This is a genomic window from Flavobacterium fryxellicola (assembly GCF_900143245.1).
GTDB lineage: Bacteria > Bacteroidota > Bacteroidia > Flavobacteriales > Flavobacteriaceae > Flavobacterium > Flavobacterium fryxellicola.
On the sequence record NZ_FRDK01000008.1, the window covers coordinates 1 to 115,343 of the forward strand.

95 protein-coding genes (1 of these 95 running past the window's edge) are annotated in these 115,343 nt (G+C 34.4%); 39 read left to right on the top strand and 56 right to left on the bottom strand.

Going from position 1 to position 115,343, the window contains the following annotated elements:
- Window positions 1-660 precede the first annotated feature (660 nt).
- Together BUA03_RS11760 and BUA03_RS11765 are read right to left on the bottom strand one after the other, a co-directional pair.
- Window positions 661-1,470: a lysophospholipid acyltransferase family protein gene (locus BUA03_RS11760; protein WP_066082396.1), complete on the bottom strand. Its 810-nt coding sequence runs from the start codon at window positions 1,468-1,470 to the stop codon at window positions 661-663.
- A gap of 87 nt (window positions 1,471-1,557) precedes the next feature.
- Window positions 1,558-2,202 (bottom strand): NUDIX hydrolase, encoded by a 645-nt coding sequence (locus tag BUA03_RS11765; RefSeq protein WP_066082398.1) that lies wholly within the window; start codon window positions 2,200-2,202, stop codon window positions 1,558-1,560.
- 93 nt (window positions 2,203-2,295) lie between these two features.
- Between BUA03_RS11765 and BUA03_RS11770 the strand changes: the two genes are divergently transcribed.
- Window positions 2,296-2,736: a DUF4268 domain-containing protein gene (locus BUA03_RS11770; RefSeq protein ID WP_066082400.1), complete on the top strand. Its 441-nt coding sequence runs from the start codon at window positions 2,296-2,298 to the stop codon at window positions 2,734-2,736.
- A 51-nt stretch (window positions 2,737-2,787) separates the two neighbouring features.
- Here the strand turns inward: BUA03_RS11770 and BUA03_RS11775 are convergent, their stop codons facing one another.
- The 11 genes from BUA03_RS11775 to guaA form a co-directional block, all read right to left on the bottom strand.
- Window positions 2,788-3,192 carry a hypothetical protein gene (locus tag BUA03_RS11775; protein WP_066082401.1) on the bottom strand — a complete coding sequence of 135 codons (405 nt, stop codon included), beginning with the start codon at window positions 3,190-3,192 and terminating at the stop codon, window positions 2,788-2,790.
- 3 nt (window positions 3,193-3,195) lie between these two features.
- Window positions 3,196-4,140, bottom strand: coding sequence for an NAD(P)H-dependent flavin oxidoreductase (locus BUA03_RS11780; RefSeq protein WP_066082403.1), 945 nt, complete (start codon window positions 4,138-4,140; stop codon window positions 3,196-3,198).
- A gap of 15 nt (window positions 4,141-4,155) precedes the next feature.
- Window positions 4,156-5,769, bottom strand: a complete 1,614-nt coding sequence (locus BUA03_RS11785) for a S8 family peptidase (protein ID WP_066082404.1) — start codon at window positions 5,767-5,769, stop codon at window positions 4,156-4,158.
- 129 nt (window positions 5,770-5,898) lie between these two features.
- Window positions 5,899-7,086: a tRNA 2-thiouridine(34) synthase MnmA gene (mnmA, locus tag BUA03_RS11790; RefSeq protein WP_066082407.1), complete on the bottom strand. Its 1,188-nt coding sequence runs from the start codon at window positions 7,084-7,086 to the stop codon at window positions 5,899-5,901.
- A 72-nt stretch (window positions 7,087-7,158) separates the two neighbouring features.
- The gene (locus BUA03_RS11795) at window positions 7,159-7,875 is read right to left on the bottom strand and encodes a toxin-antitoxin system YwqK family antitoxin (RefSeq protein ID WP_066082409.1); all 717 of its coding nucleotides are present in this window, start codon (window positions 7,873-7,875) and stop codon (window positions 7,159-7,161) included.
- 292 nt (window positions 7,876-8,167) lie between these two features.
- Window positions 8,168-10,072, bottom strand: coding sequence for a membrane protein insertase YidC (gene yidC / locus BUA03_RS11800; protein WP_066082411.1), 1,905 nt, complete (start codon window positions 10,070-10,072; stop codon window positions 8,168-8,170).
- A gap of 54 nt (window positions 10,073-10,126) precedes the next feature.
- Window positions 10,127-11,740: a CTP synthase gene (locus BUA03_RS11805; RefSeq protein ID WP_066082413.1), complete on the bottom strand. Its 1,614-nt coding sequence runs from the start codon at window positions 11,738-11,740 to the stop codon at window positions 10,127-10,129.
- A 73-nt stretch (window positions 11,741-11,813) separates the two neighbouring features.
- Window positions 11,814-12,047 carry a DUF3820 family protein gene (locus BUA03_RS11810; protein ID WP_066082415.1) on the bottom strand — a complete coding sequence of 78 codons (234 nt, stop codon included), beginning with the start codon at window positions 12,045-12,047 and terminating at the stop codon, window positions 11,814-11,816.
- A gap of 67 nt (window positions 12,048-12,114) precedes the next feature.
- Window positions 12,115-12,516, bottom strand: a complete 402-nt coding sequence (locus BUA03_RS11815) for an OsmC family protein (protein ID WP_066082417.1) — start codon at window positions 12,514-12,516, stop codon at window positions 12,115-12,117.
- A gap of 99 nt (window positions 12,517-12,615) precedes the next feature.
- Window positions 12,616-14,559, bottom strand: a complete 1,944-nt coding sequence (locus BUA03_RS11820; RefSeq protein WP_066082418.1) for an amino acid ABC transporter substrate-binding protein — start codon at window positions 14,557-14,559, stop codon at window positions 12,616-12,618.
- A 119-nt stretch (window positions 14,560-14,678) separates the two neighbouring features.
- Window positions 14,679-16,208, bottom strand: coding sequence for a glutamine-hydrolyzing GMP synthase (gene guaA, locus BUA03_RS11825; RefSeq protein WP_066082421.1), 1,530 nt, complete (start codon window positions 16,206-16,208; stop codon window positions 14,679-14,681).
- Window positions 16,209-16,410: 202 nt separating this feature from the next.
- Here guaA and BUA03_RS11830 point away from each other — a divergent pair, with 202 nt between their 5' ends.
- Window positions 16,411-16,938: a hypothetical protein gene (locus BUA03_RS11830; RefSeq protein WP_066082423.1), complete on the top strand. Its 528-nt coding sequence runs from the start codon at window positions 16,411-16,413 to the stop codon at window positions 16,936-16,938.
- A gap of 128 nt (window positions 16,939-17,066) precedes the next feature.
- Here BUA03_RS11830 and BUA03_RS11835 read toward each other — a convergent pair whose 3' ends face one another.
- On the bottom strand, window positions 17,067-17,735 hold the full coding sequence (locus tag BUA03_RS11835; RefSeq protein WP_066082425.1) for a hypothetical protein: 669 nt from the start codon (window positions 17,733-17,735) through the stop codon (window positions 17,067-17,069).
- 280 nt (window positions 17,736-18,015) lie between these two features.
- Here BUA03_RS11835 and BUA03_RS11840 point away from each other — a divergent pair, with 280 nt between their 5' ends.
- The 6 genes from BUA03_RS11840 to BUA03_RS11865 all read left to right on the top strand — a co-directional run bounded on the left by BUA03_RS11840 (window position 18,016) and on the right by BUA03_RS11865 (window position 23,875).
- Window positions 18,016-18,426: a RidA family protein gene (locus tag BUA03_RS11840; RefSeq protein WP_066082426.1), complete on the top strand. Its 411-nt coding sequence runs from the start codon at window positions 18,016-18,018 to the stop codon at window positions 18,424-18,426.
- Window positions 18,427-18,461: 35 nt separating this feature from the next.
- Window positions 18,462-19,718: a voltage-gated chloride channel family protein gene (locus tag BUA03_RS11845; protein WP_066082430.1), complete on the top strand. Its 1,257-nt coding sequence runs from the start codon at window positions 18,462-18,464 to the stop codon at window positions 19,716-19,718.
- 69 nt (window positions 19,719-19,787) lie between these two features.
- Entirely contained in the window at window positions 19,788-20,792 is a 1,005-nt protein-coding gene (locus BUA03_RS11850) for a DHH family phosphoesterase (protein ID WP_066082432.1), read from the top strand.
- 4 nt (window positions 20,793-20,796) lie between these two features.
- Window positions 20,797-21,459 (top strand): gliding motility-associated peptidyl-prolyl isomerase GldI, encoded by a 663-nt coding sequence (gene gldI, locus BUA03_RS11855; protein WP_066082434.1) that lies wholly within the window; start codon window positions 20,797-20,799, stop codon window positions 21,457-21,459.
- An 8-nt stretch (window positions 21,460-21,467) separates the two neighbouring features.
- Entirely contained in the window at window positions 21,468-22,592 is a 1,125-nt protein-coding gene (locus tag BUA03_RS11860) for a peptidylprolyl isomerase (RefSeq protein ID WP_066082436.1), read from the top strand.
- A gap of 32 nt (window positions 22,593-22,624) precedes the next feature.
- On the top strand, window positions 22,625-23,875 hold the full coding sequence (locus tag BUA03_RS11865) for a peptidylprolyl isomerase (RefSeq protein ID WP_066082438.1): 1,251 nt from the start codon (window positions 22,625-22,627) through the stop codon (window positions 23,873-23,875).
- 106 nt (window positions 23,876-23,981) lie between these two features.
- Here BUA03_RS11865 and BUA03_RS11870 read toward each other — a convergent pair whose 3' ends face one another.
- Window positions 23,982-24,422 carry a hypothetical protein gene (locus BUA03_RS11870; RefSeq protein ID WP_066082440.1) on the bottom strand — a complete coding sequence of 147 codons (441 nt, stop codon included), beginning with the start codon at window positions 24,420-24,422 and terminating at the stop codon, window positions 23,982-23,984.
- A gap of 617 nt (window positions 24,423-25,039) precedes the next feature.
- Between BUA03_RS11870 and BUA03_RS11875 the strand changes: the two genes are divergently transcribed.
- Entirely contained in the window at window positions 25,040-25,447 is a 408-nt protein-coding gene (locus BUA03_RS11875; protein ID WP_066082442.1) for a hypothetical protein, read from the top strand.
- A 382-nt stretch (window positions 25,448-25,829) separates the two neighbouring features.
- Complete coding sequence (locus tag BUA03_RS11880; protein WP_066082444.1) at window positions 25,830-27,983, top strand: PAS domain-containing protein; 2,154 nt, start codon at window positions 25,830-25,832, stop codon at window positions 27,981-27,983.
- A 24-nt stretch (window positions 27,984-28,007) separates the two neighbouring features.
- On the opposite strand, the gene BUA03_RS11885 is transcribed toward BUA03_RS11880, so the two are convergent.
- A complete protein-coding gene (locus BUA03_RS11885; protein WP_066082445.1) occupies window positions 28,008-28,616 on the bottom strand; it encodes a GNAT family N-acetyltransferase in 609 nt (202 codons plus the stop codon).
- Window positions 28,617-28,874: 258 nt separating this feature from the next.
- Between BUA03_RS11885 and BUA03_RS11890 the strand changes: the two genes are divergently transcribed.
- The gene (locus BUA03_RS11890; protein ID WP_066082447.1) at window positions 28,875-31,703 is read left to right on the top strand and encodes a M16 family metallopeptidase; all 2,829 of its coding nucleotides are present in this window, start codon (window positions 28,875-28,877) and stop codon (window positions 31,701-31,703) included.
- A gap of 197 nt (window positions 31,704-31,900) precedes the next feature.
- Here BUA03_RS11890 and BUA03_RS11895 read toward each other — a convergent pair whose 3' ends face one another.
- From BUA03_RS11895 to BUA03_RS11940, 10 genes are all read right to left on the bottom strand, one after another.
- On the bottom strand, window positions 31,901-32,260 hold the full coding sequence (locus BUA03_RS11895; protein ID WP_066082449.1) for a hypothetical protein: 360 nt from the start codon (window positions 32,258-32,260) through the stop codon (window positions 31,901-31,903).
- A gap of 63 nt (window positions 32,261-32,323) precedes the next feature.
- A complete protein-coding gene (locus tag BUA03_RS11900) occupies window positions 32,324-33,502 on the bottom strand; it encodes an AIR synthase related protein (protein WP_066082453.1) in 1,179 nt (392 codons plus the stop codon).
- Window positions 33,503-33,678: 176 nt separating this feature from the next.
- Window positions 33,679-35,175, bottom strand: coding sequence for a carboxypeptidase regulatory-like domain-containing protein (locus BUA03_RS11905; RefSeq protein ID WP_066082455.1), 1,497 nt, complete (start codon window positions 35,173-35,175; stop codon window positions 33,679-33,681).
- 33 nt (window positions 35,176-35,208) lie between these two features.
- Window positions 35,209-36,609, bottom strand: coding sequence for a CsgG/HfaB family protein (locus BUA03_RS11910; protein WP_066082457.1), 1,401 nt, complete (start codon window positions 36,607-36,609; stop codon window positions 35,209-35,211).
- 1 nt (window position 36,610) lies between these two features.
- Window positions 36,611-37,015, bottom strand: coding sequence for a curli assembly protein CsgF (locus BUA03_RS11915; protein WP_066082459.1), 405 nt, complete (start codon window positions 37,013-37,015; stop codon window positions 36,611-36,613).
- 16 nt (window positions 37,016-37,031) lie between these two features.
- Window positions 37,032-37,361: a CsgE family curli-type amyloid fiber assembly protein gene (locus tag BUA03_RS11920; RefSeq protein WP_317041105.1), complete on the bottom strand. Its 330-nt coding sequence runs from the start codon at window positions 37,359-37,361 to the stop codon at window positions 37,032-37,034.
- A complete protein-coding gene (gene csgH / locus BUA03_RS11925) occupies window positions 37,358-37,765 on the bottom strand; it encodes a curli-like amyloid fiber formation chaperone CsgH (protein ID WP_245792635.1) in 408 nt (135 codons plus the stop codon). Before csgH ends, BUA03_RS11920 begins: the two co-directional genes overlap by 4 nt.
- A complete protein-coding gene (locus BUA03_RS11930; RefSeq protein ID WP_066082461.1) occupies window positions 37,762-38,301 on the bottom strand; it encodes a hypothetical protein in 540 nt (179 codons plus the stop codon). The genes csgH and BUA03_RS11930 overlap by 4 nt, the downstream gene beginning before the upstream one ends.
- Before the next feature lie 68 nt (window positions 38,302-38,369).
- Window positions 38,370-39,254, bottom strand: coding sequence for a hypothetical protein (locus BUA03_RS11935; protein WP_066082463.1), 885 nt, complete (start codon window positions 39,252-39,254; stop codon window positions 38,370-38,372).
- A gap of 680 nt (window positions 39,255-39,934) precedes the next feature.
- Window positions 39,935-42,124, bottom strand: a complete 2,190-nt coding sequence (locus BUA03_RS11940) for a glutamine synthetase III family protein (RefSeq protein WP_066082467.1) — start codon at window positions 42,122-42,124, stop codon at window positions 39,935-39,937.
- 290 nt (window positions 42,125-42,414) lie between these two features.
- Here BUA03_RS11940 and BUA03_RS11945 point away from each other — a divergent pair, with 290 nt between their 5' ends.
- Entirely contained in the window at window positions 42,415-43,362 is a 948-nt protein-coding gene (locus BUA03_RS11945; protein WP_066082469.1) for a TerC family protein, read from the top strand.
- 67 nt (window positions 43,363-43,429) lie between these two features.
- On the opposite strand, the gene BUA03_RS11950 is transcribed toward BUA03_RS11945, so the two are convergent.
- Window positions 43,430-43,930: a hypothetical protein gene (locus BUA03_RS11950; RefSeq protein WP_066082471.1), complete on the bottom strand. Its 501-nt coding sequence runs from the start codon at window positions 43,928-43,930 to the stop codon at window positions 43,430-43,432.
- Between the two features lie 71 nt (window positions 43,931-44,001).
- Between BUA03_RS11950 and BUA03_RS11955 the strand changes: the two genes are divergently transcribed.
- Window positions 44,002-44,586, top strand: coding sequence for a DUF1543 domain-containing protein (locus BUA03_RS11955; RefSeq protein WP_245792637.1), 585 nt, complete (start codon window positions 44,002-44,004; stop codon window positions 44,584-44,586).
- A gap of 135 nt (window positions 44,587-44,721) precedes the next feature.
- Window positions 44,722-45,267 carry a type 1 glutamine amidotransferase domain-containing protein gene (locus BUA03_RS11960; RefSeq protein WP_066082475.1) on the top strand — a complete coding sequence of 182 codons (546 nt, stop codon included), beginning with the start codon at window positions 44,722-44,724 and terminating at the stop codon, window positions 45,265-45,267.
- Between the two features lie 130 nt (window positions 45,268-45,397).
- On the opposite strand, the gene BUA03_RS11965 is transcribed toward BUA03_RS11960, so the two are convergent.
- On the bottom strand, window positions 45,398-48,850 hold the full coding sequence (locus BUA03_RS11965) for a methylmalonyl-CoA mutase family protein (RefSeq protein ID WP_066082477.1): 3,453 nt from the start codon (window positions 48,848-48,850) through the stop codon (window positions 45,398-45,400).
- A gap of 930 nt (window positions 48,851-49,780) precedes the next feature.
- Between BUA03_RS11965 and BUA03_RS11975 the strand changes: the two genes are divergently transcribed.
- From BUA03_RS11975 to purU, 3 genes are all read left to right on the top strand, one after another.
- The gene (locus BUA03_RS11975; protein WP_245792639.1) at window positions 49,781-51,148 is read left to right on the top strand and encodes a glycoside hydrolase family 130 protein; all 1,368 of its coding nucleotides are present in this window, start codon (window positions 49,781-49,783) and stop codon (window positions 51,146-51,148) included.
- A 743-nt stretch (window positions 51,149-51,891) separates the two neighbouring features.
- The gene (locus tag BUA03_RS11985) at window positions 51,892-52,599 is read left to right on the top strand and encodes a DUF4197 domain-containing protein (protein ID WP_066082484.1); all 708 of its coding nucleotides are present in this window, start codon (window positions 51,892-51,894) and stop codon (window positions 52,597-52,599) included.
- Window positions 52,600-52,825: 226 nt separating this feature from the next.
- On the top strand, window positions 52,826-53,680 hold the full coding sequence (purU, locus tag BUA03_RS11990; protein WP_066082486.1) for a formyltetrahydrofolate deformylase: 855 nt from the start codon (window positions 52,826-52,828) through the stop codon (window positions 53,678-53,680).
- A gap of 248 nt (window positions 53,681-53,928) precedes the next feature.
- On the opposite strand, the gene BUA03_RS11995 is transcribed toward purU, so the two are convergent.
- Entirely contained in the window at window positions 53,929-54,714 is a 786-nt protein-coding gene (locus tag BUA03_RS11995) for an alpha/beta fold hydrolase (RefSeq protein WP_066082650.1), read from the bottom strand.
- Between the two features lie 106 nt (window positions 54,715-54,820).
- Here BUA03_RS11995 and BUA03_RS16705 point away from each other — a divergent pair, with 106 nt between their 5' ends.
- Window positions 54,821-54,970 (top strand): hypothetical protein, encoded by a 150-nt coding sequence (locus tag BUA03_RS16705; protein WP_169807449.1) that lies wholly within the window; start codon window positions 54,821-54,823, stop codon window positions 54,968-54,970.
- Here the strand turns inward: BUA03_RS16705 and BUA03_RS12000 are convergent.
- Window positions 54,965-55,765, bottom strand: coding sequence for an ABC transporter substrate-binding protein (locus BUA03_RS12000; protein ID WP_066082488.1), 801 nt, complete (start codon window positions 55,763-55,765; stop codon window positions 54,965-54,967). The genes BUA03_RS16705 and BUA03_RS12000 overlap by 6 nt on opposite strands.
- 287 nt (window positions 55,766-56,052) lie before the next feature.
- Entirely contained in the window at window positions 56,053-56,892 is an 840-nt protein-coding gene (gene pyrF / locus BUA03_RS12005) for an orotidine-5'-phosphate decarboxylase (RefSeq protein WP_066082651.1), read from the bottom strand.
- Window positions 56,893-57,421: 529 nt separating this feature from the next.
- On the opposite strand from pyrF, the gene BUA03_RS12010 reads away from it, so the two are divergent.
- From BUA03_RS12010 to BUA03_RS12035, 7 genes are all read left to right on the top strand, one after another.
- Window positions 57,422-57,985: a helix-turn-helix domain-containing protein gene (locus BUA03_RS12010; protein WP_066082490.1), complete on the top strand. Its 564-nt coding sequence runs from the start codon at window positions 57,422-57,424 to the stop codon at window positions 57,983-57,985.
- Window positions 57,986-57,997: 12 nt separating this feature from the next.
- A complete protein-coding gene (locus BUA03_RS12015) occupies window positions 57,998-58,444 on the top strand; it encodes a response regulator (RefSeq protein WP_066082492.1) in 447 nt (148 codons plus the stop codon).
- A 1-nt stretch (window position 58,445) separates the two neighbouring features.
- Window positions 58,446-60,230, top strand: a complete 1,785-nt coding sequence (locus BUA03_RS12020) for a CHASE3 domain-containing protein (RefSeq protein ID WP_066082494.1) — start codon at window positions 58,446-58,448, stop codon at window positions 60,228-60,230.
- A gap of 843 nt (window positions 60,231-61,073) precedes the next feature.
- A complete protein-coding gene (locus BUA03_RS16535) occupies window positions 61,074-61,196 on the top strand; it encodes a lmo0937 family membrane protein (protein ID WP_245792647.1) in 123 nt (40 codons plus the stop codon).
- Between the two features lie 28 nt (window positions 61,197-61,224).
- Complete coding sequence (locus tag BUA03_RS12025; RefSeq protein WP_066082496.1) at window positions 61,225-61,527, top strand: YtxH domain-containing protein; 303 nt, start codon at window positions 61,225-61,227, stop codon at window positions 61,525-61,527.
- A 158-nt stretch (window positions 61,528-61,685) separates the two neighbouring features.
- Window positions 61,686-61,928, top strand: a complete 243-nt coding sequence (locus tag BUA03_RS16955) for a hypothetical protein (protein ID WP_245792641.1) — start codon at window positions 61,686-61,688, stop codon at window positions 61,926-61,928.
- 222 nt (window positions 61,929-62,150) lie between these two features.
- On the top strand, window positions 62,151-62,486 hold the full coding sequence (locus BUA03_RS12035) for a hypothetical protein (protein ID WP_066082498.1): 336 nt from the start codon (window positions 62,151-62,153) through the stop codon (window positions 62,484-62,486).
- Between the two features lie 92 nt (window positions 62,487-62,578).
- Here the strand turns inward: BUA03_RS12035 and prfA are convergent, their stop codons facing one another.
- Window positions 62,579-63,655 (bottom strand): peptide chain release factor 1, encoded by a 1,077-nt coding sequence (gene prfA, locus BUA03_RS12040; RefSeq protein WP_066082500.1) that lies wholly within the window; start codon window positions 63,653-63,655, stop codon window positions 62,579-62,581.
- A gap of 412 nt (window positions 63,656-64,067) precedes the next feature.
- Between prfA and BUA03_RS12045 the strand changes: the two genes are divergently transcribed.
- The 3 genes from BUA03_RS12045 (at window position 64,068) to BUA03_RS12065 (ending at window position 68,699) form a co-directional block, all read left to right on the top strand.
- On the top strand, window positions 64,068-64,733 hold the full coding sequence (locus tag BUA03_RS12045) for a hypothetical protein (RefSeq protein WP_139255655.1): 666 nt from the start codon (window positions 64,068-64,070) through the stop codon (window positions 64,731-64,733).
- A 369-nt stretch (window positions 64,734-65,102) separates the two neighbouring features.
- Window positions 65,103-66,326: a porin family protein gene (locus BUA03_RS12050; RefSeq protein WP_066082504.1), complete on the top strand. Its 1,224-nt coding sequence runs from the start codon at window positions 65,103-65,105 to the stop codon at window positions 66,324-66,326.
- Window positions 66,327-67,613: 1,287 nt separating this feature from the next.
- The gene (locus BUA03_RS12065; RefSeq protein ID WP_066082510.1) at window positions 67,614-68,699 is read left to right on the top strand and encodes a YbjQ family protein; all 1,086 of its coding nucleotides are present in this window, start codon (window positions 67,614-67,616) and stop codon (window positions 68,697-68,699) included.
- A 717-nt stretch (window positions 68,700-69,416) separates the two neighbouring features.
- Here the strand turns inward: BUA03_RS12065 and BUA03_RS12070 are convergent.
- Both BUA03_RS12070 and BUA03_RS12075 read right to left on the bottom strand, forming a co-directional pair.
- Entirely contained in the window at window positions 69,417-69,935 is a 519-nt protein-coding gene (locus tag BUA03_RS12070) for an SRPBCC family protein (protein ID WP_066082512.1), read from the bottom strand.
- A gap of 694 nt (window positions 69,936-70,629) precedes the next feature.
- Entirely contained in the window at window positions 70,630-71,370 is a 741-nt protein-coding gene (locus BUA03_RS12075; protein WP_066082514.1) for a DUF3891 family protein, read from the bottom strand.
- 459 nt (window positions 71,371-71,829) lie between these two features.
- Here BUA03_RS12075 and BUA03_RS12080 point away from each other — a divergent pair, with 459 nt between their 5' ends.
- The 5 genes from BUA03_RS12080 (at window position 71,830) to BUA03_RS12100 (ending at window position 76,384) form a co-directional block, all read left to right on the top strand.
- Window positions 71,830-72,261 carry a hypothetical protein gene (locus BUA03_RS12080; RefSeq protein ID WP_072675742.1) on the top strand — a complete coding sequence of 144 codons (432 nt, stop codon included), beginning with the start codon at window positions 71,830-71,832 and terminating at the stop codon, window positions 72,259-72,261.
- A gap of 439 nt (window positions 72,262-72,700) precedes the next feature.
- Window positions 72,701-73,546 carry a formate/nitrite transporter family protein gene (locus BUA03_RS12085; protein WP_066082519.1) on the top strand — a complete coding sequence of 282 codons (846 nt, stop codon included), beginning with the start codon at window positions 72,701-72,703 and terminating at the stop codon, window positions 73,544-73,546.
- 738 nt (window positions 73,547-74,284) lie between these two features.
- The gene (locus BUA03_RS12090; protein ID WP_066082521.1) at window positions 74,285-74,764 is read left to right on the top strand and encodes a DUF6265 family protein; all 480 of its coding nucleotides are present in this window, start codon (window positions 74,285-74,287) and stop codon (window positions 74,762-74,764) included.
- Between the two features lie 301 nt (window positions 74,765-75,065).
- A complete protein-coding gene (locus BUA03_RS16790) occupies window positions 75,066-75,527 on the top strand; it encodes a transposase (protein ID WP_066082524.1) in 462 nt (153 codons plus the stop codon).
- On the top strand, window positions 75,515-76,384 hold the full coding sequence (locus BUA03_RS12100) for an IS3 family transposase (RefSeq protein ID WP_066082526.1): 870 nt from the start codon (window positions 75,515-75,517) through the stop codon (window positions 76,382-76,384). The genes BUA03_RS16790 and BUA03_RS12100 overlap by 13 nt, the downstream gene beginning before the upstream one ends.
- Window positions 76,385-76,416: 32 nt before the next feature.
- On the opposite strand, the gene BUA03_RS12105 is transcribed toward BUA03_RS12100, so the two are convergent.
- From BUA03_RS12105 to BUA03_RS12155, 10 genes are all read right to left on the bottom strand, one after another.
- Window positions 76,417-78,513: a TonB-dependent receptor gene (locus BUA03_RS12105; protein ID WP_066082528.1), complete on the bottom strand. Its 2,097-nt coding sequence runs from the start codon at window positions 78,511-78,513 to the stop codon at window positions 76,417-76,419.
- A 46-nt stretch (window positions 78,514-78,559) separates the two neighbouring features.
- Complete coding sequence (locus tag BUA03_RS12110; RefSeq protein WP_066082530.1) at window positions 78,560-78,940, bottom strand: hypothetical protein; 381 nt, start codon at window positions 78,938-78,940, stop codon at window positions 78,560-78,562.
- Between the two features lie 68 nt (window positions 78,941-79,008).
- On the bottom strand, window positions 79,009-80,046 hold the full coding sequence (gene cydB / locus BUA03_RS12115; RefSeq protein WP_066082532.1) for a cytochrome d ubiquinol oxidase subunit II: 1,038 nt from the start codon (window positions 80,044-80,046) through the stop codon (window positions 79,009-79,011).
- Between the two features lie 20 nt (window positions 80,047-80,066).
- Window positions 80,067-81,419: a cytochrome ubiquinol oxidase subunit I gene (locus tag BUA03_RS12120; RefSeq protein WP_066082534.1), complete on the bottom strand. Its 1,353-nt coding sequence runs from the start codon at window positions 81,417-81,419 to the stop codon at window positions 80,067-80,069.
- Window positions 81,420-81,921: 502 nt separating this feature from the next.
- Window positions 81,922-82,788 carry a helix-turn-helix domain-containing protein gene (locus tag BUA03_RS12130; RefSeq protein ID WP_066082538.1) on the bottom strand — a complete coding sequence of 289 codons (867 nt, stop codon included), beginning with the start codon at window positions 82,786-82,788 and terminating at the stop codon, window positions 81,922-81,924.
- 4 nt (window positions 82,789-82,792) lie between these two features.
- Window positions 82,793-83,191 (bottom strand): cytochrome C, encoded by a 399-nt coding sequence (locus BUA03_RS12135; RefSeq protein ID WP_066082540.1) that lies wholly within the window; start codon window positions 83,189-83,191, stop codon window positions 82,793-82,795.
- A 1-nt stretch (window position 83,192) separates the two neighbouring features.
- Complete coding sequence (locus BUA03_RS12140; RefSeq protein ID WP_066082542.1) at window positions 83,193-83,453, bottom strand: hypothetical protein; 261 nt, start codon at window positions 83,451-83,453, stop codon at window positions 83,193-83,195.
- A 5-nt stretch (window positions 83,454-83,458) separates the two neighbouring features.
- Window positions 83,459-84,472 (bottom strand): cytochrome c, encoded by a 1,014-nt coding sequence (locus tag BUA03_RS12145; protein WP_066082544.1) that lies wholly within the window; start codon window positions 84,470-84,472, stop codon window positions 83,459-83,461.
- Between the two features lie 5 nt (window positions 84,473-84,477).
- On the bottom strand, window positions 84,478-86,646 hold the full coding sequence (locus tag BUA03_RS12150; protein WP_066082546.1) for a cbb3-type cytochrome c oxidase subunit I: 2,169 nt from the start codon (window positions 86,644-86,646) through the stop codon (window positions 84,478-84,480).
- 183 nt (window positions 86,647-86,829) lie between these two features.
- The gene (locus tag BUA03_RS12155; RefSeq protein ID WP_066082548.1) at window positions 86,830-89,463 is read right to left on the bottom strand and encodes a valine--tRNA ligase; all 2,634 of its coding nucleotides are present in this window, start codon (window positions 89,461-89,463) and stop codon (window positions 86,830-86,832) included.
- A 163-nt stretch (window positions 89,464-89,626) separates the two neighbouring features.
- Here BUA03_RS12155 and BUA03_RS12160 point away from each other — a divergent pair, with 163 nt between their 5' ends.
- Window positions 89,627-90,013: a DUF1573 domain-containing protein gene (locus BUA03_RS12160; protein ID WP_066082652.1), complete on the top strand. Its 387-nt coding sequence runs from the start codon at window positions 89,627-89,629 to the stop codon at window positions 90,011-90,013.
- Window positions 90,014-90,068: 55 nt separating this feature from the next.
- Here BUA03_RS12160 and BUA03_RS12165 read toward each other — a convergent pair whose 3' ends face one another.
- Window positions 90,069-91,397, bottom strand: a complete 1,329-nt coding sequence (locus tag BUA03_RS12165; RefSeq protein ID WP_066082550.1) for a PDZ domain-containing protein — start codon at window positions 91,395-91,397, stop codon at window positions 90,069-90,071.
- Between the two features lie 126 nt (window positions 91,398-91,523).
- On the opposite strand from BUA03_RS12165, the gene BUA03_RS12170 reads away from it, so the two are divergent.
- The 5 genes from BUA03_RS12170 (at window position 91,524) to lgt (ending at window position 96,630) form a co-directional block, all read left to right on the top strand.
- Window positions 91,524-92,729 (top strand): pyridoxal phosphate-dependent aminotransferase, encoded by a 1,206-nt coding sequence (locus BUA03_RS12170; RefSeq protein WP_066082552.1) that lies wholly within the window; start codon window positions 91,524-91,526, stop codon window positions 92,727-92,729.
- A gap of 224 nt (window positions 92,730-92,953) precedes the next feature.
- On the top strand, window positions 92,954-93,625 hold the full coding sequence (gene folE, locus BUA03_RS12175; protein WP_066082554.1) for a GTP cyclohydrolase I FolE: 672 nt from the start codon (window positions 92,954-92,956) through the stop codon (window positions 93,623-93,625).
- 174 nt (window positions 93,626-93,799) lie between these two features.
- A complete protein-coding gene (gene cysS / locus BUA03_RS12180; RefSeq protein WP_066082653.1) occupies window positions 93,800-95,278 on the top strand; it encodes a cysteine--tRNA ligase in 1,479 nt (492 codons plus the stop codon).
- Between the two features lie 95 nt (window positions 95,279-95,373).
- Window positions 95,374-95,613 carry a membrane protein insertion efficiency factor YidD gene (yidD, locus tag BUA03_RS12185; protein ID WP_066082556.1) on the top strand — a complete coding sequence of 80 codons (240 nt, stop codon included), beginning with the start codon at window positions 95,374-95,376 and terminating at the stop codon, window positions 95,611-95,613.
- Window positions 95,614-95,676: 63 nt separating this feature from the next.
- On the top strand, window positions 95,677-96,630 hold the full coding sequence (gene lgt / locus BUA03_RS12190; RefSeq protein WP_066082558.1) for a prolipoprotein diacylglyceryl transferase: 954 nt from the start codon (window positions 95,677-95,679) through the stop codon (window positions 96,628-96,630).
- 59 nt (window positions 96,631-96,689) lie between these two features.
- Here lgt and BUA03_RS12195 read toward each other — a convergent pair whose 3' ends face one another.
- From BUA03_RS12195 to BUA03_RS12245, 11 genes are all read right to left on the bottom strand, one after another.
- Window positions 96,690-97,304, bottom strand: coding sequence for an acyloxyacyl hydrolase (locus tag BUA03_RS12195; protein WP_066082560.1), 615 nt, complete (start codon window positions 97,302-97,304; stop codon window positions 96,690-96,692).
- Window positions 97,305-97,439: 135 nt separating this feature from the next.
- A complete protein-coding gene (gene secDF, locus BUA03_RS12200) occupies window positions 97,440-100,412 on the bottom strand; it encodes a protein translocase subunit SecDF (protein WP_066082562.1) in 2,973 nt (990 codons plus the stop codon).
- A 225-nt stretch (window positions 100,413-100,637) separates the two neighbouring features.
- A complete protein-coding gene (gene mdh, locus BUA03_RS12205; RefSeq protein WP_066082564.1) occupies window positions 100,638-101,573 on the bottom strand; it encodes a malate dehydrogenase in 936 nt (311 codons plus the stop codon).
- 85 nt (window positions 101,574-101,658) lie between these two features.
- Window positions 101,659-103,602, bottom strand: coding sequence for a DNA topoisomerase (ATP-hydrolyzing) subunit B (gene gyrB / locus BUA03_RS12210; protein ID WP_066082566.1), 1,944 nt, complete (start codon window positions 103,600-103,602; stop codon window positions 101,659-101,661).
- A 181-nt stretch (window positions 103,603-103,783) separates the two neighbouring features.
- Window positions 103,784-105,400: an asparagine synthase B gene (gene asnB, locus BUA03_RS12215; protein ID WP_066082568.1), complete on the bottom strand. Its 1,617-nt coding sequence runs from the start codon at window positions 105,398-105,400 to the stop codon at window positions 103,784-103,786.
- A 193-nt stretch (window positions 105,401-105,593) separates the two neighbouring features.
- Window positions 105,594-107,219, bottom strand: a complete 1,626-nt coding sequence (locus tag BUA03_RS12220; RefSeq protein WP_066082570.1) for an amidohydrolase — start codon at window positions 107,217-107,219, stop codon at window positions 105,594-105,596.
- Window positions 107,220-107,517: 298 nt separating this feature from the next.
- Window positions 107,518-109,194 carry an asparagine synthase B gene (asnB, locus tag BUA03_RS12225; protein ID WP_066082572.1) on the bottom strand — a complete coding sequence of 559 codons (1,677 nt, stop codon included), beginning with the start codon at window positions 109,192-109,194 and terminating at the stop codon, window positions 107,518-107,520.
- Window positions 109,195-109,414: 220 nt separating this feature from the next.
- Window positions 109,415-109,864 (bottom strand): hypothetical protein, encoded by a 450-nt coding sequence (locus tag BUA03_RS12230; RefSeq protein WP_066082574.1) that lies wholly within the window; start codon window positions 109,862-109,864, stop codon window positions 109,415-109,417.
- Between the two features lie 142 nt (window positions 109,865-110,006).
- Complete coding sequence (locus BUA03_RS12235) at window positions 110,007-111,743, bottom strand: porin family protein (protein ID WP_066082654.1); 1,737 nt, start codon at window positions 111,741-111,743, stop codon at window positions 110,007-110,009.
- 116 nt (window positions 111,744-111,859) lie between these two features.
- Window positions 111,860-112,723, bottom strand: a complete 864-nt coding sequence (locus BUA03_RS12240) for a PhzF family phenazine biosynthesis protein (protein WP_066082576.1) — start codon at window positions 112,721-112,723, stop codon at window positions 111,860-111,862.
- Between the two features lie 80 nt (window positions 112,724-112,803).
- A protein-coding gene (locus tag BUA03_RS12245) for a tetratricopeptide repeat protein (RefSeq protein WP_066082578.1) crosses the window boundary here: on the bottom strand, window positions 112,804-115,343 show its 3' portion. 475 nt of this gene lie beyond the right edge of the window; 2,540 of the gene's 3,015 nt are visible here — the last part of the coding sequence; its start codon lies off the right edge, out of view — the gene reads right to left on this strand; it ends in the stop codon at window positions 112,804-112,806.

The window sequence follows — 115,343 nt, forward strand, 5'->3', positions numbered from 1 at the left end:
TATTTAAAGGAACGTTTGCCGTTGTTGCGGGTGCAAAACTAACACCTTTATACCGTTATTCAAGCTTTTTATTCGCTTTTTTTTATCGCTTTCTTTATACCGCCTTTAACTCGCTGAAAATACGCTTCTTGAAAAAAAAGTTTTTTCTGATCTCTCGCTTCACTTCCTAAGCAAAGCATGCGAAAATGACCAAAATCTAGTTTTTTTATCATTATATCCCTCTAGGAGCGATTGGAAATGCAATCCCTTTGAGACATTTATTGGTTCTCTAAGTCGCTTTGGTAGGATCACAGACAGGATTATCCTGAAATTAGGTCCTTTGCCTGCACTATCATCTGAGATAGGTTAAGCTTTTTATCGTCTGGGCAGTTGTTCCTTGTTTGTTTATTGCGGTACTTATTATAGGAAGACATTTTATACCTACCTATATATAAGGTACACCGAATTCTAAATCAATTATACAACTCCCCGCGTTAGGGATAGTAGCGCAAAGCCCGCAGCCAAGTGAAGTGTAACGCAACTTGACGAGGACTTGTAGCGAATAGCCCGGCCCTTTATAAAAAAGAGGCTACTACCCATTTAGATAATAGCCTCTTTTTTATAATGGGAAACGCCCAAGTTATTATTATTACTAGGTTCACGCATTTATTAAACCGCTGCTTAATATTCCCACCGGCGTGTTTTATTCAATTCTTCTTGTTCTTTGATAATTTCAGTTGGTATCACTTTGAGGAATGAACAATGTTGCTCTATAGCATATTCGATTTTTTCAACAATTTCCTCAACGGTATCCATATCGTAATCAATATCCAAAGGCTCTTTAATAATGAAGGATTGAAGTATGCCTTTCTTTTTCATACGCAATCCTTTTTTATCAAATGAACGACGGAAGCCATCGATCACAATAGGAACAACAATGGGTCTGTGCTGTTTTATAATATGAGCCGTTCCTTTACGAACTGGCTTAAACGATTTAGTTGTCCCTTGAGGAAAAGTTATAACCCAACCGTCTTTTAAAGCAATTTTAATGTTTTCAGTATCATCTGGATTAATGTCTTTTTTCTCTAAAACATCAATTCCCTTAGCTCTCCAAGTCCTTTCGACTGTAATTGCGCCTGCATAAGCCATAATTCGCGGCAACAACCCTGCCTGCATTGTTTCTTTTGCAGCTACATAATAAATGTTCATTTTTGGCTGCCAGAGATAACATACATTTTTAATAGAATCATCACGACCGCTGAGACTTGCATTAAAAACATGGAACATTGCTACAACATCAGCAAAGTACGTTTGATGATTCGAAATAAAAAGAACATTAGTATTGGGTAAATTCCTTATAATTTCTGAACCTTCAATTTGCAATTCGTTGAAACCTCTATATCGCCGATGCGTGATGGCTCCAAAAATCCTAATTAACCATTTCTTTAAAAACAGTATGTGACCAAAAGGATTTCTCTTAAATAACCCCATAAAATTATATGTTTTTTATATTAAGCAAACCTACGAAATTAATTTTTGATTGTTTTAGTATTCTAAAATCGTTGCTTACCATCCAATTCAAGAATATAGCACTTTTTTTAAAACTTCTTTCAATTCGCTAAGCATCATTGCTGTTGCTCCCCAAACGATGTGATTTTCAATTTTAAAAGCAGGAACATTACTCTCAACTGAATAGGATGTTGAAATCTTAGTCTCAACAACAATTGAATCACTTAAAAAAATAGACAGCGGCAATTCAATTATGTCCGCTACCTCTGAAGGCTGCGGTACAAATACTAGTTCGTCTTTACTAATGCCTAAAAAAGGATGCACCATAAAGTTACTGGGTGGTATATATAATTGTGTAAAAGGTTTAACTATTTGTATTTTATCTGGATGAATGCCAACCTCCTCGTGGGTTTCGCGCAACGCTGTGTAAGCAAAATTCTCATCCTCGACTTCGTATTTACCTCCTGGAAAGGCAATTTGAGCAGAATGCACCCCTTTGCATGAATTCCGAACAATCAATACCAGATGTGTAATTTCATTTTTAGGATAAAAAAGCATCATTACTGCAGCTATTCTTGCATTTTTATCGCTAAAATTAATTTGTTTTACACTTTGTAAGCGCTCCAATGGTGCCATTTTAATGTGTGCATCAAAGGCAGGGAGCTTTACATCAAGTATTTTAGGAACAATCTGTAAAAATTCTTGAAAATCCATAATCAAAGTCTATTTTTGCACATTGAAATTTAATATAAATATAGTCTAGAAAATACCGTTACACAAATTTTCTGATACCAAAAGTCATACACGATGTACAGCAAAGAAGAAACACAAAGGTTAAAACGCGAATTCTGGGTTGAATTTTCGGAAAAATTCCCTCGGAAATGGTTGTTGTACGACACTAAGATCAAAGATTTTTCTTTTAAATTTTATGTAGATAATAAAAAGGCTCAAGTTTTAATAGCTATAGAACAGCGAAGCGATGAAAAAAGAATTGCTTATTTTGAAAAACTGGAATCTTTAAAAAACATTCTGGAAGAGGAATTCATTAAAGATTTGGTTTTTGAAAGAGAGCACACATTGGAAAGTGGTAAAACGATTAGCCTTATTTGGGTTGAAAAACTAGGCGTTGGCGTTAGTAACAGAAAATACTGGCAGGAAATTTTTGAATTTTACAATGATAAAATGAATGCCTTGGAGCTATTTTATTCAGAGTATGACGGATATATTAAAGATATTGAAAAATTTTAAAAACGAGTAAGAAAACATAAATAGGAATGTATTATTCAACTTGAGATTCAATCACATATTGAATATATTATAAAGTATTATCCTATTACCATAATTAATGTACAGTTGTTTTCTATTTTCTTGCTTTTTTCTGGTAATGATCGACACTGTACAATCGACTCCCTCGTTATCTTTACATGTAAATGTATAAACGGTATCTGTTTCATTTTCCTCAATAGGTTGGTACTCTACAATCTCAAAAAGTTGGATAATTTGAGAATAAACGACAATTCTACTTTTATTGGTATCTAATGTAATTAAAATATTAACTAAATTTAAATCAGACCATTTCCCCCATTTCCCTTTTTCATTTTTCTCTAAAACACTAAAGCCTGAAGTTTTAAACTTATAGTTTTGTCCATAAGAATGTTGTACTCCTAGAATCAAAAAAAGTAGAATAATATATCTTTTTATCATGGCTTAAAATTGAAAATTGGTTGCCTCTGTTCTTGCGCATTCAAAATCGGCAATCATTTCTTGGATGATTTCAGCAGCTGGTTTTATCTCGTGAATAAGACCTGCAATTTGACCGATTTCTAACTCTCCTTCGATTAAATCGCCTTCAAACATGCCTCTTTTTGCTCTAGCTCTTCCTAATAACGTAACTATTTCATCTTTTGTTGGACAAGTTTCATATAAATCCTGTACCTCTTGATAAAACTTATTTTTAATTAACCGAACGGGAGCAAGTTCCTTCAATGTTAATTGCGTATCTCCCTCCTTAACCTTTACAATCGTTTCCTTGAAATTATCATGAGCTGACGATTCTATTGACGCAGCAAATCTACTCCCAACTTGAACTCCATCCGCACCAAGAACCATGGCTGCCAGCATGCCGCGACCGGTAGCAATACCTCCGGCAGCAATCAACGGAATTGAAATTTTTTCTTTCACCATAGGAATAAGTGTCAGTGTTGTGGTTTCCTCTCTACCGTTATGGCCTCCAGCTTCAAATCCTTCGGCAACAATTGCGTCTACACCAGCATCTTCTGCTTTCAATGCAAAAACGGAGCTACTTACGACATGCACTACCGTTACCCCATTTTGTTTCAAGAATGACGTCCATGTTTTTGGATTACCCGCTGATGTAAAAACTATTCTAACCCCTTCCTCTACGATAATTTTCATTATTTCCTCAATGTTGGGATACAACATTGGAACATTTACTCCAAATGGTTTTGAAGTAGCTTTTTTACATTTTTGAATGTGTTGTCGCAAGACTTCGGGGTACATAGAACCAGCACCAATAAGTCCTAAACCACCAGCGTTACTCACGGCACTAGCTAATTTATAACCACTATTCCAGATCATTCCGCCTTGAATGATAGGATATTTAATTTTGAAAAGTTCGGTGATTTTATTCATGTGGTATTGATGCTGTTATTTTTTTATTATTTTTCCACTTGTAGAGAAATTGTCGGATTCCAATTTATAAAGATACATTCCTTGATTCAACGCTTTTAAAGAAATTACAGCTGATTGAGGCGTTACTTTTTGTTCTAAAATTTTCTGTCCTAAAATAGTATAAATAAAAACGGTTCCACTTTCAAATTTTGTTGGCAAAGAAACGGAAATAGAATCAGTGGTTGGATTGGGATAAATTATGAAGTCATCTTTAGAAAAAGTCTCCGTAGACAATTGGTTGCGAACAATCAGTCCAAAATCAGGAATTCCATATCCATACTGATTGTTGGGAGTTAAAAATTTATCGGATGATTGAAGCACCAATTCTTTAATTTGTTGATTTGTTTTTTGTGGAAATGCTTGCCATAAACAAGCCACCATCCCAGCCATTATTGGCCCAGAAAAAGAAGTCCCATTTGCAGTTACAATATTCCCAGCTGCATCTGAAACAACTGCAGCTTGACCTTGCGCCATGATGTCGGGTTTTATTCTACCGTCAGATGAGGGCCCTACTGAACTAAAGGAGGTAACTATTTCTGCTGAGTTCACTGCCCCTACAGCAATCACGGAAACAGCATCTGCAGGTACGGCAACATGTGGATCAGATGTACCACCTGAATTACCCGCCGAAGTCACCAGAATCATTCCTCTGCTAAATGCAATTTCCGCACCTCTAGACATGAATGCTGTTGTACCATTCATTTCACTATAGGTATGGTTGTATGCTTCGTTATCAAAATCAAAATATCCTAAAGAGGTATTGATAATATCTACCCCTAAACTATCTGCTTTTTCTGCTGCTTCAACCCAAAGGGATTCTTCCACAGGATTTTCAGATGTATCATCTTCTGTTATAAATAAATAATAGGAAGCATCTGGGGCTGTTCCCACTAATGAATTTTCTTTATAACCTCCCATTGCGGAGAGTACAGAGGTTCCATGCGAGACACCAGTGTAAAAATCTGGATTTCTCAACACAAAATTATAACCACCCAAAATTTGGTCATTGGTTCTTAATTTTTGGAAAGGTTGTGTTGTATTGACACCGGGAAAGCCTGCATCCATAATAGCAATTACTTTTCCGGAGCCCGTGTAGTTTTGTTGGTGCATTACTTGCCCGTTGAGCATTTGGATCTGATTTGAAGAGCTTCCATACGCATAATCCACTTTTGTCTTCTTGGTCTTATTCCCTTGCTTTACCTTACTTGATTTCGCGATTTTACCAATTTGATTTAACGACTTATCAGCAAAATCAACTTTACTGACAAATGAAAGCAGTGCTAAGTCGTGTATTTTAGCCTGTGTTCCTCGTACATGAAGCGCATTTAGCCATTTAGATTTAGCCATTACAGTAATACCGGTGGTCGCTTTTACTTGAGTACTATAAGAAGCCTCAACTGGAACATCTTTAAAATCTAAAAGAATATTTTGACTGCTTCTTCTATCTAATGCTCTCTGAGAAAGCATTTTCAATGGTGCATCGACATAGGATTGAAAACTAGGCTTTGCATTGAAATATACCCAAGCATCCTGCTGCGAAAAACCGGCAGTTGTAGCCCATAATAAAATAAATATATAGAATTTTCTCATCGGTGTCGTCATTTGTTTGCCATCAAGATTTCAACATTAGTGCATTGAATCGTGAACAAAGCTATATTTATTTTATTCTTTCATTTCTAGGTAAACTAACTGTTAGATTTCCGTAATTTAAGACACAAACTAAGAAATTACTCCCGAACCTATTAATTCATCTCCTACGTACCAAGCTGCAAATTGTCCTTCGGTTATTGCTGATTGAGGTTCATCAAAAGCCACGAACATTCCGTTTTCAAATTGATGCAAGGTGGCGCTTTGCAAGGGCTGTCTGTATCGGATTCTAGCCATTACCTGCATAGTCTCTCCTTTGGCTAGAGCCAAATCTTTACGAATCCAATGTACTTCCTCTTTTTCAATACGTAACGCTTTCTTAAATAATCCGGGATGCTGACTTGTTAATCCGGTATAAATCGTATTGGTCTCCACATTAGTAGCTATAATAAATAATGGATCCGTTGTACCACCAACATTTAAGCCTTTTCGTTGCCCAATGGTGAAATAATGAGCTCCTTGATGCTTTCCTACTATCTTTCCCATTTCTGGGGTATAGGAAATTTTTTCAGCCTCCAATTTTACATCTTCTTCAAAACTTAGGCCTACTTTTTTCTCCAAGTTGTAAATAGGGTCATCTTTATCAATTTGGATAATAACGCCCACTTTGGGTTGTAATTTTTGTTGTAAAAAATCTGGCAACCGTACTTTTCCAATGAAACATAACCCTTGTGAATCTTTCTTTTCAGCAGTAATCAAATCCATTTGTCCAGCAATTTCTCGAACTTCTGGCTTTGTCAATTCTCCGATTGGAAACAACGATTTTGATAATTGTTCCTGTGACAATTGGCAAAGGAAATACGATTGGTCTTTGTTAGTGTCCGCACCTGCTTTTAGCTGAAATACCGTTTGACCGTTCACTTCGATTTCGCTTTTTTGACAATAATGCCCTGTAGCAACAAAATCAGCGCCAAGACTTAAGGCAATTTTCATAAAAACATCAAATTTTATTTCGCGATTACAAAGTACATCTGGGTTTGGAGTGCGCCCTTTTTCATATTCGTTGAACATATAGTCCACGATTTTCTCTTTATATTCTTCACTTAAATCGACTGTTTGAAAAGGAATCCCTAATTTTTCTGCTACTAACAACGCATCATTACTATCTTCCAGCCAAGGACACTCATTAGAAATAGTAACAGAATCGTCATGCCAATTCTTCATAAAAAGACCAATCACTTCATATCCTTGCTGTTGCAACAAATATGCAGCAACACTTGAATCTACTCCCCCTGAAAGTCCAACAACAACACGCTTCATCTTCACAAAATTATAATTTTATAAGGTTGCAAAGTTACAAAAGATTTATAACAGTATTAGTTAAGAGTTTCGTTATTTGTTTTTGCCTTTTACTGCCTTTTCTTGAAAATTCATATTGGTTTCTTTGATCAGCTTTCCCTTTTCAAAAAACTGCCAAATTCCGGATTTTTTTCCATTTAAAAATTGTCCTTTGGAAGCTAAATTACCAGTAGACTCCTTGAAAATTGCTGCACCGTGATACAAATTATTCTTGAAATTAGATTCTTCCAGCAACACTCCCTTCTCTGTGTATTTTTTATAAAAACCATTTTTCAAATTGTTTTTATAATTAATTTCTTCTGCTACTTTGCCACTAGAATAAAAAACTGTGCGAAGCCCCTCTAGTTTTCCTTTACTATAATTTTCGGTGGTCATTGTGTTTTTGGAGGCCAAGTGGTAATATTTCCACTGTCCTTCAAATAATTTATTTACCACTTTACCTTCACTAACTTTATTGTTTTTTTGATCATAAAAAATGGTGAATGCTGAATTATCTATTGGATTAAACTCTCTAGTAGCAATTACCGACTTAGCTTTGGTATCATCATAAAAATTAAAAATTCCTGTTTCTTTACCGTGATCAAAACTCCCTTCATATCTTGGTCGTTTTGATTCCTCATAAAACCCTTTCCATACTCCATGTTTTTTTCCTTTTTCGTCTACTTTGTTAAAATCAGCTTGCGACAGGCAATTTTGACAGAAAAGCACACTAATTAAAAGGGTAAAAAACTTAATTTGATATTTTTTCATCACTACTTTATATTTATACACTATTATAGAACTAAAATTGTACTCTTTTATTTTAAGCAAATTTACAAATTTACTACACTAGGAGTTTATTCAAATATGCTGAGTCATACAGCTAAATTATTGAGAACTAATAAAAGTCCAAATCAATAGCTTCACTAAATCTCATTAAATTATTGTTGCTTCCTTATCTAATCAATACGGAATCACTCGAGAGCTAAATCCTGAATCCTATTTAAGTTCAGGACAAATTGAACAAAAAAAAGCTCTCATTTCTGAGAGCTTTTTAGATAAATTATTTTTTATTTTTATCCTTTGCTTTTTGAGCTTCAGCTTGTTCCATAACTTCTTGCAATTTTTTCTGGAATTTACCTTGTTTTTTTGGCTCCTTTAATTTGTTTTCTTGAATTTGAGTATGAATCTTATCACTATCGATAAAGTATCTTTTGATTACAATCATAATTCCAATAGTAATTAGATTCGAAATAAAGTTATACAAACTCAATCCTGCACCATAACTATTGAAGAAAAACAACATCATGATTGGCGAAACATAGATCATAATTTTCATCATCTTAGCCATATCTGGCATTCCCTCTTGTTGTGGAGCAGCCATTTGCTGGTCACCAGATGTCATCTTCATGTAAAAGAAAATGGCTATCGAGGCAAGTACGGGAAACAAACTGATGTGATTTCCATAAAATGGAATATAGAAAGGCAATCTAATTACCTCATCAAAAGAAGATAAATCATCTGCCCAAAGGAAGCTTTTTTGTCTCAACTCAAAAGCCGATGGAAAAAACTGAAACGATGCATACATAAATGGAAGCTGTATCAATGCCGGAATACAACCTGCCATAGGATTTACTCCTGCTTTGTTGTACAACTTCATTGTTTCCTGTTGTTTCTTCATTGGGTCTTTTTTGAATTTTTCTCCCAATTCTGTTATTTCAGGACGCAATACTTTCATCTTAGCTTGTGATAAGAAAGACTTGAAAGTGATAGGCGACATCGCAATTTTGATGATGATAGTAAACACAATAATTGCAATTCCATAAGCAATGTAAGAACTTAGGAATCCAAATAATGGAATAAAAATAAACTTATTGATCCATCCGAAAATCCCCCAACCCAATGAGATAATTTTTTCAAGATTTTTATCATAATGCTTTAAAGTCTTGTAGTCAGTGGGACCAAAATACCAACTCATTTTATAATCTAATTCACCATTAGTAAAAGCTAACGGAATATTTGCCTTGAACTGTTTTGTAAACAATGTATCTACTTTGTCATCCTGAACTAAATTCTCTGATTTTAATTTAGCCGTTTCAAATGGAGTTTTTGTCAATAGAATTGTAGAGAAAAAATGTTGCTTGAAAGCCACGAAAGTTCCCTTTTGCACGTCTGATTCTTCTGTTTGACCTAAACCTGAATAATCAATTTTACCGTCTTCATGCTCAAAATAGATTTCAGTGTAACGATTTTCATAAGAAACACTTTTCTCATTTCTGTAGGTTTTCAAATTCCATTCTAAATCCAATGGTTTTGCCGTATTCAATACTTTATTCAATCCTTGGGAACGAATATCAAAACCAATCATATAATCGTTTGGTTTCAAAATGTATTTGTATTCTAAGAATTCGTTGGCTCCTGCTTTCAACTTCATTGATAAAACCTGATCTACTCCAACTTTCGTTAAAGTAGGTTCAAAAAACAAATCTTTAGAATTCAGAGTACGGTTATCGCTAGTCAGCAATTGTACATTTAAATTAGCATTATTGTCTTTAATTAATTGAACTAACTGCCCCGAGCCTTTCTTGAATCTCTCGAATTGTTTCAAGGTAGCTTCAACAATATAACCACCTTTATTAGCAATAGTCAACTTTACCAATTCGTTTTCGATAGTTGTAAGACCTGCTTTAGCAGAGGGAAGTGTTGCAGAATAAGCAAAATTTCCTAAGTTTTTTTGTAATTGGGCAATTTGTGTAGAATCTCCCGTTGCTACTGCAACAGTTGCTTTGGCTACCGTTTTAGCTTCTAACTCTTTTGCTTTCGCTTCTTTAATTACCAACTCTTTTTGAGTTTTTTCAGCTGCAACCACTTTCGGGTCTGGTTGATTTTGGTACATGATAAAAACCAAAATACCAAAAATTAATGCAAAACCTATAATTGAATTGAGGTCAAATTTTTTTTGTTCCATTATAATTAAAAAAAGTTTTAAGTTTAAGTTGTACTGAAACTAATGCGTTTCTAGTTATTTTTTCTTTGCCTTAACGGCTGCTGCCACAAAATTCACAAAAAGAGGATGCGGATTCGCAACCGTACTTTTGTATTCCGGATGGTATTGAACCCCGATGAAAAAAGGATGGTCTTCTATTTCTATAATTTCAACTAATCCCGTATCCGGATTAACTCCTGAGGCGATCAATCCTGCATTTTGCAATTGTGCTACGTATTTGCTATTGTACTCATAGCGATGACGATGACGTTCTGAAATCGTTTCTTTTCCGTATATTTTATACGCCAATGAATCTTTTTTGATATCGCATTTCCATGCTCCTAAACGCATAGTACCCCCTTTATCGGTAATCGTTTTTTGTTCCTCCATTAAGTTTACAACTGGATGAGCGGTATGTTCATTCATTTCTGTAGAATTAGCATCTGCATAGCCTAAAACATTTCTTGAATATTCAATTATTGCCATTTGCATACCCAAACAAATCCCAAAAAATGGCACTTTATTTTCACGAGCATACTGAACTGCAGCAATTTTCCCTTCTATTCCTCTTTCTCCAAAACCTGGTGCCACAAGTATTGCATCTAAACCAGAAAACTTATCGCTTATATTACTGGCGTCAATATGTTCTGAGTGGATAGAAATCACATTTACTTTCGTTTCATTTGCAGCTCCAGCATGAATAAAAGCCTCTAAAATAGATTTGTAGCAATCCTGCATTTCTACATATTTACCAATCAAACCAATATTAACAGTATGCTTTGGATTTTTCAATCGGCGTAAAAAAGTATTCCAGTTTTTCAAGTCCGGTGCTGCTTTTTTAGGCAAATCTAATTTTTTCAAAGCCACAACGTCAAGTCCTTCTTCCAACATTAAATTAGGCACTTCATAAATAGTAGAAGCATCTATGGATTGAATAACGGCTTCTCTTTTTACATTACAAAATAAAGCTAATTTATTTCGCAATTCTTCCGAAATTTCATGCTCTGTTCTGCACACTAAAATGTCTGCTTTTATCCCACTTTCCATCAAAGTTTTCACAGAATGCTGCGTTGGCTTTGTTTTTAACTCCCCCGCAGCAGCCAGATAAGGCACTAAAGTAAGATGAATAACAATTCCATTGTGCTCTCCTAATTCCCACACTAGTTGTCGAACGGATTCTATGTAAGGTAAAGATTCAATATCCCCAACAGTTCCTCCAATTTCAGTAATTACAATATCATAATCGCCAGAATTTCCCAGCAATTGCATTCTTTCTTTGATTTCATTGGTGATATGAGGAACAACTTGCACTGTTTTCCCTAAAAACTCGCCTCTTCGTTCCTTTTCAATAACGGAAAGATATATTCGCCCTGTAGTTACATTATTGGCTTGAGAAGTAGGAACATTAAGAAAACGTTCGTAATGTCCTAAATCTAAATCCGTTTCAGCACCATCATCAGTTACATAACATTCCCCATGTTCATAAGGATTTAATGTTCCGGGATCTACATTAATATACGGGTCAAACTTTTGGATGGTTGTACGGTATCCTCTTGCTTGTAACAATTTTGCCAACGATGCAGCAATGATTCCTTTCCCTAAAGAAGAAGTCACACCGCCAGTAACAAAAATATATTTCGTTTGATTCATTCTATTGTTGTTTGTGTTGTAGTTGTGTAAAAAAACGTGGCAAAAGTACAATTATAAATTGTCAAATTGAAAATTAAATCGGTTTTGGGTACCGTTTTTTTATATTTCGAATTAACTCTTCTAGACCATTGAGTTTTAGTTCATAAATTAATTTCAATTGTTCTCCTAATTCTCCCTTAGGAAATCCTTTATTACTGTACCAGACAATATAATATTCCGGAATATCAATAAGAAACCACCCTTCATATTTGCCAAAAGGCATTTTAGTGTGAGCGAGTTTTATAAGTTGTTTTTGGTTTTGATCCATGAAGAAAGGCTGGGGAAATTTGAAGTTAGAAAGGGGTTTAGATATTTCAAAGCTCAACCCTATTTAATTATTTCCAATTGAACGTTATTCTCTTTTCGATTTCAGGGTGTAAACTTAAGAAAACAGGACATGTCATTGCTGCTCTTTCGAACATTATTCTATTTTTTTTATCTTCAGTTCCATACATTTCAAAGATAATTTCTATTGCACCAATGCGTCTAGGTTCTGCATTCATTATTTTAATAACTTCAGCGGTAGAACCTTTCAAATCCACTGCTAAATCTCTAGCCTTTATTCCCATAATAGTCATCATACACGTTGCCAAAGCATTAGCAACTGTATCTGTTGGAGAAAAAGCCTCCCCTTTCCCATTGTTATCTACTGGTGCATCTGAAAGAATTTCGGTGCCAGATTGCAAATGAATCGAAGATGTTCTCAAATCCCCCAAATAAGTTACTATTGATGTCATGTTTGCTATTATTCATTTTTTATTCGTCCCCGCACCAATCGAGAGTGCGTTGCGTTGAAACTTTATTAGTGCTGCGTACATTTCTGGCAGGTATACTTGTTAGTTGGCTTCTTTTATGGTCAAATCTGTGTCGTAGTATAAAATATAGATTCCTTTATTGATATAACCTCCATCTCCTTTTTTATAAAATTCAAATTTATTGTCGATTTGTTGAGTTGCGGTACTATCAATTGTTTCTTGGTATTTTACATCTTGTGACATACGCAGCATGGTATCAAAGGTAACATCAAATCCTCTCGTAGCAAAGTCACTAGGGTCAATCTTGTTTTTCTTTCTAAACTCTTTTTGAAAAATCAAAGCCTCGGGAGATACGTTTTCTCGAGTAACTGAAGGATACATTAATTTCAATTTTGTCAGATTTACGTAACTAATTTCATCGGTATCTAATGTTTCATTTGGCTCCAGAATAACCAGTTGCACTTTGTACGATGACATAGCACCTAACATAGTGGCTATCGTTGCTTTTATCATTCCAGTATTTGCTGTTTCCATCACTACATAATTCATTTTATCTTTTACAAACAAGCCTTTCAGATTTTCAGGTGATACGCTACCGTTTGAGTTAAGTGCTGAAAAGCGCACGTCTTTGTGATTTTCTTTAATATACTGAATGACAGATCCTTTCTTTCTATCAACTACTGCCAGTATATTACCGCCTTTTGAACGCATGTAATCGAACATGGCATTTTTGACTGCATCTGGATCTGGGATTGATTGAAAAATATTAGCAAAGGACACACCTAAGTCTTTTGACAATGGCGATATAACGGGCACTTGATTTGGCATTAAAATTTCGGCAGTTTTTTCGACATTACTTTGATAGAAAGGACCAATAATAGCGTCTGACACTTCTAAATTATTGTTTTTTATCAGTGACGCAACTGCAGAACTGTTTTTCGTTTCCTCTGAATCCAATATGTTTATCTCAAAGTTGAGCCCTAATGTTTTGGCAGAATCAATAGCCATCAAAGCACCTGCATAAAAATCCAACGTCATATTTAGGAATTTATCTTTTTTCAAGCGCGTAACCATCGAATTAACGGTATCACCTTCAATTTTTGAAACATTAAAAGGCAAAAGAAGGGTTAATTTTTTTCTGTTAAGGTTTGCACTACCTTTTGACAGTTCCGTGTATTCTTTTTTATTTTCTGGAGTAAGCACTGTTGTTGCAGGAATTTTCAAAACCATACCTTCAATTACACCTTGTGCTAAGTCTGGATTAATTGCTATCAATTCCTCTTGAGTCACACCCGTCATTTTTGATAGGCTGTACATGGTCTCTTTCGACTTGACGACATAATTCACGTAATTGTTTGCAGGAATAGATTTTACAGAATTGATGACAACAGTCTCTTTTTTAGGTTCCGAGGCTTTAGAAATTTTATCAGTTTTAGGAACTTTCCCTTTAATTAATAATTTAAATCCTTCTGGCAAATTAGCTACCACTTCAGGATTCTTGCGCTCTAGTTCTTCAATGGTTATTGCGTATTGCCTAGCAATTGAATACTTTGTTTCTTTTGGAAGTACGTAATGATAAACTACTTTTTCTGGGATTTCAGCTGTATTTTTTTGAAATTTATTGGAAGGAATAGTAAGCGTCTGACCTATTTGAAGTCCTTCATTTTCCAGAAATGGATTGGCTTGTTTTAAGTCTTCATCAGAAACACCATATTTTTTTTCAATACCGTATAAAGTTTCTTTAGGCAGGACCTGATGCGTTACAGCCACACTACCTTTTTTACTTGGAAGGACGGCTAATTGTTTACCAGAACTTTTAGGAATTAGTAAAACACTATTTGGTTTTAATCCAGTTTGTGCATCCGGATTCAATTGATAAATATCATACGGAGTAACCTTATATTTTTGTGCAATCTGACTGATTGTTTCCCCTTTTTCGACCTTGTGTGTAGTTATTTTACTTTGTGCAAAAACAGTAAAATTAAAACACAAAGCCGTCATGCAAATCGCAAAAATATATTTCATCACTTTTATTTATAAATTATTTAATAAAGTAACGGTATCAAATTTTATTCCAAAAATCTGATACCGTTTTATAACGAACATTCGAACTAGCTGTTCTAAGGATATAAAAAACTAAATTATTATTCCCATTCAATAGTTGCCGGTGGTTTTGAACTGATATCGTAGACCACTCTATTTACTCCTCTTACTTTATTGATAATATCATTAGACACTTTCATCAAGAAATCATAAGGTAAATGTACCCAGTCAGCTGTCATGCCGTCCGTAGATTCTACAGCGCGAAGTGCCACCACTTTTTCATACGTTCGCTCATCACCCATAACTCCAACACTGTTTACGGGAAGCAAAATTGCTCCTGCTTGCCATACTTTATCGTACAAGCCCCAAGATTTTAATCCATCAATAAACACGGCATCCACATCTTGTAAAATTTGAACCTTTTCAGGTGTAATATCTCCTAAAATTCTAATGGATAATCCTGGTCCAGGAAAAGGATGTCTCCCTAATAACTCTGGATCTATTCCTAAGGAGGCTCCCACTCTACGTACTTCATCTTTAAAAAGCATGCGAAGTGGCTCCACAATTTTTAGTTTCATATAATCTGGTAATCCACCTACATTATGATGCGATTTTATAGTTGCTGATGGTCCTTTTACAGAGACCGATTCGATAACATCAGGATATATTGTTCCTTGCGCCAACCATTTAACATCTTTGATAAGATGTGACTCATCATCAAAAACTTCGATAAAGACACGACCTATTATTTTTCGTTTTGTCTCTGGATCACTCACTCCAGCTAATTCGCTTAAAAAACGATCACCAGCATCTACTCCTTTTACGTTTAAACCCATTCCTTTGTACTGATCCAATACACTTTGATATTCGTTCTTACGAAGCAAACCATTATTAACAAAAATACAATATAGATTTTTGCCAATTGCCTGATGCAATAGAACTGCCGCTACAGTGGAATCTACTCCTCCTGAAAGTCCTAGAACTACTTTATCATCTTGTAATTTCTCTTTCAATTCTGCTACCATTTCGCTAACAAAAGCTTTTGGTGTAAAATTTTGATGCACTTCTGCTATTTTAACTAAAAAGTTTTCTAACATTTTTGATCCATCCGTAGAGTGAAAAACTTCAGGATGGTATTGTATACCATAAGTTGTTTCCCCTTCTATTCGATACGCTGCAAATTCCACATCATGTGTACTTGCCAGTTTTACTCCATTTGAAGGTAGTACTTTTACACTATCGCTGTGACTCATCCAGACTTGACTATTCTCTGAAACTCCTTCAAAGAAAACTTCATCCTCTTTTATGTAAGACAAATTAGCTCTACCATATTCTCTTGTATTTGAAGCGGCTACTTCACCACCACTAAAATGAGCTAAGTATTGTGCTCCGTAGCATACGGCAAGCACTGGTAATTTACCTCTAATTTGAGATAAATCAGGATGTGGCGCATCATCTGCTCGCACAGAAAAAGGGCTACCTCCAAGAATTACTGCTTTGTAAGAAGACAAATCACTCGGAAAATGATTGTATGGGAAGATTTCGCAGAATATATTTAATTCGCGAACTCTACGCGCAATAAGTTGTGTGTATTGCGATCCGAAATCTAAAATAAGTACGTTGTGTTGCATGCGCAAAAATACTTTTTATATTTTGAATTGAAAAATTGAATTTTGAAAAATATTTATTTTATTTTGTACTGCTCTCATAATATCCTACCTCTTGTAAAAACCGAAGCGCTAGTACACTTTAAAAGTTACTTCTTTACACGGTAGGGTTTAAAGCTATAAAAAAGTACCTTTGCAACCTTTCCATCTAATAAAAATAAAAAAAATGAAACTTAAAAAATATATTGCTATCACAATTTTTGGGCTTGTAGCCCTGTCCTGTAGTGTGATTGATGATTTATTGACTTTTTCAATAGACAATCAAACTACTGTTACAATTCCAAGCGGTTTTCCTGTCAATACTGCATTTGAATTAATCACTCCTGATATTACTTCCAATTCAAGTTCCGAATTTGAGAACAATAATACAAAAGCGGAATTGGTTAAGGATGTAAAACTAAAAGAACTGAAATTGACGGTAACTAATCCTGCTAATAAATCGTTTTCATTTTTGAAATCCATACGAATGTATATTTCTACGAATGACAGTGATGAAATTGAATTGGCTTTTTTAACAGATATAAACTCCACTTCAAATACAATAGATCTAACGTGTACTCCCGAAAAATTAGACAAATACATTAAAGCGCCTAGTTTCAGATTAAAAATTAGAGCGGTCACTAAAGAAACTATTACCCAAGATATCGCTGTAAAAGCAGCTATGAAATTTCAGGTTACCGCCGATCCGTTTTAGGAGAGGAATACGCTCAGTGTATTTTATACAAATTTAATTATGCTGTGAGATAGTATAAAAAAAACAGACCCCTGAAATTATCCAGGAGTCTGTTTTTTTTATATAATCGTCGCAACTACAGGTACAAACTACTCTTTAACTAAAATAATTGTAGCCTTGAATCCCGTACCAAGATTCCATTGACTTCCAGAAATTAAAGCTCCCTTATCATCATAAACCTTAAATTCAGCAGTATTTGGACCAGAGCTACCTTGATTTAAGGCTTCAAAATCGATTTTATTGAATCCTTTTTCTAATACAATTTCAAAACCTTTAAAATCACTATCCAAGTTTACTTGATACTGTATCACTTTATCATTCAAGTACACTCTAATCTGATCTCCATCGACATAAGCCGCATCACGATACATAACCTTTGCGGTAACAGAGCCCGTTTGATAATTACCTAAATTCTGATTTTTTCGATATACAATACCTTGTGAATTATCTTCTTTTTTATTCCACTTGTCTTTATATACATCTCCCGGATTAATAAATTCATTCTTTGGAGTCATCGAAAAATTATTTGCAGGTGTAATCGTGCGCGAAGGGCTCGGGTTTGGGTTGAATATTTCCGGATTCTTAAATACGTTTGGTGTCTTAATCGGGGGAATATCTGCTTTTGGAGGAATTGTCTTTTTTATTTTTGGCGCATTAGTTTTAGGTGGAATCGCTTTAAATTTGGAACTAAATTCACTTTGAGCATAGCCACTCAAAGATATGATGATCGTAATAATTAAAAATAAAATCCTTTTCATAACTTTCTAAATTAGTTTATCAGTGCTTGTAAAATTTTAAAAATAAAAAACCAATTGTATTTATTCAAAAATTAGGCAACAATTTAACTTTCATTTATAACTCCCAAATCTGCCTTTTATTACATTTTAGAAAACAAAACAGTTAAAATTCACCACTTTAAATTCGAACTTTTTAATCCAAAATTGGTCTTTTTATGTCACTTTTTTTTCTAACTTGCAAATAGTATGCCATACCAAAAACAGCATGTCGATTTTTGTACATACTTAAAAAATAAAAAAAATGAAAAGAGAAAATATATTGACAGGTTCACCTTGGGAAGATAAAATGGGATATTGCAGAGCATTACGCATTGGAAACACTATTGAAGTTTCCGGAACCGTGGCTCTAGTAGATGGCGAAAAAGTAAAAGCTACTGATGCGTATGCACAAACAATGAACATATTGGAACGCGTAAAAGTAGTACTTGAAGACTTGAAAGTTAGCATGGAGGACGTCATAAGAACCCGCATATTCACAACAGACATTACCACATTTGAAGATGTAGCCAGAGCGCATGCTCACTTTTTTAAAGATATAAAACCCGCTACCGGTTTCTATGAAATCAGTAAACTTGTAGCTCCTGAATATTTAGTAGAAATTGAATTTACCGCAATAGCCACTGAAAAACCATTAATTCAAGAAGGATTATGATACTTTTGTCAAAACACTATGCCTCCTGATAACTAATGATTTTAGAAAATACTAAAAAAACTTCTTCGCTTCTATTTAAATGGATTTTCATCTGCATTACAGTAGGCGTTTTATCTGGATCGGCATCTGCATTTTTTCTTGTCGCTTTAGAATGGGTTACGCAAATCAGAGAAAACAACAGCTGGATTATTTGGCTTTTGCCAATAGGCGGCCTATTAATAGGATTGGGATATCATTACTGGGGAGAATCAGTCGTTAAAGGGAATAATTTGTTACTGGAAGAATACGAAAACCCTCAGCGAACTATTCCATTAAAAATGGCTCCTTTGGTCCTTATAGGCACATTACTAACGCATCTTTTTGGCGGGTCGGCGGGTCGAGAAGGAACTGCAGTACAAATGGGCGGCGCCATTGCAGATCAGTTTACAAAGCTATTTCAACTAAATTCTTCCGAAAGAAAAACAATACTTATTCTAGGAATCAGTGCGGGTTTCGCCTCCATTTTTGGGACACCTTTAGCTGGAGCACTATTCGCTTTAGAAGTTGTATATTTCAGTAAAATCAATATAAAAAGCATCCTTTTGTCTTTTCTAGTTGCTTATACAGCTTATTTTACGGTATCACTTTGGCAGGTGCAACACACCCATTATGCTATTCCTTTTGTGCCAGCAATAACCGTTATCAATTTGTTTTGGGTAGTACTTGTGAGTATTCTATTTGGCTTAGCCGCGATGCTTTTTTCCAGAAGCACACACATGTGGAGTCATTTGTTTTCAAAAACGATAGCCTTTCCTCCACTTCGTCCTTTTATAGGTGGAATTATTTTGGCTGTAGCCCTATTTTTTATTGGAACAACAAAATATGCAGGTCTTGGAATTCCAGTTATCGTTGATGCTTTTACAACAGCTAATGCTCCATCCGACTTCGTACTCAAAATATTATTTACCGGTTTTACATTAGGTGCTGGGTTTAAAGGTGGTGAAGTCACGCCATTGTTCTTTGTTGGTGCCACTTTGGGAAGTGCTTTATCACTGATTGTTCCCTTACCAATAGCACTTTTGGCAGGAATGGGATTTGTAGCTGTTTTTTCTGGAGCGACTCATACTCCTATTGCTTGTACCGTAATGGGATTGGAACTTTTTGGGATTGAAAGTGGTCTTTTCGTTGGGCTAGCCTGCGGTACTGCTTATTTTTGTTCGGGTTCCATGGGAATTTATAAAGCCCAAATAGTTAGGGGAGCAAAATACCAAGTGTACCAAAAACTGAAAAGAAAAAAAACTGACTTTTTATAACTTTCTAAAAGTTTGTTAATTGTATAAATGATTTCAACTTTACATTAAAAAAATGTAATTTCGCAGACTATGAACATACAAGACATTCAAGCGATACAGTTGTTATTAGCAACTCCAAAAAAAATTGCCATAATCCCACACCGAGGTCCTGACGGAGACGCCATGGGTTCTACTCTGGGTTTATACCATTTTTTATTAAAGAACAATCACTATCCTGTAGTGGTTTCTCCTAATGAATTTCCAGATTTTCTGGCTTGGATGCCGGGATCTGAAACCGTTAAAATATTCGAAAAAGACAAACAAAACTGCACAAAAATTCTTGAAGATGCAGAAATTATTTTCACATTAGACTTTAATGCTTTGCATCGTACCGGTGAAATGGAACACGTATTAGCCCAACTAAAAGCCCCTTTTGTGATGATAGACCATCATCAAAAGCCAGATAATTATGCGGTTGTGACCTACTCTGACACTTCGTTTGGTTCTACTTGCGAAATGTTGTATAACTTTATTTTATTTCTTGGCAAAAAAGAAGATATAGATAAAACTATTGGAACCTGTATTTACACTGGAATCCTTACTGATTCTGGTTCTTTTCGTTTCCCAAAAACAACTGGAACAACGCATAGAATTGTAGCTGAATTAATTGATTTAGGCGTCGAAAACACTGAAATTCCAAGTTTATTATTTGACAATAGTTCCTATGGTCGTTTACAAATATTAGGCCGAGCACTTCAAAACATGATTATCCTGCCGGAACATAAAACCGCCTACACCACTTTGACGCAGGAGGAATTGAATTCATTTGATTATGTAAAAGGCGATACGGAAGGAATTGTAAATTATGGATTAAGCATTAAAGGAATCCTTTTTACAGCTATATTTATAGAAAATAAAGAAGAAAAAATAATCAAAATTTCATTTCGTTCTCAAGGTGATTTTGATGTCAATCAATTTGCAAGAGATTATTTTAACGGTGGTGGACATCGCAATGCTGCGGGAGGAAAATCAGCCGATTCGATGGAAGAAACCAAAAAGAAATTTGAAGATTTGATAACAAAATTAAGCATCTAATCCTATGAAAAATAGCACACGAATAGCCGTTGTATTTTTTTTGTTTCTGCTAATTTCCAGCTGCAAACAGCGTCAGGAAGCCAGAAGACCGATCTCTCAAGCTTCTGGTAGTTTCATGAAAAAATCCATTGCCCGTAATAAAAAACTGGTTTCCACTGAGGAAAGCCAAATTCAGAATCTAATTAAAAGCAATCCTAATGTCGTGTATTTGGCCTCCAAAAAGGGATACTGGTACTCCTATGAAACACGAAACACTGGTGATACGCTAACGCCAAAAAAAGGAGATATAGCCTTCTTTGATTACGAAATCAAAGATTTAAAAGGAACCATCTTTTATTCTGAATTAGAATTAAGACCTCAAACGTACTACGTGGACAAACAAAATATCATGATGGGCTTGCGTGACGGTATTAAATTGATGCGTAAAAACGAAAAGGTAAACTTCCTTTTTCCGTCCAATATGGCGTATGGATACCATGGTGATGATAAAAAAATTGGCACCAACCAACCTATAATTTGTACCGTTACACTTCGTGATTTTAAATCAGAAGTACTGTATAAAAAAGAAAGTCAGTTAAAAGTAATAACGCCCGCAGCTGCACCGCCAATAAAGAAAGAAGCACCCGTTTTGAGTAAACCTAAAGACACTTTAACTCCACAAAATTAAATTTAGAAATGAAAAAAAAGATCCTATTCGTATTCCTAGTAATCGCCTCCTTCTATTCTTGCAAAGAAGAACACAGCGATCTACCAGATGGCTTGTATGCTAAAATTGAAACTAATAAAGGAGACATCATCGTGCAATTAGACTTTGAAAAAGCCCCAATTACGGTCGCTAATTTTGTAGCCTTAGCCCAAGGAAAAAATGAATTTGTAACCAATGAAAACCTTAAAAACAAGCCCTTTTTTGACGGTTTGAAATTCCACAGAGTGATTAAAGATTTCATGATACAAACCGGAGACCCTTTAGGAACAGGTTCTGGAGATACCGGATATAAATTTAAAGATGAATTCTCAGATTTAAAGTTTGACAACGGAGGTGTTTTGGCTATGGCCAATAACGGACCGATGACCAACAGCAGTCAATTTTTCATCACCCATCTTGCAACGCCTTGGTTGGACGGCAAACATACTATTTTTGGTCATGTAGTGGAAAAAGGAATGGACGTAGTCAACAAAGTTGAACAGAACGACTACATCAATAAAGTAACCATTATTCGAAATGGCGAAACGGCAAAGAAATTCAACGCTGCAAAAGTATTCAATGATTACTTTGCCGTTGAATCTGAAAACCAAAAGAAAAAAGCAGCTATTGATATTGAAAATAAAAAAGTGTATAACGAAAAATACAAAGTCGTTCGCGAGGAAAAAGTGGCTTATTTTACTGATTTAAAAACCAAAGCAATAAAAACACCAACAGGATTACAATACCTGATTACCCAAAAAAGTGGTGGTAAAAAACCCGCTAAAGGCAGCAATATTTACATTCACTACTCCGGATTTCTGGAAGACGGGGAATTATTTGATGCCAGCGTTGAAAATGTTGCCAAAACTTTTGGTAAATATGATGAAAACAGAGCCGCTCAAAACGGATACCAACCTATCCCTTTTCAAGCGGGCAAAAAAGATGGCATGATTCCTGGTTTTATCGAAGGATTGGAGCAATTGTCTCTTGGAGATAAAGCGGTTATCTTCATCCCATCGCGTTTAGGATATGGAGCAGCTGGAGCAGGAGGCGTAATTCCACCCAATGCCAACATCATTTTTGAAATTGAGTTATTAGAAAAAATGCCCCAATAGTTTTAAATAATAAGCCCTTAAATTAGTACAAAATGAAATTTAAAATTCTGTTTTTATTATTTCTGGGAATGGCCAATGTCCATTCTCAAACTGTCAAGAAATCTATTCCTGCAAAAAAACCAACTACCACAACCAAAGCAGTTGTCAAAGCTCCGGTTGTTGTCGAGGGAATTTTTGCCACCATTACTACGAATAAAGGAGCTATTGTCGTGGAACTAGAATACAAAAAAGCACCCGTAACCGTTGCGAATTTTATTGCTTTGGCAGAAGGTAAAAATACCTTTGTAACACCAGAAAATCTTAAAGGAAAACCATTTTTTCATGGTTTAAAGTTTCACCGTGTCATCAAAGATTTCATGATTCAAGGAGGAGATCCGTCTGGAAGTGGTTCCGGTGGTCCAGGTTATGCCTTTAAGGATGAATTCACTGATTTAAAACACAGCAAAGCCGGAATACTATCTATGGCTAATTCCGGACCAACAACGAATGGAAGCCAATTTTTTATCACGCACAAAGCAACACCTTGGCTGGATGGAAAACATACCATTTTTGGCCATGTTACCGAAGGAATGAATGTGGTTAATTCCATTGCTGCAAATGATGTTATTACCAAAATTACTATTGTTAGAAAAGGAGTTTTGGCCAAAAAATTTGATGCGCCACAAGTATTTGCAGATTATTTCAACAATAAATCAGAAGACCAAAAGAAACAGGATTTAATCAACGCTGAAAATAAAGCGAAACAAGCTGCTCTTGAAGCTGAAAACAAAGCAAAACGTGAAGCTCAAGAAGCGGAAGCCAGAGAAGTGTATATGGAAAAATATGGTCCAGTAGTCACCTCAAAAAAGGCCTATTTAGCCACTATAAAAGCGACTGCAACTGCAACTCCATCTGGATTAGCCTATAAAATTATTGAAAAAGGAACGGGCGTAAAACCCGCTAACGGAACAACATTCTATTTCAATTATGCTGGTTATTTTGAGGACGGAACCCTATTTGACAGTAGTTATGAAGACGTGAATAAAGCCTACGGGAAATTTGACGCGAATCGTGCCGCTCAAAACGGATACCAAGCCTTCCCATTTGAAGCAGGAAAAAAAGACGGTATGATTCCCGGATTTATTGAAGGATTAGACAATATGGCTTTTGGTGATAAAGCAGTCGTTTTCATCCCCTCCAATTTAGCGTATGGCGAAAGAGGCGCCGGAGGTGTTATCCCACCTAATACCATGCTCATTTTCGAATTGGAAATGCTGGGAAAACAACCCACTCCAAAACAATAGATACAACCATAAACCCTAAAAAAACCCGACAGACTTCAAAAGCTGTCGGGTTTTTTTTTAGTATCCATTCGATGGATGTGTCTTTAAAATACAGATAAAACAGACTTTATTTCTTTCCGAATTTCCAATCGAATTCGTCTTTTTGATTGATAATAGCACCTATTTCAAATTTCACAACCTCATCAAATTCGGTTTGAAAAATAATCCAGTTTTCTTCATTGAAGTAGTTCTCAAACGTGTCAAATTCTTCCTGAGTGAACTTAGTGATACCCTTAGTTGCTAAATCTTTTTTGACCTCACTAATTTTTCTGTTGATCAATTTAAATCCAAACAATTCCAGCTCTGGACTCGAGGCTACGATATACCCCAATTTAAAATCTTCCTCGATATAGAAAGTCAAACGCATTTTTAGTTTGTTGTACGCAAAAATCACATTGTCATCTTCGTCCTTGTAATTGCGATCTGGCTTGCCGTAAAGCCCCGTGACATCATTCTGTTTCATTCCGAAAATGAGCTTCTCAATTCCGTTTTTTGGGATTATTTTCATTTGTAGCTGATTATTTTTTATTGGTTATTAGTCGTAAGTACGCGCTATATTCTGCTTTCGCCAAATGTGGAATCGCACGTAATACCTATTGTTGTCTTAGCTTGCAAAGTTCGGAAAGATTTTTAAAAAGTCGACTACTTTTTGCAACTAAAAGTTAGCACAAAACTAGAAGCACTCTCGCCAAAGCAATATTATTAGGGGCATGATCTGCAAGAAAAAGTGGCATCTATAAATGAAATAGTGAGATTACTGTTCCAAAACATCAACCAACTTAAAATTTTTTTAGGTGCTTTGTAAGAAAATTTTAATATATTTGATAATAGATATAGTATTTAAAGATTTACATACGCAAACAGTAAAATTTCCTAATGAATATTGTGAATGTATAAAAAATATTGATAATGAAAGTAAATCATTTATTTGAGTTTCTTGAAGTACAGAAATATACAGATGAATTAAATCATATTGTTCGAAATCAATTAGTATAAGTCCTAATTAGAGAAACTTGTTATTAAATTCAAGAAAGTCTATTGTGTTCATTAAAAATGAGAATGACTGTTCGTTTGACAGTCCTACGAAATCCTTTATTCTTATCAATTATTTAAAAATTAACATAAATGAAAAGAATTAAATTTGATAATTTACAAACCAGCTGGTTTTTTATTTCGTTGATCGTACTGTCGTTAGTTTGTATTATTTTCGGTTTTTTCGAAATAATTCAGTTTGACAACCCAATCATAAATAAAAGAATTAGTGCTATTGGATACGCATCACAAGCCGTATTTTTCTCCAGAATGTTCTGGTACAAAAATTATCTGCAATGGAATAAAAAAGGCATGGTCATTCGAATTAATTCCTTTTTTGGAAAATCAATTTCATTTGAAACGATTGAACGTACGAAATTAGAGAACCATATTTTGACGATTTACAAAAATGATGGGAAAAGCTTTGATTTTGATCTAAGTGATATTGAAGAAAATGATTCGAAAAAACTAAATGATATAATAAATCAATATTGTTGCTAACAGGCAAGGATTGGTTGGGTTCACCCCGGCGAACGAACAATAAATTCGGACTGGAATACTCCATCCTAAGGATTGGAATCGTTTGCATGACGTCAACACTTATGAAGTTCGAGGCAAAGTATCCGAAGCCCTGATAGCCATCTGAGTCTAGCTGCAATTGTGCTTTTTAATTGCCTTTAAATTAACTCCATCGACAACCGATGCACTTCGCTAGGGCAAGTGGCAAGAAGGCAAAAAGGTAACAGTCACTACAATACGCTCTTTCGAACACAAAAATAAATGATTGAAAATTAAATTTAAATCACTAACTTTCATGTACTTATATTTATTTTAGAATAGTAAAATTTCGACTGACTTTCTTTGAATTAAATACTGTTGTACCATGAAAATTTCTTTAGAAAAAAAAATAATAATTGGTTTCATCCTTAATTTATTTGTTGTTTTTGCAATAGCCTGGGTTTTTATCTTAAGAATTGACAAAAAACGAGATCAATCTTTAGACAATTCATTGAATTGGATTGAAATTTCACTAATTATTCTTTCTATCATTTTGTTGACCATTGTCTATTTTATTATCCGAGCTCAACTTCGTGCTAAAGATATTTCCCAAAAATTACTTTCAGAAAATAAGCAATTACTGCAATCCATAATTGATAATACTTCGAGTCCTATATTTATAAAAAAAATAAATGGAGAATATTTGTTAATTAATAAAGAATTTGAATCCTTGTTTAAAATATCTAATGAAGAAATAGCAGGTAAAACGGATCAAGATTTTCTGGCACCGCTTACTGCGAACGCCTATCGAAATTCGGATTTTGAAGTAGTCAAAGCTTTGAAAGAATTAAAAACAGAAGAAACGATTCAGCAGGCAGATGGCGAGCACACCTATATCGCGGTCAAATTTCCTATTTATGATGCCACTAAAAGAATATATGCCATAGGTGGAATTTTTACCGATATCTCCGAAAGAAAAAAACTAGAAGAATCATCAAAGGCTGCGGACAAATTCTTCATGATGTCCGTAGAAATGATGATTATTTCAACGCTGCAAAAATTCATAAAAGTTAATCCGTCGGTTAGTAGAATTTTAGGATATTCAGAAGAAGAGCTTTTAAGCAAAAACTTTTTGGAATTTACCCATCCTGATGATCTTGAAATTACGCAAAAAGAAGTTGCTAAACTTAAAACAGGAGCTTCTTCTATCAAGTTTGAAAACAGATACATTTGCAAAGACGGCAGCATAAAGTGGTTGGCTTGGTCCGTTTTTCCGGATGTTAAAAACGAATTGTTATACGCTGTTGCCAGTGACATTACAAATAAAAAAGAAATTGAAAATGCGTTAAGTGTTTCTAACATGTTTTTTTACATGTCATTTGATATGTTTGTAGTAATCAAAGACCTCAAATTTATAAAAGTTAATCCAGCCTTTACAAGGATTCTTGGCTATGACCAAAATGAAATAATTAACCGTTCTATTTTAGAATTTTTACATCCTGATGATTCCAAAATGGTTACAGATGCAATTAAAAATTTACAAATTAGCGACTCTGTTATTAGTTTTAGAGTTCGGGAACGCATTAAAGATGGCACTTATAAATTACTGGATTGGACCATGACCATTGATATCCAAACAGGAGTACTGTATGCTGTTGCGAGAGATGTTACAAAATTAGTTAAAAATGAAGAATCTCTAAAAATATCGAATATGTTTTTCAATATGGCATTCGATATTCTAACGGTTGCCAAGGACGGGCATTTCATCAAAATCAATGAAGCCTTCACGAAAACCCTTGGATACAATCAAGATGAAATGGACAAAATAAAATTCATAGATTTAATTCATCCTGACGACAAACAAATGGCCACGGAAGTACTTGAAAAACATTATAAAGGGAAATCTATTGTAAATTTCAGGACGCGTTTCTTGTGCGAAGACGGTTCCTATAAATGGCTAGATTGGAACAGCAATATGGATGTTAAGAATGGGGTATTTTATTCGGTTGGACGAAACGTTACAAAACTTGTCCAATTAGAATATGAACAGCAAACCGCCATTGATGATCTCTATGAAAATGAAGAAAAACTGCGGCTAATTGTCGAAAATATTAGTGAGGGAATTATTGTGGCAAATGCAGATAAAAAAATCATCATGGCCAACCACATGGCCAATGAAATTTTTGGAATTGAAGAGGACGACAAAATATCACCTAATTTGAGTAATCACTTTGAATTGTATTTTCCAGATGAGAAAACGATTTTTCCTTCTCAAAATTTACCCATGGAACGCGCACTAAATGGAGAGGTGACGACGGATATCGAAATCATACTTTGGAACCCAGTAGCACAGGAAAAGAAACGAGTGCTGATCAGTGGTAGACCATTGGTAGATCAAAATAACACTGTAGTTGCTGCTGTTGTCACTATAAAAGACATTAGCAAATACAAACAGATGGAGCAAGAGTTAAAAGAAACAGAATCAAAATACCGACAATTAATTGGATACCGCAAAGGCGGAAGTGACACTATGATTTAAGTCTCACAATGACTCTGCCTATTACTAACTGTCGCATGACAAGGTACTTTTCAGTTTTGCTTTAACATCTAAAAACCATTCTTCTTTTAAGATACTCAAAACAATAGTGTCCCGTCGCAATTCGCTTCCTAAAGTTGGCATGTGATTTCTCAAAACACCTTCTACTCTACAACCTATGCTCTTCATGGCTGCAATACTTCGTTGATTGTTATTATCCGCACGAAACTCTACCCGTTCTACACCTAAGTTTTCAAATGCAAACTGTAACAACAAGAATTTACAATGTTTGTTCAAACCCGTTCCTCGGAATGCTTTTCCGTACCAAGTATAGCCTAACTGAAGGGTTTTGAATGACAGATCAATATCATAAAAACGAGTGCTCCCAACATACTTTCCTGATTTTTTGTCGAAAACTATAAAAGGAAGTTCTAAGCCATTTTCTCTCGCTTTTAAGGCAATTTGAATATAATTTTCCAGATTTTCTTTTTCATTAGCACGAATTAACGAATACTGCCAAGTTTCTGGCTCATTCATTGAAATTTCTAATAAATTAGCAACGTCTGATTTTTGTAATGGCCGCAACAAAACGACTTCATCTTCTAGGATTATCTCTTGTGAAAAATTGGAATTCATAAACTTTCCAATTAATCATAAAACGATTGAGTACATCAAATGTAAACCATAAACTAGGCTTTCTAAAAATTATTTTACGGTCATATTCCACTTTTTAAAATAATTTCTTTACCAAAAATCTAAAATATACTTCTAAACTTTAATTCCTAAATCAAGCGCTTCCCTTTAATGACTTTATTATTATTTTTTCTTACTTTAGTTCTTTGAAATAACAAATTCGCTTGCTGTAAAAAACAAACCTAAACCTAAATTTTAAAAATGAAATCAATCCAATCATTCCTGCTCTATTTCTTGCTTTTTAGTGCCTGTTCTTCTTACTCTCAAAACCAAAAATCGAAAGAATTCAAAGTAGAATTTGAAAAATTTACTTTAGATAATGGATTACAAGTCATCTTACACCTCGATAGATCAGATCCGGTTGTGGCTGTTGCTTTGACAAGCCACGTAGGTTCTGCTAGAGAAAAAGTTGGCCGAACCGGATTTGCTCATCTGTTTGAACACTTACTTTTCTTGGAATCAGAGAATTTGGGCAAAGGAGGTCTTGATAAAATGAGTGCGCGTATTGGTGGTGCTGGAGCAAATGGTTCAACTAGTAGAGACCGTACTAATTATTTTCAGACCGTCCCTAAAGATGCGTTAGAAAAAATGATTTGGGCCGAAGCAGATAAATTAGGCTATTTTATAAACACCGTAACAGAACCGGTTCTATCAAAAGAAAAACAGGTAGTTAAAAATGAAAAAAGACAGAGTTATGATAATAGACCTTACGGACATACCTTTTCTGTAATATCTAAAAATTTATACCCGTCAACGCATCCCTACAATTGGGATGTTATTGGTTCATTAGAAGACTTACAAAATGCTACTCTTGAAGATGTAAAAAGTTTTTACAATCGCTGGTATGTTCCTAATAATGTTACGCTGACTATTGCAGGAGATTTTGATGTTAAGCAAACTAAAGCTTGGGTTGAAAAATATTTTGGAGAAATAAAACGTGGCGAGTCAATTCCTAAAATGGAAAAACAGCCTGTAATATTGACCGAAACTAAGAAACTTTATTATGAAGATAATTTTGCAAAGGTGCCACAACTCACATTGACTTGGCCGTCGGTTTACGAATATCACCCTGATAGTTATGCCCTAGAAGTGCTAGCCAGTTATCTTTCAAAAGGTAAAAAAGCACCTTTATACAAAATCCTCGTTGAAGACAAAAAATTAACCGATGCCGCTGATGTCTTTCAATACAATTCAGAAATAGCCGGTCAATACATGTTAGGTGTAACCGCATTTGAAAAAGTAAATCTGAATGAAGTTATGGAAGGCGTTAACGAAGCTTTTAAAAACTTTGAAACGGAAGGAATTTCACAACAAGATTTAGACCGCATTAAAGCGGGACAAGAAACCGCTTTCTACACTAATTTGTCCAGCGTATTGGGAAAAGGATTTCAACTGGCACAATATGAAATTTTTGCGGGAACACCCGAGTATATTAATCAAGATGTGAAAAACATTCTGGCAGTGTCTACTGAAGATGTGATGCGGGTATATCAAAAATACATCAAAGGAAAAAAGTATGTAGCCACTAGTTTTGTTCCAAAAGGAGAATTAACTTTAATCTTAAATGGTTCCACATTAGCCGCGGTAGTAGAGGAAAAAATCGTTGAAGGCAAGGAAGATTCATTCGATGCTAGCATTGCGTCAACGTATGAAAAAACACCTTCTAAATTTGATAGAAGTATGGAACCAGCTTATGGTGATAGCCCTGATGTGAAGTTACCATCAGTTTGGAAAAGCAAGTTGTCATCTGGACTAAACGTTTTGGGGATTGAAAACCAAGAAGTGCCCTTAGTACAATTTCAGTTGCAAATAAAAGGGGGAATGCTGCTGGAAGAAAGTGATAAAATAGGAGTTTCGAATATGCTGGCTGAACTGATGACCAAAGGGACCAAAAGCAAAACGCCAGAACAATTGGAAAATGCTATCGAAAGTCTTGGAGCCACAATTAACACCTACGCAACAGACGAAGCAATTTTTATCTCGGTTACTACACTGGCAAAGAATTACAACGCTACTATGGCATTAGTTCAAGAAATAATAGTAGAACCGCGCTGGGATGCAAAAGAATTTGAATTAATCAAGCAAAGTACTTTAAGCCAGATTTTACAACAAAAAGCAGATCCTAACAGCATTGCCAGAAATGAGTTCAAAAAATTAATTTATGGAAATGAATCTATTTTAGGGTACAATCGCATTGGAACCGAAAGCACGGTTAATAAAATTACATTAGAGGACTTGAAAAATTATTACGTTAAAAACACCGCTCCTTCTGTCGCTAATTTTCAGATTGTAGGCGCTATTTCAAAAACGGATGTTCTTAATTCAGTAGCTTCTTTAAATAAGGGCTGGAAATCTAAAAATGTTGCTTTTCCAAAAATTACAATCGGGAATACAATCGCCTCCTCAAAAATTTATTTTTATGATGTTCCAGGGGCAAAACAATCTGTAATCCGAATTGGTTATCCTGCGCTTGCCGCCACTGATGCCAATTTCTATCCAGCCCAAATAATGAATTACCGCTTAGGTGGTGGTAGTTTTGCATCACAGCTTACACAGCAATTACGGGAAGGAAAAGGATATACTTATGGCATTAGCTCCTCCTTTTCTGGTTCTACTAATAAAGGTCCGTTCCTTATTTCTAGTGGTGTTAGATCAAATGTAACCTTTGAATCTGTGAATTTGATAAAGGAAATCTTGCAGCAGTACGGAAAAAATTTCAGCGAGAATGACCTTGAAGTAACCAAAGGATATTTAATAAAGAGCAATGCCAGAGCATTTGAAACGTTGTCGTCTAAACTAGAAATGCTTTATGATATTAGCAACTATAATTACGCTGATGATTATGCAAAACAACAGGAAAAAATTGTAAAAAATAGCACAATAGATGCCATAAAAAAGCTTTCAGAAAACTATTTGAATCCTGATAAAATGATCTATTTAGTAGTAGGAGATGCAGAGACACAGTTAAAAAAGTTATCTCAAATTGGTTTTGGAGAGCCCATTCTTTTGAATAAAACGGGGACAAAATAATGCTATGTATGCTGTCATTATCTCTGGTTCAAAGCACAGATCGTAATTAGCCCAGATCGAAGTGAAAAGCCCAGACTGCAAAAAAATAATTTTTCTTGTCCTGAAAGAGCGACCAACGGGAGCTCCTTTCAGGATATAGAAAATGTTTTTTTAAGGGAGGACTTGAAGCGGAGTGCTGGATTAGCTTCTAAAAAAAACTACTCGGCCATTTCATCATATCGCTGTGGGACTTGAGGATCATACAAGGCGCATTTGAATTCCTCCATTATGTTTACCAAGGCATCCATAGTCTTTCCTTCGGTACCATAACAATCAATTTTTATACTCTGCGGCGTGGTTCTAATGTGAAATGCACCTACCCCAGTGTTATTTTTCCAACTTTTATCGTCGACTTTTTCCCATTTTGAAAAAACCGATGCGATTCTATTCAAGATTACTTGAACAGGAAGTTCTTCTAAACCCTCTATTTGAGACTGTTCTTCGATAATAGCTTCATACACTTCATGATGGTTTAAATAAATTCCCTCAAGATATTTCCAAAAAAGTAATTCGTACATTTTAAAATTATTGAATATTGAATATTGAAAGATTAAAAAATCAACACTGATTCAATGGGTTAATTAATATTCGAAAGTTCCGTATTCGCTGGTAATCGTCAGTTTTTTAACGTCAGATTCCGTTACTCTACCTATAATTTGGGCATCAACATTAAATGATTTTGAAATCGCAATGATAGCATCAGCAGTCGCTTCTGGAACATAAATTTCCATTCTGTGTCCACAATTGAACACTTGGTACATTTCTTTCCAGTCCGTTTTGGATTGTTCTTGTATTAATTGAAACAATGGTGGCACTGGAAATAAATTATCTTTTATAATGTGTAAGTTTTCTATAAAGTGCAAAATTTTGGTTTGCGCTCCTCCACTACAATGCACCATTCCGTGAATTTCAGTAGAAGTATAAAGATCTAAAATTTTCTTGATAATTGGCGCATAGGTTCTAGTTGGCGAAAGCACTAATTGTCCCGCATCTATTGGTGAATTTTCAACGGCATCGGTCAATTTTACTTGCCCGGAATAGATTAATTCCTCAGGTACTGCTGGATCAAAACTTTCTGGGTATTTAGTTGCCAAATACTTCCCAAAGACATCATGACGCGCCGATGTTAAACCGTTACTTCCCATTCCGCCATTATAGCTTTTCTCATAAGTAGCTTGACCAAAAGAAGCCAATCCCACTATTACGTCTCCTGCTTTAATGTTAGCATTGTCAATTACTTTGCTTCGTTTCATACGAGCTGTAACTGTTGAATCAACAATTATAGTTCGAACAATATCACCTACATCTGCCGTTTCACCCCCTGTGGAATGTATGGTTACCCCAAAAGAGTCTAATTCTTTGATTAATTCTTCGGTTCCGTTTATAATTGCTGAAATTACTTCGGCAGTAATTAGATTTTTGTTCCGACCAATAGTGGATGAAAGCAAAATATTATCTGTAGCACCTACACATAGTAGATCATCAATATTCATGATTAAGGCATCTTGAGCAATGCCTTTCCAAACTGAAATATCACCAGTCTCTTTCCAATACAAGTATGCCAAAGAGGATTTAGTTCCCGCTCCATCTGCATGCATTATAAGACAATAATCATCATCTTGAGTTAGATAATCTGGAACGATTTTGCAAAAAGCCTGCGGAAACAACCCTTTATCAATGTTTTTTATTGCGTTGTGCACGTCCTCTTTGGATGCCGAAACACCGCGAAGAGCATATCTTTTTGAAGTATCTGAACTCATGTAGTATAGTTGTGAAGCCTGCTTTTAGGCTGCTAGTTGTGCGGCAAAGATAATTATTTTTTTTCGGTTTTGTCTATTGTCCTTGGTGAAGAGTTTAGTTCAAATTTAGCGGTAACTGTTGCATAAAAAAACACCCAATTCGCTAGAAATGGGTGTTTTTTTTTGATTCATTGCTATCATTCCCAATCTGGCATACTAGCATTGGTAAATAAAATTACTCTTGAAACTCCTGTATTATTGATAGATGGAGTATATTTCACAATGTTTTTAGCAGATATACCATCATTGGAAGTATTCGTGACAATTAACTCTGCTTCATTAGGTGAATACCTTACATCTAAATCTAACGTTCCTGCTGGTTTTTCTAAACCTGCCTCACTAATTAAATTAGTACTAAAAACATACTGAAACACTCTTGTATCTAATTGCCTGTAGTTAGCATCCTCATAACCAGAAACATCTCTTGTGAAAATTAATTTCTGACTGTTTACGGTAAAATTCAAACCTCCAATGGCACCAGAAGTTCCAGAGATAATTTGATTAGTGATGGTTCCTGCTGCATTGATCAAATATATTTCAGCATTATAACCGTTAGCATCATTTACTTTTAGTGCAATTTTTGCTCCATCATTGCTCCAATCACATTCTGATATAAATTTACCATTTGGAGTTTGATAAATTTTAGTCAAACCACTACCATCGTTATTAATTCGATATAATTTGTCAAAATAAGGATAGATAATCTGACTTCCAGAGGCATTCCAAGAAAAATTTATAAAATCTGAATTAAATCCAGAAATAGGAACTGAGTTCGTTACTTTAAAAATTCCAGAGCCATCCGGATTCATTGTGTAAATATGATTTTGTGCACCACTTGCTCTTATAAATGCAATTTTTTTAACTTGATTATTTTTTCTTGGCCGCCAACTGTTTACACTCGAACTAGTTAATTGCAATTGACCTCCCTTCTCATCTCCTGAATAAATAACATAATTATTAGTTTCATTCTTAACAAACAAAAATCTTGCGTTTGGAAAAGCAATAGTCGTAAAAGTTCGAACAGCACTTAAAACCGGCGGATTTATTCCGTCCGAAACTGAAACCTGCCAATAATACTTGGTGCTGTAAGACAACCCTTTTAATGTGTAATTGGTTTTAGAAATATCTGAATAAGTCACAATATCATTACTATTGTCCTTTCTCACAGTAATTGTATATTTTAAACTGTCTTTTTCAGTATCTGTAGCTGTCCACGTCAAATTTAATTCTAAAGCTTGATCAATAGCATTATCGGGAGGAGAAACTAAAACTGGAGTAGTTGGAGGTTTGTTATTCGTCGTTGATAATTTTAATTCAAAAACTAAATTGGTCGCTTTACCAGTATTTACAGTAGCAGCCTCAAATTTAGTAATATATCCATCTTTTTGAGCTTCAAAAGAATAATCTCCTACTTTTACATTATTTACAACAAACTTTCCCTCTTCATCTGTAAAGACTATACTTGAATTTGGGTTAGAAAAAACTTTGACATTTGCTAAAGGCTTAAAATCTATTGCACTCACGACTTTACCCTCAACTGTACCAAATTCTTCTCCAGCAAAATTTTCTTCGCTACAGGAGAAAACTGTAACTAGCAACAAGACCAAACTAATTTTAAGATAAATATTTTTCATCAGGATAGAATTAATATTATTAATGAGCTATGATTATTTCATCAGGGCATTAGTCATGCCTTTGGCATCTATGGATTTATTTTTGTTTAAAAAATAGAAGGTTAATCCTAAACCAAAACGATAATAGTAATCATCTCGCACTCCTCTTTTTATATAGTCGATATTATCGCTAAAATTGAGATTATGCTCTCCATACAATTTAATTCCTATATTATCGGAAGCCATATACTCGAGCCCAATACCATATTGCACTTTACCATGAATATTTTCAGAAATTTTACTCATTCCTAAACCAGTGCCCGCAAAAACAAAAGGAGTAAGCCGGTCTTTTGGCAATAATATATATTCACCATTCAAATCAAATGTAAGGTAACCTGCATCCAATAAATTTTTGTTTGCTAGACTAAAAATATTTGTAGAAACGCTCAGATTAAAACTTGGTGCTACAAAGTATTTTAATCCACCTCTGACCATTGGCCTTAATTCTGGGTTGCTGTAATCTCCATCCATCAGAGTCGTTCCCCCGCCAATTTCCAAAGCAAGTTTAGCCCTTCTTTCTTTTAAATTTCTTCCAAATATTGCAGTAACTTCTGCTTCTTCATTTTCCTTTGCGTAGTTTTTTAAGACGATATCTACTTCAGGCTGAGGAATAGCAGCTTCCCAAATTCTATCTTTTATTCCCTCCAAAACAAGGGTTGAAACTGCTTTTTCGATTGCTTCTGTCACCGCCATTTGAACAGGCTCATTGGTTGTGTAGCCCGTCTCTACCTCTAATAATCTTTTAAAATTCACATATTTAAAAAGACTTTGATCAATGGCTTGAGAAAGTATTGTTTTTGAGATGTAAACAGATTTTAATATTTTACCATTTGCAGTTGATATCATTCGAAGATATATAGTAACGCGGTCCTGTCTGTACTTAATAGAGCCACCCGTACCGAAGTAACGTGCGCCAAAACCACCAGTAATAATATTAGAATCGTATGAAATAATCCCTCCTTCAAGTAATATTCCGGCATAAAGCAGTGGCGTAATTTGAGGCACATTAGGATCCGCATCTTTTGAATATTCCTGTCTTGTAGAGCGAATAAGATTTCGTTCCTGTAGCAAATTTCCAATATTTTCTCGTTCAATAGGAATGAACCACTTTGAATCCTCTAAAGCCTTAATTAAAATAGAAGTGGCTCCTTGAGTTACAGCTGTACTAAAATTACTTCCGTTTTCTGAAGCTTTGTATTGACCTGTTTGATCTCTAAATTTATAGAGTCCTACTACAATTTGTTCTTTAGCCTTAGGAAGCTGTTTTAAAAGTGTAGTTGCTGGAGTACCTTCTCCAATAACAGCTTTTTCTATTCCAGTAGGCTGATTGTAATAAGCACCACAACTAGAGATTAAAAAAAAAATTAGCAAAGGTAAGTAGGTGTATAATCTCATATTATCGATTTGGAATGATTACTTGAGTTGTTTCTCCTGTTTTTGTATCTAAAATATCTACTGTTAAACCTCCCGAAGAAGGATAAACTTCAACGGATAAGCTGCCGAAAGTATAGGAGCCTATTTTAATACCATCACTACCAAATTGTTGTCTAAACAGCGAACTTGAAATTTGACTTAAAAGCAAAGAATTTAAACTCGAAGTAAAGCGCTCCAATTCCGTTTGTTCCACCTGAGAGATCGTTTTATCTGTAAATTTATTTTGTGACTCCGCAGAGCTTGCCAGCCACTGATAGTTAAAAGTATCTCCTCCAAAAGCTGGATTCTTAGGTTTGTAAATCAAGCCTTGTGCATTTGCTGATTGAACGGCAAGTAAGAAAATCGTAAAAGAAATTAAAAGCTTCATAGGTTAAATGATAAAATTAATACTGAGTAAAATATTTCGTTTGCTTTTCTAAATTCTTAAGGTGCAAATAAGTTGCATAAATAGATTGTTCAGCCATTTCATTTAGATATTCTTCATCCGGTCTAGTTAAAAACTCATATATTATTTCATTTTCAATACTTATAATTATTTTAGTATTTCTAGAGAAAGTAAATTCCTCGTTCAAATTGACAATTTTTATCGAATTGATTTTATATTCATTGTATAAATAATAAAATAAATCGTAAAAATCTTTTCCAACCCTAGTCTTTGTGTCATCTGAAATAATTCCTGTTAGTTCAAATGCATCAGAAGGAATAATTGTTATTTTATCTTTTTTTTTTCATCCCCTAGCACAACTCTATCTTTTCCTATTAATTGTTTATTTTCATTATAGAAGAGCAGTAAAACTACAACCTCATCCTCAGTTCCCAAATTGACTGTAGAAGTTGATAAATTTTTATTTTCACTTGGATTTAAAGAAAACAACCCTTCTTGAATATTATTAGAGAGGTTATTATTTGATTTATTTTTTTTAATAACTGACAATTTATATGACAAACTTTGAACTATATCTGATAAATTTTCAGCTGTACCTGTTATTTTAATATTCCGCTCACTTTGTTCAACTTCAATTTTAGCTATCACTACAGTATTAGTCGTCTGAGAATAGGACATTTCAGAAAGCAAAACTAAAATAAGAAAAGACAAAAATTTCATTGAAGTTTTCATTGCTTAGAACTGTTTATTATTATTACGGAGGCTCCAGTTCCAGATTGAATAACCTTCATATCTCTTGAAATGGAATTTGAACCAAAATTTTGAATATTTTGATTATTCCCTTTCTGAATTAATTCCATTGTTACATCGTATTTTGTATATAATGCAAAATCGTGGATTTTATTATTATTACCAAGCTGAATCACTTTTTGGTTTAGCGAATTAGCCTGTTTATCGAGTAAAACTTCATTATTATTTCCTTTTTGCACAACGGAAATATCAATGATTTTACTCTTGAGGTACGAATTAACACTATTGTAATTCCCTATTTGTTGAATTTGAACGTTATTGCCCATTAGTTGAAGATTTAAAGAGGCACGAGAGTTAACAATATGAGAATTAGAGCTAATGTATAAAGTAGCTTCTTTTTTATCCAACAATGAAATATTATTATCATCATCATATTTATAATTTACAGGTTCTCCCTGAGCTAAAACAAGCTGGAAAAAAAATAAACAAAGAATGATATTTAAAGATATAGATTTCATGATCTTATTTTTATAATAAAAAAGATGGGACAGCCGTAATGAGCTGTCCCTATCTTAAGGCTTACTTATTAGTTAGCTTGATTTACATTAGCCACATTAGAATTTCCTTGTTGTGCAGTACTATTCATGTTGCCTGAAGTGTTTCCTGTTTGCATAGTGGTCGCTCTATTATTGTTTCCTTCCTGCAAAATATTATCAAGATTTCTATACCCCATTTGAGTAGTTGAAGCATCATTATTACGTCCATATTGATAATGATTCGCTACGTTTCTATCAACTATCGTTGCTGCCTTACCAACACTATTTTGGTTAATATCGGAATCATTATTTCTACCACCTTGACTAGTGTACGCTTTATTCCAATTTCCACGTTGCGTTTGAGTAGCTTCATTATAACCATGAGGAGAGAATGGTATTGCAGAAGTTAATGGCACTCCTAAGGTAAAAGTAGCCACTGTAGGAAGCGGATTATTTCCTGAAGTTCCTTGATCTATAGTAGCTTCGTTATCATTTCCTCTTTGTGTCTGAGTAGCTTTGTCATGTCCATCTAAACTTGCAGTTGCCACTACTACCTCATCTTGCCAAATTGTAGCGTCATTTCTATCCCCTCTTTGTGATTGGGTAGCCATGTTGTTCCAATTATTTTGAGAAATATAAGCATAGTTGTCATCCCCTCTTTGGAAGATGTCAGCCATGTTTTTTGCAGATGTATTAATCGAACCTACAAGCATTTGACCCGGATTAACTCCTTGGTATACGTAAGCATCATTGTTGTTCAATTCTTGTTTAACCTTGGAATTCTGAGCGGTACCAATTTGACTAACTTGTGCAAATTGAGAAAATCCAGTTTGGCCTACTGCACTTACATTTGGTCCAGCTACTGGACCTGGTTGAGCATAAGAAATTGCCACTGTACATAGCATCGCGGAGATGCTTAAAACTACTTTTTTCATAATAAATATATTTAATTGGTTGTTAATACAAATTATCATGTAGGTTTTAAAAAAGCGATTTGGGAACCACTCTTACGGTATAATAAATAACAAGATTTTTAGTATTAATACTGAAACCTTATTTGATTATTACATACCAAAGATAGAAAACATTATTAAAAAAAAACAAGTATAAATACTTGTTTTTCATCTGAATAGGTGTTTTTTCGATGAAAAGCAACTCTGTATCGATGAACTACCTTGTATTACAGAAAAAAAAATAAGAAAAAAATTATAAATATAGATATTCAAAGAAAAAGAAAAGATCTCCAAATATTTAACGAGAACTATACTATAATAATATCAAAGTAACGCGCGTAAGAAAGGCTTAGCACAATAGTTTGGTAAAAGAGCATCCTATGCAGCCCAATGCTGAAGAAACATAAACGAAAAGATCTGGAATAAACAAATAGGACCACTCTTTTAGTTAATTCGCTAGCCTTTTCGTCATTGTTTACAAAAATAAAACCGTGCTACACTTCGATTAGTCATATTAAGTTCAGTATTAGCTCTAATTCCAATTTACTGAAGCAAAGTTTTTTTTACAACAGCATAGCAACAATTTTTATCGATTAATGGATCGCAAAAAAAATGCCTTTCCAAAATGGAAAGGCATATATCCTGTTAAAATTCTTTGCTTATTATTTAGTAAACAACAATTCTCTATATTTAGTCAACGTCCAAATTTCGTTATCAACCAACAACTCTAATTTATCACAGTGATTTCTAATGATTTCAAAATAAGGTTTTACTTTATTACAATAAGCTTCTGCCATTTCCTGCGCATCAGTCAAATTATTAGCACTCTTTCTCTCGTTAGTCATCTCTTGTACTTTAGAATTGATTCCTTCGATATGACCTGAAATTTCTTTTATCAAAACGATTTGTTCTTTGGCAATAGTTTCAAAATCTGCTCCGAAAATATCCTTCAGCCCTTTCACATTTGCAATTAGCGTATTTTGATAACGGATTGCCGTTGGTATAACGTGATTTTTTGAAATATCACCTAGAACGCGACCTTCAATTTGAATTTTCTTGGTATATTCCTCTAATTCAATTTCGTATCGAGCTTCTACTTCAATATGATTCATAATATTCAATTCAGAAAACAAGTCTAAAGATTGTTTAGAAATTCTTGCTTTTAAAGCTTCAGGAGTCGTTTTGAAGTTACTCAAACCTCTTTTTGCAGCTTCTACTTCCCATTCTTCACTATAACCGTCTCCTTCAAAAAGGATTTTTTTAGATTGTTTGATGTACTCTCTTAAAACATTGAAGATCGCATCGTCTTTCTTCATGTCTTTGGAATCAATCAAAGCATCAACTTCAACTTTAAAATCTCTAAGTTGTTTTGCAACAATAGCGTTCAAAGTGGTCATTGCATTCGAACAGTTCGCCGTAGATCCTACTGCTCTAAACTCAAATTTATTTCCTGTAAAAGCAAATGGTGAAGTTCTATTTCTATCTGTGTTGTCTAAAAGAACGTCTGGAATTTTCCCTACTACGTTTAATTTTAGATCTGTTTTTTCTTCTGGGGATAATTTACCTGTGGTTACTCCTTCTAACTCCGCTAAAACTTTAGTCAATTGTCCCCCAATAAATACGGAGATAATTGCAGGAGGTGCTTCATTAGCTCCTAATCTGTGATCATTGCTTGCGGAGGCAATCGCAGCTCTTAATAAAGACTCATTATCATTTACGGCTTTAATCGTATTGATAAAGAAAGTCAAAAACTGTAAGTTACTCATTGGTGTTTTGCTTGGACTTAACAAGTTTACTCCAGTGTCAGTTGCTAATGACCAGTTATTGTGTTTCCCTGAACCGTTTACTCCTTTAAAAGGTTTTTCATGGAACAACACTTTCAATTCATGACGTTCTGCCACTTTTTGCATTACATCCATCAATAAACAGTTATGATCAACGGCTAAGTTTGTTTCTTCAAAAATAGGTGCCAACTCAAATTGATTAGGTGCTACTTCATTATGACGCGTTTTCACTGGAATTCCTAACAACATACATTCTTGCTCCAAATCTCTCATGTACGTCAAGGCACGTGTTGGAATTGATCCAAAATAATGATCGTCTAATTGCTGTCCCTTTGCAGAGGTATGCCCTAGCAACGTTCTCCCAGTCATAATAAGGTCAGGGCGTGAATTTGCCAACGCTCTATCTACTAGGAAATATTCTTGTTCCCAACCTAAAGTGGCGGTAACTTTTTTTACATTTTTATCAAAATATTTACATACTTCAGTGGCAGCGTCGTCCATAACCATTAAAGCACGTAATAAAGGTGTTTTATAATCTAAAGCCTCTCCTGTGTACGAAATAAAAACAGTTGGAATGCATAAGGTCGTTCCAAAAATAAATGCTGGAGATGTTGGATCCCAAGCTGTATAGCCTCGCGCTTCAAATGTGTTTCTAATTCCTCCATTTGGAAAACTAGAAGCATCAGGTTCTTGTTGTACTAATTGAGCACCACCAAACTTTTCTACTGAATCGCTACCGTCATAAGAGGTTTCAAAAAAAGCATCATGTTTCTCTGCTGTAGTTCCTGTAAGAGGTTGAAACCAGTGTGTGTAATGAGTTACTCCTTTAGACAAGGCCCATTCTTTCATACCCATGGCGATATAATCTGCTAATTTTCTGTCTATTTTAGTTCCATGCTGTACTGCATCGCGCACACCTTTAAAAGCATCAGAAGTTAAAAATTGCTTCATCGCTTTGTCATTAAAGACATTGGCACCAAATATCGTTGATTTTCTATCCGATTCTTCAAATTTAACTGGCTTTCTAGTCGATGCTTCTCTCAAAGCTTGAAAACGTAATGTTGACATAAAAATTGATTTTAATTAATTAGACCCCTATTATTTTGATGCAAATATAATTTAATTATTACTTTTATAAAGTTTTACCTCTTATTTTTATGGGCCAAGGCTTTAAATTTATTAATTCAATAGAAAAACGTGCTAAAAATCACAACTTAGCAATTTAAAGGTTGTTATTTTTCTAGTAACACATTCTATAAAAATTGACACTCTTAAGAAGGCTATTAACTTTCGATAAAAATTTTGTTAAAGTTTAAAAATCAAAAGTATCTTTACACAAAATTTAAATAACTTACATTATGATTGTCTGGATTACTTTTTTAACCGCTGTTTTAATTTTTCTAGCACTTGATTTAGGAGTTTTCAATAAAACACCGCATATTATAAGTTCAAAAGAAGCTGGAAAATGGACTGGTATTTGGGTTGCATTATCATTTATGTTTTCTGGTGTGATCTACTGGCTCTATTCTACAAATTATATTGCTAATCCTGATAATCTTAAGCCCACAACAGCTGCAATAAAATTTATTACTGGATATTTGATTGAATTATCGTTAAGTATTGACAACATATTTGTCATCGCAATCATCTTTGCCGCTTTTAAAATTCCACAGAAATACCAACATCGTGTGCTATTTTGGGGAATATTAGGAGCCATCATTTTTAGAGGTTTAATGATCTTTTTTGGCGTCATGCTTATTAATAAATTCTCTTGGATGACCTATATCTTTGGTGCATTCCTGATCTATACTGCTATGAAAATGTTATTTAGTGGTAAAGATGAACAATTCCAGCCTAAAAAATCATTCGTATACAGAAGTCTAAAAAAAATAATGCCAATATCAAACCATATTGATGAGGAACATTTTTTTGTAAGAAGAAGACATATAACGGCGGCAACACCTCTTTTTGTGGCGCTAGTAGTTATTGAAGTGATGGATGTAGTTTTTGCTATTGATAGTGTACCGGCAATTTTAGCCATAACAAACGACCCCTTTTTAGTTTTTAGTTCTAATATATTTGCTATTCTGGGATTGCGTTCCATGTATTTTTTCCTTGCAAACATGTTAGCCAAATTTAGCTATTTAGAATACAGTCTGATCGCTATTTTAAGTTTCGTGGGTTTAAAAATGCTATTGCATGAATATATTAAATTACCAGAATGGGTATCACTTGCTTTTATAGCACTTTCCCTTATTATTGGAATTGTAATTTCTTTACGAAAAAGCAGCAAAGAATTCGTTTAATACCATCATCCATTAAAACACAAAAAAAGGGAAATCTCACGATTTCCCTTTTTACTTTTTATATACTTTACAAATTAATTTTCTTCACTTCACTTTTATCAACTTTCAATGCTGACATTACGGAATCAATATTGTTTTTATTAATCGTTTTAGCAAACCCATCTGGTATAATAACGATTCTAAAAGTTTGATTTTGTGTCCAACTGGACGGCAATGTATTCAGACTGAAGTTAGCCGACAAAAAGAGATTTACATTAAACCTTGAAAAATCAAAATTAAAGTCTAGCGCACCTCCATCATTAAAATAATAAGTTTGAGGCATTAATTTCCAAATATCTTGACCGTTTACCGTATCATATAAATGATATACTAAAACGGAATCCGAAGAATAAATAGGAGGATTAAATTCAACCAGGCTACTATAATTATTACTGGAATTAAATGAAGTAGTGACTTCAAACACTTCGTTTCTTGGTCCGTTATCCGTATTATCATATACTTCTGTTACTTCGCAGCTTTGTAGTACCATCATCCCGATGAAAACTAAAAATAAGGTAATTTTTTTCATTCGTTATCGTTTTATAATTAATAGTCTAAAACTCTATTCATGAATTGTGCCAAACTTTATTTTAAAAAATAATGTACTTTTGGATTATGGAAAAAGAACTCAAATTATACATGATAATGCTAGGCTGCACACCAGAAGGCAGGTTTACGGAGCAACATGATGTTTTTTTTGGAATTGGTAGTTCCTTGAAAGAATTGGTACCACACATGAAATCGTTTTGGCCTGAAGCCAAAGGAAAGATTCATATTGATGCTTGGCGAGAAGTAACGGTAGTGGATGAATTCTTGATTGAAATAATCCCAAAAAATAATGCAGCTACTGTGTCATCGGAACAATTATTTTTTATCAATTTAGGGGGTTATAAACAAAATGAATTTGAAGAATACCATTATAAAATGCTTGCCGTTGCTGATCGTTTAGCCTTGGCAACCAAAAAATCTAAAGCAACTGCTTTTTATAAGCATTATGGTTTTAAAGGAGCTGAGTCTCACGTTGACGAGAAATATGGCATTGATGTAGACGATGTTTATAAAGTAGTAGATATGTTACCAGCTCCAATCAAAGCCGCACACGCTCTAAAAATTACTAAATCCAATGCCAATATTCAGGAGGATACTTTGCATATTGGATATGTCAAATTAAATACAATAAAATAAAAAATTTGCTTGACGTATTTGCTTATTTAAAAGGACTTTAACAAACATTACATTTACTTTAAGACCTCTTTGTGAACTACAGCAGCGTGTAATTTGTAATTTTAAGATATTAACAGTACTCAAAATTAAGATATTATGGAAAAGAGAATAGCTATGTTAGCCACAAACGGATTTGAAGAAGTTGAATTAAGTTCGCCAAAAGAATATCTACAGCAGCAAGGATGGAAAGTCGAAATTGTTAGTCCAGAAAATGGAACTATAAAATCATGGGCCAAAACAGATTGGGGAAAAGACTATAAAGTCGACCAACTTTTAAGTACTGCAAAGGCTAGCGATTACGACGCACTAGTGCTACCCGGTGGTGTACTAAATCCAGATAAATTGCGAACAAACGAAGCTTCTTTGCATTTTATTAAAGACTTTTTCAAAACAGGAAAACCAGTCGCTGCTATTTGCCATGGTCCTCAAATTTTGATTAGCGCCGATCTGGTCAAAGGAAGGAAAATGACTTCTTATCCTTCTATAAAGATTGACTTAATCAACGCAGGTGCAGAATGGCACGATCAAGAAGTAATTGTAGACAGAGGCCTCATTACTAGCCGAAATCCTGATGATTTACCTGCGTTTAATAAAAAATTAGTAGAACAAATTAAAGAAGGAAAACAACAGCAAGTTGAATAATTTTTTAGCCTGTATGCAAAAAAAATGCGGAAATTATTTTCCGCATTTTTTGTAATCTTTTAACTAAGAATTCTTTTTGTTGAAAAGATCCCGATAAAAATCGGGATAAGCGATTCACGCACTTTTTTGTTTACATGTTCCTTCTATACTGTCCTCCTACTTCAAATAAAGCCGATGTGATTTGTCCTAGAGAGCAAACTTTTGTCGCTTCCATTAAATGTTCGAAAAGGTTTTCATTTTTAATAGCTGCTTCCTGAAGCGTATTTAGATGTTCACTTACTAAATCCTGATTGGACTGGTGTAATTGATTCAACATGTCTATTTGATATTGTTTTTCTTCCTCAGTAGCACGGATAACTTCTGCTGGAATAACGGTTGGCGAACCTTTAGAACTCAAGAATGTATTGACACCAATAATTGGGAATTCACCCGTATGCTTCAAGGTTTCATAATACAAGCTTTCTTCCTGAATTTTACTTCTTTGGTACATCGTTTCCATCGCACCTAGAACACCACCGCGTTCTGTAATTCTATCAAATTCTTGTAAAACCGCTGCTTCTACCAAGTCCGTTAATTCTTCGATAATAAATGCGCCTTGAATTGGATTTTCGTTTTTTGCAAGACCTAATTCTTTATTTATAATCAGCTGAATCGCCATAGCACGACGCACTGACTCCTCTGTAGGCGTAGTTATTGCTTCATCATACGCATTGGTATGCAATGAATTACAGTTATCGTAAATGGCATACAACGCTTGTAAAGTGGTGCGAATATCATTAAAATCGATTTCTTGCGCATGCAAAGAACGGCCGGAAGTTTGAATGTGGTATTTCAACATTTGAGCACGCTCATTAGCCCCGTATTTATTTTTCATGGCTTTCGCCCAAATTTTACGCGCTACACGGCCAATCACAGCATATTCTGGATCTACACCATTCGAAAAGAAGAACGATAAATTAGGTCCAAAATCATTGATGTTCATCCCACGGCTCAAATAATATTCCACATAAGTGAAACCATTAGAAAGGGTGAACGCTAATTGCGTAATTGGATTTGCTCCCGCTTCAGCAATGTGATAGCCAGAAATAGAAACCGAATAAAAGTTTCGAACATTCTTTGTAATGAAATATTCCTGCACGTCACCCATCAAGCGCAACGCAAATTCAGTAGAGAAAATACAGGTATTTTGTGCTTGATCTTCTTTTAGAATATCCGCCTGAACGGTTCCACGAACTTGTGATAAGGTTCTTGTTTTAATATCATTATAAATTTCTAAAGGTAAAACCTGATCTCCTGTAACACCTAAAAGCATTAAACCCAAACCATTATTTCCTGCGGGCAAATCTCCTTGATAATGTGGTCTTTCAACTCCTTTTTGAGTGTAAATAGCTTTGATTTTTTCAGCAACATCCGCTTGAAGATCATTTGTGGCAATGTACAACTCACATTGTTGGTCAATGGCGGCATTCATGAAAAATCCAAGCAGCATTGGCGCTGGACCGTTAATTGTCATACTTACCGATGTCATAGCATGCACCAAATCGAAACCGGAATATAATTTCTTTGCATCATCCAAACAACAAATGGAAACTCCGGCATTTCCTATTTTTCCGTAAATATCCGGACGTACATGCGGATCGTTTCCATATAAAGTAACGCTATCAAAAGCGGTTGACAATCGTTTTGCAGGTAATCCTGCACTTACGTAATGAAACCGTTTGTTCGTTCGTTCTGGTCCACCTTCACCAGCAAACATGCGTGATGGATCTTCGCCTTCTCGCTTAAATGGATATAAACCTGCAGTAAAAGGGAATTCTCCTGGAACATTTTCTTGCAAACACCAACGCAAGATATCACCCCAAGCTTTATACTTTGGCAAAGCAATTTTAGGGATTTGAGAATGCGAAAGTGACTCTGTATGTGTCGCCATTTTAATTTCTCTATCGCGAACCTTGAACGTGTAAACTGGATTCTTGTATTTATTTACTTTTTCGTCCCAAGTCAAAATGATTTCCCAATTGTAGGAATCCAAATCCATTTTTACTTTTTCAAACTGATTTAGTAGAAGGTTGAGGAAAATTTTATTTTCGGCAACTCCAACTTTCTCTAATTCTAAAGCGTTTGGTAAAACTGAATCATCATCAATCCCAGCTTTATTTAGTATCGGTGATTTTCCTGAGACACTTTCTAGCGTTTTGAAAATTCCATATAATTTCTGAGCAACTTGTTCTTGGCTTACTGCTGTAACATCGTATTTTCGGTTACTTTCAGCTATTTCTGATAAGTAACGTGTTCTATGTGGCGGAATAACAAAAATTTTCTCGCTCATTTCGCGCGTGATTTGGAACGTCGATTTCAAATCAGAATTTGTTTTCTCATGGACCTTATCCATAATTGCTTTGTAAAGCGTATTCATTCCGGGATCGTTAAACTGCGAAGCAATGGTCCCAAAAACAGGAAGGGTATCTAAATTAGCATCCCAAAGATTATGGTTGCGTTGGTATTGTTTTTTTACATCACGCAAGGCATCAAGCGAGCCGCGTTTGTCAAATTTGTTTATTGCTACCAAGTCAGCAAAATCAAGCATGTCGATTTTTTCTAATTGGGTTGCAGCACCAAATTCAGGCGTCATCACATACAAAGAAACATCAGAGTGATCCATAATTTCCGTATCGGATTGTCCAATTCCAGAAGTCTCTAATATAATAATATCATAATTTGCCGCTTTGATCACTTGAATCGCGTCGGCTACATACTTTGACAAAGCCAAATTCGATTGACGCGTGGCTAACGAACGCATGTAAACACGAGGATTATTGATGGCATTCATTCGGATTCTATCCCCTAAAAGTGCACCACCTGTTTTTCTTTTAGATGGATCTACAGATATTAATCCGATGGTTTTTTCTGGAAAGTCAATTAGAAAACGACGCACCAATTCATCAACCAAAGATGATTTTCCAGCTCCACCCGTTCCTGTAATTCCAAGAACTGGCGTTTTACAATTACTATTCTTTTTTTGAATGGCTTCCAAAGTTTTAGCGGCAACATCAGGAAAATTTTCAGCTGATGAAATAATCCGAGCAATTGCTTTTGGATTTTTTTCATCCAAATGATCCATTTCATCGGTCAATTTATTTCCAACGGGATAATCTGATTGTTGCACTAAGTCATTTATCATTCCCTGCAATCCCATGGCACGTCCATCATCAGGTGCATAAATGCGGGTAATTCCGTATGCTTGCAATTCCGCTATTTCAGAGGGCAAAATAACCCCGCCACCGCCTCCAAATATTTTAATTTGTCCCGCTCCCTTCTCTTGAAGCAAGTCGTACATATATTTAAAATATTCGTTGTGTCCACCTTGGTAAGAAGTTATTGCGATAGCATTCGCATCTTCTTGAATTGCAGTATTAACCACTTCTTCAACGCTTCGGTCGTGACCTAAATGAATTACCTCAACACCTGTAGATTGAATAATCCTACGCATAATGTTGATTGCGGCATCGTGACCGTCAAAAAGAGCAGCTGCTGTAACAATTCTTACTTTATTGTTAGGGATATACGGTTTTTGTTGTTCCATTTTTATTTAAATGTCGATTTTAGGACCGCAATTTACGAAAATAATAAAAATTTATTGTTTAAAATTTCAATTATAAGAGTGAATCTTGTGATTTTTAAAACGGGCAGCAATAATTATTTTACTATTTTTTTAGACGCGCTGCTTACTTCTGACAGTCAGGCCCTCTAAATTATACTTTTTAGATCCTATTTATCTGTATAGTAGCACAATTCCTCCTTTGCACTGAAACATAAATTAGATTTTTTCACTGCTACCCTCTTCAATTAGTTGCTAACTTTATGCATAGCGAGTAGTTGAATCGGACTCTTATTAGGAGCACTCTAATGATGTGACTTATTCTTAAAAAATTAAAAAGGAATTATTTCTCGTATTTCATTGCTACCCAATTCAATTTTGTATTCTTTTAAAAAAATATCATCAATAATGTAAAACAAAAATTTACGCTTATTTAAAATATTTTTTTGTAATTTTAAAACTGATTGTGTAAGTACAGTTAGCGTATTCAAAATTACTACCTTGAAAAGTTGTTCTTTTATAAACAAACCAATATTTGAAACCTGAATGAATCATTTCTACAAATCAATTTTTTATTTATGATTTTAATTGACTTATATTTCTCAAAGGAGCTACTTAGCTTAGGAGGCATTATCAATGGAGCTGGCTTACAGTCATTTCTAATTCAAGAAAGAAAATGCTGCGAATAAATTTCATTTAAATGGCTTTCTTTAAAATAAAACCAGTATTCTGGGCTAACTAGAGTTAAATACTTAAACGACTTTTCATTCTTAGTTAAAATACACCGTTGTACAATTTCACTTTAAAAATGAATCTATGCGAGTTCCTGTTATTCGAAAAAATATAAAATTCTTGCCTGATTGCAGTAGAGTTGTTGCCAGGTATTTTATGAATGGTGATCCTCGAACCCAAAAAATGGTAAGCCATATTATGGTTTTGAGCGAAAAACAAGTCCAAGAAACCTTAGAACATACGCTACGTGAATTTGCTAGAAGACACCGTAATATTTCACAAACATTTTTTAGGCATTGCGAAAAAATTAGAGGTTTGATAGAAGGCATGCAAATTAATTACAACCAGCTATCCGATGAGCGAAAAATGCTTATTGGTTCCTATTGTACAATGGAATATGCAATAGAATCTGCAGCCTTTTTTAATCCGTCTATGGTGGAAGATTTTGATCAATCAGATCTCCACCATGGAGAAAAACGAATTATTATATCTTTTCGTGCGACAGGAGAAGGACATATTTCATCCATTGTTTTTAGAAGAGGAATTCTAGATAAAAATAATGATCTCCAAGTGATGAAAATAGGAGACAACATTGATAAAGCAGAGATTGCCCGTAAAACCTTATACAATAAAGAGCGATTTCTCGTCAAATTGGCAGAAATGAATACATCAGATAAATGTTCTGCCCAAATCATGCGAGAGTTACCGGATCAATTCGAATATACTGCCTTAAAAAATATAATTAATAAAGCCTTAAGCGATCCAACGATTCTCCGAGAAAGAAGAACTGCGCTTGAAGAAGTACTATGGCTGGCGGATTCATTTTACGATTTACAATTCAAACACGATTCTGATATTACAGAACGTGTTATATTTCCAATATCAGATTCTGAAAGTCGCGGTATTGAAGATGCCCGTTTTGTGCGCTTCCTCGATGACGATGGATCAGATAGAATAATTGCTACGTACACCGCTTACAACGGCCATGCAATATTGCCAAAACTTATTTCTACTAAAGACTTTTACAACTTTCGCGTCGTGCCTTTGTATGGAGCCGGTGCTCAAAATAAAAATCTGGCACTGTTTCCCAGAAAAATTAAGGGAAAGTATGCTATGCTTTCCCGCATTGATGGCGTTAATAATTACATCATGTATAGTGACAGACGGACTCAATGGGACAATCCCATTATTCTTCAAGAACCTCGTTTTTCTTGGGAATATACCCAAATTGGAAATTGCGGATCACCACTTTGGACCAAAGAAGGCTGGTTGGTAATTACGCACGGCGTAGGTGCTATGAGACGGTATTGTCTGGGTGCTTCGCTGCTTGATCTTGATGATCCTTCCAAGGAAATTGGCAGATTAAAAGAGCCCTTATTGTCACCACTCGAAGTGGAACGGGAAGGATATGTACCCAATGTAGTATATTCTTGCGGTTCAATTATTCATAACAACAGTCTTATATTGCCCTATGCAGTGTCCGATTATTCATCTACTTATGGCGTTGTAGACTTAGAAGAACTTTTAGATGCGTTAAAGAAAAGCAAATAATAAAAATCCACTTTTTTGAATAGTACTCGTTTTGAAAATTTGGATACCTCCTATTTTAAATAATCTGGGCAGTTTATTTTTAAAATTTTTCAAGACCTTTATCAATTGGTTCCAATACTATAATTCAATGTCAATCAAATGGTTGCTACACACTATGGAAGGCAATGCCTTCTACAACAGCTCCACTATTTTTGCAACGATAAAAATAGTCCGCATACCACTTGTAAATATGGACAATTGACCTAGGCGGAATAAACGTGAGTTTTTAGTCTTCATTTTCTTCGAAGTAAAAACTATCATCAGTCTATAATTGAGTATGTCAAGACTACAATAGTCGAGAAATCTCCCTTTTTCAAAAGGCAGAAAGTTATTTTTGTTAAACGTGTGGTGAACCAAATTCCAAAAATACCACAAAATAATTTTCAGATCCATTGTCTTATTGTGAAAAATCAGCATTTAAGCACTTTCAGCTAAAAGTACTTGTTGCGCTACTATTTCCATTTTGTTTATCCTCAGCCCATCCCTTTCTTTTCGACAATTATTAAAAAATAGAGAGCGAAAACTGGAGTGCTTTACAACATAAAAAAGCAAGTACCAAGAAGCTCCTTTTGTACTCTAAAGGCGGGGATTTGAACTTCTTAAAGTCATACAAAAACAGCTTGTTATTCTCTTTCGGAATATTTTTATTACTAAAAGGCATAGTGTTTGCTTATCTTTGAAAAAACGAATTAAATACTAAAATTATGAAAAAAATCGTACTGCTTTTAACTGCCTTTTCCTTGTTTGGATGTGCTGAAATGCAGCAAGTTTTAAGTCAATTTCCACAGACGCCAGGAATTGGTGGTATCGATATTGCTGGCGGACTGAAAGAAGCATTGAATAATGGGCTTTCAAAACAAGTAACAAAATTGACCGCTACCGATGGTTTTTACAGAAATGAAGCCGTAAAAATTTTGTTACCGGAAGAATTGAGAAAAGTAGATGCTGGACTGCGCAGAATTGGATTGAGTTCGTTAGCTGATGAAGGATTGAAAGTCCTGAATCGTGCCGCGGAAGACGCAGTAAAAGAGGCGACACCAATATTTGTTGATGCAGTTCGAAACATGACTTTTTATGATGCCAAAACAATTTTGATGGGTAATGAAAGTTCCGCTACTTCTTATTTACAAAACAGTACTTCGACTGCTTTGTACGGAAAATTCAGTCCTGTGATTAAAAATTCATTTACAAAAGTGGGTGCCGATAAAGTTTGGACTAACATTATTACGAAATACAACAGTATTCCATTAGTGAATAAAGTGAATCCTGACTTAACTGATTACGTCACCAATCAAGCATTGAATGGTGTATTTAAAATGGTTGCCGTGGAAGAAAAAAACATCAGAACGACTTTAAGCGCGAGAACATCGATTTTATTGCAAAAAGTTTTTGCTTTGCAGGATAAAAACTAGCGAAAAAGCATTTCTATTTTTAGAACATTAAACCGCTAAATTCAATTTTTTTATAAAAAATATAAGGCTATTTTTGATAAATATTTTTGACAAACGCAAGGACCTAGCCCTGATAATAGCGATATCCTTTCCTTATCTCGTTTTTTAGAACGAGATAAGGAAAGATTTAGCGGATAGCAGGAAACAGCTTCTGAAATACATCAGGGTAAATAATAAAAATACGAACATGCAAAAAATTACAATTCTCATCCACTGTCAAGATCAAAAAGCAATTATTGCCTCTGTTACCAAGTACATTGCTTCGATTGAAGGCAATATTATTTATTTAGACCAACACGTAGATGCAGACGAGAATGTTTTTTTTATGCGTTTAGAATGTAATTTCAGTACCCAGAACTGGACTATGGATACCATAAAAAGGGACTTTCAAACTCATTTAGCTACGCCGTTTAAAATGTCTTGGGAAATTTACACGCAAGAATACAAACCTAAAATGGCTTTATTTGTATCTAAGTACGACCATTGTTTGTATGATATTTTAGGACGATATAGTGCTGGAGAATTACAGCTTGAAATCCCACTTATCATCAGTAATCACGAAGATTTAAGAGCCGTGGCAGAACGTTTTTCGATTCCGTTTTTTTATATTCCTTTTAGCAAAGAAATTAAAAAAGAAGGCGAACGGAAACAAATGGATTTACTGAAAGAATACAAGGTTGATTTTATTGTTTTGGCGCGTTACATGCAAATTATAACTCCGAGTTTAATTGCCCTTTATAAAAACAAAATTATCAACATTCATCATTCCTTCCTTCCTGCCTTTCCGGGAGCAAAACCGTATCATTCGGCTTTTAAACGCGGTGTAAAAATAATTGGCGCCACAAGTCATTACGTGACCGAGGAATTAGATGAAGGCCCAATTATCGAGCAGGATATTTCGAGAGTTTCGCACAGTCATTCCATAGAAGACTTTATTATAAAAGGGCGTGATTTAGAACGCATGGTTTTGGCTAGAGCAATAAAGCTTCATGCAGAACGAAAAACTATGGTCTATAACAACAAAACTGTCGTGTTTTCATAGTAAAAAAAGCACTTAATTTTGATTCCAGATTTTGCATAACAATTAGACTCTAAACACGTTCTTTTGTGTAAACTATCAAATTCAATATTGAATGATAAAAGTTAACTTATGTCCAACAAAGTAATAACAAAATCTTAACAGCGTGAGGTTCTCTTAAGTGTGATCTTTGCAGCGTAATAAACTGGTTATTTATTATTTTGGTTTTGGTTAGTTAAAGAATTGCCTGCATGTATAATGCGGGCTTTTTTTTATTTGGCTGTTTTTATAAAAGAGAGGACAGCATCATTGAAAGCAATAGGTTGCTCTACATTAACAACATGTCCACAATTTTCTATTACAAAGAGTTTTGACGATTTATAATGATTCTCCACTACTTTCCTAACTGACGGTAAAAACATATAATCTTCTTCACCCATCACATAAAGCGTAGGGATATTCAATTCAACTTGTCGGAACCATTTCAGGATGGGATTTATTTCAGCGGTTAATTTGAACCATTTAATAAATTCTTTTTGGTATAATTTCTTAGCCTCATTGATAAAAAGTACGCGAGATTGCTTGTGACTTTTTTTGGGCATAATTACAAAAGCAAAAAACTTATATAAAACCAGATAAGGCAAAACATATTTAAACATATTCCCCAACCGCATTAATACTTGAGAGCGGAAATTCATTTTTAAAATTGCTCCACCTAGAATCATACTTTGAACCCGTTCTGGATACATTTCAGCCAGCTGTCGGATCAGAATTGTTCCTAATGAAATACCTACAAAATGCGATTTTTTAATTTTTAGAAAGTCCAAGACTTCCAGAATATCATTGGCCAAAGCTGAAAAAGTATATTTCTGTTTGAATGCTGCTTTTAAAGTAGGTTTTGATTCCCCGTGACCTCGCAAATCCAATAACAATACGTTATAATGTTTTTTAAAATCACGTATTTGTTTAAACCAAATAGAAGAACTTCCACCGGCACCATGAACAAAAGTTACCCATTGATCGCTGTTTTTATTTTCGTAAATGGTATAATTGATCACTTGTTTTTTTTGTAAAAATAGGACTTTAATTTTAAATCCCAATCTTAACAAAAAATAATGCTCGATTTATAATTGTATGCCTTAAATTTGCAAAAAATTTGCACCCATGAAAGGAATATTGAAAGAGAAAAGTGAAATAGAAAAGCTTATAAAAGAATACAAAATGTTCTCCGAGTTGAATTTCAACTTCGAAAAAGACACTAACAAGTCAAGCATGATGAAAGAAGAATTGGTTTTAGAAGAATGCGAATTATAATTTTTCATGCATTTTTTTAAAATAATCAAACGCTTTTAGCAGCCTGCTTCCATACCATGAAAACATCTCGCCATCAACAAACACTGTTTTAGCGTGATGCGTGTGTCTTCCTATCTCAAATGCGTCTTCCTCTGCAAAAGGATAGGGCTCCGAGGAAAGGAAAACCAAATCTGGATCACCATCTAAACGCATTTTTTTGAGTTCGATTTCAGGATAGCGCCCTTTGTTTTGGTATATATTTTCAAAATGATTTAATTTCAATAACTCATTTATAAAATTATCCGAACCAGCTACCATAAAAGGTTTTTTCCAAATAAAATAGGCTACTTTTTTAACTTCTTTGTCTTTGATGTAATTTTTAAAATCGCTCAAGGCAAAAGCCAATTTGTCATTCCATTTTTGCCCTTCAGTTCTACAATTGAATAGCTGACCAAAATCGGTTATCATCTGAAAATTATCTTCAATAGTTGCGATATTAGTCACCCAAACTGGACAAATTTTTCGCAACTCCTCCACTATTTCCAATGTATTTTCCTCTTTATTACAAATGATAATGTCCGGCTGTAGCAATCTGATTTTCTCGAAATGTACTTTTTTGGTTCCGCCAACGCTTTTCTTGGTTGATTTAAAATGGTACGGATGCACACAGAATTTAGTTATTCCAATGATTTTATCTTCAAGACCTAAATCATATAATAATTCCGTTTGTGAAGGAACGAGTGAAATGATTCGCTTGGGCGAAGTTTCAAAAAAATGTGCTGTCCCTATTTGATCGACTAGTGTTTTTTGTTTCAAGTTTAAAGTATAAAGTATAAAGTTGATAATCGTGATGCGTAAGTGGAAAGCTTTTTCACCAGTAAGGAATTAAGATAAGTTACGTTTTATGTAGATTATTCGCTACCCACTCCATTTTTTATTTTCTCTTCCAGCAAGCTCAGGTTAAAATTGCTGAGAAATTAAAGCTGTAAAATATTTCATACTGAAACTAATGACGATAATGGTTTTAAAAATATCGAATAACAGTCACCTTTCGTAGAGCAAAATTTTAAAATTTACTATTTAAGGTGGCGCAACCTGAAACTTTAAACATTAAACCTCAAATTCATAATCTCTTCCATTTCCTGTTGCATTTTTAATGCTTCTATTCTCGCTTTTTGAGCAAAATCAGTTCCATTTGAAGCATAAATAATTGCTCTGGAGGAATTTATAAGCAAGCCTACATTTGCATTCATACCCTGTTTACAAACTTCTGACAAGCTTCCGCCTTGAGTGCCCACTCCAGGAACCAGCAAGAAACTATCTGGAATAATTTTGCGAATTTCAGCGAAATATTCGGCTTTAGTAGCGCCCACAACGTACATCAGGTTTTCGCTATTTTCCCAAGTTTGTGACGTTTCCACAACTTGTTTATATAATTCCTTACTTCCCGAAGCGCTGGAAACATTCAACGTTTGAAAATCGAATGCACCCTCATTTGACGTCAAAGCCAGCATAATCGTATGTTTGTTATTAAACCTTAAAAAGGGCTCAACTGAATCTTTACCCATGTAAGGCGCTACCGTAAGGCTATCAAAGTTTAAATCTTCAAAAAAAGCTTTGGCATACATCGAAGAAGTATTTCCTATGTCCCCTCTTTTTGCATCAGCAATCGTGAAGATTTCAGGATAATTTAGGTTAATGTATTGAATGGTTTTTTGCAAGGACATCCAGCCTTTTATACCATAAGCCTCATAAAAAGCAGTATTGGGTTTATAAGAAACCGCCAGATCATGAGTGGCATCTATTATGGCTTTATTGAATTCAAAAATAGGATCTTCAAGTGTTAATAAATGGTGTGGGATTTTTTCTAAATCAACATCCAATCCTATAGTAAGAAATGATTTCTTGATTTTGATTTGGTCAATTAATTGTTGTGTTGTCATTTTTATGTAGTTGTGCGGCAAAATTACAAACATACAATTGATAACAGTTATGATATTGCAATAAAATTTGAATATTTATAGCATGAAATCGAACTGTAAATATCCAGTATTATATTTCTGTAAAGAAACAGCAGTATTCTTCCGGCTACTAATATACCCCGCCAAGAAAAAGCTAAACTGAAAAATTAAAATTTGGTTCTATCTCAAATGAACAGCGCCTTCGAAATTCTCGCATCCTATTCGGCTCCAAAGAAGAAGTTAAAAGCCGCTGTGGTGTTAAAATAAATATAAAATTAACGATTGTAGAACGTGTAAAACAGGTGCTAATCCACTAAATTTTAAAAATATGGATGTTAAAAAAAACTCTTATAAACTTAAAAATCAGAAGATATCATGCTGGAACGACTTGAAAACAAAATAAAAGTTCTTAGCTTTACTTCGTAAATCAATAAAAATATTTTTTCGTAAAACTAATTGCAGTGCATTTAAAAGTTACATTTTTATATCTTTACTATTAAACAAAAGGCTTATGAAGGTGTATTTAAAGTTTGATTATACTCAACTGACAAAAAAAATTGTCGAGGAAAAGCTATCCGAATTAGGATATAAATATAGTAGTATCGGGTTTGGTGAATTCAATTTTTTAGAAAAAGTACCTTCTGGAAAAATAAATGAACTAACTGGTGTTTTTAGAGAATACGGCATTGAAATAGTTGAAAATCAGAAAAGTGTTTTAGTTCAGAAAATAAAAGATGCTATTGTTGAAATGGTCAATAACGATGCTCCTTTAAACATAAAAAGTTCTGTTTTTATTGCCGAAAAATTGAACTTGAGTTATGCGTATTTGTCTAATGTTTTCTCAGAAGTGACTTACACGTCAATAGAAAATTTCATTATTATTCAAAAAATTGAATTAGCCAAACAATTGATGATCAACACGCCTCTCAATTTAACCGAAATTTCTATTCAATTGAATTATTCGAGCGTCGCACATTTAAGCACACAATTCAAACATACAACAGGAATGACACCTTCCTCATTCCAAAAAATAATACAAAAGAGAAGAGCGTTATCTAATAAAAACAAACCTTAAAACCATACTAATATGACTGCTGATTATATAAACATTTGCCTTGCAGACGATGACGAAGACGACAGGTTGTTTTTTACAGATGCCTTTGATGAATTAAAAATAAACACGAGAGTGAGTACTTTTAACGATGGCGTTGAACTAATGGATTATTTAAATCATTCGGATTCCGTTTTGCCTAACGTTTTATTTCTAGATTTAAATATGCCAAAAAAGAATGGCGTTGAATGTTTATTAGAAATAAAAAAAAATGAAAGACTCAACGATATAGCAATTGCCATCTACTCAACCTCATCGTCCGAGGAACATATTGAAGAGACCTTCATAAACGGCGCCAATATCTATATTAAAAAACCTAGCGATTTTGAGAATTTAAAAAAAATACTTTCGGAAGTAGTAACCATAAATTGGCAATACCACACTTCCGGTTTAAACAAAGATAATTTTTTAATGAGATTGTAAAATGAAATACATTCCACTTCATAAATCGCCGTTATTTTTAAAAATAATTTTTATAGTTTCAGTAGCAATTATATTTTTTATTGGCGGTATTACTTTCAAGCACATTACGGTTTTAAAAAAATCGTCAGCTTGGGTAAGTAACAGTTATGAGGTAAATATTGAACTTGAATGCCTGATTTCATATATAAAAGATGCCGAAACCGGACAAAGAGGTTATTTACTAAGTAAAGATGAAAGTTTTCTTACGCCATACAATAATTCAAAGAAGTTGGTAAAACAATCCTTTAAAAGAGTTTCTATACTAACGGCAAATAGCAGAACACAACAAAGCAATTTAAAAAAGCTGCTGTATTTTATCAATAAAAAACAAAACTATCTTTCTAAAACACTGTATCTTCATGAACTGGGGATGTATGACGAAAAAACATTTAAAAATAATTTAATTATTGAAAAAAAAACAATGGACTCTATTCGACTTAAAATAGAAGACATGATTAGTACGCAGAAAACGTTATTACAAAACAGACAACAGGATTATGAAGCAACGATGAATTATACGCCTTTGCTCATCTACTTAACACTTATAGTTACCTTAATTTTAATTACGATTGCTTTTATTAAAATGAATCGGGATTTAGTACTCCTAAGAAAAACAATCAATACGCTCTCTGTCGCAAATGAAGCCAATAATCTTGCTGAAATAGTTGGTGGTTTTGGAAGTTGGCACTTAAATTTAGAAACAAACCAATATACATTCTCTGATAACGAATACCGATTAATAGGTTGTGATCCTCAATCTTTTGAGGCTACTAGAGCGACCTTTTTGAAATTTGTACATCCTGATGATTTAGAATTTGTAAAACAAAACACCAGTAACATACTAAATGACAATGACCTTCCTCCTTTTACGTATCGAATTATCAGAAAAGACAATGAGATTCGCTATTTTAGAAGTTTAGGACGCATTGTTAATATTGCTTCCGGAAACAAGACCTTTATAGGGACTACAAGTGATGTAACCGAAGAAGTTTATGCTAAAAACCTTGTCGAAGAGCGGAACAGAGAATTAGAAAGCAGCAATAAAGAACTAACGGCTTTCAATTACATTGCGAGTCATGACTTACAAGAACCTTTGCGTAAAATTGAAATTTTTATGTCAAGATTAGTGAGTAAAGATTATGCCAATTTATCCCCAGCGGGGCAACAATACGTTGCGAGTATTCAATCCTCTGCAAACCGAATGCGGGTTCTTATTAAAGATTTACTGCATTTTTCAAGAATAAATAAAGCAGAAAAGATTTTTGAAGAAGCCGATTTAAATTATCTGCTTGAAACTGCAAAACACGAACTAGCGCCTACCATTGAAGAAAAGAAAGCACTTATTGAAAGCAATGAATTACCAACTTTAAACGTAATTCCATTCCAAATTCAGCAATTGTTCATCAATTTAATTAGTAACTCATTAAAATATAGTAAAGAAAATAGCAGTCCAACTATTAAAATTAACTGCGAAATGATTGATGCTCATGAAGCAGAAATACTGCCTGACAACAATATCAAATACTACAAGATTACGTTTAAAGACAATGGAATTGGTTTTGAGCAAGAGTATGCCACCAAGATTTTCATACTCTTTAATAGACTCCACAACAAAAATGAGTATCAAGGAACTGGAATTGGCTTGGCTATTTGCCAAAAAATCGTAGAAAATCACAAGGGATTCATCGTCGCAAAAGGAGAGCTTAATGTAGGTTCAACATTTACCGTTTACCTCCCGGCTGAATAAAAAGCACCCACAATTGAAGATTAAATTTCTGATCCGTTACTTCGCTCTTTTTTAAGCAGCGAATCTTAACATACGGTTCTATGCTAGGAAGAGAACAACAATGAAAGGATTTCCTATTGTTTCCACTCTCACGGTAAATGTAAATTACCATTGACACTCCGAAAAAAAGATACTATTAAAATCAGTTATTTTGTACTCTTTCAAAATAGAGAAGTAATGCATAGCAAGAGTCTTAGATTCCTTTCTACCACTGGAAAACATCTAAAAAAGCCATTACAAAATGGTATCATTGTAAACAAAAAACAACTTTTTTAGATTGATTTGATGCAATAATAAGATTTTGTACCAATCGAACACCCCAATTTAAATTATCCCCCATCTTTAAATTCTGTAATATAATTCGAAATTGCTGTAACAGAAAACTGCCACTAGCATTGCACCTTTGTAAAATAAGAAAAAAAAGTAAATCGTTTTAAAAATGAAATGCAAAAGACGAAGTAGTAACATTCAGTTTTAAAGTTCAACACCAAAAATTTAGAGTACAAAAATATTTTTTGCAATTCTACTCCTGTTTGTTTTCAGAATTACAAGTATGTAAAAGTCCAGCAAACAGTAGGGACACTAATTTCATATAAAATAATTCAGAACACAGCTAAAAGAGAAAAAGACCAATTTCTATATAGTTTGATTCTATTGCTAGCCAAACTGAAACGACAATTTTATTCATCATTTTTTGATGGGGTAAGTTTCACTTACGAACTAAAAAATTACATATAAAACTCAAATTGATTTTTTCAAATTTAAAGAAAACACAAATAGATCATGCATAATTTACTGTACATAATGGCTGCGGTCTTAGTACTACTCTGGGCGATAGGCTATTTTTATTACAACGCGGGCAGCAGCATTCATTTTTTATTGGTGCTAGCCGTACTGGTCATTTTAGTGTCAGTAATAAAAGAATAAAACAGTAAATAAACTAAAAAAAACAACAATGAAAGAGAGCAATTTGGCAATAACAATACTTGGCAGCATAGCAGTAGGAGCAGTTTTAGGAGTACTTTTCGCGCCAGCAAAAGGTTGTGAAACGAGAGGAGTAATCGGTGATAAAAGCACTACTGTTAAAAATACTCTTCTGAATTCATCCAAAAAAATAGCGAATGTCATTTCTCCAATTATAAGCGACCTCAAAAATGAATCCCGAAAAATTATTGGAAATAGTAAAGGGATCAACAAGGATGCGAAAACAAATTTAAATAATTTAAGAGACATTAATAAAGCTACGATTTTTGAATAAAACCGCTTTAAAAATTTCGCTTTTAATACGATACAATACCTCAATTTATTCTAAGCATCAATCCAACCAAAAATGATATAAAAAACACTTTCAACATCAAAGGAATACGTACAATAGCAGCCGTAGCGTTAGGTATTACAACGATCGGCGCACAAGAAGTGAAAAATTATGATCAAGGATTTCGTCTTGAATTTGGTATAAACGGAGGACTTCCGTTTGACAATCCTTACGACTACAATTTAGATGCTGATGCCAGAATCCAATATGATTTATCCAAAAAATATTCCGTAACACGTACCAGAGTATTCAGTACTATGTTTGTGTCTGGTAAAGACAATAATCTCGGTTACATCCCTGTAAAAGTTGGTTTTAAAGCGTTTGTGCTAAAAGACTACTTGTAATAATTGGGAGAAGCTGGCGCGGCTTTTGCTATGACAAACGGATAGAACAAAACCTCCTTATTATTGAGTCCGCCATTGGGTATGCCGCTAATGAAATTGACATTAGCTTAAAATGCGAACATTTCAATGACTTTTCAGTACTAAAAAAAGAAGTAATATAAGACGGGGTAGGCCAAATAGCCTTGAGACTGGCGTACAGGTCAAAATTATAATGCAACCAATATGAAAAACTTCATACACTTAGTAGGAATTCTTATTATCGCCAATGCGCTTCACTCTTGTGAAAGCAATGAAGAAAAAAAAGCCGAAGTAGTAACAAATAACTACATTCGTTTTATTGATTCCGTAACAACCAGCGGCACAAATGATGCGCTGACTAATTGGAATACCATTCAGAAATGTTATGAGAAAAAATCAAATGACCTCAATCTCCAAATTGATTTGCTAGAAGACAATACAATCTTTGATGCAAAAATTAATGCTGCCACATCAAAATATGAAACTTTCAGAAATCTGATTATGGAAAAAAAATTAAAACAAGAGGCAGGAAGTTTTTAATCAGAAAAGAGATTGCTGCTTAGAATTATAAAAAAACCAGCGGAAAATTATTTTCGCTGGTTTTTTATATTTATTAAATTCTAAATTACTTTTTAGAATACTTCACTTGCTTCTTTCAATTTCTCCATATTGTTTACTAACGCAAGTTCATCAACAATTTTCTGAATGTCACCATTCATAATATTTCCTAGATCATACAATGTCAATCCCACACGGTGATCCGTAACACGACCTTGTGCATAATTGTAGGTCCGAATTTTAGCGGAACGGTCACCAGAACTCACTTGAGACGTACGCTTGGTAGCATCTTCAGCTTGTTTTTTAGCTAATTCCTGCTCGTATAAACGGGAGCGCAACACACCAAAAGCCTTATCTTTATTCTTGTGCTGTGATTTCTGATCCTGACATTGAGCCACTAATCCTGTAGGAATGTGCGTCAAACGAACCGCAGATTTAGTCGTATTTACGGATTGTCCTCCAGGTCCTGACGAACAAAAGAAATCCACACGCACATCATTCATATCAATCTGCACATCGAATTCCTCTGCTTCTGGAAGCACCATTACTGTTGCTGCTGATGTATGGACACGGCCTTGTGTTTCTGTTTGAGGTACCCGTTGTACCCGGTGTACACCTGCTTCAAACTTCAAGGTTCCGTAAACATCCTCACCCGTAACTTCAAAAATCACCTCTTTGAAACCGCCAGAAGTTCCTTCATTCATATCCACCACAGATGTTCTCCAACCTCTGTTTTCACAATATTTTGTGTACATACGGAACAAATCCCCTGCAAAAATACTCGCTTCATCCCCACCCGTTCCGGCACGAATCTCCACCATAACATTCTTAGCATCTTCGGGATCTTTAGGAATCAACATAAATTTGATTTCGTCCTCTAATTCTGGCAATCTTTCCTTGGCTTCATCCAGTTGCATCTTGGCCATTTCGGTCATATCAGCATCACTGTTATCGGATATAATTTCGTTTGCTTCTTCGATATTCGCCATCAAAATTACGTATTCATCGCGTTTTTCAGCCAACGCTTTTAAACTTTTGTACTCTTGATTCAATTGCACATAACGCTTTTGATCCGAGATTACATCGGGCTGAATGATCAAATCCGAAATCTCATCAAAACGCTGTTTTACTATTTGCAGTCTATCTAACATATTCTAATCCTTTATTTGGAGTGCAAAATTACGAAATTTTTGTTTACCGTAGTATGTTTCAAGTTGAGATTGTAGTTGTGAGTTTTTAGGAGCTGTTTCCTGCTATGCGTTGCAATCTTTTTAATAATTTAGGCTGGAAGCCTTTGAAAGGCTTCTAGCCTAAATTATTAAAAAGGATTTTCACTGCTATCAGGGCTAGGAAATTTGCACTAAAAAAAGAACATATACGGTTTACCGTAAGTTTGTTACAATAAAAGGAATTAGTTTTGTTTGATGATTTTTTATCAGTATTTTCGGAATTAAATTATATATTTGTGAAGCACTGCTAACCTTTATATTTCTTAAACTAAAGGTGATACTTTAAATGGTCTGATAAAAACTATAAGACTTTTACTAAAATACAGACTAATTTATGAAACTATTGACTTATCTATTTTGTCTTTTCGCATTCCATACCATGTATTCCCAACACGTGTATCAATTTGATTGTGAAGTTCGATACCAATTTCAATCTAAATTGAAAAACGTAAGTGATACAAGAAGTTATCTAATCAATTCTAAAGACAATAGCTATTATGCTTTAAAAATCCCAATACGCAAAAATAAATATAAACTGATACTTATGGATTATGACGGTTTAATAGCACGACAAATTTTCAAAATAGAAGAATTGGAAAAATCAGGTGTAACCATAGCACTTTTTAATGCAAACTCTTACAGTAATCCCTATAAATACCAGATCAATACCTATGATTTTGAAAAACATAATGATTCTTTAATTGATGGGAAACGGTTAAACACTATCTACTTAGTGAGTACAAATGACCAATTAAAGAGAAATAAAAACACAGGTCATTATAAGTATTTAGTTGATCCAAGTTTTGAATTTTTACCTATGCTAGAGTTTTCAACTGCATATGAAATTTGGAAAGCGCGCAAAAATTATCCAAATGGACTGCTTACACAATTTTACATGTATAATGCAAAAAATGAGATTGTAAATTCATTATTATTTAAAGAAATAATATATCGGGACTTCAAAATTTCTTATTACAATTATGTACCTCAAAACCTATAAAAAACCAGCTTAGAACTTCGGATAATTAAACTGATTCGTTTGTCCAACAATTGAAAAAGACCAACGATAAAAAAATACTAAAAATAATTATAAGCGTATCAAGTACATTATTTTCTGTTTTATTAAGTTTTTTATAATTTATTTAATACCATCTAAATGATTCTCTTCAATGAAATAATCAGACACATTGTTTATCTATTTTTCTAAAATAACGACACCCCGATCGCTCAGATATACACAAATGCGTTTTTTAAAAAAATTCTAGTTCTAGCTTAAATTGTATATATTTACGCAGCACGTTACACACTCATATAAGTAGCTCAAATAACATTATGAGGCATTTTATCCTAAAAAAAATTAGAATTAACCATGAAAAAAAAATTACTATTACTTTTAATTATAATCTTAAGTTTTGATGCGTCGGCACAAATTTCCTTTGAAAAAGGATACTTTATTACAAATGCTGGAGAAAAAATTGATTGTCTCATCAAAAATATCGATTGGAGAAACAACCCCATGGATTTTGAATATCAGCTTGTACAAAACGGTACTTTGATGAATGAAAATATCAAATCCGTAAAAGAATTTGGAATTTACAATAACTCAAAATACATTAGAAGTACCGTTAGAATAGATAAATCTGGAAATAATATTAACAATTTTAGTGATGAAAAAAATCCAATATTTGTTGAAGAACAACTTTTTTTAAAAGTATTAATTGAAGGTAAATCTAATTTATACCAATATGAAAAAGGAAACTTACAACGATTCTTCTACAATAAAGATAATGGGAATATTGAACAGCTAGTTTTTAAAAATTTTAAAAATTATGAAAACAAAACAGGGGAGAACAATCAATTTAGACAGCAATTATGGAATGATTTAAAATGTCCTAGCTTTACACTTAATAAAATGACAAATTTAAAGTACCAAAAAAATAGTCTCATCGCTTATTTTATGGAGTACAATAAATGCAACAATTCAGAATTCATAAACTATGAAAACAAAGTTAAAAAAGATTTATTTAATTTATCCATTAGACCGCGTTTGAATAACTCCTCTTTCTTTGTAGAGGATCTTGTTTCTAACTCTCCTGATATAGATTTTGGAAATAAATTAGGATTTAGCTTTGGTGTTGAAGCGGAATTTATATTACCCTTCAATAGGAATAAATGGGCTTTAACCATTGAACCAATTTATCAGAATTTCAAATCCGAAAAAGCAGTTAATGGAAGCTTCTTTTCTGGTCGAGAACAAATTGCAACTGCTAATTACAATTACATTGAGATTCCAATAAGTGTACGACATTACTTTTTTCTCAATAACAATGGTAAAGTTTTTATCAATGCTTCATACATAATCGCTATCAGTTCAAATTCATCACTTGAATTTACAAGTCCTCCCAATATCTTTTCCAAATCTGTAGAACTTGTAACTCGACGCAATTTTGGTTTCGGTGTAGGATATAAATTTAAGAACAAATACAGCTTGGAGATGCGTTTACAAACTAGCACAAACATTGTGGCAGATTATGGTTATTGGGATTCAAATTATAAAACATCATCGTTAATATTTGGATATACGCTATTTTAAAAATTACCAGATCGCTCACATAGACATAATAGTGAGGCAGTTTTGCAAACGGTGCCTAGAACAATGAGCAAATAAACAACAGCTTCTCCAGCTAGCGTGAGTATAGCAAAACACGAACGCTAGTGCGAGAGTCCCGGTCGTACAAACAAATAAAAGCAAGAAAATACAAAAAAAAGATTACACTTTTGCCAATAGTTCCAAAATAGAATAAAAGATGAAAGGAAGATACGCGCACGAATAGGTTGGCATTCATTGAAAAAACATACTTAAATATGTATAAATTTATGACTAGTAGAAATTTGATAATTATAAATTTTGTAATTGTATCCTTCTTTATTTTAATATACTTACTTAATTATTTTAAAATAGATTTTGTTTTAATTGGAGTTTTTAAAGAATTACTGACAATACCCTTTGTGATTGCACAAGTAGTTTTTTTAGCTATCGGACTGAGATATTTAATAAAAAATCAAAGGAGTTTCTTATTGATGTTTAGTTTTTTATTATTAGCTATCTGTACCTTTATCACAATTAGAAGTTTTTTTTAAGACACAAAAAAACAAAACTATTTGCTAGTTTAAGAAATACCAAACTATTTGCGAAACTTTTCGTTCAATATGGATAGTAAATTTTGAGAAATAAAAACAGTTCTTTATTCAATCCTAATGCGAGCGTCCCGCTCGTCCCACAAACAAAAACAATAACCTTTTTCTATATTTAAGTTAAATTAAAAGAGTAAAAATTATCGTAATAATGACCAAACATTTTATTGAATAAAATAGAAGTACAAGCTGAACAATCCCACCAAATGCCATTAAGTTAAGGATTTTATTTCTCGGGCTGAATGATCAAATCCGAAATCTCATCATAACGCTGTTTTACTATTTGCAGTCCATCTAAAATATTCTAATCCTTTATTTGGAGTGCAAAATGACGAAATTTTTGTTTACCGTAGTATGTTTCAAGTTGAGATTGTAGTTGTGAGTTTTTAGGAGCTGTTTCCTGCTATGCGTTGCAATCTTTTTAATAGTTTAGGCTGGAAGCCTTCGAAAGGCTTCCAGCCTAAACTATTAAAAAGGATTTTCACTGCTATCAGGGCTAGGAAATTTGTACTAAAAAAAGAACATTTACGGTTTACAGTAAAGTTATTAAAATTAAAGGAATTACTTTTAGCTAATCAATTTTTATCAGTCTTTTCGGAAATAATTTATATATTTGAGAATGAATAAGTAATGTCGTTGTGCGTCCTTATGGTACTTCAAATAGAAAATCAAAAAAATTTTAATCATGACAAATCCTAAAGATATTTTAGTAATAACAACTTCATCTGTGGAAAGCATAAAAATTAAAAAATATTTAAAACCTGTCTCAGCTCATATTGTTGCAGGGACAAATTTATTTAGTGACTTTTTTGGAGGATTAACAGACGTATTTGGTGGTCGTTCAAGTACATATCAAAACCAACTTTCCTCACTTTATAATGAAGCAATTGAGCGAATTAAACACAATGCACACGAAATCGGAGGAAATTGTGTTATTGGTTTAAGTATCGATATGGACGAGATTTCTGGAAAGGGAAAGTCTATGTTTATGTTAACGGCAGTTGGAACTGCAGTTGTAATTGAAAAAGAAGAAAAACCAAATTCAATCACGACTACAAAACTTGAAAACGTTGGTTTTGAAAAAATAAATAGTTTAAGAAAACGAAAAAACATAATCTTTAATGCAACCAACAACACTTTAGATTATGATGAAGAAACTTGGAGTTTTATTAATTCAAATCAAGTTACTGAAATCTTTCCTTTAGTATTAAAATGGTATAATAATACTATTATAAACTTTCAATCAACTGAAGAATTATATAAAAAATTTCATAATAATTTCGTTTCATACGTTGACAATTTTGATGATGAAACCAAAATTAAAATTTTATATGATACGATTGAGAATGAAAAGAATGAACAAATATCACTTTATTTATCAAAAGTAATAAAGGAGCTCCATCTCTATGATTATAACTTTTGTATCCATCTGCTAAAACATACTGACTTTGTGAAGCAGAAAGTTGGATTAAGAATAGTGAGTTGTGATAAATCTTATTATGATAAAACAGATATTTTAGAGTTCGAAAAATTGAAATCAATTATAAGTATTACCTTCAAAGAAAGAGGAGAAAGAATAATGAAAAAACAACTTCTTTCTTCAAAAGAAAAAGAAGCGTGGATTTGTGAATGTAGCAAAACTAATGAAATAGAATATTGTGGTGGATGTCATAAAGATATATATGGATTTACACAGAATGAGCTTAATCCGGAAAAAATTGTTCCATACATTGACGAGAAAATAGAATTGATAAAAGAATACGTAAAATAGAGACGCATAAGAGTTGAGGCCTCGTTGGGCATGCAAAACCCGTAGCTGGCGCGAGCTTTACCCGCTCTGCGAAGTATAAATAAGTCGTAACAGTTAGATTTAATCGTGATTGCTCTGCGAAGTCTCCTGACTTCGTAGCCATTCCAGCGATCAAGAAGCACCAGATCTACGGAGGTTTCCCAGGCTAGCGCGAGCTTTACAAATAAAGCAGAACAATAGTACGAACTCAATGTATTTTAGTTACCGAAATAGTTGGGAATTTTCGAGTTTATTTTATAGATCCGACAAATCAGGAATGGTTAAAAGTGAGCAACTAACCAAGATTCCTCCTTTGTCGGAATGACAATGTTGGAGAAATAAAATTTTTACCTTAATGACATTGCGCGCGAGCTGGGATTTTATTTGAAATCAATCAAGTAAAAGTAATTTGATGTTTATGTTTATTAAATGTTCATATTTGAAAGATACGTTTTCATACTTTTTTAACCTAAGTCAAAGTTATGAGCACAGATGGTTCCGTCCCTTGGCTTCGGGATCGGGAGGCATCCGAAAATACCATAAAAGAAATGTGATAATTTGTAAAGAACATTAGTCAAAAGCACTTACTGCTAAGTTATTGAAGGTTAACCAGCAAGTTGGCTCTGACAGTTTTAGTTTTTGATAAAAATAAAAAAAATAAAATTATTCCGATTAGCTCAAGTACTTCTTGTAAAAAAATTATCGTTCCAGATTCTCTTTCAACGTTACTAAACTAGTAGCAATGTCGGTACCTATTAATTTTTCGAGATTTAAAAAATAAATGATAACATTCAGTGGGAAATTATAATGACTACTAAAAGTCCAAGTAACTTTTGTCTCCTTTTCATTAATTTCTGTTAGTGCGATCGAAGCAAAGGACTTTAGAGGTACAGGTTTTGTAAATTGGATATTACAGCAAATTTCATCGCCTTCTATTATTTTTGAAATGGTTTGCGTTCCCGTACCAATACTATTTATTTTGCTACTCCATGAATAGGTAAAACCAACTTCGCCATCAGTTCCAGAATAAGACTTTACAGTATTTGGGTCTTTTCTATTGTAATAACTATACTCGTTTTGATTTCTAAGTAATTTGATATAACTAAAAATTTGTTGTTTTGGTCTTTCAACATTTATTTCTCTAACAATTAAATAATCATTCTTTAAATAAGATCCTAAAACAATTATTGCTACGGCTATTAATACTATTACAATCATACTTTTTTTATAAATTTAATCAATTGATTTTAATTTTGAATCAATATCTTGAATATAAAACTTACGCAATAATTCACTTAGGCTTAAAATAATTATAAAAGCGTACCCTAAAATATACTAAAATTAGTTTTTACACTACCCACTGTTGCGGATTTGCAATCCGTGCCCACACCAATGAGCAAATAACTAAACTTCACCGTTGTCATTAAACCCAGCGAGGAAATTTCGCTACTTGCTCACTTGCTGAGATTCCTCGTTGGTCGGAATGACAAAATAAACTCGACAATTCTTAACTATTACGTTGCCTTCATGACATTGCGCGCGAGGTGGGGATTTAATCAACATCAGTTAAGTAAAGGCAATTTGAGGTTTTTGTTATTTCAGTAGTATAGTGCCAATATACACTTATTTCAATTGTACTAGATTATTCTGCAAAAGTTCTTATAAAAACCATACGAAGTGTGTAGCCCTGATGGTAGCGGCATCCTCGCAGCGCAGCGGAGAGATACAGCGCACAGCAGGAGTATTCGTTCTTTAAAAAAATCACATTGACTGCTCCTAAAAAACAGTAAACACATGCCGTTCGTAAGTCGCTCTCCGAAGTGTTTCTTGCGTAAAGTTGCAATTGCTCTGTAGTTTATCAAGACCCTTTTTTGCTTTCGAGCAGACCTAGTCGAACGCTGGAACCTTTAAATCATTTTGAAAACAGAAATTCTTCTCTCTGTACGGGAGTCCTTTCACAGATTTCATTAAAATCTTGGATGGAATTAAAGTGTAATTGCTCGATTATTTTATATTCATAGAACACCTTAAAGGAATCCTTCTTAAACACCCATGGTGTTACCGTAATTTCATTTTTGGCTTTATAAAAAGTTTGGCTCATAACACCATCGGGGCTTTTAGCTATTTCCATCTTTCTGCCTTCGAGTTGTATTTTATCCATGCATATCAGAAGCGAAAAAGCATCGCACCACTGCACAAAGCGATACAAACGCTCTGCATACTTTTTATTGATGTCTAAATGTTTTAGAATATCTTTACGGTTTTTTTCTTGCTCTTTTAAAAAGGTGTCTAATTTTTTATCCTCACTATCGCTTGTATCACCAAAAATAAAATTGATATGCAAAGAAGTGAGCAAGGCATTCAACTGACACTTTGAAGTGGCCATTTCCATCACATTTAGGTATTGCTTTAAATCTGTTTTTTTAGAATCATCATGTACCCTAAAATGTCGAGGTGCACCTGCTTCCGTAAGATTTTTAATTGCTAATGTTTCGGCAACACCATCATCATGCTCGGCAATGGTAATGAGGGTAGGTACCATTATCTCATTCGGCAAATCAATATCATATTGGTAAGCCAACATAGCAGCTAGCAGGCCGTGGGATCGCTGGTTGATAATTTTCCAACCTTTTTGATGGGATTCAACAATCATAATTTAAAATGTGTTGGTCATAATTATTTTCATAAACTAGACTGGATTCCAATCTATAAATCAGGGTCCAAATCAAATATAGTGAAAATTCTTTAAAATCCTTGGTAGTGGTGCGTTCTTTAAATCGTAAATTTAAGCTGGATCTGATGTTGGTTGGAAATATAAAATAATTGATTTCTAATTGATTGCAGTAGGCTTAACTACTGAAAATATTTTTGAGGATCCTGAAAATACTTTTATTAAATGGTTATCTTTCCATCAAATTTATGATTCATAGTGCAACTGCTACAAGTTTGAGGATTTACTAGCATTAGTTCTCTGAACTATTCCATCTTTTAAAGGAGCGGTGGCTTTAAAAAGTCTCCCGACTCAGTCTATGAAAGTTCTTTCCACTTAAAATTCGCGCTTGTTGTATGACTTAATCCAACTTTTAAAAAACATTACGCTAAAAATAATTTTATGAAGTCAATCTACACCATTCTAATTTTAATGTTCACTTTAACAGCATCTTCTCAATCGAATAGTGTCTTTGGTGCTTATGCGCTTACACTTGCGACTAAGGAAAATGATGTATTTGAATATAAATTGACTTTATCTCAAGATGGCACCTTTTACTTTCACTATTATTCCAATATTAAAAGAGGCATTCCACCGGAAAAACACACATACGGAAAAGGGACTTGGAGCGAGCAAAAGAATGTGATTTCATTTCTTGCCGATAAGAAATCTGATTTTGATGCGAAACACACGTTGGACTTTACAAACTCTAAGGCTAGATTTATAATTAAATCTCCAAGAAACAAAACGGATAGCGTAATTAAAACAAGACTTACATTCGTAGCATCTGATATTTTTTGGTTGAAAAATATTGCTATGATTAAACTAGATTAAAACGTTTTATAGATCAACCAATCTAATTATCAGGCACTACTTTTTAAAAGGTACTATCGCTGCATGAGCCGTCCCACTTTTATGTTCTCTCATAAAAACTACGAGTACTATGAACAATTGATTGCTTTGGTTCCCAATCCAAAATGAAACAACAAAAGGAACTTTTAACTTTTGATAAAAAATACTATCTTTATTCTACTAAAGTGTCTCACATAGATTTAAATAAGACAAAAGAGATCTAAAAATTAAAGCCTATTTTATATTTTTCAAGTGACTAAATAGCAAATAAAAAAGGGAAGAAAAGATATAGAATTAGGCAAAAAGGGACCATACAGCAGCACTAATTTCGACCCTGTTGTCTGTACAAAATCTTGGCTTATTTTATTTATTCGCGACTTTCTTTACACATCGAATCGTGAAGTAGCTAAACAAAAAAAAGATGAAAACTGAAACTAAAAAGCAAGAAAAATTCCAAAAGGATTTAGAAAAAAAATCAAAGGAAATTGACGGTGTCAGTGAGTATCGTGATATTTTAAGTCGAGTAATTCATGAGGGTGAAGAGATCTTCAAGATCAATAGTAAAGCATTGACGCTAAGTGCTGTTATTGCAGGACTTGAAATAGGATTTAGCTATTTCCTCCTTTGTACTCTTTACTATTTGTTATCAGGAAAAGTAGAAGAGACAACTATTTTTAAATTACTTAGTGTGGTCTATCCAGTAGGATTTATAATGGTTATTCTCGGAAAGTCGGCTCTTTTTACGGAACAAACTTCCGTTTTGACCTTACCGGTATTAAATGGTCAAAGAACGATCTGGGAATTACTTCGGATTTGGGGATTCGTTGTTTTGGGGAACGTCGTTGGAGGAATTTTATTCACATTGTTTATTGGCTTTCTTGCCCCACATTTAAGTTTATTTACGCATGAAACCATGGTAAGCATAGGAAGTCACGTAATTCACTATGATGCCTGGGTCCTCTTTTTAAGTGCCATTGTTGCTGGCTGGTTAATGGGTTTATTGAACTGGTTATTGAACAGTACCTTAAATTCACTCACACGCATTTTCCTTATTTTTATGATCACTGGTGTCATCGGTTTTGGAGGCTTTCACCATAGTATTGTAGGTAACATTGAAGTGTTTGGAGCCTTTTTACATTCAGAAACGATTACGTTTTTAGACTACTTATGGTTTTTAGTTCTCGCTTTATTAGGCAATGCGATTGGCGGTGCTATTGTAGTGGGACTTTTCAAATACAGAATTTTCGAATCAAACTATGCCAATTGAAAGTACAGCAAAACGCGCTGAAGTAGGTCTCTTTGTAGCTTGTGATTATTTTACGTTCTATTATTGCGTTTTTGAATTTCGGTTATCTGGTACTGTACTGCGTATCTCTGGCGTGGGCTACCTTTCGCTATAAAACAAATTGCAGCATTTGCAAGGCGGATAATTAAGACGAAACAACGTATGAGGACTTGCTTTTTAGGACAAGTACTTGCACAAGAATAGTAGTCACAACCATCCAGAAGTACACCTTCTTAAAAATATCAACTGCTGTGCAAATTCCTAATTATAGAAAGTATTTTATCTTAAAATCTATGCTTGAAGAGCGTATTCTCCACAAAGTATTTAACAAGTAGTAAATCAAAGTAAATAATACTGAAAAAACATCCTTTTAGCAAACAGCAAAAGAACACAAAGCAACTGTGAAATTAGGATGAAAATTTAATTTAACGAAACTACAAAAGCAAATAGTGCTAGTTACAGCGGTAAAAGATATCACTACACTTCTTGTATATACTATTTATTCTATCAAAGAGAGACAATAAAAAAAGGAGGCATCATGGTTTTTGACACCTCCCTACTAGCCATCGAGAGCTATTGCTTATTCTATTTTTATAGTTGAATTTAGTTCACTATCCCATACTAAATTCTTCATAAATTGATGCTGCTAATATGTGCGCTACTTTCAATCTTTTTTATAAATTTGTACTGCTGTCACTACGGACTTTAAAAGAAACTATTATGAAAAATATATTGAGCTTAAGCTGTTTAATTTTGGTACTAGCTTCCTGCAAAGAAGATAAATCACGAACATACAAAAAGCTCAATACCGCAAATTGGCTCTTGGGCAACTGGCAAAGCAAGTCGGTTGAAGGAAATTTAACCGAATCTTGGAAAAAAGCAAACGACAGCACTTTTCAAGCAACTTCCTACTTCATAAAAGAATTAGACACGTTACATTTTGAAACTATTATTTTGGAACAAAAAGGCGAAAATGCAACATATTATGCTGCTGTGCAGGGACAAAATGAGGGCAAACCGGTTGCCTTTAAATTAAAGACTGAATCCGAGAAAGAATTAATATTCGAAAACCTAAAACACGATTACCCTCAAAAAATCAATTACGCTCAAATTACTTCAGACAGCTTAGTGGTGAAAATCTCCGGCATGCAACAGGGAAAACCGAGCTCAGAGCAGTTTTCAATGAAAAGAATCAAGTAAAATACTAATTTTTCGACTTCGTATACAACCTTACTCCAGAAAAATAAGGTTTTTTTATGCTCTTAAAATCCTGTTTTTCAAAATGCTAAATAAAAACTTAAATGCACTATTCATATTTAATCTAAATAATTTTTGGTAAATCGAAATCAGGTTCTATATATGCGCCGTTATTTTTATTCAATCCAAATAAATAAAATGAAATACAGTGTAGCACTCCCATTCGCATTATTAATTTGTCTCTCTGGACAAGCACAAGAAATTTGTCCTGTCCTGAAATAGCGATACACAAAAAAGTATCCTTATGGAAAACCAAGAAGAAACGGGTTATGTGAAGCGTACCCAGAAAGACTACACCATGTCTTTTAAATTACAAATTGTTCAAGAAATTGAGCGAGGCTCTATCTCAATTTCTCAAGTTAAAAAAGATTATTGTATTCAATCTCGTTCTACAATTGTACAATGGCTGAGAAAATTTGGTAAATTTGATTGGGAAAACCAAACACCTTCAAATATGTCTAAATCACCCGAACAACGAATCATGGAGTTTGAATCAAAAGTCAAATTGTTAGAAAAGCAGAAAGCTTTTGTAGAACAACGGGCCTTTGTAGCGGATAAGAAAACAATTATTTTCGATATGATGATTGACATTGCAGAGAAAGAATATCAAATTGAAATACGAAAAAACTCATCTCCCGAACAATCGACCATTCTAAAGAAAAAGATCAACAAACAGTACTATTTGCCTGTAATTTGTTCGGGATAGATAGACAGGTTTATTATCGAAAAATAAAGCGAAGAAAAGACAAGCAATCCAATGCTTTTAAGGTAGTGGCTATGGTTAAAGAAATAAGACAATCGATGCCCCGAATTGGGTCAAAAAAACTGTATAACATTTTAAATAATGAATTGAAAGAGTTAAAAATAGGTAGAGATAAATTTATCGATATCCTTCGTGCAAATCATCACCTAATAGTTCCTAAGCGCTCGTATCATGTAACAACTAATTCACAACATCGATTTAGAAAACATCAGAATCCAATACTCGAGTTGCAAATACAAAGACCAGAACAAGTTTGGGTATCTGATATAACTTATATTGGGAAAAGAGAAAATCCATACTATTTAAGTCTGGTTACAGATGCGTATTCCAAAAAAATAATGGGTTTTAATGTGGCAGATAACATGAACACAGAAAGCAGTTTAGTAGCTTTACGAAATGCAGTAAAACAAAGAAAAGACAAAGGTTTATCCTTAATACATCATTCCGATAGAGGATTACAATATTGTTCAAACGAGTATCAAAAGCTTGTAAACAAAAGTGACATCAATTGCAGTATGACACAAAACTCAGATCCTTATGAAAATGCTGTAGCGGAAAGGATAAACGGCATTTTAAAACAAGAGTTCAACATTGATAAATTCAATGAAAAACTACCTTTTATAAAGTTATTGGTAAAGAATGCAATCGAGATTTATAATCAAAAGAGACCGCACTATTCTAACTATTTGCTGACTCATGATCAAATGCACGATCAAAGTAAAATTGTAATGAGAACCTATAAAAGAAAAAACAGTTGCAAGAACCATCTTGCAACTGCTTCATTAATTATTTTTGTCTAATAATCTGTATCGATTATTTAGGACATGACAATTTAAAATTTGTAATTTATAAATAGTGTAACGTTTCTACCAGGTTCCGTTATGGGAACTCTACCGTAGCCGGCTACATTGTTGAAAGCAAACGTTAAATGGTTGTTGTAATATTGATCAAATACATTTAAAAGTCCCATTCCAATAGACACTGATTTTATAGGTTTGTAACCAATGTTTAAATCCATCACTTCATAACCAGCTGTAGTAATTTCGTCATAACTCGTAGATATTTTGTTTTGTTTAGCTGTTAAAGTATACAAAGCTTTTGCCCAAAATTTCTTGTATTCGTAACTTAATTTTAGTCGTGTTACTAATGGTGGAGTTAGTGGTAAGCTTTCATTGAAATCTTTATTTTCTGTATAGGTATAAGAAACCTCTGTTCCAAAATTGAATTTATCATAGAAATTAATGTTTCCGTACGCTTCAAAACCTGTTTTTAGCGCCTTGTCAATATTTCTAAAAACTTTTGGGTGAACTGGCAGTGAGGTTGAGTTGTATTTTCGAGTTAAAGAGGCATCTACAACACCTAAAATGTAGTTTTCATAAATAGAATAAAAGATTGAGGTACCATATTGAACCGAATTGAAAAATCCTTTTAAACTCTTTTTTCCATCAAAACTCAATTCAAATTGATTGTTCACTTCCGGTTTTAAATTTGGATTTCCAACATATTCGTAAGGATCTCTTCCAATGTTGAAAAAGGCAATATATCGTTCCTCAATATTGGCAGCTCTAGTTCCTCGACCAAAAGAAGCTTCCATTTTGTAATTGGGATTAAAAAGGTATTGATATGAAGCCGTTCCACTGTAAAGGGTTTCATTTCTCTTTTCTAAATCTGGATATAAAGCAGCGTAGGTTGGATCTAAATCATTTGCGTCAGAAGTAATAAAATCCAAACGAGAACCAATAGTTACCCACGATTTATCAGAAGCTTTAATTTTAGTTTCAGCAAAATAACCAAAGTCATTGGAGTAACTATCTTGCCAAACCTTATCAAAGAAGGCTGCAGGAGCTGGCAGTGGATTTCCCATCATATTAACTTTTACTAATCGATCTCTTCCACCTTCTCTGGATAAATTTACTATGTCAAATCCTGTAAATAGATTCACTTTAGAGCCCAAACTCCATTCAGTTTCAATTTTCCCACCATAAGTTAAAGCATTTACTTTTGAAACTGCTTCCGAGTTTGCAAAAGAAGCTCTTCGTGAATTGCTCATAATGTGATCCACATAGGAGTAGTAAACCTTAGAAGTTAATCCTTTAAAATAATTTCCGTTTTTCTCTAACTTATAATCTAAATTAGCCAGAGTACTATTGTCTTCGTCAGTATCCATCGGTAAACCTGCATGAAGCACATCTCTGCCAAAATTTTGACGAAAAGTGGCTTGTACACGTTGGTTGTCTGAAATTTGATATCCTGTTTTTAAGCCGTAACTAATACTTCTAAAAGAAGAAGGAATTTCGTTTTGGTTTCCGTCTTTATAATTTCCATAATCACGATAACTGAAGTTTCCAGAAAAGTCAAACTTTTTTATTTTACTGTCTAAAGTAAACATATTGACCACTGAATTTCCGTTGCTTTCATAACCAGAGGAGAAGCTTCCGCCAATAAGTTTGGTGTTGTTAGCCGGAGATTTCGAAACTAAATTAATAAGTCCAGCAAAAGTGTTTCCATATCGAACCGAAAAAGGGCCTTTTATGATTTCAATTTTGGTTATTTCTTCAGGATTTATTAATGTCGTAACAGGATCCATTCTGTTTGGACAAGCATGAAACGCTTTGGTTCCTCCATCTATTTGAACATTTAACTGTTCGTATTGAGAAGCTCTAAAAGCAGGATCAACGGCATAATTCCCTCTTTTTATGAGATGAAAACCATTGATATCTTCAAATAATTCACCAGAGTTTTTTGGTTGCACTACTTTTTCGGTAAAATCTTGTTTAACGATAACTTGAGCGGGATTTTTTATTACTGATCCTGTGACGATTACTTCATTTAAAAGGGTCACTTTGGTTGTGTCTATTTTTTTAGTTGATTCTTGAGCATAACCCCCTAAAGCGCCTAATATTGTTAAGGCACAAATAATTTTTTTCATTCTGATAATTTTGATTAAACATTATAGCTAATAAGCTGTGGCGATGTTAAACAAAACTTTGCGGAGGATGCTCTAATGGATAAATAATTTTAGACTGAAATAAATCTTGTTTAGAATAAATCTTTTTTTTCTTTGAAGGAGTTGAATAAGAAAAGCTGTAATTAAAAGATGAAATAAAAAATAAAATTTCATTACCAGCTACTATTTTTTTTGAAGAATCTTGATTATTTTGTTCCTTATTTATCTTTTTCAAATGACATTTACCATTGCATTTAAGTTCTGGTTTTGCTTTATTCTGGCAAAATTGTTCTGTGAAACTTTCATTAAAAAAAGAATATTCAAATTGCAAAATAGTTGTTTTCAAATTAAAACATAGAATGCTAATTAGGATTAAAAAGATAAAACTATTTTGAATTGATTTGTGCATTTCTATGGTATTTTATACGAGTTTCAGACCCGTTGCAGTTCAATTTTTAGGTAGGTTAAAACGGATATTTAATAACTCGTATCGTCTAATTTTACTTTTCCATTGAAGGTTTTGTACAAAAAGAAGAAGTATCCGGCAAGTAAAGGAGTTCCAATTAAAACGATGGTAAGCATAATTCCCAATGATTTCTGTGAAGAAGCCGCGTTGTAAATCGTAACACTAAATTTAGGATCTATAGTAGAAATTAATAAAGTAGGATACAGCTGTAAGGCTACCAATCCCAACAATAACGCCATGGTTAGCGATGAAAAAACCAAGGCTAACATGTATTTTTTTTTAGAAGCCAACCGAGGGACATTGGCTACAGCCAAAAAGGACAAAATTGGAGCGCCAAAATAAATCGGATTATTTCTAAAAGTTTCGGTTACTTCCGGAATAAAAATCAGCGTGTAAAGCGTGGTAATTCCAAATGTGATAATGAAAAATAGCATTCCTTTTTTTAGTAGAAGAGTCAATCGAGCATGCAATCGTCCTTCGGTTTTTAGCAAAAGAAAAATTGCTCCTTGCGTCATAAAAAGTGATAATGTAGTAAAACCAACTAATATAGCATACGGATTTAGGAACGAAAAGAAAACGCCACCTTGGTACGTGTGGTTTTCGCCTAAAGGAAATCCTTGTAAAATATTGCCCAGAACAACGCCTAACAAAAATGCAATCATGATGCTGGAAACACTATAAATAATGTCCCAAGTTTTGCGCCACCACAACATCTCTTCGTCGCTTCTGAATTTTATTGCCGCAGCACGAAGCACATTGAACATCAAAAATAGCATAAACGGAACGTACATTGCAGACAACATGGTGGCGTACATAACGGGAAATCCCGCGAATAAAGCACCACCGCCAATGACAAGCCACACTTGATTGGCATCCCAAACGGGAGCAATTGCATTAATTGCCACCCGACGACTTAAATCCTTTTTGAGAAATAAATGCCAAGCTCCCGCACCAAAGTCGAATCCTTCCAAAATGGCATAGCCGGAAAATAAAAGTCCGATGACCAAATACCATAAAGTAGGATAGTCAATTCCTAGAAAATATTCCATGAGTATTGATTTTTGAGTTTTTAAAACGACTGAAAGTTTACGGGTTCATTGAGTTCATTATACGGACCGTGTTTGATTTTTTTATTGACCATGTAAATAAATAGTGCAAATAAAATAGCGTAAATAACGGTAAACATGATTAGGGAGAACATAATTTGATTGGCTGATACTTCTTGTGAGAAAGCGTCGCCCGTTCTTAAATGTCCATAAACCACCCACGGTTGTCGACCCATTTCTGCAGCAAACCAACCCACTTGATTGGCAATTTGCGGTAGAATAACTGCATAAGAAAATATCCACAGCAACCATTTGGTTTCAAATAATTTTTTACGCCACCACATATAACTTGCAAATAAAGTCAGTCCAATTAAAGTCATTCCAATGGCAATCATAATGTGGTAAAATTGAAAAACTGCATTTATTTGACTTGGTCGATCTTCTTCGGGAAAGTTGTTCAATCCAACTATTGGTGCATCAAAATCTTGATGAACTAGAAAGGACAAACCTCCTGGAATTCCAAGTCCCGTTACTTCTTGTTTTTCTTTATCGACCCAACCAAAAAGATATAAATCTGCGGGAGCATTTTTCTCAAAATGACCTTCCAATGCGGCCAATTTTGCTGGCTGATTGACTGCCACGCCATCTGCAGAACTGTGTCCCGAAACCAATTGTCCGAGTGAAAAAACGGTAGCTACGACCAAGGCAATTTTAAAAGCTTTTTTTGAAATTTCCACATACCGTCCTTTTCGCAAATAATAGGCATGAACGCTCAACACTAAAAAGGCTCCCGCCAATAAAGCGCCTTGCCAAGTATGTACCAATCGATCCATGCTTGACGGATTGAAAACCATTTCCCAAAAGTCAGTCACTTCGGCACGAGCAGCTAAGCCTTCGCCTACAATGTGATAACCGGCTGGCGTTTGTTGCCAAGAATTAGCTACCACAATCCAAACGGCTGAAAACATAGAACCCAAGAATACACCAATTGTCGAAACCAAATGCACCCACGGCTTTACGCGGTGCCATCCAAAAAGGAGTACACCTAAAAAAGCACTTTCTAAACCAAAAGCGAATAATCCTTCGGCAGCCAAAGCACTTCCGAAAATATCGCCGACATATCTAGAATAAACGGCCCAGTTGGTACCGAATTCAAATTCCATAATGATCCCTGTTGCAACGCCAATTCCAAAAGTCAGGGCAAATATTTTTATCCAGAAACGAGTTAAAATTTCATATTCTTTTTTACCTGTTTTTATGTAAAGGCTTTCCATAATTACCATAATCAGTCCGATACCAATACTCAAAGGGGGATAAATATAATGGAAAGCAATAGTGAAGGCAAATTGGATTCGAGCAAGAATTTCTACATCCATTGTGTTGTAATTTTAAAATTAATTGTGTTGAAGTTTGTCGTTTCCACGAAAGAAAAGTGTTAACCAAATCACACGCGACAATCGCATGAACCACGGTTGCAAGAGAATTAGAGCAGTAACATTTAGGGAAACCACCACAAGATTTCTATGTTTTTAAAACTGTATACAGTGGATAATTTCCAAATAATAAATGTGATGATAGAAAAAGCAATAGTAAGTCCATAACTCACATAACCAGTTCGTTGGTAAAAACCAAGTTCGATTTCCGTTCGCTGTTTGCAAACGTAAAATTTGTCAACTATCTTTGTGTTTTTGCTTAAATTATACCATTTGTATTTGAAAAGTTCGCCTTTGTGGCATCGGGGAGATCTAAAAGAAACTAGGTTTTTAAGAAAGAAAAACATTGACTATATTTTTATCAAAGGTATTTCTTCAGAAGGAAATTTTATGTGATAAAAGTTACTTAACAGGCCTAAAAACAGCTTTCTTAAACAATTTCCGATTAATTTTTAAGAAACATTTTCTTAAATCCATCAGGAGTATTATTTTCATATTTCTTAAAGAACCGTCCAAAATAGGAATTATCAGTGAATCCTAATTCATAAGCGATCTCCGATGCTGTTTTTTTCTCATGGATTAATAATCGTTTTGCTTCTAGAATGATTCTATTCCGAATTAAATCCCCTGCTGAACTCTTCGTTACTTCATTGCAAACGGCATTAAGATAGTTAGGACGTACATGCAATACTGAAGCATAATCTTTTACAAAATGTTTCTCTCTAAAATACTTATCAATAAGTTCTTCAAAATGATAAATGAGCTGAAGTGATTGACTAAACTCAGTGTTTTTGTTGTTTGGCTCGAATAAGCGGTCCAATTCTAGCAACATTAAATTAAGTAGTGAATATAAATGTTTATCAAAATTATTTCCCTTTCCACTAAACTCCTTTAACATCCATAACGCAATCGATTTTACATTTTCAAATTGTTCCTTTGAAACTTTAGCATAAGGTATTTTGTGCCTATACGTTAAAAATGAAAACTCACTAAGTTCATAATTTTGATGGCGTAGTGCAAAGAAATCATTTTCAAATACAATTATATATCCTTCAATTTTATCGTAATCAAGCCATTGATGAATTTGCCCATAATGCAAACATGTAATAGAAAAAGGTTCTATAATACATTCTTCAAAATCAACTAGTTGCTTACCTGAATTGCGTTCGTTTAACAAAATCATATTATAATTATGACGGTGCGGAACATCTAATTCTTTCATGTAAGGGAGAAAATCAATCGTTTTATAAATAGAAAATTTCAACTTATTTTGGGTAATAGCGGTAGAGTTGATATTTTTTATTTCACACATAATTTTATCCTAAAGAAGTAATTGTATAGTAAATAGCCCAAGCAACAAAAGCGATAATTCCAGCAATAACCCAGGAGGGAACACTTTTTGGCGTTTCAGAACCGTCGATTAAAAACTGTTTTTGATTTCCTTTGCCATAAGCATTAATCATTAAAGGCAAAATGCCGTCAACTTCATCATTAGGATCTAAACCATCAATGGTAATTGAAGGCCCGTTTCTGACCATGAATGGAATAATTTTAATCCCTTCTTTGCCAATTGGGTCTTTACTTACTATTTTTAAATGGTGTAATCCATCAATTAGTTTTCTGGTATCCAAATCGAAATTTACAGGCGTTATGAATTCGCCGATTGGCAAAACCTCCTCATCAACAAATATAATCACTTTTGTTTTACTGTCCATATTAGTCAAATTTTAAGATGGTTCGTTTAATGTGATTGCTGTTCGTTTCTTTGGGTTGAACAATGTATTTCACTGAATAAAAAAGTGTTATCAAAACTATGATACTCATTCCAATCACGATTGCATAATCCACGTTACCGTCTGGGCCTGCCCCATGAGCGATACCTTGTAAAATTTTAGGTTGCTGTTTGTCACATACAGGACAAGCAAATAGTCCTATTGAAAAAAGGCTAAAAAGCGTTATAAAGATTGATTTTTTCATACTATTTATTGTACTGGTGCAGTTGCTTTTGCAAGCTCCATTAATTTTTTTACTTGTTCTACTGTCACTTTCTTGGCATTATTGCCCCAACTCGTTTTCTCGTGATTCATAATGGCGGCTACTTCTTCAGCAGATAGACCGGCATTTGTCCCAACAGCAGGCATAACGCCGTATTGTTCTTGAGCGTTGTAGCCATTCATGATAATGGCAACCATAATTTCAGAGTCATCATTAAGCACAACCTTACTTCCTTTTAAAGGTGGAAATGCGCCCGCAAGTCCTTCCCCATTTTGCTGGTGACACGCCATACAATTTGCTGCGTATAAATCACTTCCGTTCAATTCTGGCTCAACGCCAGCTGCTGAAGCCATTGCTTCTTTTTTCTCCTTTTTATATAGAAATTTTGGATCAGGCGTACCGTCTGGTAATTTGACTTGTTTCAAACTTTGCAAATAGGCAACTAAATTTAACCCATCTTGTGTAGCCACTACAATTCCTTTTTGGCCTTTCATAAAAGCTTCAGGAACTGCAACTTTGATATCGCCTTTTGCTGCTTTGTCTTTGACTTCAAATAGCCACGGATAAGGCGCCATAATGGATTGCGGCGTAACAATTCTTGGATTGTATAGGTGAACCAAATGCCAATCTTGACTTGGCTGGCGTTCGCCAATATTCGTCAAATCGGGACCTGTTCGCTCGGTACCCATTAAAGTTCCGGCGTTTTGCCAAATACTTTTCCGAGTGCTTAATGCATAATCGGCAGCAATTCCGGGACGTTTTCCCCATGTTTTATCCATATCCACATTTCGGACTTGCTGAGTATGACAGCCTACACATCCATTACTGATATAAATTTGTCTTCCCGCTTCTTGAGCTTCCGTTAGCGGAATAGCACCATACAATGGAACGCTGTTTTTTTGATTGTACAAACTTGGAATTACAGCAACGAAAAGCGTGAGTGTGCCAAATAAAAGTGAGGCCGCCGTAAATAGTTTTTTATGATCGTGAAATATACTCATCTTAATTAAATTTTAGGTTCAGCCAAATTTGTTTCCAAATTTTGATTGATAATTTCAAATGCTTTTTGCTTAACATCAACATCCACGGTGGGTTGCATCATTTTATACATATTATAAACCAATACAATATGCGAAAGCCACATTAAAGTTCCTCCGATAGCCCTCCACAACCAATACGGACCCATCATAACCACACTATCAATAAATGGAGCGCCTTCAGCCCACATTAATCCTTTTAAAGTTCCACCAATCATCAATGGGATTGTGTAAAATTGCAATCCAATCAATGCCAACCAGAAATGCGCTCCAACACCCAGTTGAGGCGGTTCTTTTCCTGTAAGTCGAGGGACAATGGCGTAAATTCCTCCAAAAAGTAAGAACGTTATAATTCCGTACATCGTAATGTGCGAGTGTGCAATGGTAAAATCAGTAAAATGCCAAATTAAATTAGTAGAACGAAAGGCTTCGGCCGTTCCTTGAAAAGATCCCGTAAAATAATAAATAATCCCCACAAAAAAGAAAGGTAATGAATAACTGTTACTCACTTTGCTCCAAGAACCTCTCAACGTCATTAGATAATTGGTTGTTCCTGCGACAACCGGAATTAACATTCCCACACTTCCTACAATCGCAACCGTTTGCAACCACCAAGGCAAAGCACTAAAGACGAAATGGTGTGTACCAATAACCGTATAAAACAAAATTTGAGACCAAAAAGCTAAAACTCCTAAACTGTAGGAATAAATGGGTTTGTTCAATTGTTGCGGCAATAAATAATACAGTACACCCAACATAGAAAACATAAACCACATTCCTACTGCTTGATGCATATAATAACCTTGCACAATAGTTTCACCAATTCCATCTTGTCCCATTGGGATATAAGCAATAAAGGCAACTATTAAAATAAATATATACGAAGCAACGATGAACCAATTGGAAATATAAATTTCGGTCGTAGTTCGTTTGGCAATCGTTTTTATAAAATTAATCACAGTAAGAAGTAATCCAACAGCCCAGATTGCCATAATAGGCCAGATGATTTCGCGGTATTCGCCACCGCCGTTATTGATTCCTGCCATAATGGTAATAGCTCCTACAAACATCGCAAAATTTACACAAATAAGTGCTGTCCAACCATTTTTAATACTATTCAAAGGGGCGTTACTGACCATAGGAACTATATAATAACCCAATCCCATAATTCCTATAGTTGCCCAAGCCCAAAAAACTAAATTAGTATGAACGGCTCGAAGTCGTCCAATACTTAACCAACTATAGGTATCAGCATCGGGGACTATAAATTTAATTCCCACGTATTCTCCAACAGAACTACCTACAAAAAGCCAGAAAACAGCCGTTCCTAAAAACCATAAAACCAGCTTTGTCAATGCAGGGTCAATTTTCGGCCTTTTTATAGGAGGTCTTTTTGTAGCAAAAAATCGGTAATTAGTTTCAGAAGTAATATTTTTCAGTAAACCTTTAGAATCATGAGATGCTTTTCCAGCAGAAATTTCGTTTGGAACTACTTCATAAGCTGATTTTTGTTTGATTTCTTCTAATTCTGAATCACTAGGCATATTTTCATCATCAGAAATAAATGCAGCAAATGCTTCTGCTTCTTTCAGTTTTTGAAAATTGTTGTAGTTTCTAAAGCTAGTAGTCACTTTTGAAACTAAATAAATCAAAGCAAAAAATAGCGGAATAAAAATCAATACCAAAGTAATTACAATTCCGGGTTCAGAGAAGATATCTTCTCTTTTTGCAGGCCCAGTTTGAGCAAAAATAATTTGTGGTACTAAATAAAGTAATCCTAAAATAGCAAGAGAAAGCCCATTGTTACTTTTGATTCTTTTTCTTTTTATCACCTCAATTTCGCTAGCATTAAGATTACTAATATATTCTTTGAACTTGCTTTTTTTATGTTCAGTTTGGTCGTTTGCGGTCTTATTAGTGTTGGAAATAAGCTTTAACAACAAAACAACAATAGAAGCAACAGTGATTAAAACGACTGTGACAAGCAAGTCTATGAATTCTATGGATTTGTTAGGAAAAAAACTAATATCGGTGTCGTTTTGAGCGACAGCGGAAAAAGGCTGTAAAAATAGAAGAAGAGTTAAAATAAGAAGCTTCAGCTTAGATTTGGATAAACGGTTTATCATTTGGAATATCATATTATACTGTTTTAAAACATGAGGTAAAAATAAAAATAGAAGCTCATCGATCTATGGTAATAAAAGCTGTATTGATGGTACTATTTACTGTAAGTGATATTTAACTCTTGTTCAAGACAAAAAAAAACCCAGCCCTGAAAATTTTCAGAACTGGGATTTCCTATTTTTAAAAAAATCTAAAATCTACCTCAATCCAGCTAAACTTTGCTCGATTGTTGCAATTTTTGATAACGAATCAGCTTCTTTTTGTCTTTCATTTGCCAAAACTTTCTCTGGAGCACCAGCCACAAATTTCTCATTTGCCAGTTTATTTTGAACAGACTTTAAGAAACCTTGTGTGTAAATAAGCTCCGCAGTCAATTTAGCAACCTCTGCTTCCACGTCAATATTTCCTGTAATTGGAATAAAATATTCATTCGATCTTACCCTGAAAGACAAGGCACCATCTACTTTATCCGAAACATAATCTAAGGAAGTGATATTCCCTAATTTGGTCACAACAGAATCAAAATAAGTAGAAGCGGCATCGTTATTAATCGCTTTCAATTCAATCGCATCTTTAAAAGGAATGTTCTTGTCTTTACGAATGGTTCTGATTCCAGAAATCACTTCAATTGTATTTTCAAAATCTGTAATTAATCCCGCATTATAAGGTTTTATTTCTGGCCAAGTCGAAACAATTAAGGCTTCCTCTGTTGTTCTTTCTGCCAAAATCTGCCAAATTTCCTCTGTTAAAAAAGGCATAAATGGATGCAATAATTTCATATTATTTTCGAGCATTTCTATAGCTTTCGCCAAAGTAACGCTGTCGATTGGTTGCTGATAAGCTGGTTTTATCATTTCAAGGAACCAAGAACAGAAATCATCCCAAACCAATTTGTAAATTGCCATCAACGCATCGGAAATTCTATATTTTTCGAAATTGTCTTCAATTTCTAGAAGTGTTTGTTGCAACTTGGCTTCGTACCATTCAATCGCCACTTTGGAAGATTCCGGTTGCGGTATGGCATCTGAAACTTCCCAACCTTTTATCAGTTTGAAAGCATTCCAAATTTTATTGGTAAACGCTTTTCCTTGGTTGCACAACTCTTCATCAAACATAATATCGTTCCCTGCAGAAGCGCTCAAAAGCAATCCTACACGAACTCCATCGGCACCAAATTTTTCAATCAAATCCAACGGATCAGGAGAATTTCCTAGTGATTTAGACATTTTACGTCGCTGTTTGTCACGAACCAAACCAGTCAAATATACATTTGTAAATGGTTTTTTACCCGTGTACTCATAACCCGCAATTATCATTCTAGCTACCCAAAAAAACAAAATATCCGGACCTGTAACCAAATCATTCGTAGGATAATAATATTTAAAATCCTCACTTTCTGGATCCATAATTCCACCAAAAACAGACATCGGCCACAGCCAAGAAGAAAACCAAGTGTCAAGAGCATCCACATCTTGCTTAAGATCAGAAATTTGAAGTCCGAGGTTAGAAGTCTTTTCTTTGGCTAAAGCTAACGCCTCATTTATGTTTTCGGCAACTACAAAATCTTCTTTTCCATCACCATAGAAATAAGCTGGAATTTGTTGTCCCCACCACAATTGACGCGAAATATTCCAGTCGCGAATATTGTTTAACCAGTGTGCGTATGTATTATTGAATCGTGCTGGATGCAATTTAATGTCGCCATCAACTAAAACAGATTGAATGGCCGGCTTTACCAAATCTTCCATTTTCAAAAACCATTGATCTGATAATCGTGGTTCGATTACGGCTTTTGTTCTTTCTGAAGTTCCTACTTTATTCAGGTGAATTTCTGTTTTTGCCAAAGCACCAATAGTTTCTAATTCTTTGGCAATCGCCTCCCGTACTACAAAACGATCTTTTCCTTGGTAGTGCAATCCGAAGCTATTTAAAGTGGCATCTTCATTGAAAATATCAATAATTTCTAAATTATGTTTTTCACCTAAAGCCTTATCATTTATATCATGAGCGGGAGTCACTTTTAAACAGCCTGTTCCAAATTCTACGTCGACATAGTCATCTGCAATAATAGGAATCACACGACCGCAAATAGGAACAATGGCGCTCTTTCCTTTCAAGTGATCAAAACGTGCATCATTTGGATTGATACAAATCGCACTATCTCCAAAAATTGTTTCCGGACGCGTTGTAGCGATTGTTAAAAAGTCTTCACTTCCTTCCAATTTATATTTGATGAAATACAATTTCCCTTGTTGTTCTTCATAAATAACTTCTTCGTCTGACAAAGTTGTTTTCGCTTCAGGATCCCAATTTACCATTCGGTATCCGCGATAAATCAACCCTTTATTGTATAAATCCACAAAAGATTTAATTACAGATGCCGACATATCTGGATCCATTGTAAATTTGGTTCTTTCCCAATCGCAGGAAGCGCCTAGTTTTTTTAATTGGTCCAGAATTACACCACCATATTTATCCGTCCACTCCCAAGCATGAGCTAAGAACTCTTCGCGGGTCAAATCATTTTTATTAATTCCTTCGGCTTTTAGTTTGGCTACCACTTTAGCTTCAGTCGCAATCGAAGCATGATCGGTTCCTGGAACCCAACAAGCGTTAAATCCTTTCAATCGCGCTCTTCTTATTAAGACATCCTGAATGGTGTTATTTAACATGTGCCCCATGTGCAAAACTCCTGTCACGTTAGGTGGCGGAATTACAATGGTATAGGGTATTCTGTGGTCTGGTTCTGAATGAAAATAATTATTCTTCATCCAGTAGTCATACCACTTATTTTCAATAGTTTTAGCGTCAAACTGTGCAGGAATTGTCATAAAAAGCAACTGTTAAAACCAAAATTAATCTTTGGTCTGATATTTGTAATTGATATTGAGAACAAAAGTAAATAATTAAGTACACTATAAAAAGAGAAATAAATATTTGTGCGTTAATTAAAACGAAGTATATTTACTTTAATGATTAAAAATAAAAATGAAAATGAAAAAAACTATAATTCTATTCGCATTCGCATTGATCAGTAGTGTCGGTTTTGCTCAAAACGGACCTAAAATCGTATTTTCTGCTAAGGACAATACCATCGATTATGGACGGGTTACGAAGAATGAAGATGGCAGTCGCGATTTCACCTTTACCAATACAGGTAATGCGCCACTAATTATCACTAATGTACTATCAACTTGTGGATGTACTGTTCCTACAAAACCAAATGAACCAATCATGCCTGGAAAAACAGGAAAAATTACAGTGAAATACAACATGGCTCCAGGACCTATCCGAAAAACAATAACTGTGGAATCGAATGCTGTAAATTATGAAGGCGGAAGAGTCGCTCTGAAAATTAAAGGAGAAGTAATTTCCAATTAATACATTATTTATCAAACTAAAATGCTTCTGAAATAGTTTCCAGAAGCATTTTTTTTTACAAAATATCATCAAGTTGAAAACTGAATTTCAAAATTTGTTTTTGCCGTTCTACTACTAAAGTAATCCACTTCTGGTCTATCGATTTAAAAAGGGAATTAATGTCTTGCAACGAATACTTGTAAGGAACAATATTATTAATCATAATAATAATATCCCCTTTTTGTAATCCTACTTTAGCGGCTGGGGAGTTCTTCCTAACATTAGCAATTTCCAAAATAGGTTTTAATTTAAATTTATATTTAAAATCCGTCTTTGGACCTATTCCTCCAGTCTCACTATATTTACTGGTTATTGGAACCGTTTCCATGCGGACTGTTTCTTGAATCCATTGCAATCCATTATGTTGAATTTCCACACCACTTTTATTATAACTAAAAGGAGTTGAAAATTCACTATTTTTCTTCAAATGCAATCGGTGGTTTTGATAATCAAAAACCACATCAAATCTTTTCATGATTTCACCACCTACAGATCCCATTCGGTCGGGCACCATCGTAACATTTCTAATCGAAACAGAGTCTGGAAAGGCTGCCACAGGATTACTAAATTCAAAATCAGCCAACTTAAATTTTTGAAGTCGGCCTCTTTTACCCTCAATATCACCACTAAATCCCCTTCCTAAAAAATCATCAAAATTTTTCACGGGAACTTTTATAAAAGCGGAACGATCTTGAAACAACCAAACAGCATCACTGTTACCAATGTCGATCAACAACTTTACCGCAGCTTCATGATTATCTATGGTGACGGTGCTATTTACGTACGGCTTGAATTTTTCGATAGTGATGGGAATCGTGATGAATTTCTTTTCAAATTTAGTGCGGTTTCTTTCATTGTCCTTGAAAACAACAATCCTTTTTTTGCGGTAATTCACTTCGACTAAATTATTTCGGAAAAATTGATAACCAATAATCCCGTTTACAGGAATCCCAATATGAGAAGATAAATTGAACTCAGGATCCAAAACAATATAAAGCATGTGATTCCTAATCATTAGATTACTAAATTCTAACGTATTATTAGTAGATTTTAGTCCTTCAACAGCCGCTTGATTTCCTAGTCCTTTAAGTAATACTTTTTCAGCATTAAAAAAACGAACGTCTTTTTTTTCCTCTAAACTAAACAATATAGTCTCAGCAACTCCTGTATCTAACAAAAAATTTAGTTCTATCCCATTGACCTTGATGGGTACAAAAACCAAATTATTAATCAATTTAAAAGGTACGCTGGTTTTATTTACATCTATTTCGAACTGAAATCCTTCTTGTGCAAAAACAGACACAACATACAGATAGGTCCATAGTAAAAACAGTACTTTTTTCATTTCAATAATTTACATAAAAATACTAAATTAATTCGTTCAAAAATGCAGATTTAACACTATATACGTCTAATGATTGTAATAAATTCGGAAAAAAAATCGCAAATTTGCAATTCAATAATTAAGACTATGCCAAAAATATCAAACAAAGGCAAACAAATGCCTGAATCACCAATACGAAAATTGGTTCCCTACTCTGAAATAGCTAAGAAAAAAGGACATAAAGTATATCATTTGAACATTGGTCAACCCGATATAAAAACACCTGAAGTTGCTATGAACGCGGTTAAAAATATTGATTTAACTATTCTAGAATACAGCCATTCTGCAGGAAACGAAAGCTATAGAAAAAAACTCGCGAACTACTATACAAATCAAGGGATTTCCGTAAATACTGAAGACATCATTATTACAACAGGAGGATCTGAAGCATTAATGTTTGCCATGGGAAGCACGATGGATCAAGGTGATGAAATTATTATCCCAGAACCATTTTATGCGAATTATAACGGATTTTCAACGGCATCTGGCGTGAACGTCATTCCTGTTATCTCAACGATCGAAACTGGTTTTGCACTTCCAGCTGTTGCCGATTTTGAAAAACTGATTACGCCAAAAACAAAAGCCATTCTTATTTGTAATCCAGGAAATCCAACTGGATATTTATATTCCAAAGAAGAAATCATGCAACTGGCAGCCCTAGTTAAAAAACATGATTTATTCTTGATATCTGATGAAGTGTATCGCGAATTCACTTATGATGGTGACATACACTATTCCGTGATGAGTGTTCCTGGACTTGAAGAACACGCCATTATGATTGATTCGGTTTCAAAAAGATACAGCATGTGTGGTGCGAGAATAGGGTGTATTGTTTCTAAAAATAAGGAAGTAATGACGACAGCGATGAAATTTGCGCAAGCAAGACTGAGTCCTCCTACTATTGAACAAATTGCAAGTGAAGCAGCACTGGACACTCCTCAAAGTTATTTTGACGAAGTAATTTCAGAATATAGAGAACGCAGAGATACTTTAATTGAAGAATTAAACAAAATAGACGGCGTAATTGTGAGCAAACCTAAAGGTGCTTTTTATTGCATTGCGCAACTGCCAGTGAACAACGCCGACGCTTTTGCTCAATGGCTTTTAGAAAGTTATGACTTAGATGGCGAAACCGTAATGGTTGCACCTGCAGCAGGGTTTTACTCTACCTCAGGAATGGGATTGAATCAGGTTCGAATTGCTTACGTATTAAAGAAAGATGACTTGATCAGTGCAGTACGCATTTTAAAAGCAGCAATTCCAGTTTACAATGCAACACAAACTCAAGCATAAGTAACTAATTACTTTAGATATAAAACTGGACTCAACTGGATTTACTATAAAAAAGGCAATAGCGAACTCGTTATTGCCTTTCTTTTTAGGTCTAAAAAAGAAACAAGAACACTCCGAAGAAGCGATAAAGTACGTTTAAATAGTAGGAACGATAGAAATTTTTTAATTTTTATTATTTATCTTTACCCCTTAAATAATTACACCCACAATAATAGTTGCTTTTAATGATAAATAAAGAAGAATTTCAAGACGAAATAGGAGACAATCATATTAGTTTATCCGCAAAGAATCCAATAAGAGATGATGCTTTCTCCATTTCTGATGATGATAAAATCGAAAAAATAAAAAAAGACGTTGAGAACATCCTACTTACACTTGGAATGGACTTGACCGATGATAGTTTAAAGGGCACACCCAATCGTGTGGCTAAAATGTTTGTAAAAGAAATTTTTGGAGGTTTAAATCCTGCAAAAAAACCAAAAGCATCCACTTTTGACAACAATTACAAATATGGTGAAATGTTAGTCGAGAAAAACATCATCGTCTATTCTACTTGTGAACACCATTTATTACCCATTATCGGACGAGCTCACGTAGGTTATATTTCTAATGGAAGAGTTATTGGTTTATCCAAAATGAACCGCATCGTAGCATATTATGCCAAAAGACCTCAAGTACAAGAACGATTGACAATGCAAATTGTACAAGAATTACAAATTGCTTTAGGTACAGAAGACGTTGCTTGCGTGATAGATGCTAAGCACCTTTGTGTCAATTCCAGAGGAATCAGTGATATTGAAAGCAGCACTGTAACATCTGAATTTGGCGGTAAATTTAAAGATAGCGTTACTCGTAGAGAATTCTTAGATTATATCAAATTAGAAACAAAGTTCTAAATCCTATTAATCCTCCGTGTGGCAGGGAATAAGATGGATATTGAACAATAAGATTAAATTATTTTAATACAGAAATGCCCTAGCCCTGATTGAAGTAAAAATCCTTTTTATTCGCCCTTGCGAATAAAAAGATTGAAACGGAAAGCAGGAAGCAGCTTCAAAAAAAAAATTGAAATGCCTTTATATAAGAGTCAGACTTTAAAAATATACAATTCACTTTCGGGAGAAAAAGAAACATTTGCACCTATTCACGAAGGAAATGTGGGAATGTATGTTTGCGGACCAACTGTTTACAGTAATGTACATCTTGGAAATGTGCGAACATTCATGTCTTTTGATGTGATTTTTAGGTATTTTTTGCATTTGGATTACAAGGTTCGCTACGTTCGTAATATTACTGACGTAGGCCATATTGTGGATGATGTAGATGAAGGGGAGGATAAAATTGCAAAAAAAGCACGTTTGGAACAACTAGAACCGATGGAAGTGGTGCAACGATATACCGTAGATTTCCACGATATTTTGAATGCTTTCAACTTTTTACCGCCAAGTATTGAACCAACGGCAACGGGTCATATTATTGAACAGATTGAAATTATCAAGACCATTATTGATAACGGAATAGGTTACGAAGCCAATGGATCAGTTTATTTTGATGTTGTCAAATTCAATAAAACCAATCATTATGGGCGATTAAGTGGTCGAAATATCGAGGATATGCTTACCAATACTCGAGATTTAGACGGTCAAACTGACAAGAGAAATCCACAAGATTTTGCGCTTTGGAAAAAAGCAGAAACACAGCACATAATGCGCTGGCCTTCGCCATGGAGTGATGGATTTCCGGGTTGGCACTTAGAATGTACCGCTATGAGTACGAAATACCTAGGCAATCATTTTGATATTCACGGTGGTGGAATGGACTTAAAATTCCCGCATCATGAATGTGAAATTGCGCAAAATGAGGCTTGCACCGGTCAAACTCCGGTGAATTATTGGTTACACGCCAATATGTTGACTTTGAACGGCAAAAAAATGGCTAAATCTACCGGAAATAATATTCTACCAAGAGAAATATTAACAGGAGACAATACGATTTTAAGTAAAGCTTTCTCGGCATCAGTAGCCCGGTTTTTTATGTTACAAGCGCATTACCGCAGCATTCTTGACTTTTCCGATGACGCAATTGTAGCAGCTGAAAAAGGATACAAGCGATTGATGGAAGCAATGAATTCATTAAAAGAAATCAATGTAGGCTCAAAAAGCACTATTAATATTCCAGCATGGAAGCAATTGTGTTATGATGCGATGAATGATGACTTTAATACACCTATCCTAATAGCACAGTTGTTTGAAGGCGTTCGTTTTGTCAATTTGCTAAAAGAGGAAAAAGAGAGTTTGAATGCAGATGACTTGCACTGTTTTGCAAAAACGATGAATGCTTTTGTTTTTGATGTTTTAGGACTAGAAGACGAAAAAATTTCAGACAGCACTAACGATAAATTACAAGGAACAGTTAACATGCTAATCGAAATGAGAAAACAGGCTAGAGAAAACAAGAATTTTGCTTTATCTGATCAAATTAGAGATCAATTGATTACACTAGGAATCCAACTTAAAGATGGCAAAGAAGGCACTACTTTCTCGATTTAATGTCACTTCCGTTCCGATGTTTTGTAACTCTATCGAGAAAAGAGCTTAAAAAAGGACAAACGATATGATACCCTTGATAATTCCCTAGTGAAACTATGAAAATAACTGCACCATTTATCATTTTAGTTCGGTTTTATCAAGTAGCAATTTCACCGTTCACACCTTCGGCTTGTCGATTTGAGCCCACGTGCTCCTCCTACATGATTGAAGCGCTGCAAACGCATGGGTTATTTTATGGAGGATATCTGGGAACAAAGCGAATTTTGAGTTGTCACCCTTGGGGGAAAACAGGATATGATCCCGTGCCTAAAAAAACTTGCCGTCATAAACATTAGTTTTTATAGTACAAATTTTACTTTTAATCTTTATTTTTACATAAAATAACAAAATTACAATACATGACACATGCTTTAAACATTGTTTGGAACCCATCAGAAGGAATCGATTTAGGCTTTTTTATAATTCGGTATTACAGTTTAATGTTTGTCATTGCTTTTGGGTTAGGGTGGTATATCATGAAAAATATTTTCGATCGCGAAGGGGAATCGATAGAGAAATTAGATTCTTTATTTATCTGGACTGTATTAGCGACTTTGATTGGCGCTCGTTTAGGACATGTTTTCTTTTACGATTGGGAGTATTACCGCAATCACCGATTGGAGATATTCTTACCCATTAGAGAAAATCCAAATGAAGCTCTATTTAGCATTATTAAAGGATGGGAATTTACAGGTTTTCAAGGATTAGCTAGTCACGGAGCTGCAATTTCTATCATTATTGCTATGTACTTCTACAGTAAAAATATATTGAAAAAACCGCAGTTATGGATTTTGGATCGCGTGGTTATTCCTGTTGCCAGTGGTGCTATTTTCGTCAGATTGGGCAACTTTTTTAATTCGGAAATCATAGGTCATGAAACAACTTCACCCTTTGGAATAAAATTCATAAAAGACCACTTTAGCCCGATGGACGCTGTCAATGCAACTCAGATACCTAATCCTAAAGAAGCTTACACCGCCATTGCAACAAACCCAAAATTCGCTGCTTTATTAGAGCAAGTGCCGCTAAGACATCCTACGCAATTGTACGAAGCATTTTGTTATATTTTTGTATTTGCGGTCTTATTTTACTTGTATTGGAAAACTGAAAAAAGAAAATATACAGGCTTTATTTTCGGAATGTTTCTAGTGCTGTTGTTTACTGTGCGTTTTATCGTCGAATCCGTTAAAGAAAGCCAAGGCGGTTTTGAAAGTGCTCTCGGTTTGTTTTCAACTGGACAATGGCTTAGTATTCCTTTTGTACTTATAGGATTGTATTTTATATTTACTGCTGAAAGAGAAATTACGAATTAGAAAAAATAATATAAAACCAAAGAAAAGCGTTATCTGTATCAAAGCAGATGACGCTTTTTTTATAGTACCAACAAAAATCCAAGGTCGATATTTTTAGTAGTATAACCCGAATTCTTTTTTTGTAGGCCGGCGTTAGATACGTGACGGATACTTGGCCTTAAATCAACGGTTATTCTATTAATTTTAAAAGTAACTCCCAAAGCAATAACGTCAGCAAAGGCAAAACCTTTAGATAATCGCTCCGTTTCTGTATCGGTAATCATTGGTCCCACACTACCCAAAGCATAGAGACTGGCTTGATTAGAAAGTGGTTTCCTGACTAGAAATCCTAAATTCAAGACGTACTCTTTTATATCCTTTAACTTTGTGTATCGTTCTCGTTTTTTTATGTAATCCGGTTCGTCCGGTTCAATAAAATACAAATTTAAGAGTTGGTGCGTTGCAAAATTAAGTTCTGGCTGGATAAGTATTTGATAGCTGACTTTTTTTGTTTCTTTTACTTCAAAATAAAATTGCAACTTATAATAGTGATTTGTATAAGAGTAATTTTTATTTTCAAATTCAGTACCTAATCCATAAGCAAAACCCACTTGGACGTCCCTATTTTTGACTTGAGCAAAAGACAGCATCGAAAGACAACAAATAAACAAAATAAAAAAAACACTTCTAAACATAACTATTAATTTAAAAACAGACTATTACTTTTAAAACTCTGTGTTAAATTACTAAAAAAAAGTGTTGGAATTCAGGTAAAAAAAAGAGATTCAACTTTCGCTGAATCTCTTTTTGTAAAATTATATAAAAGCATTTTAGCTTTCTTGATGCGCTTTTTCTACTTTTCTTTTATCTTCTTTTGAAATTGTATCAACCAATACTGGCGTAGCAATAAACAATGAAGAATAGGTTCCTACTATAATACCAACCAACATTGCAAAGATAAATCCTCTAATAGATTCTCCACCAAAAACGAACATGATTAGCAAAACGACAATCATCGTTAATGACGTATTGATTGTTCTAGACATCGTTGTATTAATAGATTGATTTACAATTTCAGCAAAAGTACCTTTAGTTTTTCCAGCTAAATATTCACGAACCCTATCAAATACAATAACTGTATCATTCATAGAATATCCAATAACCGTTAAGATTGCAGCGATAAAATGCTGATCGATCTCCATACCAAAAGGCATGAATTTATAACACAAAGAGTAGATTCCTAATACAAAAATAACATCGTGTGCAACTGCAGCAATCGCACCTAAACTATATTGCCATTTTCTGTAACTGATCATCAAGTATAAGAAAACAATTGCCATTGCTCCAAGTACTGCCCAGTAAGCGTTAGTTTTAATATCTTCCGCTACTGTTGGCCCCACTTTAGAAGCTTGTAGAATCCCCACTTTTTTTCCTTCATACGCATTTACAAATTTATCATATGTAATGTCTGCTGAATAATGCTTTTTCAAGGTGCTAAACAACAATTTATTCACCTCTTCATCAGCTTTAATTCCTGGCTCTTGCACTTTATATTTCGTTGTAATTTTCAATTGGTTAGTATTACCAAATACTTTTACTTCGGCACTACCTTCAAAAACTTGCGCTAATTCTGCTTTAACAGTTTCTGTCTCTATTGGTTTTTCGAAACGCACTTGGAATGTTCTTCCTCCTACAAAATCAACTCCTTGATCTAGACCATTTGTTGCTAAAGAAACAACGCTAATGATAACCACTATACTAGAGAACAAATACGTCCATTTTTTCATCCCTAAGAAATCAAAATGAAAGTTGTTAAACATATTCTTAGAGAAGTTAGTAACAAACGTCAAATTATTCTTTTTGCTAATGTTCCAATCAATAAAGATTCGCGCAATAAAAATAGAAGTAAATAATGAAGTTATAATACCAATCAATAATGTTGTAGCAAAACCTTTAATTGGTCCTGAACCAAAAATGAATAATACAGCACCTGTTAATATGTGAGTAACATTCGCATCAGTAATAGAAGACATTGCACCTCTCCAGCTATACGAAGTTTTAACAGCTTCTTCTAGCGTTTTACCGGCTCTCAATTCTTCTTTTGCTCTTTCATAGATAATGATATTTGCATCCACTGCAGTACCCATTGTAAGAACAATACCCGCAATACCAGGCAATGTAAGAACTGCTCCAAGACTTGCTAAAATTCCAAATAAGAATAGTAAATTTATGGCTAGTGCAATATTAGCGTACCAACCCGCTTTACCATAATAAATCATCATCCAAAGGGATACAATTAGTAATCCAATAATTGCTGAATTAGTACCATTATCAATTGCTTCTTGACCTAAGGATGGCCCTACAACTTCTGATTGAACAATATCGGCAGTAGCTGGCAATTTACCTGCTCTTAAAACATTAGCTAAATCTTTAGTCTGTGTGACATCAAAAGCTCCTGAAATTTCAGATCTACCACCTGAAATTGGACCGCTTGAAACTCCTGGTGCAGAATAAACTACATCATCAAGAACAATAGCGATATTACTTTTTTGAGTGTAGGCTCTACCTGTTAATTCTTCCCAAGATTTTGCACCTTGACCGTTCATTTGCATGGAAACTGCAGGTTTACCTGATTGATCAAAAGTATCTTTTGCATCAGTAATAACACCACCAGCCATCGCAGGCACATTGTCTCTATTTCCTTTTAAAGCATATAGTTCTAATACTTCAACATCTTTAGCTTTAGCATCTTTAATAGTAGTTGGTATACCCCAAACAAATTTAGCATAACGTTGCTCAGCTGGTAAAAGAATTCGGATATCAGCTCTTTTCAAGTAACCATTAATAGTTGCCGTATCTTTTGGAGAGAAAAGCCCTAAAACTGGACCTCCACCTTGTCCAACAATTTTATCAAATAAAGGATTTCCCCCTTTTTTTGCAGCTGTAGAATCTTTCGAATCTGTAAGCAAAGCACTTAAGGAATCCTTTACCACTGGTTTAACCTCAGTAATGTTTATTTCTGTTTTCTTCAACGACTCATTAGCCGCCATTAAGAAATTACCAATTTCTTCAATTTTGTAAGTTTCCCAAAACTGCAATTGAGCAGTGCTTGATAACAATTTCTTAGCACGATCTACGTCTTTTGCACCCGGAAGTTCAACAAGAATTTGGCCTGAATTTCCTAATTTTTGAATATTTGGCTGTGTTACACCAAATTGATCGATACGTTTTCTTAAAACGCCAAAAGCACTTTCTACCGATTCGTCCACTTTTCTTTTGATCACTTTTTGAACCTCTGAGTCGGTCATTTGAAAATCAACACCACCTTCACCTTGCAAACTTCTGTTTGCAAAAATATCCGGAGATGCTAATTTCACAGTTCCTTTTGAATTAGCTTCAAAAGCATCAAAAAACTTGTCTAAATACGATTTGTTCCCTTGTAAATCTGCAGTTGCATCAGCCAAAGACTTATTAAAAACTGGATTTTTAGAATTATTCGATAATCCTTTTAGAATGTCTTTTACAGAAATTTGAAGGATAACATTAATCCCTCCTTCTAAGTCTAGCCCTTTATTGATTTGTTTATCACTTACTTCATTGAAAGTAAAATTGGTAAACCCAAGGTTAAATACTTTTTCTTTACCGATAGAATCTAAATATTTTACTTCTTTGTCAGCATTCCCATTAGCAAAAGATTTTGCATCGTTTTTTACTTTGCTTGCAACAAATGTGAAAGAAAGTTGGTAAATACTTACCAATGCAAATAGAATTGCGAAAAATTTAATAAGTCCTTTATTCTGCATTATTACTAAAAATTAATTATTTTTTATTTATTTATTTTTGATTTAAACCCTGTATAATAACACTTTACATTCATTTTTACTATTAAAAAAGAACCTGCCGCACTACCTCATTTTTTTTAAACCGAGCAAATATATAATTAACGTTAAGATTAACCAATTTATTTGTAGATTAATCTCAAGAAAAAGACTGCAAAGATGCAGTCTTCCCTTTTTTATTTGTAAATTTTATATCAAAATCGATTTTAAAGCCTCATTCATTTGTCTGACAGCATCCGCACTTTTAGCAAATAAAGCTTTTTCAGCATCATTAAGTTTGATGTCCAAGATTTCTTCTACTCCATTTTTGCCAATAATGCACGGAACCCCAATACAGATATCCTGCTGACCATATTCTCCTTCTACAAAAACAGAACAAGCAATCATTTTCTTTTGGTCGTTCAAAATGCTATCTACTAAGAAAGCAACTGATGCTCCAGGAGCGTACCAAGCTGACGTGCCTAAAAGTCCTGTAAGCGTTGCACCACCCACCATGGTATCAGCAGCCACTTTTTGCAATTGCTCTTCAGAAAGAAATTGAGATACCGGAATTCCATTATAAGAAGCCAATCTTGTTAAAGGAATCATAGTGGTATCACCATGCCCACCAATCACCATTGCTGAAATATCATTAGCTGGTTTGTCTAAAGCCAAAGACAAATAGGTTCTAAAACGAGAACTGTCAAGGGCTCCACCCATCCCAATAATTCTATTTTTTGGCAATCCAGTGGATTTTAAAGCTAAATAAGTCATGGTATCCATAGGATTAGAAACCACAACAATAATAGTATCTGGTGAATGTTTTAGTACATTTTCAGCTACCGTCTTTACAATTCCTGCATTAATCCCTATTAATTCTTCCCTTGTCATTCCTGGTTTTCTTGGAATTCCAGATGTAATAACTACTACATCACTTCCTGCTGTTTTCGAATAATCATTGGTAACGCCAGATACTTTAGTATTAAAACCAGTATTGGTAGCACATTGCATGATATCCAAAGCTTTACCTTCAGCAAAACCTTCTTTAATATCCAATAATACTACTTCGCTGGCAATTCCTCTATAAGAAATCACATCCGCACATGTCGCACCTACATTCCCTGCTCCTACAATGGTAACTTTCATATTTTAAAGTTTAGTCGGTTATTTTTATTTTTTGGTTAATTATTTAGCACTACATCGTTTGGCCAAGAGCCAACAGTTAGCGGTCTTATGCGTCAATATTAGCATACACTGCATTTTTCTCGATAAATTCTCTTCTTGGTGGCACCTCATCACCCATTAACATAGAGAAAACTCTGTCGGCTTCCGCCAAACTGTCAATAGTCACCCGACGCAAGGTTCTAAAACTAGGATCCATTGTTGTTTCCCATAATTGCTCCGCATTCATTTCCCCAAGACCTTTATATCGTTGAATTCCTGCGCTACCGCCCATTCTTTCATTCGCTTGATCGCGTTGTAAATCATTCCACGCGTATTCTTTTTTGTTTCCTTTTTTAACTAAATACAAAGGTGGTGCGGCGATATAAACGTGGCCTTCTTCTATTAATTCTTTCATAAAACGGAAGAAGAATGTCAAAATTAAAGTAGAAATATGACTACCATCGACATCGGCATCACACATAATTATTACTTTATGGTACCGTAATTTTGAAATATTTAATGCCTTACTATCCTCTTCTGTACCAATGGTTACACCAAGAGCCGTAAAAATATTCCGAATTTCTTCGTTTTCAAAAACCTTATGATGCATTGCTTTTTCTACATTCAAAATCTTACCACGTAGAGGTAAAATAGCTTGAAAATTACGATCGCGGCCTTGTTTTGCCGTTCCACCAGCCGAATCTCCCTCGACAAGATACACTTCACATTTTGCAGGATCTTGTTCTGAACAATCTGACAATTTCCCAGGCAATCCACCGCCACCCATTACGGTTTTGCGTTGCACCATCTCACGTGCTTTTTTAGCAGCATGACGCGCTTGTGCTGCAAGAATCACTTTTTGAACAATGATTCGTGCATCATTTGGATTTTCTTCCAAATAATTTTCTATCATTTCACTCACCGCTTGACTTACTGGCGAAACTACTTCTCTGTTTCCAAGTTTTGTTTTGGTTTGACCTTCAAATTGTGGTTCAGCAACTTTAACTGAAATAATTGCTGTAAGTCCTTCACGAAAGTCATCTCCTGAAATATCAAATTTCAGTTTATCTAACATTCCCGAAGCATCTGCATATTTCTTTAAAGATCTCGTAAGACCAGTTCTAAAACCTTGCAAGTGTGTTCCTCCTTCGTGCGTGTTAATATTGTTCACGTAAGAAAAAATATTTTCGGTATAACTTGTATTATAGATTAAGGCAACTTCAACAGGAATCTCTCCTTTTTCATGATCCATCGAAATAACGTGTGCAATAATGGGCTCCCGGTTTCCATCTAAATAACGGATGTACTCTTTTAATCCTTCATCAGAATGGAATATTTCCGAAACAAAATTCCCATCTTTATCTAATTCTCTTTTATCTGTAAAAGTAATTGTAATTCCTTTATTCAAATATGACAATTCACGCATACGAGCAGATAAAGTGTCATAAGAAAACTCCGTAGTCTGTTGAAAAATAGTGTCATCAGGATAAAAAGTTACAATAGTTCCTCTTTTAGTGGTTTCTCCTATTTGCTTTACTGGGTATAATGCTTTTCCTTTTTCATATTCCTGCTCATACACTTTTCCATCGCTACTGTGAACAGTAGCACGCAAATGGTTTGACAAAGCATTAACTACAGAAACCCCAACACCGTGAAGTCCTCCAGAAACCTTATACGAATCTTTATCAAATTTTCCCCCAGCACCAATTTTGGTCATTACCACTTCCAATGCCGAAACACCTTCTTTTTTATGAATACCAACTGGAATACCACGGCCGTTATCCTCAACAGAAACAGATCCGTCCTCATTAATATCTACAATTATCGTATCACAATGACCTCCCATTGCTTCATCGATAGAGTTATCTACGACTTCATAAACTAAATGATGCAGACCTCGAACACCTACATCTCCAATGTACATCGATGGACGCATTCTTACATGCTCCATTCCTTCTAATGCCTGAATACTATCTGCTGAATAACTGTCCTTCTTGATTTCTTCGCTCATATATTTTATTCTAAAAAAATGTAATTTTTGTCTAACACGCAAATATATAAAAACGCAAATTATATAACCGTTAAATTCCCTATTTTGGCCGTTAAGTTATTAACATTTGTTGATATAACTACAAAAAAAACGCGCTCCAATTGGAGCGCGTTCTACATTTATAATAATTCAAATTATTGTTTTAAATCACCGCAGTTGTTTTAGCAATTTCAATATCCGCCTGAATGTGTGCGGCGTTTGCTCTTCCACTAGGATCTTGATTTTCTTGCCATTTGGGAATCCATTTCCTAACCGTTTGTGCAGCGCTTACTTGAGGGTAATATTTATTAAATATCGATCTGTAAAAATAAGCTTCTTTAGTCGCAGGAGAGTTGTATGGGAATTCTGTTGCAGCTCCTGCTAATTGCTCATCCGTAACTTGCGTGGCGCAGTATTCAATCAATTGATCAATCCAATGGTACCCCACTCCATCTGAAAATTGTTCTTTTTGTCTCCATAAAACTTCTGCAGGCAGATAAGGTCTGTCTGGCGTATCAAATGCTTTTCTTAATATGTATTTTTCTTTGCCATCATACGTTTTAGGCATTTTTTCTTCAGCTTTAATGCGAACTGACAAATCTAAGAATGCTTTGTCTAAAAACGGAACTCTTGTCTCTAAGCCATGTGCCATAGTCGACTTATCTGCTCTCAATAAATCGGCAGTAAATAATTTCTGAACTCTTTCGATAGTTTCTTTTTGAAAATCTTCGGCTGAGGGTGCGTTTGCAAAATACAAATATCCTCCAAAAATTTCATCCGCTCCTTCTCCGGAAAGCACTACTTTTACACCCAAATCGGTAATTGCTTTCGACAAAAAATACATTGGCGTACTCGCTCTTATGGAAGTCACATCATACGTTTCTAAATGCCAAATCAATTTATCTAATATTAGGATGCCTTCTTCGACAGTGAAGTGAACTTCATGATGTTCTGTCCCTAAATAGGCAGCTACCTTTCTGGCAGCTGCAGCATCAGGCGCGTCTGCATCCAAGCCGATTGAGAAGGAATGTAATTTTTTGCCACTCTCTGCCAACAATCGAGACGCAATTGCTGAGGTTAACGAAGAATCCAATCCTCCCGAAAGCAATACTCCAATAGGCACATCGCTCATTAATCGTTTCCGAGTAGCCTCTGTTAGGGTCTCTCTAATTAATTTAAAATCTAATTCTTGGTCTGCTTTTAAATAGTCTTCGTATTCCGGTTTGTAATATTTTACAAAACCAGTTTTTTGAGTGTAGTAATGACCTGGAGGAAAAGTAGAAAAGGTTTTGCATTGATCTGAAATAGACTTCATCTCTGAAGAGAAATAGATTCTTCCTCTTTCATCCAGTCCATAATACAGCGGCTTTACTCCCATTGGGTCTCTACCCGCTATAAAATCATCTCCATCAACTACAACAAAAGCCCAATCTCCATCTAGCCTGTTGCAAAAATCATAGCCAAACTCCTCATATAGATGCACAATAACTTCTGAATCTGACTTAGTTCTAAAAGTATGTGCTTTCAAAACACCATCTCTCAATTCTTGGTGATTGTAAATTTCGCCATTATGAACCATGTAGGCCGTTTTAGTACCTTGTATGGGTTGTTTCCCAGAATGTAAATCAATTATTGATAACCGTTCATGACTTAAAATATGACCTTTGTCCGTAATATGAAAATCACTTTCATCCGGTCCACGATGCGTCATTCTTTTTGACAGCTGTCTAAATAATTGCTCTTCTTTTCCTCTTCCAATAATGGCTAATATTCCGCACATAAAATACTTTTTTTATTTTCACCAACTCCAACCTAACAAATATGCAATAGCAGTTACAAATACAAAACACAAGCAGGGTATTTAATTACTATTTGAAACAAAAAAGTTAATTTTACATTAAAAACATAATCAAAACACCTCTAAATAGGAAATTCGAGTTACAATTACAAACTGTCACCAATATTCTAATCCTTTATTTGACTTTCTGACCTTTCAAATAAGTATTCGAGGGTTTCATTTTTACGATTTTATCCGCTGCCACTTTCATTAAATCCTGATCGTACAGCACAAAATCAGCCCATTTGCCTACTTCCAAACTTCCTTTTTCTTTTTCTTCAAAATTAGAGTAAGCGGCCCAAAGCGTCATTCCTCTCAACGTTTCGGCTCTTGTTAAAGCGTTTTCCATTTGGAAACCACCTTTTGGATATTCCTTACTGTCTTTTCGGGCAACAGCGGCATGAAAAGTAAGCATCGGATTCACTTCTTCCACAGGAAAATCAGTTCCTAGGGCTATCATTCCTGCTTTTTGAAGTAATTTTTTATACGCATACGCATTTTTAAGACGTTCTTTTCCCAATCGATCTTCCGCCCAATACATATCGGAGGTCGCATGTGTGGGTTGTACCGAAGGAATAATTCCAGATCTGAAATAGTCAAAATCGGCTTCACGTAAAACTTGAGCGTGCTCAATTTTCCATCTTCGATCCTTTGTATCGGCTAAAACTTCTTTGTATATTTTTAAAATTACCGTATTGGCTGAATCGCCAATCGCATGTGTATTGAGTTGAAAATCTGAAGCTGCAATTTGTTTCGCAACGGTTCTCAATCCCGCTACTGGCGCTAACAAAGCACCATATTGGCCTGGTTTATCTGAATACGGCTTGTGCATACAAGCACCACGAGAACCCAGAGCACCATCGCCATACATTTTAAAGGAACGTACATTGAGATGATCCGTTTTATAAATTCCTTTTTTTAAATACAAATCAATGTTTTTTTGATTTGCTGTGACCATAGCATAGACATTTAGTCGCATGACTTTTGCTTTTTGTAAACTGTCCATCAAATGAATAATATCTGGATCTAATCCTGCGTCATTTACTGTTGTCAAACCATAATCAAACATCACTTTTTCAGCATCCAACAAAGCCGCAATTTGTATTTTACGTGTTGGTTTTGGAATAATTTTAAAGACTAATTCCATCGGATTATCAACCAGAATTCCTGATGGCTCTCCATTTGCAATTTCAATTTGACCACCATCAGCTTTTGTATCTTTTGTAATTCCGGCTAATTTCAACGCTTTACTGTTTACAATTATAGCATGCCCATCAACTCTATTCAAGACGACAGGAATATCCGGAAATGCAGCATCTAAATCAGCTTTGGTAGGATACTTTTTCACTTCCCAATCGTTTTGATCCCAACCATTTCCCACAATAAACGTTGGGTTTTTATCTTTTTGAAAAGCCTTTAAACGAGTAATTATTTCAGCCATGCTTTTAGTCCCCCGCAAATCAGCTTCCTGCAAACTTAATCCATAGCCGTAGAAATGGCAATGTGCATCAATTAAGCCAGGGTAAATGAATTTTCCATCAGCATCAACCGTATTCTTTGATTCATATTGTTTCGAAATTTCACTATTGGTCCCAATAGCTACTATTTTTCCCTTTTCGATTGCCATAGCCGAAGCTATTCCAAAAGCGTTATCTACGGAATAAATTGTTGCATCTGTAATAATCGTATCAACGGAAATTTTAGTTTTTTGACTACAGGAAATCAATAACAATAAAGCAAGAAAAAGCGAAATGAATCTCATAATTAACAATTTAGTTGTGCTAATATAAAAAAACTGCATTTAATATTGATTATTACCAGAGAAATAAACAGCATTTTAAAATAAAAAATAAGTCATATATCGTGGCAACATAAAAAAACGCTCCCGAATGGAGAGCGTTTCTACTGAACTTAAAATGTAAAACTAATAAATACTATAAAATACTTTTTTTTAACCATTAAGAATTTTAAGTCACATTAACCCTTAATATTCTTAATGGCTTTGCAGAAATAAAACTTGGTTTTTAGCTAAATAAATAAGTTGTGATTTTTATTTCAGATTAACTTTTAACATACGCATCATCATGCACACTTGCAACTGCTCTACCCGATGGATCATTCATGTTTTTGAAAGCTTCATCCCATTCCAAAGCAATTTTTGTACTACACGCCACACTTGCTTCTTGTGGTACACATAAAGCGGCAGCATCACTTGGAAAATGCTCATGAAAAATAGAACGGTAATAATATTCCTCTTTGGATGTTGGCGTTTGCAAAGGGAACTTGTATTTCGCATTTGCTAATTGTTCATCTGAAATTTCAACAGCAACTGTTGCTTTTAAGGTATCAATCCATCCGTAACCGACACCATCACTAAATTGTTCTTTTTGTCTCCAAGCTACACTTGGCGGTAAAATATCTTCAAAAGCTTTACGAAGCACCCATTTTTCCATTGGATGTTCCTTGTTGATCATTTTATCTTGTGGATTGATTCGCATCGCTACATCCATGAATTCTTTATCTAAAAACGGCACACGTCCTTCAATTCCCCAAGCCGCTAAACTTTTATTGGCACGCAAACAATCATACATGTGTAATTTCCCTAATTTACGAACGTTTTCTTCATGAAACTCTCTTGCGTTTGGCGCTTTGTGAAAATACAAATATCCTCCAAAAAGTTCATCGGCGCCTTCGCCTGACAATACCATTTTGATACCCATCGATTTAATAACTCTTGCCATCAACCACATTGGCGTTGAGGCTCTAATAGTCGTCACATCATAAGTTTCTAAATTGTAAATTACATCCCGAATAGCATCCAAACCTTCTTGTATTGTGAATTTAATTTCGTGGTGAATGGTTCCAATGTGATCCGCAACAATTTGCGCTGCTGCTAAATCCGGAGAACCTTCTAATCCGACGGAGAAAGAATGCAACTGCGGATACCAAGCATCAGCAACATCTCCAGATTCAATTCGTTTTTGCGCATACTTTTTGGCGACAGCCGAAGTAATAGAAGAATCTAGTCCTCCAGAAAGCAATACACCGTAAGGCACATCGCTCATTAATTGTCTGTGAACTGCGGCTTCTAGTGCAACTTTAATATCTTGAATGTTTGTTTCGTTATCTTTCACGGCATCATAATCGGTCCACTCCCTTTTATACCATTGTACAAATTCGCCGTCTTTGCTTGTCATGTAATGTCCTGGAGGAAACAATTGAATTTTTGTACAATATCCTTCAAGTGCTTTCAACTCTGACGCTACATAAAAAGTTCCGTGTTCATCCCAACCGATGTAAAGTGGAATAATTCCCATGTGGTCACGAGCTACAAAATATTCGTCTTTTTCTACATCATAGATAGCAAATCCAAAAATTCCATTCATTTCATCTATAAAATGAGGTCCTTTCTCTTTATAAAGTGCTAAAATTACTTCGCAGTCGCTTTCCGTTTGAAAGTGGTACTTCCCTTCAAATTGTTTACGCAATGCTCTGTGGTTGTAAATTTCACCATTTGCAGCTAAAACCAATTGTTTATCTTCACTGAACAACGGTTGTTTACCAGAAGCTGGATCCACAATTGCCAAACGCTCGTGAGACAAAATAGCTTTTTCATTACTAAAAATTCCACTCCAGTCCGGTCCACGATGACGAATAATTTTAGACATTTCTAATACTTGTGGTCTTAAAACTTCCGCTTTTTGTTTTAAATCAAAGGCACATACGATTCCACACATAACTATATATTTTAATGTTTTTGTTTATTTTGATAGGGCAAAGATGGCCTTATGGTTCCAATTGAAAAACATAAAGGCCATTTTTAGTTTCTATTGACAACTAAAAAGTGGAATTTGTATTTAAAATGTAATCAAAAAAGAACAAAAAGAGAAATGAAGTTGAAGATTGTAAAAATGGGGTCTACAGAAAACAATGCCAAAATAAAACGATACTTTATTTTTATTTTATTTCCTCTACCAAATACTTTGTTCCATTAATCTCAAAGGTAAAACCTTCTTGGTTTCCCATCAATTTATTTCCCAATGGAGATTGTGGCGATAAGGCGATAACATTAATTCCTTCGACATTGATTTTAGGGAGTGCAACACTGAGATATAGATAGATTCCGTTTGCTTTGACCAAGCTTCCTACAATAATAGTATTAGCGATTGTAGTCGAATCAATTTTATCCAAAACTGCTTTTTGTTCCAATACTTCTCTCAATTTCCGATTGAGTTTTTCCTGCTCAATGTGCATCATTGATAAAGCCGTTTCATGTTTGTCTCCAGCAGAACCTTTGGCATCATTCTTAGAATCTTCGGTAAGCGCTACAATCATGTCTTTGAAAGCATCAATTCTATCTTGAACTAACTGTAAGTAATAACGGTGTATTTTTTGTTTAAAAGTCATTTAGTAAAGATTAACCACAAAGGTCAGCAAGAAAGCACGATGTTCACGAAGTTTTTTTTAATACTATTTCAATATAAAAAAATTAAATTTTCTTTTGTGGCCTTTGCGCTTTCTTTGTGCGCTTTTGTGTTTACGTAAAAAATTAAAAATCAAATTTATAATTTACTCCTAAAATCACCTGAAATCCTTGAACTGGATAATTCAACCATTTTTGGTAGGCATTATTGGTGATATTATTCGCTCTTGCAAAAGCAGTCAACCGGTCGCTGTATTTGAATCCAACATTGGCATTGACATCAAAATACGATTTTAAAGTTACAGGAGTAGCATTAGTAACAATAGCAGTATTCATTTGAAAATCTTTTCGCTCGCCTACGTAAAACACATTGGCACCAGCAAACCATTTTTCTGTGATATTAAAATCCAAACTGGAATTTATTTTTATTGCTGGCAAATTCCACGCTTCTTGCTGAAAATTATTTGTAAAACTGCTAAAACTTCCATTAATTCCGAAAGTGAAATCATCAGAGAAATCTGCTTTTAATTCTCCATAAAAGCTTAAGGTTCTCATATCATCGTAAACGACTTGAAAGGAATTTCCAAAGGCGTAATCGGCATTCCCAGCATTTTCATTATAACTATTGCTTTTAAACAATGCTTTATTTCGCTCATTTAAGTAAGAACCTCTAAGATTGTAACTTATTGAATTAGTCAATTTACCTTTCAGTCCAGCAAAAACATCATACTGTTGATCCGTAGGTGCAATAGCTAATGTTGGGGATAAAAATGGATTGGCATCTACAAAATCCTGATATGAATTCTGCTGCAGATCCCCTTCGGCACCCGCATAGAAAATCATCAAATCACCAACCACCTTATAAGAGGCATTGAATTTTGGATAGACATAAAAGGTGTTGCTGCTATTTATATTGTTCCTACTATAAAAAACAGCAGCGCCAATATTCAGCGTCCAGTCCTCTTTTTGCATTACAAAACTAGGTGAAATTCCAAAATTTGTAAAACTATATTTTAAAGGTTCAGTATTGGTATTGGTATAATTATTTTTGAAATTTCCAGCGACATAATCAACAATTAAATCTGTTTTCACGGCACTTTCACTTACATCAAAGGCTACGGTTGGTTTAGCGTAAAACCTATTTTCAGAAGAATCAAAACCATCTGAAAAATGGTTGAATTTCAAACTTGTTTTATTCAATATACTTTCGTTAAAAGCCACATTCCCCCCCAGAGAAATAGTATTGTAGTACTGTTTTGGATTTATGCTATTAATCAAAATAGATTGATCCTGAGACGATAAAGTGTTACCAAAACTGTCTGGTAATCCATACCAATTATAAATTTGGTTTTGATATCCTAAATCCAGATTCCAAGATACGTTCTTTTGATTCGAACCATACATTAAATCAAGCGAAGTGTCAAAAAAACGGTCGTCAAGTTTCACGCTTTCTATACCGCCTTGAGAAGAATGATGCCGGAACATGCCGCCAACATAGTCCGTCGCATTTAGATCTTGGTTTACGAATAATTCCCCTAAAAAAGTTCCGTAATTACCAACACCAAAAGTCGCGTAATTTTTAAATAAAGGAGCTTGCGTTTCTTTTTCAACCCCTTCGGCTTTTCCTTTTGAAGGCGTAAAAGTAGAAGCTACAGGGAATGAAAAAATAGAATATTTTATACTTTCTTTTTTAGCATTTCCCTCCTCATCCAGTTCCGGGATTTCTTTTACTTTGAACGCATCTGAAATTTTTGGGGTATACGGTTTTACAACATTTACCGTTTCATTTCCTATTTGTTCTTTCTTTTGAGCAAATGAAAATTGGAAGACGAAGATGAACAAAATCCCCACGCCAAACCTCATGTAAGTGAAGGGCGCCGAAAAAGTTGCTACCTTATTTATTCTTATTTTTATTTCTAAATCTTTAAATGTCATGTCTGATTTTTTTATTTTGTACCTATTTATTCTTTTGATGTAATCTAAACTTCCCACTCGCCTTTTGCAATAAATTGCGTTTTTCCACCGATTTTAATATCAAAATGGTCCTTTTCTAATTTACCATCAAAATAAATCTGAGAGGGTCTATTGATAAAATCTCCTTGATAATTGATAGTTTGGATTTCAGGAGAATAATATTTTAAAAGAAAGGCCTGCAAACAAGAGCTCGCGCTTCCAGTAGCAGCGTCCTCTACAAGTTGGTTATTCTCTACACAAAACATCCTACTCGTAAGCTTTGTTCCTTCTAAACAATAAAAATAAAAGGCTCTATGGTTTGTTTTACAATGAGCGCGCAACCACCCATCCATTTTAACCTGATTCAGCATTAAATTTTGCAATACTGTTGCATTTTTAACAGGCACAATTACAAAAGCGCTTCCCGTGGTAACTTCCTGAATGGGAAATTTTACATCAAAATCATCAGGACTTAAATTGCTAAAGGATGAAAAATCCTCTGCCAAAAAAACGTCTAAAAATTCTGGTTGAGCAGCTTGTAGCCAAACCAAATCGTCTGATTGATAAACTACAATATCACCTATTGGAACTGACAAATTGATCCTTTCAGTGCGCTTCTCAAAAATTTTGTGCATCAAGACCCACGAAGTTCCTAAGATAGGATGCCCCGCGAACTGCATTTCGTGCTCTGGGGTAAAAATCCTGATTGTTGCTGCATTATTTTCCTGATCGAGCTTCGTGATAAAAGTGCTTTCTGCAAAGTTGGTTTCTCGAGCAATGGTCTGCATCTCCTCAGAGCTTAACTTTTGTGCATCTAAAAAAACAGCCAATTGATTGCCTGCATATTTATGTTCTGCAAAAACATCTACTATATAAAAAGGGATTGTCATTCTTTAATTTTTTGGCTTTCGACTATTCTGAAAATTTCATACTTACTTTGGTTATTTTCTAACTTTCTTGTCGCGTTTTTTTATTTTGTAATTGATGAATTTGTTTTAGACTCTTCCGCCTTAATAGTATTCAATTCTCTTTGTGCGGCTGACACTACATCTGGAAAATCAGTAAAATTTTGAATTACATTTTCTAAAATATAGGTCGCCTGATAGCTGTCTTTCAATCCGTAAAAGTTTTTTGCCATTACAACTAATCCTTTGGATCCAAAATATTTATAACTAGAATAATTTTTCGCTAATTTTTGAACAGCAACATTTGACTGTTCAAAATTTCCGTCTTTATTTTTAAAATAAGCATCATAATATAGCGCTTCAGCTGCTAGTTCTCCTTTTGCAATCGCCCTTAATTTGGTGTAGGCAACTCTTGCTTTTGCTTCATCTCCCGTTTCAATAGCTGCACGCGCTATAATAATTTGAGCATCACTTTTGACGTTATCATCGGCTTTTGGACTCATCAAAACCTTCTCAGCATACGAGTTTGAACTACTATAATCTTTTTTATCATAATACAATTTCATCAAATTCGATTGTGCAAAAGTCGTGTTTTGAGAAATATCAGATTCGTTTTCTAAACGGGATAAAACTACAATTGCCTTGTCGTGCTGTTTATTTTTAAGAAAAATTTGAGCCAGTCGAGACAAAGACTGCTCTGTAAATTCACTTCTAGATTGGGCAATTACAAATTCAAAATTAGGAATTGATTTGGTTTCAGACCCTTCTGAATAATACGATTGACCAAGGTAGTAATTGGCTTTTAAGGCATGGATGCCTCGAGGAAATTGACTTACATACCCACTGAATCCTTGGATGGCTTGCTTAGAGTTGTTTTGTTGAAATTGTTTTTCAGCAGCTTCGTAGGTGTCATTATCCAATTCTGCATCCGTTACAGCAACAAAATCCAGCGTACGAACCCAACTAGCATATTCATCCACTCTACCACCATCAACATAAATTAATCGGGCTGTTGCAACGGCTTCTAAAGCTTCCGGAGTTCTAGGAAAATCAGCAGCCACTTTTTTAAATTTTAATAAAGCCTGATCGTTTTTATCGGTGTTGTAATATACTAAACCCTGACGCAAAATAGATTTAGAAGTAAAAGAGCCTTTTTTAAATTCAGTATTTAAACGCTCGTATGTTTTTATAGCAAGGTCATTTTTGTTTCCGGCAACATAAGTATTAGCCAATTCGAAAAGTGCATCGTCTTTGTATTCAGACTTTGGATACAATTGGACAAAAGAGTTTAATTCGGCAATTTTAGTGTCATTTTTAGCCATAAATCCGTAAGAAATTGCTTTTTGAAAATAGGCATAATCTGCATCTATACTTTTAGATTCAATCACTTTATTATACGCATCCATTGCTGGGCCGTATTTTGAAGTTACAAAACGACAATCTGCTAAACGCAAATACGAATCATTCAAACGCACTTTATCAGCTGGTGCTTTCTCTATTTGGTTTTGAAAATAATTTCCTGCCTGATCGTATTCTTTTAATTTAAAATAAGCATAGGCAATATTATAATTATGATTTTTATATTCCGGGGTTTTTGAAGCTTGGTTTGAACCGGCAAATTGTTTAAAACTTAACAATGCCTCCTTGAAATCATTTGTAACATATTCTGCTTCCCCTTTCCAAAAAAGGGCTCTACTCGTAAAAACCGGATCTTTTTGTTCGGTTGTAGCTTTCGTAAATATTTTTAACGCATCTTCATACTTTCCATCCGTATACAGTTCCAGTCCTCTATAAAACAGTACTTTTTGATAGGCCAATTTATTTTCTGGCGATTTATTTTTTTCCAATAAAACCAGCGCTTCCTTGTAGTTTTTAGACGAAATATACGAATCTATCAGCAATTTCTCTACCTCAGAACGGTTGGCATTATTTGGATATTTATTTAAAAAAGATTGAAGAACTGCTGGTACACTTTGATACGAATTTCCTAATTCGTAACTCAATTTAGCATAATTCAAACTGGCATCTTCTTGTATCGCCAAGTCAAAATCCATTTCCGAAGCATTTTTAAAAGCATTTAAAGCCTGCTGTTTTTTATCGGTATTGAGGTAACTTTCTCCTAAATGGTAGTAGGCATTTTGAGCTACAAAATCCTTTCCACCAATGATTTTATTGAATTGGGAAATGGCATTTTCATAGTCTTTTTGTTTGTAGTACGCATATCCCAATTGGTAAAAATCGGTATTGTTCCACTTTCCTTTTTTCCCTTTGTAGGCGACTAAAAATGGAATGGCAGTATCGTATTTTTTTAAATTAAAATAGCTTTCGCCAATAATCTTATTTAATTCTGATTTTTCCAAAGGATTTGATTTAGCCATTGCTTTCTGACCCAAATCAATTGCTTTTTGGAAATTTCCCAACTTAAAATTCATATCCGCTTGATAATATGAAAGCTTTTCTTTGTATTTCTCTTCACCTGAAACCTCGTCAAAATACTTTGTCGCTTGCTTATAGTCATCTCCTTCATACGCCATAAAACCAAGGTAATATTTGGCTTGCGATCCGTATTCAGCAGAATTTACTACTTTATTCAAGTAGGAAGTAG

What these genes read in the sequence shown, in the direction of transcription:
- BUA03_RS11760 (WP_066082396.1), bottom strand. Translation starts at nt 1,470, where the DNA reads ATGGGGTTATTTAAGAGAAATCCTTTTGGTCACATACTGTTTTTAAAG.
- BUA03_RS11765 (WP_066082398.1), bottom strand. Translation starts at nt 2,202, where the DNA reads ATGGATTTTCAAGAATTTTTACAGATTGTTCCTAAAATACTTGATGTA.
- BUA03_RS11770 (WP_066082400.1), top strand. Translation starts at nt 2,296, where the DNA reads ATGTACAGCAAAGAAGAAACACAAAGGTTAAAACGCGAATTCTGGGTT.
- BUA03_RS11775 (WP_066082401.1), bottom strand. Translation starts at nt 3,192, where the DNA reads ATGATAAAAAGATATATTATTCTACTTTTTTTGATTCTAGGAGTACAA.
- BUA03_RS11780 (WP_066082403.1), bottom strand. Translation starts at nt 4,140, where the DNA reads ATGAATAAAATCACCGAACTTTTCAAAATTAAATATCCTATCATTCAA.
- BUA03_RS11785 (WP_066082404.1), bottom strand. Translation starts at nt 5,769, where the DNA reads ATGAGAAAATTCTATATATTTATTTTATTATGGGCTACAACTGCCGGT.
- mnmA (WP_066082407.1), bottom strand. Translation starts at nt 7,086, where the DNA reads ATGAAGCGTGTTGTTGTTGGACTTTCAGGGGGAGTAGATTCAAGTGTT.
- BUA03_RS11795 (WP_066082409.1), bottom strand. Translation starts at nt 7,875, where the DNA reads ATGAAAAAATATCAAATTAAGTTTTTTACCCTTTTAATTAGTGTGCTT.
- yidC (WP_066082411.1), bottom strand. Translation starts at nt 10,072, where the DNA reads ATGGAACAAAAAAAATTTGACCTCAATTCAATTATAGGTTTTGCATTA.
- BUA03_RS11805 (WP_066082413.1), bottom strand. Translation starts at nt 11,740, where the DNA reads ATGAATCAAACGAAATATATTTTTGTTACTGGCGGTGTGACTTCTTCT.
- BUA03_RS11810 (WP_066082415.1), bottom strand. Translation starts at nt 12,047, where the DNA reads ATGGATCAAAACCAAAAACAACTTATAAAACTCGCTCACACTAAAATG.
- BUA03_RS11815 (WP_066082417.1), bottom strand. Translation starts at nt 12,516, where the DNA reads ATGACATCAATAGTAACTTATTTGGGGGATTTGAGAACATCTTCGATT.
- BUA03_RS11820 (WP_066082418.1), bottom strand. Translation starts at nt 14,559, where the DNA reads ATGAAATATATTTTTGCGATTTGCATGACGGCTTTGTGTTTTAATTTT.
- guaA (WP_066082421.1), bottom strand. Translation starts at nt 16,208, where the DNA reads ATGCAACACAACGTACTTATTTTAGATTTCGGATCGCAATACACACAA.
- BUA03_RS11830 (WP_066082423.1), top strand. Translation starts at nt 16,411, where the DNA reads ATGAAACTTAAAAAATATATTGCTATCACAATTTTTGGGCTTGTAGCC.
- BUA03_RS11835 (WP_066082425.1), bottom strand. Translation starts at nt 17,735, where the DNA reads ATGAAAAGGATTTTATTTTTAATTATTACGATCATCATATCTTTGAGT.
- BUA03_RS11840 (WP_066082426.1), top strand. Translation starts at nt 18,016, where the DNA reads ATGAAAAGAGAAAATATATTGACAGGTTCACCTTGGGAAGATAAAATG.
- BUA03_RS11845 (WP_066082430.1), top strand. Translation starts at nt 18,462, where the DNA reads ATGATTTTAGAAAATACTAAAAAAACTTCTTCGCTTCTATTTAAATGG.
- BUA03_RS11850 (WP_066082432.1), top strand. Translation starts at nt 19,788, where the DNA reads ATGAACATACAAGACATTCAAGCGATACAGTTGTTATTAGCAACTCCA.
- gldI (WP_066082434.1), top strand. Translation starts at nt 20,797, where the DNA reads ATGAAAAATAGCACACGAATAGCCGTTGTATTTTTTTTGTTTCTGCTA.
- BUA03_RS11860 (WP_066082436.1), top strand. Translation starts at nt 21,468, where the DNA reads ATGAAAAAAAAGATCCTATTCGTATTCCTAGTAATCGCCTCCTTCTAT.
- BUA03_RS11865 (WP_066082438.1), top strand. Translation starts at nt 22,625, where the DNA reads ATGAAATTTAAAATTCTGTTTTTATTATTTCTGGGAATGGCCAATGTC.
- BUA03_RS11870 (WP_066082440.1), bottom strand. Translation starts at nt 24,422, where the DNA reads ATGAAAATAATCCCAAAAAACGGAATTGAGAAGCTCATTTTCGGAATG.
- BUA03_RS11875 (WP_066082442.1), top strand. Translation starts at nt 25,040, where the DNA reads ATGAAAAGAATTAAATTTGATAATTTACAAACCAGCTGGTTTTTTATT.
- BUA03_RS11880 (WP_066082444.1), top strand. Translation starts at nt 25,830, where the DNA reads ATGAAAATTTCTTTAGAAAAAAAAATAATAATTGGTTTCATCCTTAAT.
- BUA03_RS11885 (WP_066082445.1), bottom strand. Translation starts at nt 28,616, where the DNA reads ATGAATTCCAATTTTTCACAAGAGATAATCCTAGAAGATGAAGTCGTT.
- BUA03_RS11890 (WP_066082447.1), top strand. Translation starts at nt 28,875, where the DNA reads ATGAAATCAATCCAATCATTCCTGCTCTATTTCTTGCTTTTTAGTGCC.
- BUA03_RS11895 (WP_066082449.1), bottom strand. Translation starts at nt 32,260, where the DNA reads ATGTACGAATTACTTTTTTGGAAATATCTTGAGGGAATTTATTTAAAC.
- BUA03_RS11900 (WP_066082453.1), bottom strand. Translation starts at nt 33,502, where the DNA reads ATGAGTTCAGATACTTCAAAAAGATATGCTCTTCGCGGTGTTTCGGCA.
- BUA03_RS11905 (WP_066082455.1), bottom strand. Translation starts at nt 35,175, where the DNA reads ATGAAAAATATTTATCTTAAAATTAGTTTGGTCTTGTTGCTAGTTACA.
- BUA03_RS11910 (WP_066082457.1), bottom strand. Translation starts at nt 36,609, where the DNA reads ATGAGATTATACACCTACTTACCTTTGCTAATTTTTTTTTTAATCTCT.
- BUA03_RS11915 (WP_066082459.1), bottom strand. Translation starts at nt 37,015, where the DNA reads ATGAAGCTTTTAATTTCTTTTACGATTTTCTTACTTGCCGTTCAATCA.
- csgH (WP_245792635.1), bottom strand. Translation starts at nt 37,765, where the DNA reads ATGAAAACTTCAATGAAATTTTTGTCTTTTCTTATTTTAGTTTTGCTT.
- BUA03_RS11930 (WP_066082461.1), bottom strand. Translation starts at nt 38,301, where the DNA reads ATGAAATCTATATCTTTAAATATCATTCTTTGTTTATTTTTTTTCCAG.
- BUA03_RS11935 (WP_066082463.1), bottom strand. Translation starts at nt 39,254, where the DNA reads ATGAAAAAAGTAGTTTTAAGCATCTCCGCGATGCTATGTACAGTGGCA.
- BUA03_RS11940 (WP_066082467.1), bottom strand. Translation starts at nt 42,124, where the DNA reads ATGTCAACATTACGTTTTCAAGCTTTGAGAGAAGCATCGACTAGAAAG.
- BUA03_RS11945 (WP_066082469.1), top strand. Translation starts at nt 42,415, where the DNA reads ATGATTGTCTGGATTACTTTTTTAACCGCTGTTTTAATTTTTCTAGCA.
- BUA03_RS11950 (WP_066082471.1), bottom strand. Translation starts at nt 43,930, where the DNA reads ATGAAAAAAATTACCTTATTTTTAGTTTTCATCGGGATGATGGTACTA.
- BUA03_RS11955 (WP_245792637.1), top strand. Translation starts at nt 44,002, where the DNA reads ATGTACTTTTGGATTATGGAAAAAGAACTCAAATTATACATGATAATG.
- BUA03_RS11960 (WP_066082475.1), top strand. Translation starts at nt 44,722, where the DNA reads ATGGAAAAGAGAATAGCTATGTTAGCCACAAACGGATTTGAAGAAGTT.
- BUA03_RS11965 (WP_066082477.1), bottom strand. Translation starts at nt 48,850, where the DNA reads ATGGAACAACAAAAACCGTATATCCCTAACAATAAAGTAAGAATTGTT.
- BUA03_RS11975 (WP_245792639.1), top strand. Translation starts at nt 49,781, where the DNA reads ATGGTAAGCCATATTATGGTTTTGAGCGAAAAACAAGTCCAAGAAACC.
- BUA03_RS11985 (WP_066082484.1), top strand. Translation starts at nt 51,892, where the DNA reads ATGAAAAAAATCGTACTGCTTTTAACTGCCTTTTCCTTGTTTGGATGT.
- purU (WP_066082486.1), top strand. Translation starts at nt 52,826, where the DNA reads ATGCAAAAAATTACAATTCTCATCCACTGTCAAGATCAAAAAGCAATT.
- BUA03_RS16705 (WP_169807449.1), top strand. Translation starts at nt 54,821, where the DNA reads ATGAAAGGAATATTGAAAGAGAAAAGTGAAATAGAAAAGCTTATAAAA.
- pyrF (WP_066082651.1), bottom strand. Translation starts at nt 56,892, where the DNA reads ATGACAACACAACAATTAATTGACCAAATCAAAATCAAGAAATCATTT.
- BUA03_RS12010 (WP_066082490.1), top strand. Translation starts at nt 57,422, where the DNA reads ATGAAGGTGTATTTAAAGTTTGATTATACTCAACTGACAAAAAAAATT.
- BUA03_RS12015 (WP_066082492.1), top strand. Translation starts at nt 57,998, where the DNA reads ATGACTGCTGATTATATAAACATTTGCCTTGCAGACGATGACGAAGAC.
- BUA03_RS12020 (WP_066082494.1), top strand. Translation starts at nt 58,446, where the DNA reads ATGAAATACATTCCACTTCATAAATCGCCGTTATTTTTAAAAATAATT.
- BUA03_RS16535 (WP_245792647.1), top strand. Translation starts at nt 61,074, where the DNA reads ATGGCTGCGGTCTTAGTACTACTCTGGGCGATAGGCTATTTTTATTAC.
- BUA03_RS12025 (WP_066082496.1), top strand. Translation starts at nt 61,225, where the DNA reads ATGAAAGAGAGCAATTTGGCAATAACAATACTTGGCAGCATAGCAGTA.
- BUA03_RS12035 (WP_066082498.1), top strand. Translation starts at nt 62,151, where the DNA reads ATGAAAAACTTCATACACTTAGTAGGAATTCTTATTATCGCCAATGCG.
- prfA (WP_066082500.1), bottom strand. Translation starts at nt 63,655, where the DNA reads ATGTTAGATAGACTGCAAATAGTAAAACAGCGTTTTGATGAGATTTCG.
- BUA03_RS12045 (WP_139255655.1), top strand. Translation starts at nt 64,068, where the DNA reads ATGAAACTATTGACTTATCTATTTTGTCTTTTCGCATTCCATACCATG.
- BUA03_RS12050 (WP_066082504.1), top strand. Translation starts at nt 65,103, where the DNA reads ATGAAAAAAAAATTACTATTACTTTTAATTATAATCTTAAGTTTTGAT.
- BUA03_RS12065 (WP_066082510.1), top strand. Translation starts at nt 67,614, where the DNA reads ATGACAAATCCTAAAGATATTTTAGTAATAACAACTTCATCTGTGGAA.
- BUA03_RS12070 (WP_066082512.1), bottom strand. Translation starts at nt 69,935, where the DNA reads ATGATTGTAATAGTATTAATAGCCGTAGCAATAATTGTTTTAGGATCT.
- BUA03_RS12075 (WP_066082514.1), bottom strand. Translation starts at nt 71,370, where the DNA reads ATGATTGTTGAATCCCATCAAAAAGGTTGGAAAATTATCAACCAGCGA.
- BUA03_RS12080 (WP_072675742.1), top strand. Translation starts at nt 71,830, where the DNA reads ATGAAGTCAATCTACACCATTCTAATTTTAATGTTCACTTTAACAGCA.
- BUA03_RS12085 (WP_066082519.1), top strand. Translation starts at nt 72,701, where the DNA reads ATGAAAACTGAAACTAAAAAGCAAGAAAAATTCCAAAAGGATTTAGAA.
- BUA03_RS12090 (WP_066082521.1), top strand. Translation starts at nt 74,285, where the DNA reads ATGAAAAATATATTGAGCTTAAGCTGTTTAATTTTGGTACTAGCTTCC.
- BUA03_RS16790 (WP_066082524.1), top strand. Translation starts at nt 75,066, where the DNA reads ATGGAAAACCAAGAAGAAACGGGTTATGTGAAGCGTACCCAGAAAGAC.
- BUA03_RS12105 (WP_066082528.1), bottom strand. Translation starts at nt 78,513, where the DNA reads ATGAAAAAAATTATTTGTGCCTTAACAATATTAGGCGCTTTAGGGGGT.
- BUA03_RS12110 (WP_066082530.1), bottom strand. Translation starts at nt 78,940, where the DNA reads ATGCACAAATCAATTCAAAATAGTTTTATCTTTTTAATCCTAATTAGC.
- cydB (WP_066082532.1), bottom strand. Translation starts at nt 80,046, where the DNA reads ATGGAATATTTTCTAGGAATTGACTATCCTACTTTATGGTATTTGGTC.
- BUA03_RS12120 (WP_066082534.1), bottom strand. Translation starts at nt 81,419, where the DNA reads ATGGATGTAGAAATTCTTGCTCGAATCCAATTTGCCTTCACTATTGCT.
- BUA03_RS12130 (WP_066082538.1), bottom strand. Translation starts at nt 82,788, where the DNA reads ATGTGTGAAATAAAAAATATCAACTCTACCGCTATTACCCAAAATAAG.
- BUA03_RS12135 (WP_066082540.1), bottom strand. Translation starts at nt 83,191, where the DNA reads ATGGACAGTAAAACAAAAGTGATTATATTTGTTGATGAGGAGGTTTTG.
- BUA03_RS12140 (WP_066082542.1), bottom strand. Translation starts at nt 83,453, where the DNA reads ATGAAAAAATCAATCTTTATAACGCTTTTTAGCCTTTTTTCAATAGGA.
- BUA03_RS12145 (WP_066082544.1), bottom strand. Translation starts at nt 84,472, where the DNA reads ATGAGTATATTTCACGATCATAAAAAACTATTTACGGCGGCCTCACTT.
- BUA03_RS12150 (WP_066082546.1), bottom strand. Translation starts at nt 86,646, where the DNA reads ATGATATTCCAAATGATAAACCGTTTATCCAAATCTAAGCTGAAGCTT.
- BUA03_RS12155 (WP_066082548.1), bottom strand. Translation starts at nt 89,463, where the DNA reads ATGACAATTCCTGCACAGTTTGACGCTAAAACTATTGAAAATAAGTGG.
- BUA03_RS12160 (WP_066082652.1), top strand. Translation starts at nt 89,627, where the DNA reads ATGAAAAAAACTATAATTCTATTCGCATTCGCATTGATCAGTAGTGTC.
- BUA03_RS12165 (WP_066082550.1), bottom strand. Translation starts at nt 91,397, where the DNA reads ATGAAAAAAGTACTGTTTTTACTATGGACCTATCTGTATGTTGTGTCT.
- BUA03_RS12170 (WP_066082552.1), top strand. Translation starts at nt 91,524, where the DNA reads ATGCCAAAAATATCAAACAAAGGCAAACAAATGCCTGAATCACCAATA.
- folE (WP_066082554.1), top strand. Translation starts at nt 92,954, where the DNA reads ATGATAAATAAAGAAGAATTTCAAGACGAAATAGGAGACAATCATATT.
- cysS (WP_066082653.1), top strand. Translation starts at nt 93,800, where the DNA reads ATGCCTTTATATAAGAGTCAGACTTTAAAAATATACAATTCACTTTCG.
- yidD (WP_066082556.1), top strand. Translation starts at nt 95,374, where the DNA reads ATGAAAATAACTGCACCATTTATCATTTTAGTTCGGTTTTATCAAGTA.
- lgt (WP_066082558.1), top strand. Translation starts at nt 95,677, where the DNA reads ATGACACATGCTTTAAACATTGTTTGGAACCCATCAGAAGGAATCGAT.
- BUA03_RS12195 (WP_066082560.1), bottom strand. Translation starts at nt 97,304, where the DNA reads ATGTTTAGAAGTGTTTTTTTTATTTTGTTTATTTGTTGTCTTTCGATG.
- secDF (WP_066082562.1), bottom strand. Translation starts at nt 100,412, where the DNA reads ATGCAGAATAAAGGACTTATTAAATTTTTCGCAATTCTATTTGCATTG.
- mdh (WP_066082564.1), bottom strand. Translation starts at nt 101,573, where the DNA reads ATGAAAGTTACCATTGTAGGAGCAGGGAATGTAGGTGCGACATGTGCG.
- gyrB (WP_066082566.1), bottom strand. Translation starts at nt 103,602, where the DNA reads ATGAGCGAAGAAATCAAGAAGGACAGTTATTCAGCAGATAGTATTCAG.
- asnB (WP_066082568.1), bottom strand. Translation starts at nt 105,400, where the DNA reads ATGTGCGGAATATTAGCCATTATTGGAAGAGGAAAAGAAGAGCAATTA.
- BUA03_RS12220 (WP_066082570.1), bottom strand. Translation starts at nt 107,219, where the DNA reads ATGAGATTCATTTCGCTTTTTCTTGCTTTATTGTTATTGATTTCCTGT.
- asnB (WP_066082572.1), bottom strand. Translation starts at nt 109,194, where the DNA reads ATGTGTGGAATCGTATGTGCCTTTGATTTAAAACAAAAAGCGGAAGTT.
- BUA03_RS12230 (WP_066082574.1), bottom strand. Translation starts at nt 109,864, where the DNA reads ATGACTTTTAAACAAAAAATACACCGTTATTACTTACAGTTAGTTCAA.
- BUA03_RS12235 (WP_066082654.1), bottom strand. Translation starts at nt 111,743, where the DNA reads ATGAGGTTTGGCGTGGGGATTTTGTTCATCTTCGTCTTCCAATTTTCA.
- BUA03_RS12240 (WP_066082576.1), bottom strand. Translation starts at nt 112,723, where the DNA reads ATGACAATCCCTTTTTATATAGTAGATGTTTTTGCAGAACATAAATAT.